Source organism: Flavobacterium jumunjinense, from assembly GCF_021650975.2.
GTDB classification, from domain to species: Bacteria; Bacteroidota; Bacteroidia; order Flavobacteriales; family Flavobacteriaceae; genus Flavobacterium; species Flavobacterium jumunjinense.
Window position 1 is genome coordinate 920,728 of sequence record NZ_CP091285.1, and the last position, 115,343, is coordinate 1,036,070.

The 115,343-nt window shown below is 30.9% G+C and carries 92 protein-coding genes, 2 tRNA genes, 1 pseudogene and 1 riboswitch (2 of these 96 only partly in view); of the genes and pseudogenes, 32 read left to right on the forward strand and 63 right to left on the reverse strand.

What is annotated here, in order from left to right; all coding sequences use genetic code 11:
• The 10 genes from L2Z92_RS04320 to cysD form a co-directional block, all read right to left on the reverse strand.
• On the reverse strand, window positions 1-835 hold the 5' portion of the coding sequence (locus L2Z92_RS04320; RefSeq protein ID WP_236457615.1) for an alpha/beta fold hydrolase. 152 nt of this gene lie to the left of the window's left edge; the window shows 835 of its 987 coding nt (coding positions 1-835); the start codon lies at window positions 833-835; its stop codon lies off the left edge, out of view.
• Between the two features lie 161 nt (window positions 836-996).
• Entirely contained in the window at window positions 997-2,289 is a 1,293-nt protein-coding gene (locus tag L2Z92_RS04325) for an O-acetylhomoserine aminocarboxypropyltransferase/cysteine synthase family protein (protein WP_236457616.1), read from the reverse strand.
• A gap of 507 nt (window positions 2,290-2,796) precedes the next feature.
• On the reverse strand, window positions 2,797-4,248 hold the full coding sequence (locus L2Z92_RS04330; RefSeq protein WP_236457617.1) for a TSUP family transporter: 1,452 nt from the start codon (window positions 4,246-4,248) through the stop codon (window positions 2,797-2,799).
• A gap of 11 nt (window positions 4,249-4,259) precedes the next feature.
• Complete coding sequence (locus L2Z92_RS04335) at window positions 4,260-5,900, reverse strand: NADPH-dependent assimilatory sulfite reductase hemoprotein subunit (protein ID WP_236457618.1); 1,641 nt, start codon at window positions 5,898-5,900, stop codon at window positions 4,260-4,262.
• A 99-nt stretch (window positions 5,901-5,999) separates the two neighbouring features.
• Window positions 6,000-7,697 (reverse strand): diflavin oxidoreductase, encoded by a 1,698-nt coding sequence (locus tag L2Z92_RS04340; protein ID WP_236457619.1) that lies wholly within the window; start codon window positions 7,695-7,697, stop codon window positions 6,000-6,002.
• Complete coding sequence (gene cobA / locus L2Z92_RS04345; RefSeq protein ID WP_236457620.1) at window positions 7,687-8,505, reverse strand: uroporphyrinogen-III C-methyltransferase; 819 nt, start codon at window positions 8,503-8,505, stop codon at window positions 7,687-7,689. Before cobA ends, L2Z92_RS04340 begins: the two co-directional genes overlap by 11 nt.
• Before the next feature lie 83 nt (window positions 8,506-8,588).
• On the reverse strand, window positions 8,589-9,500 hold the full coding sequence (cysK, locus tag L2Z92_RS04350; protein WP_236457621.1) for a cysteine synthase A: 912 nt from the start codon (window positions 9,498-9,500) through the stop codon (window positions 8,589-8,591).
• A 25-nt stretch (window positions 9,501-9,525) separates the two neighbouring features.
• Entirely contained in the window at window positions 9,526-10,353 is an 828-nt protein-coding gene (gene epsC / locus L2Z92_RS04355; RefSeq protein WP_236457622.1) for a serine O-acetyltransferase EpsC, read from the reverse strand.
• An 11-nt stretch (window positions 10,354-10,364) separates the two neighbouring features.
• Window positions 10,365-11,597, reverse strand: a complete 1,233-nt coding sequence (locus L2Z92_RS04360) for a sulfate adenylyltransferase subunit 1 (protein ID WP_236457623.1) — start codon at window positions 11,595-11,597, stop codon at window positions 10,365-10,367.
• Window positions 11,598-11,631: 34 nt separating this feature from the next.
• Window positions 11,632-12,537 carry a sulfate adenylyltransferase subunit CysD gene (cysD, locus tag L2Z92_RS04365; RefSeq protein ID WP_236457624.1) on the reverse strand — a complete coding sequence of 302 codons (906 nt, stop codon included), beginning with the start codon at window positions 12,535-12,537 and terminating at the stop codon, window positions 11,632-11,634.
• A 576-nt stretch (window positions 12,538-13,113) separates the two neighbouring features.
• Here cysD and metK point away from each other — a divergent pair.
• On the forward strand, window positions 13,114-14,400 hold the full coding sequence (metK, locus tag L2Z92_RS04370) for a methionine adenosyltransferase (RefSeq protein ID WP_236457625.1): 1,287 nt from the start codon (window positions 13,114-13,116) through the stop codon (window positions 14,398-14,400).
• 125 nt (window positions 14,401-14,525) lie between these two features.
• Window positions 14,526-15,551: an RDD family protein gene (locus tag L2Z92_RS04375; protein WP_236457626.1), complete on the forward strand. Its 1,026-nt coding sequence runs from the start codon at window positions 14,526-14,528 to the stop codon at window positions 15,549-15,551.
• A gap of 19 nt (window positions 15,552-15,570) precedes the next feature.
• Here L2Z92_RS04375 and L2Z92_RS04380 read toward each other — a convergent pair whose 3' ends face one another.
• Both L2Z92_RS04380 and L2Z92_RS04385 read right to left on the reverse strand, forming a co-directional pair.
• A complete protein-coding gene (locus L2Z92_RS04380; protein ID WP_236457627.1) occupies window positions 15,571-18,273 on the reverse strand; it encodes a TonB-dependent receptor in 2,703 nt (900 codons plus the stop codon).
• Between the two features lie 98 nt (window positions 18,274-18,371).
• On the reverse strand, window positions 18,372-19,211 hold the full coding sequence (locus L2Z92_RS04385) for a GLPGLI family protein (RefSeq protein WP_236457628.1): 840 nt from the start codon (window positions 19,209-19,211) through the stop codon (window positions 18,372-18,374).
• A gap of 120 nt (window positions 19,212-19,331) precedes the next feature.
• On the opposite strand from L2Z92_RS04385, the gene L2Z92_RS04390 reads away from it, so the two are divergent.
• The gene (locus tag L2Z92_RS04390; protein ID WP_236457629.1) at window positions 19,332-20,822 is read left to right on the forward strand and encodes a sensor histidine kinase; all 1,491 of its coding nucleotides are present in this window, start codon (window positions 19,332-19,334) and stop codon (window positions 20,820-20,822) included.
• On the forward strand, window positions 20,812-21,486 hold the full coding sequence (locus L2Z92_RS04395) for a response regulator transcription factor (protein ID WP_236457630.1): 675 nt from the start codon (window positions 20,812-20,814) through the stop codon (window positions 21,484-21,486). Before L2Z92_RS04390 ends, L2Z92_RS04395 begins: the two co-directional genes overlap by 11 nt.
• A gap of 11 nt (window positions 21,487-21,497) precedes the next feature.
• Here L2Z92_RS04395 and L2Z92_RS04400 read toward each other — a convergent pair whose 3' ends face one another.
• Window positions 21,498-22,388, reverse strand: coding sequence for a GLPGLI family protein (locus L2Z92_RS04400; RefSeq protein WP_236458818.1), 891 nt, complete (start codon window positions 22,386-22,388; stop codon window positions 21,498-21,500).
• Window positions 22,389-22,523: 135 nt separating this feature from the next.
• On the opposite strand from L2Z92_RS04400, the gene L2Z92_RS04405 reads away from it, so the two are divergent.
• From L2Z92_RS04405 to L2Z92_RS04415, 3 genes are all read left to right on the forward strand, one after another.
• Entirely contained in the window at window positions 22,524-23,312 is a 789-nt protein-coding gene (locus L2Z92_RS04405) for a hypothetical protein (protein ID WP_236457631.1), read from the forward strand.
• Complete coding sequence (locus tag L2Z92_RS04410) at window positions 23,312-23,926, forward strand: deoxynucleoside kinase (protein WP_236457632.1); 615 nt, start codon at window positions 23,312-23,314, stop codon at window positions 23,924-23,926. The genes L2Z92_RS04405 and L2Z92_RS04410 overlap by 1 nt, the downstream gene beginning before the upstream one ends.
• Before the next feature lie 73 nt (window positions 23,927-23,999).
• Window positions 24,000-24,590, forward strand: a complete 591-nt coding sequence (locus L2Z92_RS04415; RefSeq protein ID WP_236457633.1) for a carboxymuconolactone decarboxylase family protein — start codon at window positions 24,000-24,002, stop codon at window positions 24,588-24,590.
• 43 nt (window positions 24,591-24,633) lie between these two features.
• On the opposite strand, the gene L2Z92_RS04420 is transcribed toward L2Z92_RS04415, so the two are convergent.
• The 16 genes from L2Z92_RS04420 to ruvC form a co-directional block, all read right to left on the reverse strand.
• Window positions 24,634-25,146: a hypothetical protein gene (locus tag L2Z92_RS04420; protein ID WP_236457634.1), complete on the reverse strand. Its 513-nt coding sequence runs from the start codon at window positions 25,144-25,146 to the stop codon at window positions 24,634-24,636.
• Between the two features lie 196 nt (window positions 25,147-25,342).
• The gene (locus tag L2Z92_RS04425; RefSeq protein ID WP_236457635.1) at window positions 25,343-26,107 is read right to left on the reverse strand and encodes a T9SS type A sorting domain-containing protein; all 765 of its coding nucleotides are present in this window, start codon (window positions 26,105-26,107) and stop codon (window positions 25,343-25,345) included.
• A 94-nt stretch (window positions 26,108-26,201) separates the two neighbouring features.
• The gene (locus L2Z92_RS04430) at window positions 26,202-27,749 is read right to left on the reverse strand and encodes a tetratricopeptide repeat protein (RefSeq protein WP_236457636.1); all 1,548 of its coding nucleotides are present in this window, start codon (window positions 27,747-27,749) and stop codon (window positions 26,202-26,204) included.
• Between the two features lie 865 nt (window positions 27,750-28,614).
• Complete coding sequence (locus L2Z92_RS04435) at window positions 28,615-29,322, reverse strand: LytR/AlgR family response regulator transcription factor (protein WP_236457637.1); 708 nt, start codon at window positions 29,320-29,322, stop codon at window positions 28,615-28,617.
• Window positions 29,323-29,342: 20 nt separating this feature from the next.
• Window positions 29,343-29,660, reverse strand: coding sequence for an Hpt domain-containing protein (locus tag L2Z92_RS04440; RefSeq protein WP_236457638.1), 318 nt, complete (start codon window positions 29,658-29,660; stop codon window positions 29,343-29,345).
• Complete coding sequence (locus tag L2Z92_RS04445) at window positions 29,647-30,684, reverse strand: sensor histidine kinase (protein WP_236457639.1); 1,038 nt, start codon at window positions 30,682-30,684, stop codon at window positions 29,647-29,649. Before L2Z92_RS04445 ends, L2Z92_RS04440 begins: the two co-directional genes overlap by 14 nt.
• Window positions 30,684-31,817 (reverse strand): FIST signal transduction protein, encoded by a 1,134-nt coding sequence (locus tag L2Z92_RS04450; protein ID WP_236457640.1) that lies wholly within the window; start codon window positions 31,815-31,817, stop codon window positions 30,684-30,686. Before L2Z92_RS04450 ends, L2Z92_RS04445 begins: the two co-directional genes overlap by 1 nt.
• Entirely contained in the window at window positions 31,814-34,507 is a 2,694-nt protein-coding gene (locus L2Z92_RS04455; protein WP_236457641.1) for a PAS domain S-box protein, read from the reverse strand. The genes L2Z92_RS04450 and L2Z92_RS04455 overlap by 4 nt, the downstream gene beginning before the upstream one ends.
• 3 nt (window positions 34,508-34,510) lie before the next feature.
• The gene (locus L2Z92_RS04460; protein WP_236457642.1) at window positions 34,511-35,041 is read right to left on the reverse strand and encodes a heme NO-binding domain-containing protein; all 531 of its coding nucleotides are present in this window, start codon (window positions 35,039-35,041) and stop codon (window positions 34,511-34,513) included.
• Between the two features lie 11 nt (window positions 35,042-35,052).
• Entirely contained in the window at window positions 35,053-35,466 is a 414-nt protein-coding gene (locus L2Z92_RS04465; protein WP_236457643.1) for a response regulator, read from the reverse strand.
• Window positions 35,467-35,588: 122 nt separating this feature from the next.
• The gene (locus L2Z92_RS04470; RefSeq protein WP_236457644.1) at window positions 35,589-35,954 is read right to left on the reverse strand and encodes an MmcQ/YjbR family DNA-binding protein; all 366 of its coding nucleotides are present in this window, start codon (window positions 35,952-35,954) and stop codon (window positions 35,589-35,591) included.
• A 41-nt stretch (window positions 35,955-35,995) separates the two neighbouring features.
• Complete coding sequence (locus tag L2Z92_RS04475) at window positions 35,996-37,462, reverse strand: glutamate synthase subunit beta (protein ID WP_236457645.1); 1,467 nt, start codon at window positions 37,460-37,462, stop codon at window positions 35,996-35,998.
• Between the two features lie 4 nt (window positions 37,463-37,466).
• Window positions 37,467-41,972, reverse strand: a complete 4,506-nt coding sequence (gltB, locus tag L2Z92_RS04480) for a glutamate synthase large subunit (RefSeq protein ID WP_236457646.1) — start codon at window positions 41,970-41,972, stop codon at window positions 37,467-37,469.
• Between the two features lie 195 nt (window positions 41,973-42,167).
• Window positions 42,168-42,926, reverse strand: coding sequence for a cyclase family protein (locus L2Z92_RS04485; protein WP_236457647.1), 759 nt, complete (start codon window positions 42,924-42,926; stop codon window positions 42,168-42,170).
• 23 nt (window positions 42,927-42,949) lie between these two features.
• Window positions 42,950-44,083 carry a radical SAM family heme chaperone HemW gene (gene hemW / locus L2Z92_RS04490; protein ID WP_236457648.1) on the reverse strand — a complete coding sequence of 378 codons (1,134 nt, stop codon included), beginning with the start codon at window positions 44,081-44,083 and terminating at the stop codon, window positions 42,950-42,952.
• A 53-nt stretch (window positions 44,084-44,136) separates the two neighbouring features.
• Window positions 44,137-44,691, reverse strand: a complete 555-nt coding sequence (gene ruvC, locus L2Z92_RS04495) for a crossover junction endodeoxyribonuclease RuvC (RefSeq protein WP_236457649.1) — start codon at window positions 44,689-44,691, stop codon at window positions 44,137-44,139.
• A gap of 120 nt (window positions 44,692-44,811) precedes the next feature.
• Here ruvC and L2Z92_RS04500 point away from each other — a divergent pair, with 120 nt between their 5' ends.
• Window positions 44,812-45,702, forward strand: a complete 891-nt coding sequence (locus L2Z92_RS04500) for a lysylphosphatidylglycerol synthase domain-containing protein (RefSeq protein ID WP_236457650.1) — start codon at window positions 44,812-44,814, stop codon at window positions 45,700-45,702.
• Window positions 45,703-45,773: 71 nt separating this feature from the next.
• Entirely contained in the window at window positions 45,774-46,799 is a 1,026-nt protein-coding gene (locus tag L2Z92_RS04505) for a glycosyltransferase family 2 protein (RefSeq protein ID WP_319800397.1), read from the forward strand.
• A 1-nt stretch (window position 46,800) separates the two neighbouring features.
• Here the strand turns inward: L2Z92_RS04505 and L2Z92_RS04510 are convergent, their stop codons facing one another.
• The 3 genes from L2Z92_RS04510 to L2Z92_RS04520 form a co-directional block, all read right to left on the reverse strand.
• A complete protein-coding gene (locus tag L2Z92_RS04510) occupies window positions 46,801-47,319 on the reverse strand; it encodes a hypothetical protein (RefSeq protein WP_236457652.1) in 519 nt (172 codons plus the stop codon).
• A 102-nt stretch (window positions 47,320-47,421) separates the two neighbouring features.
• Entirely contained in the window at window positions 47,422-48,741 is a 1,320-nt protein-coding gene (locus L2Z92_RS04515; protein ID WP_236457653.1) for a M56 family metallopeptidase, read from the reverse strand.
• Window positions 48,734-49,102: a BlaI/MecI/CopY family transcriptional regulator gene (locus L2Z92_RS04520; protein WP_236457654.1), complete on the reverse strand. Its 369-nt coding sequence runs from the start codon at window positions 49,100-49,102 to the stop codon at window positions 48,734-48,736. The genes L2Z92_RS04515 and L2Z92_RS04520 overlap by 8 nt, the downstream gene beginning before the upstream one ends.
• A 60-nt stretch (window positions 49,103-49,162) precedes the next feature.
• Between L2Z92_RS04520 and L2Z92_RS04525 the strand changes: the two genes are divergently transcribed.
• Window positions 49,163-49,663 (forward strand): DUF456 domain-containing protein, encoded by a 501-nt coding sequence (locus tag L2Z92_RS04525; protein ID WP_236457655.1) that lies wholly within the window; start codon window positions 49,163-49,165, stop codon window positions 49,661-49,663.
• Here L2Z92_RS04525 and L2Z92_RS04530 read toward each other — a convergent pair.
• Both L2Z92_RS04530 and L2Z92_RS04535 read right to left on the reverse strand, forming a co-directional pair.
• Window positions 49,660-50,034, reverse strand: a complete 375-nt coding sequence (locus L2Z92_RS04530) for a hypothetical protein (protein ID WP_236457656.1) — start codon at window positions 50,032-50,034, stop codon at window positions 49,660-49,662. The two genes, L2Z92_RS04525 and L2Z92_RS04530, sit on opposite strands and share 4 nt — an antisense overlap.
• A 133-nt stretch (window positions 50,035-50,167) precedes the next feature.
• The gene (locus L2Z92_RS04535) at window positions 50,168-51,283 is read right to left on the reverse strand and encodes an agmatine deiminase family protein (RefSeq protein ID WP_236457657.1); all 1,116 of its coding nucleotides are present in this window, start codon (window positions 51,281-51,283) and stop codon (window positions 50,168-50,170) included.
• Window positions 51,284-51,351: 68 nt separating this feature from the next.
• Here L2Z92_RS04535 and L2Z92_RS04540 point away from each other — a divergent pair, with 68 nt between their 5' ends.
• Together L2Z92_RS04540 and L2Z92_RS04545 are read left to right on the forward strand one after the other, a co-directional pair.
• Window positions 51,352-52,446, forward strand: coding sequence for a sensor histidine kinase (locus tag L2Z92_RS04540; RefSeq protein WP_236457658.1), 1,095 nt, complete (start codon window positions 51,352-51,354; stop codon window positions 52,444-52,446).
• Window positions 52,443-53,159 carry a LytR/AlgR family response regulator transcription factor gene (locus L2Z92_RS04545; protein ID WP_236457659.1) on the forward strand — a complete coding sequence of 239 codons (717 nt, stop codon included), beginning with the start codon at window positions 52,443-52,445 and terminating at the stop codon, window positions 53,157-53,159. The genes L2Z92_RS04540 and L2Z92_RS04545 overlap by 4 nt, the downstream gene beginning before the upstream one ends.
• Window positions 53,160-53,202: 43 nt before the next feature.
• Here L2Z92_RS04545 and L2Z92_RS04550 read toward each other — a convergent pair.
• From L2Z92_RS04550 to dnaE, 6 genes are all read right to left on the reverse strand, one after another.
• Window positions 53,203-53,276: transfer RNA gene (locus L2Z92_RS04550), tRNA-Asp, on the reverse strand.
• Window positions 53,277-53,550: 274 nt separating this feature from the next.
• Window positions 53,551-53,624, reverse strand: a tRNA-Asp gene (locus L2Z92_RS04555).
• A gap of 85 nt (window positions 53,625-53,709) precedes the next feature.
• Window positions 53,710-54,636, reverse strand: a complete 927-nt coding sequence (locus L2Z92_RS04560) for a DUF58 domain-containing protein (protein WP_236457660.1) — start codon at window positions 54,634-54,636, stop codon at window positions 53,710-53,712.
• Window positions 54,637-54,720: 84 nt separating this feature from the next.
• A complete protein-coding gene (gene trxA / locus L2Z92_RS04565) occupies window positions 54,721-55,038 on the reverse strand; it encodes a thioredoxin (RefSeq protein ID WP_236457661.1) in 318 nt (105 codons plus the stop codon).
• Window positions 55,039-55,148: 110 nt separating this feature from the next.
• Window positions 55,149-55,733: a peroxiredoxin-like family protein gene (locus L2Z92_RS04570; protein ID WP_236457662.1), complete on the reverse strand. Its 585-nt coding sequence runs from the start codon at window positions 55,731-55,733 to the stop codon at window positions 55,149-55,151.
• Window positions 55,734-55,799: 66 nt separating this feature from the next.
• Complete coding sequence (gene dnaE, locus L2Z92_RS04575; protein WP_236457663.1) at window positions 55,800-60,320, reverse strand: DNA polymerase III subunit alpha; 4,521 nt, start codon at window positions 60,318-60,320, stop codon at window positions 55,800-55,802.
• 181 nt (window positions 60,321-60,501) lie between these two features.
• Here dnaE and L2Z92_RS04580 point away from each other — a divergent pair, with 181 nt between their 5' ends.
• The 5 genes from L2Z92_RS04580 (at window position 60,502) to L2Z92_RS04600 (ending at window position 65,896) form a co-directional block, all read left to right on the forward strand.
• Window positions 60,502-60,750, forward strand: a complete 249-nt coding sequence (locus L2Z92_RS04580) for a hypothetical protein (RefSeq protein ID WP_236457664.1) — start codon at window positions 60,502-60,504, stop codon at window positions 60,748-60,750.
• A 69-nt stretch (window positions 60,751-60,819) separates the two neighbouring features.
• Window positions 60,820-61,635 carry a GLPGLI family protein gene (locus L2Z92_RS04585; RefSeq protein WP_236457665.1) on the forward strand — a complete coding sequence of 272 codons (816 nt, stop codon included), beginning with the start codon at window positions 60,820-60,822 and terminating at the stop codon, window positions 61,633-61,635.
• 3 nt (window positions 61,636-61,638) lie between these two features.
• Window positions 61,639-62,463 carry a GLPGLI family protein gene (locus L2Z92_RS04590; protein WP_236457666.1) on the forward strand — a complete coding sequence of 275 codons (825 nt, stop codon included), beginning with the start codon at window positions 61,639-61,641 and terminating at the stop codon, window positions 62,461-62,463.
• A gap of 4 nt (window positions 62,464-62,467) precedes the next feature.
• A complete protein-coding gene (locus L2Z92_RS04595) occupies window positions 62,468-63,289 on the forward strand; it encodes a GLPGLI family protein (protein ID WP_236457667.1) in 822 nt (273 codons plus the stop codon).
• The gene (locus L2Z92_RS04600) at window positions 63,290-65,896 is read left to right on the forward strand and encodes a TonB-dependent receptor family protein (protein ID WP_236457668.1); all 2,607 of its coding nucleotides are present in this window, start codon (window positions 63,290-63,292) and stop codon (window positions 65,894-65,896) included.
• A 46-nt stretch (window positions 65,897-65,942) separates the two neighbouring features.
• On the opposite strand, the pseudogene L2Z92_RS21460 reads toward L2Z92_RS04600, so the two are convergent.
• Both L2Z92_RS21460 and L2Z92_RS04615 read right to left on the reverse strand, forming a co-directional pair.
• Window positions 65,943-67,612, reverse strand: a pseudogene (locus L2Z92_RS21460) (IS1182 family transposase).
• Between the two features lie 110 nt (window positions 67,613-67,722).
• Window positions 67,723-68,424 carry a DUF6252 family protein gene (locus tag L2Z92_RS04615; protein ID WP_236457671.1) on the reverse strand — a complete coding sequence of 234 codons (702 nt, stop codon included), beginning with the start codon at window positions 68,422-68,424 and terminating at the stop codon, window positions 67,723-67,725.
• A 170-nt stretch (window positions 68,425-68,594) separates the two neighbouring features.
• Between L2Z92_RS04615 and L2Z92_RS04620 the strand changes: the two genes are divergently transcribed.
• The 3 genes from L2Z92_RS04620 to L2Z92_RS04630 all read left to right on the forward strand — a co-directional run bounded on the left by L2Z92_RS04620 (window position 68,595) and on the right by L2Z92_RS04630 (window position 70,420).
• Window positions 68,595-69,122, forward strand: a complete 528-nt coding sequence (locus L2Z92_RS04620) for a 30S ribosomal protein S16 (protein ID WP_236457672.1) — start codon at window positions 68,595-68,597, stop codon at window positions 69,120-69,122.
• Between the two features lie 22 nt (window positions 69,123-69,144).
• Window positions 69,145-69,675: a ribosome maturation factor RimM gene (gene rimM / locus L2Z92_RS04625; RefSeq protein WP_236457673.1), complete on the forward strand. Its 531-nt coding sequence runs from the start codon at window positions 69,145-69,147 to the stop codon at window positions 69,673-69,675.
• Window positions 69,676-69,760: 85 nt separating this feature from the next.
• Window positions 69,761-70,420, forward strand: coding sequence for a tRNA1(Val) (adenine(37)-N6)-methyltransferase (locus L2Z92_RS04630; protein ID WP_236457674.1), 660 nt, complete (start codon window positions 69,761-69,763; stop codon window positions 70,418-70,420).
• A 4-nt stretch (window positions 70,421-70,424) separates the two neighbouring features.
• Here the strand turns inward: L2Z92_RS04630 and L2Z92_RS04635 are convergent, their stop codons facing one another.
• The 8 genes from L2Z92_RS04635 to dgt form a co-directional block, all read right to left on the reverse strand.
• Window positions 70,425-71,042 carry a response regulator transcription factor gene (locus L2Z92_RS04635; protein ID WP_236457675.1) on the reverse strand — a complete coding sequence of 206 codons (618 nt, stop codon included), beginning with the start codon at window positions 71,040-71,042 and terminating at the stop codon, window positions 70,425-70,427.
• Window positions 71,043-71,187: 145 nt separating this feature from the next.
• On the reverse strand, window positions 71,188-72,369 hold the full coding sequence (locus L2Z92_RS04640) for a hypothetical protein (protein WP_236457676.1): 1,182 nt from the start codon (window positions 72,367-72,369) through the stop codon (window positions 71,188-71,190).
• A 112-nt stretch (window positions 72,370-72,481) separates the two neighbouring features.
• On the reverse strand, window positions 72,482-73,507 hold the full coding sequence (locus L2Z92_RS04645; RefSeq protein ID WP_236457677.1) for a hypothetical protein: 1,026 nt from the start codon (window positions 73,505-73,507) through the stop codon (window positions 72,482-72,484).
• Between the two features lie 13 nt (window positions 73,508-73,520).
• Window positions 73,521-74,657 (reverse strand): T9SS type A sorting domain-containing protein, encoded by a 1,137-nt coding sequence (locus tag L2Z92_RS04650; protein ID WP_236457678.1) that lies wholly within the window; start codon window positions 74,655-74,657, stop codon window positions 73,521-73,523.
• Between the two features lie 97 nt (window positions 74,658-74,754).
• Window positions 74,755-76,932, reverse strand: coding sequence for a T9SS type A sorting domain-containing protein (locus L2Z92_RS04655; protein WP_236457679.1), 2,178 nt, complete (start codon window positions 76,930-76,932; stop codon window positions 74,755-74,757).
• A gap of 97 nt (window positions 76,933-77,029) precedes the next feature.
• On the reverse strand, window positions 77,030-78,298 hold the full coding sequence (locus L2Z92_RS04660) for a T9SS type A sorting domain-containing protein (RefSeq protein WP_236457680.1): 1,269 nt from the start codon (window positions 78,296-78,298) through the stop codon (window positions 77,030-77,032).
• 101 nt (window positions 78,299-78,399) lie between these two features.
• A complete protein-coding gene (locus L2Z92_RS04665) occupies window positions 78,400-81,225 on the reverse strand; it encodes a sensor histidine kinase (RefSeq protein WP_236457681.1) in 2,826 nt (941 codons plus the stop codon).
• Window positions 81,226-81,236: 11 nt separating this feature from the next.
• The gene (dgt, locus tag L2Z92_RS04670; protein ID WP_236457682.1) at window positions 81,237-82,577 is read right to left on the reverse strand and encodes a dGTP triphosphohydrolase; all 1,341 of its coding nucleotides are present in this window, start codon (window positions 82,575-82,577) and stop codon (window positions 81,237-81,239) included.
• A 197-nt stretch (window positions 82,578-82,774) separates the two neighbouring features.
• Window positions 82,775-82,969, forward strand: a riboswitch (cobalamin riboswitch).
• A 184-nt stretch (window positions 82,970-83,153) separates the two neighbouring features.
• Here dgt and metE point away from each other — a divergent pair.
• Window positions 83,154-85,478 (forward strand): 5-methyltetrahydropteroyltriglutamate--homocysteine S-methyltransferase, encoded by a 2,325-nt coding sequence (gene metE / locus L2Z92_RS04675; protein ID WP_236457683.1) that lies wholly within the window; start codon window positions 83,154-83,156, stop codon window positions 85,476-85,478.
• Between the two features lie 65 nt (window positions 85,479-85,543).
• Here the strand turns inward: metE and L2Z92_RS04680 are convergent, their stop codons facing one another.
• From L2Z92_RS04680 to L2Z92_RS04695, 4 genes are all read right to left on the reverse strand, one after another.
• Window positions 85,544-85,768: a hypothetical protein gene (locus L2Z92_RS04680; protein WP_236457684.1), complete on the reverse strand. Its 225-nt coding sequence runs from the start codon at window positions 85,766-85,768 to the stop codon at window positions 85,544-85,546.
• A gap of 106 nt (window positions 85,769-85,874) precedes the next feature.
• Complete coding sequence (locus L2Z92_RS04685) at window positions 85,875-88,262, reverse strand: ribonucleoside-diphosphate reductase subunit alpha (RefSeq protein ID WP_236457685.1); 2,388 nt, start codon at window positions 88,260-88,262, stop codon at window positions 85,875-85,877.
• Between the two features lie 189 nt (window positions 88,263-88,451).
• Window positions 88,452-89,429, reverse strand: coding sequence for a ribonucleotide-diphosphate reductase subunit beta (locus L2Z92_RS04690; RefSeq protein ID WP_236457686.1), 978 nt, complete (start codon window positions 89,427-89,429; stop codon window positions 88,452-88,454).
• Window positions 89,430-89,698: 269 nt separating this feature from the next.
• Window positions 89,699-90,265 carry a DUF3109 family protein gene (locus tag L2Z92_RS04695; protein ID WP_236457687.1) on the reverse strand — a complete coding sequence of 189 codons (567 nt, stop codon included), beginning with the start codon at window positions 90,263-90,265 and terminating at the stop codon, window positions 89,699-89,701.
• A 139-nt stretch (window positions 90,266-90,404) separates the two neighbouring features.
• On the opposite strand from L2Z92_RS04695, the gene L2Z92_RS04700 reads away from it, so the two are divergent.
• Genes L2Z92_RS04700 through L2Z92_RS04710 form a run of 3 tightly spaced genes read left to right on the forward strand, consistent with a single transcriptional unit; the run spans window position 90,405 to window position 91,836 of the window.
• On the forward strand, window positions 90,405-90,980 hold the full coding sequence (locus L2Z92_RS04700) for a MarC family protein (RefSeq protein WP_236457688.1): 576 nt from the start codon (window positions 90,405-90,407) through the stop codon (window positions 90,978-90,980).
• A 16-nt stretch (window positions 90,981-90,996) separates the two neighbouring features.
• Complete coding sequence (locus tag L2Z92_RS04705; RefSeq protein ID WP_236457689.1) at window positions 90,997-91,197, forward strand: hypothetical protein; 201 nt, start codon at window positions 90,997-90,999, stop codon at window positions 91,195-91,197.
• A 30-nt stretch (window positions 91,198-91,227) separates the two neighbouring features.
• A complete protein-coding gene (locus tag L2Z92_RS04710) occupies window positions 91,228-91,836 on the forward strand; it encodes an FAD-dependent oxidoreductase (protein WP_236457690.1) in 609 nt (202 codons plus the stop codon).
• A 1-nt stretch (window position 91,837) separates the two neighbouring features.
• Here L2Z92_RS04710 and L2Z92_RS04715 read toward each other — a convergent pair whose 3' ends face one another.
• The 4 genes from L2Z92_RS04715 to L2Z92_RS04730 are packed head-to-tail and all read right to left on the reverse strand — an operon-like array spanning window position 91,838 to window position 95,593.
• Entirely contained in the window at window positions 91,838-92,947 is a 1,110-nt protein-coding gene (locus L2Z92_RS04715; protein WP_236457691.1) for a YARHG domain-containing protein, read from the reverse strand.
• Between the two features lie 37 nt (window positions 92,948-92,984).
• The gene (locus L2Z92_RS04720; protein ID WP_236457692.1) at window positions 92,985-94,568 is read right to left on the reverse strand and encodes a S41 family peptidase; all 1,584 of its coding nucleotides are present in this window, start codon (window positions 94,566-94,568) and stop codon (window positions 92,985-92,987) included.
• 6 nt (window positions 94,569-94,574) lie between these two features.
• On the reverse strand, window positions 94,575-95,000 hold the full coding sequence (locus L2Z92_RS04725) for a deoxycytidylate deaminase (protein WP_236457693.1): 426 nt from the start codon (window positions 94,998-95,000) through the stop codon (window positions 94,575-94,577).
• Window positions 95,000-95,593, reverse strand: coding sequence for a HupE/UreJ family protein (locus L2Z92_RS04730; RefSeq protein WP_236457694.1), 594 nt, complete (start codon window positions 95,591-95,593; stop codon window positions 95,000-95,002). Before L2Z92_RS04730 ends, L2Z92_RS04725 begins: the two co-directional genes overlap by 1 nt.
• Before the next feature lie 177 nt (window positions 95,594-95,770).
• Between L2Z92_RS04730 and L2Z92_RS04735 the strand changes: the two genes are divergently transcribed.
• The gene (locus tag L2Z92_RS04735) at window positions 95,771-96,202 is read left to right on the forward strand and encodes a tellurite resistance TerB family protein (RefSeq protein WP_236457695.1); all 432 of its coding nucleotides are present in this window, start codon (window positions 95,771-95,773) and stop codon (window positions 96,200-96,202) included.
• 43 nt (window positions 96,203-96,245) lie between these two features.
• Here L2Z92_RS04735 and fbp read toward each other — a convergent pair whose 3' ends face one another.
• Window positions 96,246-97,250, reverse strand: a complete 1,005-nt coding sequence (gene fbp, locus L2Z92_RS04740; protein ID WP_236457696.1) for a class 1 fructose-bisphosphatase — start codon at window positions 97,248-97,250, stop codon at window positions 96,246-96,248.
• Between the two features lie 125 nt (window positions 97,251-97,375).
• On the opposite strand from fbp, the gene L2Z92_RS04745 reads away from it, so the two are divergent.
• From L2Z92_RS04745 to L2Z92_RS04770, 6 genes are all read left to right on the forward strand, one after another.
• Window positions 97,376-97,855: a GNAT family N-acetyltransferase gene (locus L2Z92_RS04745; protein WP_236457697.1), complete on the forward strand. Its 480-nt coding sequence runs from the start codon at window positions 97,376-97,378 to the stop codon at window positions 97,853-97,855.
• Window positions 97,856-97,880: 25 nt separating this feature from the next.
• Complete coding sequence (locus L2Z92_RS04750) at window positions 97,881-99,134, forward strand: aspartate kinase (RefSeq protein ID WP_236457698.1); 1,254 nt, start codon at window positions 97,881-97,883, stop codon at window positions 99,132-99,134.
• Between the two features lie 185 nt (window positions 99,135-99,319).
• Window positions 99,320-102,718, forward strand: coding sequence for a hypothetical protein (locus tag L2Z92_RS04755; protein ID WP_379677529.1), 3,399 nt, complete (start codon window positions 99,320-99,322; stop codon window positions 102,716-102,718).
• Window positions 102,719-102,784: 66 nt separating this feature from the next.
• Window positions 102,785-106,303 (forward strand): T9SS type B sorting domain-containing protein, encoded by a 3,519-nt coding sequence (locus L2Z92_RS04760; RefSeq protein ID WP_236457699.1) that lies wholly within the window; start codon window positions 102,785-102,787, stop codon window positions 106,301-106,303.
• 292 nt (window positions 106,304-106,595) lie between these two features.
• Window positions 106,596-110,096: a T9SS type B sorting domain-containing protein gene (locus L2Z92_RS04765; protein WP_236457700.1), complete on the forward strand. Its 3,501-nt coding sequence runs from the start codon at window positions 106,596-106,598 to the stop codon at window positions 110,094-110,096.
• Window positions 110,097-110,098: 2 nt separating this feature from the next.
• A complete protein-coding gene (locus tag L2Z92_RS04770) occupies window positions 110,099-110,854 on the forward strand; it encodes an enoyl-CoA hydratase/isomerase family protein (protein ID WP_236457701.1) in 756 nt (251 codons plus the stop codon).
• A 15-nt stretch (window positions 110,855-110,869) separates the two neighbouring features.
• Here L2Z92_RS04770 and L2Z92_RS04775 read toward each other — a convergent pair whose 3' ends face one another.
• The gene (locus tag L2Z92_RS04775; protein WP_236457702.1) at window positions 110,870-111,472 is read right to left on the reverse strand and encodes a 2OG-Fe(II) oxygenase; all 603 of its coding nucleotides are present in this window, start codon (window positions 111,470-111,472) and stop codon (window positions 110,870-110,872) included.
• 88 nt (window positions 111,473-111,560) lie between these two features.
• Here L2Z92_RS04775 and L2Z92_RS04780 point away from each other — a divergent pair, with 88 nt between their 5' ends.
• Window positions 111,561-112,013, forward strand: coding sequence for a 6-pyruvoyl trahydropterin synthase family protein (locus L2Z92_RS04780; protein WP_236457703.1), 453 nt, complete (start codon window positions 111,561-111,563; stop codon window positions 112,011-112,013).
• 54 nt (window positions 112,014-112,067) lie between these two features.
• On the opposite strand, the gene L2Z92_RS04785 is transcribed toward L2Z92_RS04780, so the two are convergent.
• From L2Z92_RS04785 to L2Z92_RS04795, 3 genes are all read right to left on the reverse strand, one after another.
• Window positions 112,068-112,730: an outer membrane beta-barrel protein gene (locus L2Z92_RS04785; protein ID WP_236457704.1), complete on the reverse strand. Its 663-nt coding sequence runs from the start codon at window positions 112,728-112,730 to the stop codon at window positions 112,068-112,070.
• Window positions 112,731-112,816: 86 nt separating this feature from the next.
• Window positions 112,817-114,952, reverse strand: a complete 2,136-nt coding sequence (locus tag L2Z92_RS04790; RefSeq protein ID WP_236457705.1) for a prolyl oligopeptidase family serine peptidase — start codon at window positions 114,950-114,952, stop codon at window positions 112,817-112,819.
• 99 nt (window positions 114,953-115,051) lie between these two features.
• Window positions 115,052-115,343, reverse strand: partial view of a type 1 periplasmic binding fold superfamily protein gene (locus L2Z92_RS04795; protein ID WP_236457706.1) — the 3' portion only. It continues 281 nt past the right edge of the window; the window shows 292 of its 573 coding nt (coding positions 282-573); its start codon lies off the right edge, out of view — the gene reads right to left on this strand; it ends in the stop codon at window positions 115,052-115,054.

Here is a 115,343-nt window from a genome sequence, read left to right on the forward strand (position 1 = left end):
CTTCTTTGGCTACAAAAAAACGATCCGTATCTATTGAAACGATATGAATATTTGATTTCACATTACTTATTACATTTTCTAAACGCTCTCTTCCTCTAGTTATATCATTTGTTTTTAACAAATGATTCATCAATTTATAAGACGCTAACTGAAAACGTTGTTCTAATTTTTCTCCGTGATAGCATAACCAATTTTCAATTTCAAACCGTTGATTTTTCGGATTCACTTTTCCTTCAAACTTATTTTTTAACGATTCTGGTGTTCGATACAATAACATGGCATGAACACGAGCATCTTGAATAGGACTTGAAGAATTATTCAGAATTACATCTTGAACCAAAACATTAGCAATCATCCAATCGGTTGCTTTCCAGTCGGTTGCAATAGGAATTACATTCTCAATTGAATTAGGCTCTAAAACAGACATTTCCCAAGCAATTGCTCCGCCTAAACTTCCACCAATAACAGCAAAAAGTGATTCTATTTTCAATTGAAAAACAACTTGCCAAAAAACGCTAGCAATATCTCTTATTGTGAAATTTTTATAATCGACAATCTGATTTTCTTCATTACCATCAAATCCGTTTCCTGGAATATTTATTGCTAAAACGGTATAAAATTTTGTGTCAATTGTTTTATTTTCACCAATTAAATCATTCCACCAACCATTTTCCCCAACAACAGTTGAATTTCCTGTTAAAGCATGATTAACCAACACAACTGGTGCTGTTCCTAATTCTTGCCCAAAAGTTTCATAAAACAAATTCACGTTTTTTAGTGTTGTTTTGTTTTCTAAAACCCAATTCTTAATTACTATTTTTTTTAAATCAAGCATTTTAAAGAGATAAAGTTTTTATTAAAAGAGACTGTCAAAAAAGATTCATTTCAAACCGAAAAAAGAGAACTATCACAACTCATCTTTATAAACACAAACCAGAATTTATTTTCAATCTGAAACAAAGGCTTCTTCTTCAACAATCTCTAAACCTATAGAAATTACGCAATACTCTCTACAGGAAGTTTTTCAAAAACTGCTTGTAAATCTGCTTTTAAATCTTCAATAGCTTCTAAACCAACAGACAATCTGATTAAATCTTTAGAAACACCCGTTGTTAATTGATCTTTATCTGATAATTGTTGATGTGTTGTACTTGCCGGATGAATAATTAATGATTTTGTATCACCGATATTAGCTAAAAGCGAGAACAATTTTGTGTTATCTGCTACTTTTTTAGCCGCTTCAAAACCACCTTTTAATCCGAAAGTAACCACACCACTTTGTCCTTCTGGTAAATATTGTTGTGCTAATGCATAATATTGTGAGTCTTCAAGACCTGGATAATTTACCCAAGCTACTTGTTCTTGTTCTTGCAACCATTTTGCCAAAGCCAATGCATTTTCACTGTGTTTCTTGATTCTGATAGCTAATGTTTCTAAACCTTGAATAATTTGAAAAGCATTAAACGGACTTAGAGCTGCTCCAAAATCGCGTAACCCTTCAATTCTTACTTTTGCAATAAACGAAGCTGCTCCCAAAACATCATAATATTTTAATCCGTGATATCCTGCTGAAGGCTCTGTGAATTCAGGAAATTTCCCATTAGTCCAATCAAACTTTCCAGCGTCAATAATTACTCCACCAAGAGATGTTCCGTTTCCTGTTATGTATTTTGTTAGCGAATGAATTACCACATCTGCTCCGTGTTCGATTGGATTCAATAAATAAGGTGTAGCCACTGTATTATCAACCACAAACGGAACTTTATTTTCTTTAGCAACTTTAGATATTGCTTTTAAATCTAAGACATCTAATTTTGGATTCCCTAAGCTTTCTGCGAAAATTACTCTTGTGTTCTCTTGAATTGCTTTATCGAAATTTTCTGGATTTGAAGGATCTACAAATGTGGTAGTAATACCTAATCTTGGTAAAGTAACACTCAACAAGTTATAGGTTCCACCATATAAACTACTTGACGCAACAATATGATCGCCCGCTTTTAGCAACACTAACAAAGCTGTTCCAATTGCTGAAGTTCCTGATGCAGTAACAACAGCTCCAATTCCTCCTTCTAATTGTGCTAAACGTTGTTCTAAAACATCGTTTGTTGGATTATTCAATCGTGTATAAATATACCCAGCTTCTGTTAAACCAAATAAATTTGCTGCATGATCTGAATCATTAAAAACATAAGAAGATGTTTGATAAATCGGCACTGATCTTGTTCCTTGTGTCTTTGTTACATCGTGACCAGCGTGAAGTGCGTTTGTTGAAAATTTTTGTGTACTCATTTTTGTTTTTTTTAAATTATTATATTGTTTACTGTGGTATCAAATAAAAAGCCCTTTTAGGTTAGCTTACTAAAAGGACTTTTTTAAAAATAGAAGATAACTAAAATTAAATCTTTCGCTTTTGGCAATGGTAAGTCATAGTGCACATGCACATATTCATTTTACACATCATCATTATTTTGTTATTCTCTCTTTTCATTATTATTAATTTTTAAAATTCTATTTAAAACAAATAAGCCTCTATTTTCATAGAGGCTTATAGTTACTTTTTAATTATACTATAGAAAACCTCTGCGAATTCCTCCACATAATCATCATACACATATTACATATTTTGAAAATCATTTTCTATTCCTTTATTTAACGAGACAAAACTAGAATATTTTTCCGTTTAAAAAAAATAATTAGATTTATTTTCTAAATTTTATTATTTATATATTTAATTTAAGAATATTAAACTAAAAAAGCGAATTAAAAAAGACAAAAAATCTAGTGAATATCGTTTTCCTAAATTATCCTAAATAACATTCTTATACTAAACACTATCACCAAAACTGAAACCACAATTAAAGCTGCTTTTCTAGGCAACTTTCCTGCTAATTTAGCAGCAATTGGAGCAGCAAAAACACCACCAATAATAAGTCCGAGGACAACATACCAATGACTTACACCTAATGAAACAAAAAACACAATAGATGCCGAAAGTGTAACAAAAAACTCTGCCAAACTAACTGTTCCTACAACATATTTCGACTTTCTTCCTTTTGCCAACAATGTAGAAGTAACTATTGGTCCCCAACCACCACCGCCAAAAGCATCCATAAATCCACCAGAAAAGCCTAAAAAACCAAGAAACTTGATCTTTTTCTTCATTTGAATTTTCTTAAAAGCTAAAACCAAAAGTCGAATTCCTATTATAAATGTATAGGTTGACAAAATAACATATGCTATTTTTTCATATTCACTACCCAAATAAATTAACAATGAAGCACCTAAAACAGCACCCAAAACACCAAATATGGACAGCCAAAACAACATTCGCTTATTTACATTACCAAATTTATAATGCGAATAACCACTTATAGCACTCGAAAACATTTCTGCGGTATGAATACTTCCACTAATAGCTGGCAATTTTACACCTAAAAGCATCATACTCGTTGCACAAGTAACCCCATATCCTAAACCGACTGCTCCATCTATTAATTGCGCAACAAAACCAATTAAAAGCATATAATAAAACTCATTTGGGATTTCACTAAGTGCTGATTTAAAATCTGAAAAAGACAAAAAGTTTGACAAACCGAAACCAACAAAAAGCATTAGGAACGACAAAGCCAACATAAAAGCCAACCGTTTGTATTTATTTCGTCCATCCTCTTTTTTCTTTTTTTCAAAACTTTGCGTTAATCGATTCAAATCATGAAGTTTTTCTTGAAAATCACCTTTATGATTGGATCGAAATTTATTCAACACATCTAAACTTTCTTCTATATTATCTGGAATTATTTCTGTAAAATACTCACGCATTCTTTTTGCTAAAACAGGTGATTTTCCATTGGTAGAAATGGCAATTTTTAGACTTCCTTTATTTACAATTGAACCTAAATAAAAATCACACAAAGCAGGTTGATCTGCTGCATTAACTTTTATTCCTCTTGATTTCGCTAAGTTTCTCACTTCCAAATTCACCTCTGGACTATCTGTTCCAATAATTACAAAATCGATAGTATTTAAATCATTTTCTTCAAAAGGTCTTTCAAAAGCATCAATATTAGAATGAGAATCTATTATTTCCTTCAATTTCGGATAAATAATTGTTCCAACGATTGTAATTCTAATAGACGGATTTTGTCTTAGTAAAGTTTCTGTTTTTTCCAAACCTACATTTCCACCACCAACAATTAAAAAATGTGCTGTTTCCGTTTTTAGAAATACTGGAAATAATGTATTATTCATGATTTCACCATTTAAAGTACCGTTCTAAATGCAAAGTCTCCAAAAGTTTCTCCTTGATTTCTTTCTTTTACATATTTTCCTAACAAAGTATCTACTTCTTCTAGAATTTGACCTTCAGTTTGTTTTTCTTTATACAATCTATTCAAACGTTCTCCATATCGATCACCACCTAACATGAAATTATACTGTTCTGGACCAGTTCCTACAAAACCAAGTTCTGCAACATATGGACGACCACAACCATTTGGACAACCCGTCATACGAATTGTTATCTCATCATTTTGAAGGTTGTATTTTTCTAAAATAGGTTCAATTTTAGTTACCAAAACAGGCAAATAACGCTGTGCCTCTGCCAAAGCCAAAGGACATGTAGGCAAAGCCACACAAGCCATTGAGTTTTTTCTCAAAACACTATCTTGTTTTTCAACCTCATAAGACAAAATCAAAGCTTCAACCTTTGCTTTGTCATTTTCCGAAATCTCACCTAAAATTAAATTTTGGTTTCCTGAAAAAATAAAATTGGATACATTTAATTTAGCTACTTCATGTAGAAACTCTTTTTGATACGGACGAACTACTCCATGCTCTATAAAAAGGGTATAAAACCATCTTCCTTCTTCATTTTTCTCCCATCCAAAACGATCAGAACGTTCTGTAAATACAAAAGGTTTTTCTGGAGCAAACTTAAACCCAATCCTTTTTTCTAGTTCTTCTTTAAAACCTTGAACCGTTAACTTATCTACAGTATATTTCAAACGCGATAATTTTCTATCTACACGATTACCAAAATCTCTTTGAACCGTAAGAATTTCATATACTGCCTTCAAAGTTTTTTCTTCAGTATCTGTAAAACCAATAATACTTGCTAAACGAGAATACGTATTCGGATTTCCATGTGTAGTTGCCAAGCCACCGCCAATTGCGATATTAAACCCTTTCAATTCGTTGTTTTCTATAACTGCAATAAGTCCGATATCGTTTGTAAAAACATCTACATCATTACTTGGTGGAATTGCAATTGCAATCTTAAACTTTCTAGGTAAATAGCGATCTTCATATAATGGATCAGCTTCTGCTGAACGCTCGTATATTTTTTCTCCATCAATAAAAACATCATAATAAGATTGCGTTTTGGGCAATAATAAAGTTGATATTTTATCTGCATAATCATGAATATGCTTATGCAATGGAGATAATTGTGGATGCGAACTTGCAATAACATTACGATTTACGTCTCCACAAGCGGCAATAGAATCTAATTTTGCAACATTAAAAGCCTGAATTGTTGGACGTAGTTGATGTTTCAATAATCCGTGTAATTGCAACGTTTGACGTGTTGTAATCTTTAATGTTCCTGTTCCAAATTCTTCTGAAATTTCATGAGTAGCAATCCATTGCTCTGCATTAATTACACCACCTGGAATTCGCAAACGAATCATGAAAGAATATAATTTATCTAACTTTTTTGCAGCTCTTTCTGCACGTCTATCTCTATCATCTTGCACATACATTCCATGAAACTTTACTAATGTTTCATCATCTGGACGTACATTTCCAGTATGGTTATCTAAATCGATACTTTCTTTTAACGTTCCTCTAAGTCCGTCACTTTTTGTTTTTATAGCTTCTATTGGTGATAATTTCTCGCTCATTTTATTTTATTTTTTTAGTGATTGGTTATTAGTATTTAGTGATTAGCATATAGTAAATCGCTTAGTTTAAAGCTAATTACTATTCACTTATGACTTTATTTAATACACGTCTTTTTGGTATTTTCCTGCTGTTTCTAAATTTTCTAAAACCTCTTGCGCTTGTTCTTTAGTAATGTTTCTTTCCTGAATTAAAACATCTAGAATTGCATTTTCAACATCCAAGCTCATTGGATTTTTCTGTCCGCAGATATATAAACTTGCTCCATTTTCTAACCAAGCATTAAATTCACTTGCTTTCTCGCGAATACGATCTTGCACGTAAATTTTCTTTTCTTGATCACGAGAGAAAGCAGTGTCTAACCTTGTTAAAACACCTGTTGTAATCCATTCTTGAATTTCAGTTTGATAATAGAAATCCAACACAAAATGTTGTTCTCCAAAAAACAACCAATTTTTCCCTTCGGCTCCTGTTGCATCTCTATGCGCAATAAAGCTTCTAAACGGTGCAATTCCTGTACCTGGACCAATCATGATAACATCTGTATCTTCGTTTGGTAATCTGAAATTTTGATTTTTATGAATATAGAAATCGATAGAAGCATTTTCAGGATAATCTGCTAAAAATTGAGAAGCTAATCCTGTCTTAAACACATTGTTTACTGCAAACTTATTCAGATTAACCGTTAAATGCACTTCTCCATCGTGTGCTTCCGCAGAAGAAGAAATAGAATACAAACGAGGAGCAATTGGTAAAAGAATTTCTATTACCTCTTCAATTTTAAGAGTAGTTGGCTTTGAAAATAATTGCAACACATCTATCAAATCTGCTTTTTCAAAATCAATTGAAACACCTAAAATTGTCGCTAATTGTCCTAATGAACGCTTACTTAATCCTTTTATATTTCTTTCTAACAACCATTTTTCAATCGTTTTTTTCTCTTCCTTTATAACAATTTCAAGATTTGCATCAACCTTAAAATAGTCAATAATAAAAGCGACATCTTCTACTTTGTTTTTTGGAACAATTCCCAATGCATCACCAGGTTCATAGCTTATTTCATCATCAGAAACAATTTCAATATGATAGGTTTCTTTATTTGAACCTCTATCATTTAAAATAATTTTATTTGTAATTACTCCAGTATAATTCTTCTTATGCAGAAAAGTGGAAGTTTTAACAGTAGAAACAGAAGTTGAAGTTGCTTGATTTGCAAAGGCAGCCTGCAATTCTTTTTCCCAAACTAATACATCGGGAGCAAAATCAACATCTGCTTTTACCAATGGTAATAATCTTTTTGCTCCTTTTTCAGTTAAGACAGCATCTAACAAAACACCTGCATTACAAAAAAGAGGATACGATGAATCACCTAAGCCTAAAACAGCGTAAGAAACATTCTTTAAATCTAAATCAGTTGTTTTTAAATAGTCATAAAATTGAACTGCATTTTGAGGAAACTCACCTTCACCTTGCGTGCTCATTACGAATAAAACAAGCGTCTCTTTTTCTAATTTTGAATTATCAAATTGAAAAACATCAACAGCCTTTGCTTGAATTTTATTCTTTTTAAAAGTAGCTAATAACTGTGAAGCTACTTTTTTAGAATTCCCCGTTTCTGTTCCATAAATAATTAGTGGTTTTACCGCTACTTTTTCAGGAGTTGTATTTATTGGAATTTGAATTCCTCCACTATTTTTGTCTAAAAACCCAGCTAAATAGCCTTTTGTCCAGATAATTTCATCGTGAGATGCATTTTGCACCAGTTGTTGTAATAAACTTAATTTAGTTTCAGATAGCATTTTGAAAAAGTATTTTATGATTATCGAAATAGGATTCTGTTCTTGTTTTTTCAGTAAACCAAGAAAATTTTTGATGCAGATTTACCACATTTCCAATGATTAATAAAGTTGGCACATATTCAAATTCGGGCAACTGTTTCGTTTCAAGCTCTTCGAACTTAAAAACTGTTGTTTTTTGATCTGGTGTAGTGGCCTGTTGTACAATTGCAATCCCTTTTTGCTTCTCTATACCATTATTTAACAATTGCTCTGTTAGCGTATTCAAACGTTGTCCGCTCATATAAAAAACTAAAGTATCTTCTGTAGAAGCCCAGTCTTTCCATTGATTTTCAGTTACATTCTTTAAATCATATAAAGTAAGAAAACGGACACCTCTTGAATGCTCTCTTGCAGTTAAAGGAATACCTGTATATGCAGCAGCACCAAAAGCAGCCGAAACACCTGGTACAATTTCATAAGCAATACCGTTTTCAATTAAGACGTTTAATTCGTCTAAAACATTAGAAAATAACGAAACATCACCACCTTTTAATCGCAACACTAATTTTCCCATTAAGGCAAATTCTAGCATTAGCTCATTAATATCTTTTTGAGGTGTATGAATTCCTTTAGAACATTGCTTACCTACGTAAATCACCTCAGCATCTTTTCGAGCATATTCATCTACTAAAACAGGAGAAACTAATCTATCTGTTAGGACTACATCTGCAATTTTCAGATATTTTAGTGCTTTTAAACTTATTAAATCGGGATCGCCAGGACCAGCTCCAGCCAATATTACCTTCCCTTTATTTGAAATTTGTATCATTTTTTTATCGGAACACAAACACTATTATTCTATCGAACTAGTAGACTAATTAGCGTTGCAAATTTTTAATTATTTGTATATTTTTAGAACAATCCTTCTACTGAAAGGTATCTTTCACCTGTATCATAGTTAAAGGTTAAAACAACTGCATCATCTGGCAAAGACACTACTTTTTTTGCTACTGCAGCTAACGAAGCACCTGTAGAAATCCCTACTAAAATTCCTTCTTGCAAAGCACTTTTTCTAGCAAAATCGAAAGAATCTTCTTTAGAAACTGTAATTACTTCATCTATTAAATTTGTATTATAGTTTTCAGGAATAAAACCCGCACCAATACCTTGTAATGGATGTGGTCCTGGAGCACCACCACTTAAAACTGGAGATAATTCTGGCTCGACAGCAATAACTTTTAAATTTGGAAACTTATCTTTTAAAACCGAAGCAATACCTGTAATATGTCCACCTGTACCAACACCTGTTATAATATAATCTAAGCCTTCTGGAAAATCTTCAATAATCTCTAATGCCGTTGTTTTTTTATGCGCTTCAACATTAGCTGGATTTTCAAATTGCAAAGGAGACCAAGCATTTGGTATTTCTTTTACTAATTCTGCCGCTCTTTCAATAGCTCCTTTCATCCCTTTTTCACGAGGAGTTAATTCAAATTGAGCTCCGTAAATTTCCATTAATTTTCTACGTTCTACACTCATCGATTCTGGCATTACCAAAATTACTTTATAGCCTTTTACAGCAGCCACTAATGCTAAACCGATTCCTGTGTTTCCTGATGTTGGCTCAATAATAACACTTTCTTTATTCAACAAACCTTTTGCTTCGGCATCTTCAATCATTCCTAATGCGATACGATCTTTAATACTGTTTCCTGGATTTGTTTTTTCTAATTTTATCCAAACGTTTTTATTTTCACCAAATAATCTATTTATTTTAACTACTGGTGTTTTTCCAATTGTTTGTAATACGTTTTCTACTCTCATACTTATAATTTTTATTGTTGTTTATTTATATACTAAAATTGATTGGCTCTGGAAATTTGTTTTTTGATTTTATAACAATTTCGCTTTTATGAAAAACCAACGATTGTGAAGGAATTGACTCTGTTATCCATACATTTCCTCCAATAATTGCACCTTTTCCTATTGTTGTTTTTCCTCCAAGAATTGTTGCATTTGCATAGACAACTACTTTATCTTCAATTGTTGGATGTCTTTTCTCTTTTGCTTTATCCTTGCTTACACTCAAAGCACCTAATGTTACACCTTGATAAATTTTTACATCATTACCAATAATTGTTGTTTCTCCAATTACAACACCTGTTCCATGATCAATAAAAAAACGCTTCCCAATAGTTGCTCCCGGATGAATATCTATTCCTGTTTTACTGTGCGCATATTCTGAAATTAATCGTGGTAAAATTGGCACTTCACTTTTCCAAAGTTTATTCGCTAATCGATGAACTACAATTGCAAAAAAACCAGGATAGGACAACAAAACTTCTTCTTTTGATTTTGCTGCAGGGTCAAACTCGAAAATCACTTTTAAATCGGACACTAAAGTTTCATGCAAAACTGCTATCTCTTCAAAAAAAGATATTGCTTTATTATTTGAGACTTCAGAAGTAGAACCAACTTGCTTTATAAAACGACTCAATTCGGTTCTTAATTCATCTTCTTTACGTTGAAAAATAGAAAAATCTTCATACTCTTTTTTAATACAAAAAATCCATATAAAAAAATCTTCAAGCCAAGATTCAACTTGTCGCTTATCAAAATAAATACGCGTCTGTGAAAAATTTGATTTGTGTAATAATTGCAATTTATCCATTTTCATTTGACAGTATTTTACAAGAACATTAATGCTCCAACAGTATTTAAACTTGTTTCATCGATAAGTATTGCATTTCCCGATTTTGGATTATTAGCAAAAGTATCATAAAACAAAGGTTGATTTGTTTTCAATGTAATTTGAGCAATATCATTTAACTTTATTTCATCTGCCGCAACAAATTCCCAATCATTAATATTCCATTTTTGATTAATGATTTGAATTTTCACTCGAACTGTTTTAAAACGGTGTTGTAATAAATAGGTTTTTCCAATTTGAAGCGCACTATCATCTAACCACGAAATCCAAGATTTTAATTCGTTAGCCGAAGTTGGCAATTCATCCTTTTTCACAATAGCATCACCTCGACTAATATCAATATTATTTTCAAAATGAAGCACCACATTTTCTCCTGCAATTACTTTATCGACAGAAATATTATTTTTTTCAATTGTTTTAATCTTAGTTGTTATATTCGCAGGTAATACCACAATTTCATCACCTACTTCATAGCTTCCACTTAAAACTAATCCCGCATAACCTCTATAATCATGATATTGTTCATCTTTTGGACGAATAACCCATTGTACTTGAAAACGGGATTCTAGGTTTACAGTCGATGCTATTTCAATTTCTTCTAAAGTTTCTAATAGTGCTTTACCCGAATACCAAGGCGTTTTTTCTGATTTTGCAACCACATTATCTCCAGCCAAAGCACTAACAGGAATATATGTTATCGAACTATAATTTAGTTCTGATTTAATTTTTTCGAAATCAGATTGTATCTCTTTAAATACATCTTCAGAATAATTAACCAAATCAATTTTATTAATCGCCAATATCGCTTTTTGAATCCCCATTAAAGAACCAATGCTAGCATGACGTTTCGTTTGTTCTGTTATTCCTTTTCGAGCATCAACCAAAATGATTATCAAATCTGAATTTGAAGCACCTGTAATCATATTTCGAGTATACTGTTCATGCCCAGGAGCATCTGCAATAATGAACTTTCTCTTTTTAGTTGAAAAATACTTATAGGCAACATCTATTGTAATTCCTTGTTCGCGCTCGGCACGCAATCCATCAGTAATTAAGGAAAGATCAATATCTACACCTTCTTGTTTTGTTTGCTTCTGTAAAACACCTAATTGATCTGTGTGAATTGAATCAGAATCATACAATAATCGTCCAATTAATGTGCTTTTCCCATCATCTACATTTCCAGCTGTTATAAATCGTAATGTATTCATGTTTTTTTCTGTTTTCTATCTTCTTACTTCTCTCCTAAAAATATCCTTGCTTCTTTCTATCTTCCATTGCTGCTTCAGACAATTGATCATCCAATCGTGTCTGTCCTCTTTCGCTTATTCTTGTTTGAATTATATCTTCAATTATGTCTTCAATTGTTTCTGCATTTGAAGACACTGCTGCTGTACAAGTCATATCTCCAACTGTTCTATAACGCACTTTTTCTAAAACTACTTTATCTCCTTCTAAAGGTTGAATGAATTGCGAAGTCGCTACCAGCCTATCTTGATGAACAATACATTCTCTATCATGTGCGAAATACAAGTTTGGCAATTCTATATCATATTTTTTAATATAATTCCAAACATCTAATTCCGTCCAGTTACTGATTGGAAAAACACGCACATTATTTCCTTTTTGCACTTTACCATTTAAAATATCCCATAGCTCTGGACGTTGTAATTTTGGATCCCATTGTCCAAAATCGTCTCTAACAGAAAAAATACGTTCTTTTGCTCGTGCTTTTTCCTCATCTCTCCTTGCCCCACCAATACATGCATCAAAACCATTGTCTTGAATAGCATCTAAAAGCGCATAGGTTTGCAATGCATTTCTAGAAGGAAAACGACCTGGTGTTTCCTTTAAATTATACTTCACTATACTTTCCTCTACAGAAGCTACAATTAGTTTTTCGCCAATTTTATTAACCAAATAATCTCTAAAAGCAATAGCTTCGGGAAAATTATGTCCTGTATCAATATGTACTAATGGAAATGGAAATTTCCCTGGTCGAAAAGCCTTCAATGCTAAATGCACCAATACGATTGAGTCTTTACCTCCAGAAAATAAAAGTGCTGGATTTTCAAACTGTGCTGCTGTTTCCCGAAGAATATATATCGCTTCGTTTTCCAACTGTTCTAAATAATCATTATTCTTTGCCATTTTTTTAAATCTATAATTACTATTTACTTAACTTTTATTTTTGTTTCTGGATATAAAAAAACCCCTGCTATATGCAGAGGTTTCAATTGACTATATTAAAAATTTTATTTTTAGGCAATAGAATGTCTCTGCGGAAGTTTCCACATCATACAACACATATTGCAAAAAATTGATTTCATTGTTTTCCTAATTATTGATGAGGCAAATTTAGAAACATTTTCCGAAAACAAAAACAAAATAGGTAAATTTTCTAAATTTTGCTTTATTTAGTTATTTTTTAAGAAAAAAAAACTAATCAAAACACCTAATACATATTATATTATTGTCAATTGCAGTTTTTGATGATTTATAAATTTTTATTTAAAATAAATTAAAAAAGGGCTTGATATTCAATTTGATTACTTAAATTTGCAATGAACAATAAGAGGAAAAATTTGAACTGATTGCAACCTCTATTCTACTCATTACTATATAGTAAGAGCTTGAATAAAAAAATGCTAAAGCAGTACATTTACTACTACTTTAGGTTTTCTGCATCACAATTTTTCTTCATTTAATTTTAAAAATATATAGAATATGGCTTATTTATTTACGTCAGAGTCTGTGAGTGAAGGACATCCAGATAAGGTTGCTGACCAAATTAGTGACGCATTAATTGATAATTTTTTAGCATTCGATCCAGAATCGAAAGTTGCCTGTGAAACACTTGTAACAACAGGTCAAGTAATTTTAGCTGGTGAAGTAAAATCAAACACTTACTTAGATGTACAGCAAATTGCAAGAGAAGTAATCAAAAAAATTGGTTATACAAAAAGTGAGTACATGTTTGAGGCCAATTCTTGTGGAATTTTATCTGCTATTCACGAACAATCTGCAGACATTAACCAAGGTGTCGACAAAGCTAACAAAGAAGAGCAAGGAGCAGGAGACCAAGGAATGATGTTTGGCTATGCAACTAATGAAACTAAGAACTACATGCCTTTGGCTTTAGATTTATCTCATGCTTTATTAATTGAATTAGCAAACCTAAGAAGAGAAAATAATGAAATAACTTATTTGCGTCCAGATGCCAAATCGCAAGTTACTTTAGAATATTCTGATGACAACAAACCCGTTAGAATTGATGCAATTGTAATTTCAACTCAACATGATGATTTTGTTAAACCTAAATCAAGCTCAAGAGAAGATAAAGTTGTAGCTGAAGACGAAATGTTAGCAAAAATTAAAAATGATTTAGTATCTATTTTAATTCCAAGAATAAAAGCAAAGTACCCACAATACGCTCACTTGTTCAATAACGAAATTACTTATCACATCAATCCAACAGGAGTATTTGTAATTGGCGGACCTCATGGAGACACTGGATTAACAGGTAGAAAAATAATAGTTGACACTTATGGTGGAAAAGGAGCACATGGTGGTGGTGCATTTTCCGGAAAAGACCCAAGTAAAGTTGACAGATCTGCAGCTTATGCTACACGTCACATTGCAAAAAATTTAGTAGCTGCTGGAGTAGCTAGTGAGATTTTAGTACAAGTTTCTTATGCTATTGGTGTTGCTAAACCAACTTCAATAAACGTAAATACTTATGGAACTTCTAGTTTAAAAATGACAGATGGAGAAATAAGCAAAGTAGTTGAAGGTATTTTTGACATGCGCCCTTACTTTATTGAACAACGTTTAAAGTTAAGAAATCCTATTTACAGCGAAACAGCTGCATACGGACACATGGGTAGAACTCCTGAAACAGTAACTAAAACATTTAGTTTACCAAATGGAGAAGACAAGACAGTTACTGTTGAGTTATTTACTTGGGAGAAATTAGATTTTGTAGACAAAGTAAAAACTGCTTTTGGATTGTAATATTTCTCAAAACACAATATAAAAAAACCTGATTCAAATTATAGAATCAGGTTTTTTTGTATTATTGTCAAAATTTACACATTATGAAAAATAAAATCACCTTTATTTGTATATTTTATTGTACAATGAGTTTTATAATTTCTTTCATTGATTATGATTTTTTTTCAAAAAACAATTACGAATACATATTTTACATTTTAAAATTTTTCAATCCTATTCATTTCGACCTTCTACACTTTAAGAACGAATTAGTACTGCCTAATAACAATGAAGGAACTTACACTTCAATTTCACTTAACGGGATCATCTTCTTATTAACCTTACTAATTGGGACCATAATTTATCATTTAAGCAATCAAAAGAAGAGTCGTTTATTACATTTTACACTACTATTCTTTTTTGTTTCAAAATCAGTGAGTTTAATTTTTTCGTTATTTAACATTACTCATTTCATTAAAAACCAGCCAGGCTTAACATTTTACTATACAACTACCAATATCTTCTGGATTTTCTTCGCATACAAAGCAATTAACCATCTTAACTCATTAAAAACATTAATAACAGTGAGCATTAATAAAAATGAAATTAAAGAAAGAGTGAGTGCTCGCGAAATAATAAATCAATCACTTAGCAAAGAAAACACAAGACAAATCCCTTATGAAAAAGCAACAATTGGAGATCGATTTTTAAATTACATTTTAGACACTTTTTTTGTGATTTTAATATTCTCACCAAACATTTTTGGACTAGCAAGAAGTACAGAATATCGAGAAAGCATTTATAATTTAGGAAATGAAATAGGAGAAAGTACTGTTTTAATTCTTTTTTTAGCCATTAGCAGACTAATTTATTACATTATCAGCGAAGGCATATTTCATCTTTCCCCAGCTAAAGCATTAACTGAAACTCAGATTCATTCAACTACAGAAAGCAAACTTAGTTTCGCAACAGTTATTGGAAGATCATTTTCTAGATTAATTCCCTTTGAGCCTTTTAGTTTTTTCAGCAAAACTGGATGGCATGATGACCTATCCAATACAACTGTTTTAAAAAACAAAAAAACAGGGAACTCACAGATTTACTCAATTTTATTTATTTTATTATTTGTTCTTATTTCAGTTATTTACGGATTAAATAAATATAAGTTTTAAAAAACATATGTATTAACGGCTACAAATTATATTTCATACTTAAAACAATATATCTAGGCTGTACTATATAGCTTGAAAAACTATTTGTCCCTCCTAATTGATTAAAGCTATTACTATTCAATGCTTTAGTATTTAACAAGTTTGTACCAGAAAGTTTCCATTCTACTTTACTGTCTTTCTTTTGATAGGTTAAGCTCGATGAAAGAAAATCATATTCGGTGTCAATAGTTTTTTCCTTATTTCTATTGTGATAGAAACTATATTCAGTTACAAAAGAAAATGCCTCTAAAAAGAAATACTCCAACTCAACAGAAGGGTTATCAGTATAGAAAACACTACTTGAATTGTCATTAATACTGAAAGCGTATTGCAAACTCAAGTTTGGATATTTTTTAAAATTTGTTGAAAATCGAACATTATAATTTTGAGAGAATGATTCTGTTGTTTGAATGTTTTCTTCTGTTGTTGGCAACACTCTAATATTATTGAATTTACTCCAATTTAAACTTAAACCCGCTGAAGCTTTATAATATCTTGCAAAAGAACGTCCGTAATTTGCTGCTCCTGAAAATGTTTCATCTGCAAAGTTAGAATCTATATTTACCGCAGAAGTAACCTGATTTGCACTTGTTAACAACGCTTTATTTTTAATAGCATCTACTTGCTTAGTATAAGTTATGTTTGCAAATATGTTTTCGAAATTAAACATATTATACTTAAAATAGCGAAGACTATGCACTTGTGATAATGAATTTTCTAGATTACGATTTCCACTAAATAGACTGTTATAATTTGAAAAAACGAAGCCTTCTGATAACTTAACAATATCTGTAAAATTGTTAGACAATGAAAAATTATAAGTTAAACTTTCCGATTTTTTAATTTGATATTGTGCAAAGAAATCTGGAAGAAATCGATTAAAACTTTGTTTATTACTTGTTCCCAACTGCACATCATTTGTACTATAATTATGCACACTAAATCCTGGGTTAAATGTGAATTTTCCTTTTATAAATTTATAATGTAGCCCTAAGAACACATCATTAAAAGCATAATTAACATCATTATTACTATCCTCAGAATCTAAATCGTTAACAGATTGATTATCTAACACTTGAAAAATATGTGAATCAAAATTTTGATACGAATAGGTATTTCCGACAGTAATATTTACATTACTTTTTGGAGTTAGCATATAGTAATAATCAAACTTAACATCAATTTTATTTGTTTTCACAAAACGTTGTTGCGAAATATCATCTCGAACCTGCATTGTATTATAATCTGAACCCAAATTAAAAGCTAAATTTTGCAAATTAGCATTATAAAAAGGATCTTCTTGTTGGTATAAATGCTGACTTTCAAATGCGAAAACATTTTTATCATTCAATGTATAATAATAATTCAAGTTTTGGTTGATACTGAAAGGTTTTTGGTTTTTATTGGTATAAATATCACCTAATTCTGTAGAAAAAACACTTTGATTTTCTTTTTGATTTGAAAACTTCAATAAAGCATCATAATCAAAATGCAATTTTGTAGAAGGCACATAGCTTGAGCTCAATTTAAAAATTCCTAAATCACTTTTTTGTCTTGAAATATCTTCTTTTTCTTCTACGGCATTCACAGAAGCACCTTCTGGCAAATCGTTTACAGAATTAGTTTGCACGTCGGTTTTATTCCCTAAGAATATTCCAAAACCACTCAATGTCCATGCCTTTGAAGGGTTGTAACTAAAATTAGCCGCACCAAACTTTGTATTTATATTTGCCGCTTGATCGTTTCTTAATCCAAGAATACCTAAATCGTTTGATGACACATTAAAACTTGAACCTCCTTTACGCATCATATTTTTAAATCCACCTGTAAACTTAAAATAATCACGCATTGTTAACGGTAATTCTCCAATATTATTAAGGTTTCCAATTACATTGATGCTATACTTAGGACTATAATAGAACAATTTAGGATTTATCAAGTAACGATCTTCTTCATGACCAACTCCAACACCAGCCGTTACATCTCCAAACCAGAAATTCTTTTTTCCTTCTTTTAATTTAATATTAATTGCTATGCTTTCCTCGTTATTTTCAAGTCCTTTTAAATTCGACACTTCATTATAATTTCTTAGTACCTGAATTTTATCTAGCGCATCGGCAGGAATATTTTTTGTAGCAATCTTTGTGTCTCCATCAAAAAAATCTTTCCCTTCAACCATTATTTTTTGAACCGTTTTCCCTTCTACCTGAATTTCTCCATCTTTATTAACTTCAACACCTGGTAATTTTTTCAGGACATCTTCTAATTTTTTTTCAGTTCCGTTAGTAAATGAGTCCGAATTATAGATAATTGTATCTCCGGATATCGAAACTGGCATCTCATAAACCACTTCAACATCTTTTAATTGAACACCTTGCGACATTTCGATATCAAAAACCATATTTGCAGTTTTTGTATCTACTTGTTTTTCATAAGACTGAAACCCAATATAACTTGCTTTTATTTGATAGGAAGAGCTTGCTTTTAAATTTAAAATAAATTTACCGTTTTCATTTGTAATCGCATACGCATCCATTGCTTTAGTGTCATTATTTATAGCCATAACATTAGCCATTTCCAACCCTAAACCCGTACTGTCTTTAACAACACCTTCAAAACGTATGTTTTGAGAAAAACCTATTGAAACAACGAACAAAAAGGCAATTAAGAGATATTTTTTCATTTTTAGAAATTCATTTACTATTATATACAAGTCGATTATTTCAATTGTTTGTTACAAACCATAAGACACTTTGACAATTAAATTCAAAAAAGGTTTAATTAGTGGTCTATACTTATTTCAATTACACCATCATCGTTCATCATTTTTTTCAATCTTTCTTCTTTAATTTCATCAAACTCTTTTTGAGTTACTTTTTTACCCGATTTAGGGGCTTTAATTTTTAGATCTTCTTCAATATTCAAGACTATTTTAGAACACAAATAGGTCGTTTCATTTTCATGCAATTCCAATATTAAACCTGGTAATCCCCAGTATTTACTTGGACCATTTGAAACTGGAATATCTAATGTATACCACGCTTCAATTACTTGTTCTTTTAAATCTCCTGAAACTATAAAAGCCGTTTTATTCGATTTCTGTTTATTCAATAACTCCTCTCTTTCCTTTCTATCCTCGTCGGTAACAGGAATAATTATTTTTGCTTTATAACATGTATAATTCCCAATTTTCTTCTGTTCACCTTCCATAATCCAATTCATTTTTGGTAACGAATCCATTACTAAAAATTCTTTCCCAAAAATATCTTCTTCCGATACATACTTTTTTTCTTTAAGATTTTTATAGGTTTTAGAACGATTACTACCTGAAAAAACAGTAACAAAATTTACCGAACTACTTCCTGAAGGAGCATTTAATTTTTCTTCCTCTTGATAAACAGATTCAAACCTATTAAAGTTTAAAACATATGTTTTCTCAAATGCTTTTGCCATTTTCTCTTTTATTTGATCTAACATTTCTGGCGACATTCCATCACTCTTTATATCCAAATCTCCCATTTGTGTTTTTGAAGAGTAAATAGCTTTTCCTTGAAAATTCTGTGCATTACTTTTTAGAATTGTAAAAAATACAACTAGTAAACTTATTATTAATCGTGTCATTTTTTCTGTTTTTTAAATTAACACTACAAACTAAAGAATACGAAAACTAACAATGGGTTAATCTTTGTTAACGTATGTTAACGAGCTACTATCTAAACAAATAGTTCTTACTTTTGAAAAATGAAAATAAGTATCCGAAAAATATTTTTCTTTATCTGTATTATAATTGTAGCTACAATATGCCTACAAGTATATTGGAATTATAAAAACTATATTTCTAATAAGAATAGGCTTTCTAATGAAATTCAAATTGCTTATGATAAATCTTTAGAAATCTATTTTAATGAAGAATCTAAAAACGAAATGATTAGTTTTATTAGTGACAACAAAACACTTAAATCTAGAGATTTCATTAAAAGTATAGTACTTGACTCGGTTTTTAAATCATTAATAAAAACCAACAAACCTAAGAAAAGTAAAACGTCAGACACTGTATTCATTGAATCTTTTGAAGATAACAACATGAAAATTGACACTCAAATCTTTATTGAGGATTCAAAAGTAAATGCATTTCCGAAAAACACTTCAATAAAAGTATTAAGAGGAAAAAAAGCCCAAGATGAAATTGGAGGTATTGAACAGTTTCCAAATCGTTTTGTAATTACAATTTCTAGCGATTCTATAAAGTACAACGTTGTCGATTCGATTTTTAAAACCGAGTTAAAACGCAAAAATATTCGTTTAAATTATGGGTTTAGACATTTAAAAAATGACACTTTATTCAATAATTTCTCCACAACGAAAGAAAAACTCACTCTGAATTTAAAACCAAAATCATCATTTTTTAAACCTTCTGAAACAATGTTATTAGATTTTAACCATTCTAATTCATTGCTTTTCCAAAGAATGGGAAGCGAACTTCTCTTGTCTTTAATTTTCCTAATTGCAATTATTAGTTGTTTATTTTTCATGTTACACATCATTAACAAACAGAAAAAAATTGATGAAATAAAAAACGATTTCATTAACAACATTACTCACGAATTCAAAACGCCAATAACTACTATTTCAACAGCCTTAGAAGGAATGAGCAATTTCAACCCTACAAATGACATTGAGAAAAACAAAAAATACATTTCAATTTCCATAAATCAGCTTTCTAAATTGGAAAGCATGGTTGAAAAAATATTAGAAACAGCCACATTAAACACTGAAGAACTTAGGCTTAATCGTGAACAATTGGATTTAATTCCTTTTATAAGCGCAATAGTAGAAAAGCACAAAACAATAACCTATAAAGAAATTTCTTTATCAAATGAATTAAATGATTTGTCTTTTTATGGAGATGCTTTCTATCTTGAAAACGTATTTTCAAATCTAATTGACAACGCAATTAAATATGGAGGAGAAATTATAACTATAACGCCTCTAATTGCTAACAAAAACATCATTATAGACATAACCGATAATGGAAACACAATTTCGAAAAATGAAGAAAAAGCTGTTTTCGATAAATTTTATAGAATACCTAAAGGAAACGTTCACGATGTTAAAGGCTATGGAATTGGTCTTTATTTTTCAAAAATCATAATAGAAAAACATGGTGGTTCAATAACTTTAATTAGAACAAACGAAACCACTTTTAGAATTACTTTGCCATATGAATCTTAACGTATTATTAGCAGAAGATGAATCCTCTTTAGGATTGATTGTTAAAGAAAGTTTAGAAAACAGAAACTTTACTGTCACTTTATGCGAAAATGGAGAGCTTGCTTTCGAAATTTTCAAGAAACATTCTTTTGATGCTTTAGTGCTAGACATTATGATGCCTAAAAAAGATGGTTTTACACTCGCAGAAGAAATTAGAAAAATTGATAAAGAAATACCTATTCTTTTTTTAACTGCTAAATCGCAAACCGAAGACGTTGTTAAAGGCTTTAAAATTGGATGTAATGACTATATTAAAAAACCATTTAGCATTGAAGAATTAATTGTTAGAATAATATCTTTAACAAATAGAAACCAACAAACCGTTAAGAAAACCACGTTAAACATTGGAAAATATGAGTTTAACACTGAAAATCAAGTTTTAAAGTACAACGACAAAACTTTCAAACTAACAAATAGAGAGGCTTCTTTACTAGAGTTATTGATTCAAAACAAAGGAGAAATAATCAACAGAGAAACCATTTTAAACACTGTTTGGGAGAACAATGATTTTTTTAGCGGACGAAGTATGGATGTATTTATAACCAAACTTAGAAAAAAATTAAACCTCGACCCTAATGTTGAAATTATCAACAGTAGAGGTCGAGGCTATAAATTAATTGAATAGAAGGGTTATGATTAATGAAACCCGCCTCTTCCGCCACGCTGTCCACCATACATTTCTCTCATTTCCTCCATTTTCTTCATTACAATGTCGTCATATTCCGTTTGCGTAACTTCTTTTCCTTTAGTTGCTGCTTTAATTTCAGCTTTATCTTTAGTATTCATAACGATTTTAGAACATAACAAAACTGTAGTTCCATCATTCACTTCTAATATTAAACCTGGCAATCCCCAATATTTATCTGGACCTTGATTAATTGGTATTTCTGGACAATACCATGCTGTAATTGTTTTTTCTTTTATCTGTTCAAAGTCTTCCTTTAGAAAGTTAGTTTTCTTCGACGCATCAATGGAATCTTTAGTTTTCTTTGCTTTTTCTTCCTTATCCTTATTTCCTCTCATTCTAAAATTCCTCATGTCAGAAGCGTCTGTTTTAACCACAGCTGTCGCTTTGAAACAAGTATATTCTCCAATTTTCTTACTTTCAGAAGACATTTGCCATTTATAGTTTGTAAGTGTGTCTTTTATTAAAAATTCTTTTCCAAAAAACTCTTTATCTACAACATACATTTTTTCTTTCACATTCTTATATTGTGTTCCACCACCTCCCATAATAGATGCCATCATTCTTCCACCACCTTGCTGACCAGGAGCTTCTAATTTTTCTTCTTCTTTATAGATGGATGCCGTTTTTTCGAAATTTAGCACAAATGTTTTTTCAAACATCTTTTTCATATTCTCCTCAATCCTCTTTTGCATATCAGGTGTTATTTCCCTGTTACCACCAAAGTTTTTCATCATTTCTGCCGTACTTGTTTTCGACTCATACACTGCCATTCCTTGAAAGTTTTGCGCATTCAAAAACACAGAAACGAATAATAAGGACGTAATAATTATTTTTTTCATCATTGCTAGAATTAATTCATCTTTAAATAATAGACTATTAAATATGTTATTTGTTACAGTAATTTTCACTAATATAGAACAAAAACTATTATCTTTAGACATCATTTCTTCAAAAAGGTTTAATTCAAATATTAAATGAAGTTTAATTTATTTCTATTTACTTTTCAATTTACTACTGCTCTCTTTTCTCAAGAAAGCATAAAAACAAAAAAAACAGATTCTTTAAATCTTGACTTTGATGTTGTGTATGCTTATAATTCTGATGCTATATATTATAAAAAGAGCACCTCTTTGTTTAAAAGTACAAAACAAAAAGAATTTGAGTACAATAATTTCTCATTAGGAAAAATTGAGATGGTAAACACTTACAATCCTTTACAAACATTACTTTTCTATAGAAATTTCAATACAATAGTGTTACTCGATAATCAATTAAGTGAGACCTATAAACTTAACGGAAATCATTTAGAGCAACCTATCAATTTTGAAGCTGTTGGACAAGCAGGACAAAATCAAATATGGTTTTTTGATTCTTTCTCTCAAAAAATAGGCTTATATCATTTTAACACAAACACTATAAAATTCATTTCTACTCCATTATTATCTAATAGAATAAAATACTACCAATCCAATTACAATTATTTTTATTGGGTAGATAATAACAATGACATTAATAAAATTTCAGTTTTTGGAAAAATTAGTTTTTTAGATAGAGCTTCTGATTTTGATTTTATTCAATTAACAGACAAAGAAAATTACATTTATAAGAAAGAAAACAAGCTTTATTACAAAGACATAGTGAGTGAGCTTACGTATGAAATTATTATTTCACAAAATTCATTTGATAATTTCTATTATAAAAATGGAATTTTATCTATTTTTACCACTGATAAAGTTATTAATTATAAAATACAATTACCGTAATGCATATAGCAGTTGCTGGAAATATTGGAGCAGGTAAAACCACATTAACAAAGTTACTTGCAAAACATTTTAAATGGGAAGCTCATTATGAAGATGTTGTTGACAATCCTTATTTAGATGATTTTTACCATAAAATGGAACGTTGGAGTTTTAATTTACAAATATATTTTTTAAATAGCCGATTTAGACAAGTTTTACAAATTAGAGAAAGCGGAAAAACTACTATTCAAGACAGAACCATCTATGAAGATTCGCATATTTTTGCACCTAATCTTCATACTATGGGATTGATGACAAATAGAGATTTCAATAATTATAAGTCTTTATTCGACTTAATGGAAGGCTTAGTTGGTTCTCCTGATTTACTTATTTATTTGAGAAGTTCAATTCCTAATTTAGTAAATCAAATTCATAAAAGAGGTAGAGATTATGAAAATACAATTTCTATTGATTATTTAAGCAGGCTAAACGAGCGCTATGAAGCTTGGATAGAAACATATGACAAAGGAAAATTAGTTATAATAGATGTTGATAATATTAATTTCGTAGACAATCCTGAAGATCTAGGAAGTATCATAAATCGTATTGATGCTGAGATAAACGGATTGTTTTAACACATTTAACACTACTTTTTAATGCCACATTCGTGGCATTTTATTATTTTAGTAGAAATATAATTAGACAAACATGCCATTAGTAACACCATTATTACCCGATCACGATAAAGAAACAAAAGAATTAGCCGATTTCTTTAATGAAACGTTAGGTTTTTGCCCTAATTCAGTATTAACAATGCAACATCGTCCTGCAATTTCCAAGGCTTTTATTAATCTTAATAAAGCCGTTATGGAAAACCAAGGAAGAGTAACCTCTTCTTTAAAAAGAATGATTGCATGGGTAAGCAGCAACTCAACAGGTTGTCGTTATTGCCAAGCACATGCTATACGAGCTGCAGAACGCTATGGAGCAGACCAAGAAAAACTAGATAATATTTGGGAATACAAAACCCATACTGCCTTTACTGATGCAGAAAGAATTGCTTTAGACTTTTCGCTTGCAGCTTCATTAGTACCAAATGCAGTAACTGAAGATATCAAGACCGAGTTATACAAATATTGGGACGAAGGAGAAATTGTAGAAATGCTAGGTGTAATTTCTTTGTTCGGATATCTAAATAGATGGAATGATTCTATGGGCACAACACTTGAAGAAGATGCAATAGACAGCGGAAATCAATACCTAGGAAAAACAGGTTGGGAAGTTGGAAAACATCAATAAAACTAAAAAAGAGGCAATTATTTCAAATGTATTGCCTCTTTTTTTATCTAGTTCTCTTTCGTACTGGAATATTAAAAATTAAAGAAAATTGATTCTTTGACACATTTTCAAAAGGTGATTTGTTTGTTGAAATAGTATATCCATAAGACAGAGAAACATAACTAAACAATCCAAACCCTATCTTAGGTGTAACTACAAAATCTGTTTCATCAAAATCTGTTTGATATTTTGTTTCCATTCCTAAATGAAGAAGGAAAGCAGATACTTCATATCCTACTTTTATAGCGTAAACATCTGTAAAATTAGGGCTTTTTGGCAACCATTCAACTGCCACATAATATCCTCTTGAAAAATATCCTGTATCACCAATATTAGAAAGGTGTTTTGCATAGCCTATTTCTGAATAGAATGTGTGATTAATTCCTATTCCCAAGCGAATATCGTTGGTTTTAATATTATCAAAATGTGTTCTATTATGAAAAACATAAGTGCTATCCTGAGAGAAGCAATTATTAATAGACAGAAACAACGCTATTATTACAATATATCGTATCACTTTTTATTTTTATTATAAATGTAGGTCTTTTATTTAGTTGCTCAAAAAAACCTATAACATTATGAATCTATAATTAATTCCATTCAATACTCACTTTATTATTCTGTTTTTTCGCTACCGTTATAAAATTGACTTTCAAGCCTAACGAAAACTTCGCTATTAAAGGTTTTTATGAAAGAGTTGACTTTTTTCTAAATTATTCCTTTATCAGTTTAATACTTGAACGTTTATTATCATCTGAAACAAAATTCAAAAAATAGATACCCGAAGATAATAGAGAGAAATCTATTCTATTGTTTTTAACATTTGCTATTATCATTTCTCCTTTTGCATTATACACAGAAATTGAGTTTAGATCTTTTTCAGTTTTAATAAATACAAAATCTGTTGTTGGATTAGGATATATTTTTACCTCAAAATCAGCATTAAAATCATTAAGTCCTAATGTTGTTTGCCCAGCAGTAATACTAGCGTCAGGCACGTTGTTATAAGCATAACTTTTTATAGTTATGGTTCCTGTAGCTCCTCCTGTAGAGCTAATTAGAATCCATCCATAATGAGTAGTAGTCCCAATCTTGAATTTAGTTCCAATATAAGAGTCTCCAGCTGGAAAAATATCATTTGCATTTGCCCACATTGGGTTGATGTAAGCATCCCCTTGAGCATCAAACAAACTTAAATTACTTATAGTGCTGCCTTCACTTAAAAACTTCATCACGTCCCAACCATAACCACTATCAATAGAACCCGAACTAACAAAATTTACATCGTTGGCATTAAAGAATGTACTAACTCCATTCAAATCCTCAAAAGAAAATTCAATTGTTCCATCAGAATTAAAGTCAAAATTGAATAAAGTGTTTGTTGGTGAAAACGTAAAGTCTGGAATGTCTTTTACAATGATTGTTGCCTGAGCTAAAGAGAAACTAATAAGGCTTAAGAATAAAATAATTTTTTTCATGATTTAAGTTTTAAAATTAAAGCGCAAATGTATTTAGCCGTTAATTATTTCAAAAAAAAAGACTACTCAAAAACTACTCAAATCAGTAAAAACATTAGCTAAGTTCCTGAAAACAGCTATATAAACTAACATTTGTTTCTATATTCATTTTTTTTCTTATCCTGTATCTATGATTTTCAACACTGCGTAATGACAAGTTTAATGAAGTCGCAATTTCCTTATTTTTATAATTAAGAAAAATTAAAGCACATATTTTCCGCTCTTCTTCTATTAGTGTTGGATATGTTTTTTCTAACCTATATAAAAATGTAGAAGAAATATCTTTATATAACTCTTCATTTTTTTCATTCGATAATTTACTATTCTGTAAATCAAAAATTAATGAATTAAGATTTTTTTTAACTTTTTCATCATTAATATCATGTGAAACTTCTTTTAATCTACATGTAAAATGCTTTATAAAATCGTTGTTATGATGTACATTTAAAATTATTTTTTCTGTTTTGTTTTCTGTATATTTAAGTTTATTTTGAAATTGAATTGCTCTATTATATAATTTGATTATTTTAATTTTTTGCTTTTTTATTATTGAATAAATCAAAAAGCATGTTATTAAAATTAAAAGAAGTAATACATAAATTTTAGTTGTGGCTAAAGATTTTTCAATTTTTAAGATTTGAATTTTTTGTTCTTTAACTCTATTTTGAATTTCACTATTTTTAAGCTGATTGAGAACTTCTAGATTTTCGATAAGCAATGAATTTTTAGATTCATCAACTTTTTTTTGATATTCTTGATACAGCTTATAATTTTTTAATGCTAACTCAGAATTTCCTTGACCTTCAAAAATTTCAGAATAAAACAAATAAAGTGTAGCCCATAGTTCATTGTTGCTTTCAATTTTTAAAAACGTTTCGCTCTTTTTATTGTATAACAAAGCTTCTTTATATTGTTTTAAATCGATATAACTTTCTGCTATATTTTGATTTATACTACAAATTAAATTTATGTTTTGTGTGCTATTTAGTAAAGCAATACTCTTTTGATAATATTCTATTGCCTGTTTTGGGTCTAAATATTTTTCTAAATAGATATTTCCAATTGACATTAAAATAATTGATTTTGCATTTTGACTAAAATTTTCAACTTTGCTTAACTCAATTAATGAATGTAATGCTTTCTCTATATTTCCTTTTTTAATATCTATTAAAGCTAAGTTTACTTTTACTTTTGCAATTCTATTAACGTTATTCACTTTAGTAAAATTTAGCAAAGATGTTTTATACAAAGCTTCACTTTTATCAAAATTGCCTAATTTAAACTGAAGATTACCTAATAATTGGTTTACTAGTCCAATTTGTTCATCCGATTTTATTTGGTTGGCTATAACTAAAGCTTTTGCATAGGAATCAAAAGATTTGTCATATCTTTCAATTCTAGAAAAAGCTTTTCCAAGAGTATACAATGCTTCTACTTTTAATGTGTCATTTGGTGATTTCGAAAGCGCATTTTCAATTTTTATTATTTTCTCTAAATTGAGCTTATCTTTATTAAATTCTAACAAAGCTTTTTGCAAGGTAATATCCTGTCCAGAAATTAAATTAACAGCGTTAAGAAGTAATAAGAGCAAATATTTTTTCATGAATAAAATCTGTTTTTTTTTAGAACTCGGTGCAATAAAACCACCAACAACTTAGGTGTAATCTCAATAATATCAGACGAATAAATCTTAACGTTATACTTTTTAATTTATTCAAAAATAATAAATAATTACAAATCATCAAATGGACTTTACTTTTGTTGAGAACCCTTGATATTACATGTGTATAAACTTCAATAATTTCATTACTATTGTGTCCTCACAATTCTTATGTATAAGTAATAACTGTGATAATTTTTTAAATTAAAAAATGTTTATCACAAAAACGTGATACTTTATTTTGATCCAAAAAAACAATCACAAAAGTGTGATAAAAAAATAATTCTAATAAAAATAATCACAGAATTTATAAACATAGTCTTTTATCTATAAAGTAAAAAAAAGCAAAACAATATATTTAGAAATTAAGACTTGAAATCGACTTCGAAATAAATTTAAAGGTATCGCTTTAAATCAAATTATTTAATACAACAAGATGAATTAGACCTAAGGAATTCCAAAATTAAAACTATTAAATGGAGCTGTCTTCTGTAGTAAATAGACAACAAAAAACCTCACAGATTTGCGAGGTTTTTTGTTGTTCCTTGTTAATTATAGCATTAATAAACAAGATTGTCAATGTAGTTAATAATTGTAAATCTAATTCAACTCTAGGTATATTTTTATTTCTTTAAATCAATTTTATCAACTCAACATATTTACTATAAAATTAAGTTTACTAATAAACTTTCTCTTTCTTCAATTATTACACTACAAATATAAGTCTGTATTGTAGGTTATTTATTTATTTTTAGACTATTCAATGCTTTGTGTAGATGAATTGCATTAAAGTATAGACAAACAATTTTTAAAGCAGGTTTAATCTTTTGATTAATTCTTGACGATTGGAACGACTAACGGGTATTACCTCTTTTCCAATTAAAACACTATTATCTTCTATATCAATAATTTTTCTTGTATTGATAATATAAGACCTATGCACTTTTAAAAATTGATCTTTAGGTAGTTTTTCTTCTATTTTTTTTAATGTAGAATGTACTGTATAGTTTTTAGCATCTGTCTTTATTAAGATATAATCTCCTTTCGCTTCAACTATTGAAACAGAAGCTATTTCTATTTTAATTAACCTTCTATCTATATTAACATAGAATTCATTTACTGTGTCTTCTTTTTCTTTATTTTCATTTGAAGAGCCATCCTTTTTAGGAGCTAATTCGGCTTTAACAATTGCCTTATCAAAACGTGGCACATCAATCGGCTTAACTAAATAATCAACAATACACTTATATTCAAAAGCTTCAATTGCAAAGTTTTTATCGGAAGTTACAAGAATTACATTTGGTGGATTTTTAATGGTCTGTATAAAATCAAAACCAGTAAAATCGGGCATGTGAATATCTAAAAAAATTAAATCTACTTGATTTTGATTTAAGAACTTAATTGCTTGCATTGCATTACTAAAACTACCAACAAGTTTTAAATTGAGATGATTTGAAATCATTTGCTCAAGTATTACTCTTGCCATTTCTTCGTCATCTAAAATAATGCAATTCATCTATATTGTTTCTAAGTTATTTATAAATCATTTACGAAATTCATCATCAACCTTAAAAAATTTTCAAATTCTTCTTGAAGTGCAGTAGAATTACTTTTTAAATTGTTTTCAAATTCTTCAGCAATATAATAACTTTTTTCTAGACCGAGAATAGAAATTTTATGCTTTAACTTATGAACGGATTGCGAAGCTTGAAAAAAATCGTTCTTTTTTATATATTCATCATAATCTTTAATTTCTTCTGGCAATTCTTTCTTTAAAACACCAATCATGGTTGCTTTAAATTCTTCATCATTTCCAGACAGATCGTTTATGTAATTTAAATTAGGCTTTTCCATTGTTTTTAGGTAAAGTGAAATAAAAGGTTGTTCCTATATCTTCTTGGCTTTCCAACCAAATTTGACCATTATAAATTTCTATAATTTTTTTCACAATTGAAAGTCCAATTCCAGAAGATTGATTGTTACTCTCTAATTTAGAGAAAATTTCAAAAATTTTATTATGATACGGTTCAGGAATTCCCATTCCGTTGTCTTTAATATAGAATTCTATCACATTCTCATCTTCTTTACATCCTATTTCTATTAAACCAACTTCTTTTCGATTGTATTTAATTGCATTTTGAATTAAATTTTGAAATAATTGATTGAATCTAAAATCATTACCGAAAATTTTAGGTAGTACATTATCAATTTTTATGGTAATATTCTTAGGCACATCTAATGTCTGCACCAATTCTTGAACTAAAGCATTAATATCTATAAGTCTGTCGTCCGTTTTCTTTGTATCTACAGAAGAATAATCTAAGATTCCTCCAATCAACAAATCCATTTTTTCAACATTAAACAGGATTAAATCTAACGATTCTTTATTTTTTTCATTTATAAACTCAGGATTATCCTCAATAAACCAATTAATTAAAGCATCAATACTCCTTAGAGGGGCTTTTAAATCATGAGAAACCATGTGAGCATATTGACTAAGTTCTTTGTTTTGCTTTTCAAGGTTTATAACCAATTCTTCTCTTTGCTTGTTAATTTTTACGATCTCTTGTGTTTGCTGCTTTATATAGTTTGCACTACTGAATTCTTCTAACTTACCCGTTGTTTGAGTATCTAAACTCATTGATTCTAAGACAAATTCTAAATTACTATTTATTTCTTTTAAACTATCTGCTTCTTCTCTCAATTTTTGATTAGCTTCGTATAGTTCGTCTGAACTAATTTTCATTGCGCGTTGAAGCATTGCAATTTGTTCTTCAAAATTAGCATACGAATTATCTACCGCTGTGAAGAACTGATCAATATCGTTGAGTCCGTTTTTTAAATGCTTTTCAATTTGTCTCTTTAATAATGAATTCATTATTCGCTTATAAGTGTTAATGTCATTGTTTGATTATGTAAATCACAAAATTTATTCCCATGAAATGGAGCCATTTCTCCGTAAGAATAAAACCCTGTAATAGCAACTTTATCTCCTATTCTCTCTCTTACTTGTTCTACTTCTTCCTCTACGCGTTGGTCCATTACTAGCCGTCTACCAACACAACTAACTAATATAGCAATTTCTGGTCTATTTACCCTGTCTTTCATTGCTAATTCTGCTGCTGTTTCTGCTCCACTTGCAATTGCATCGACAGAAGCCATCATTAATTGCACTCTAGAATTTACAGGAACGTCTCCTGCCAACACCATAGAGTTGTCTGTATCATTAATACTTAAAATCGTTCTAACCACAGGTTTATCTTTCCCTTCTGGTGTTACATTTAAAGGATATAACAATGATGCTTGTGGCAACTGAGATGCTTTTTCTCCTAAATATTTTTTATATAAATCTAAAGCAGGCTGCCCATCTAATTCATAAAGAATATTTCCATTGGATTTGGTTATTTTTCTTTCTGGGCCAAATGAAGTCCAACCACCATGACTAGCAAATGAAATCTCTAATGATTCTCCGTAGAAACCAATCAAAACTACTTCTCCAACTTTCGGATTTTCTTTATAGGAAGCCAATGTTTTTTCGAATCGAGCATCATCTCCACACATGCCACCAGTAATAGAAACTATATCATCTATATTTTTCTCAAGTCCTAGAATTAATGAACTTCCATTTACAAAGCTACCTTCTGACAATACGAACAAGTGTTTTAATCCTTTTTTTGGTATTTTTTTAAATAACTCTTCTCCTAATTTATCTGCTTTTTTATCAAAATCTAAGATATTTTGTCTTTCAACTACAAAAGAACTCTTTTCAAACTCGATTGCAGTAACTGATATAGAATTATCATTAACACTACAACAACAAATTTCTCCAGAAGTTGAACCAAAAACTATGTCTTCATAAGGAAACTCCTTACGAATATCTTCAATTACTTTTTCATCTTCTAATAAATATCTATTTGCAAAAACTAAGACTAATGGTTTTTTTAAAACCATTTTTTCTTGAATATATTCCCAATTTTCGCCTTCTAATTTTGACGCTTGAATAATTTTCATTGTTGTTGTTTTTTTAGTTTAATAAAGAATGTAGTTCCTACCTTTAATTCACTTTCTAACCAAATTTTTCCTTTATACGTTTCAATTACTTTTTTAACGATAGACAATCCTAAACCTGTAGATTTTTCACTATTGGTAAAAGATTGAAAAGTATTGAACATTTTTTCTTGATTTTCTAAAGCAATTCCTGGTCCGTTATCTTTAATTGAAAAAACATAACTATGTTCTTTTTCAAAAAAATCAACTTCGACCAAACCTTCTTCTTTATCAATATAATTTACTGCATTGCTTATTATATTTTGAAAAAGTTGTTGCATTCGAAACTTATCCGCTTCTATAGTTGGTAGTTCATTTTTAATAATGACTTGAATGTTTTCAGGTATATCTATCATTTCAATAATATTTTTCACAATATCATTAATACTAATAGCTTCTATCACCTCATCTACTTTATCAATTTTAGCATAAGTTAATATCCCATGAATTAAATGATCCATTTTTTCAACTTTACTTTCAATCATTGATAAATATTGCAATGTTTGTTCGCTAAACTCTTTATCATTATCTTCCTTTATCCAAGAAATTAAAGAATGAATACTCCTTAAGGGTGATTTTAAATCGTGGGAAACTATCTGTGCATAATCTTCTAATTCTTGATTAATTCTTGCTAAACTAGTTACCAATTCTTCACGTTGAATTTCAAGAAGTTTTCGTTGTGTAATATTCTCTTCTATAGCAAAATATTTAAGAATTTCACCTTTCTTGTTGTACAGTGCTTGACCTTGAACACTAACCCAATATTCTCCTCCGTTTTTCGAATAGTTTAAAACTTCACAATTAAATGGAAGTCCTTTTCTAATTTGTTCTTTAAGATAGTTTATAGTTTCCAGGGATGTGTTTTTTCCTTGTAGAAGACATCCTGGTTTTTTACCTATCAATTCTTCTTTAGTGTAACCAGACATAGTGATAAAACTTTTATTTACCCATTCAATCTCTCCGTTTCTATTACATATTATTACTGCATTAATATTTTTTTCTGCAATTAAAGAAAGTAAAAAAAGTTCTTCTTCTTGCTCTTTTTGTTCGGTAATATCTAAATGTATCCCAATAGAACCAATAGGTTCTCCTTTTAAATCGTAATTTGGAGCACCACTAATTAACCACGTTTTCTTTTTTCCTTGTTTTGTTGTTACCTTAACTTCATAAGAATCTGAAACACCATCTTCTCTTAATTTATTTTTATCTTCTAAAAGCGCTCTACTTTCTTCATCTAAAAATTTCCCAGAAGCTTTGTTTCCTAATAAATCTTCTAAGGCAAAACCACTAATATCGCAAAAAGCTTGGTTTGCAAAAGTAACTTCATCATCTAAATTTACTTCTAATAGCCCCAAATTCATATTTGCAATTATACTGCTGTACTTTTGTTTTTCCTTTTCGAGACTTTCATTATACCTAACTTTTAAAGTAACATCTGTATACGTCCACAAATGACCTTTGTAAACTCCTTCTTCATAAATAGGAATATAACTTCTCTCGAAATATCTTCCATCAACCAATGAGAGTATTTCGTTTTGAACTATTTTCTTTTCGGCTAGAATTTTAGCAATTCTTTTTACAAAATTATCTGGTTCATTAAAAAAAAATTTAGACTCTTCGGCTGATTTACTACAATCTTGTCCTACTAGCTGATCTGGGTTTGCATCTATTGAAAATAATGAGCAGAATTTTTTATTAGAAAGAAGAATTTTACGATTCTGATCTTCTAATAATATTCCTGTTTCTAAGTTTTTGATTAAAGTAGACAATCTGTTTTCTGATTCTACAATTTTTGTTCTTGCTTCTACCTCGGTTGAAATATCATCGACAATTGCGAAATATTCTATAAACTTTCCGTTTTCATCTTTTATGGCCTGTCCTCTTGTTCTTGTCCAAAAATAAGAGCCATCTTTTCGGCCGTGAACTAATTGCAAACTAAAAGGTTCTCCTTTAAAAAAAGGTTGAATCATTTTGTGAAGTTGTGCATTGTCTGTAGCTTCACATCTACCTAATTCTATTGGTGTTTTTCCTATTATTTCATCAATAGAATAACCTGTATGCTTAAGATAGGCATCGTTACACCAAAAAATCTTTCCGTCTGGTTTTGTAAAAACAACACCACTCTGATTGGTACTTGCTACTAAGGAAAGTCTATTTAGCTCTTCTTGTCTTTCTTTTATTTTATTTTTCTGCTTACTAATTGTAACCAATGACTCATTTAGTTCTTTTGTTGTAAGCTCTTGATTGTTTAGTATGTGCAACAAATCTAGCAATGGATCACTTATTGAAAAATCATTAAAAACTAGATTTTTACTTCTAATTTGGTCCATTGAAACAAACCAAGGTGATCCTACAAATAGAATTGCGTCTTGAAGAAATTGAAATTGTCCTCTTAAAACCAACCTATCTTTAGTATAATCTACAACCGATAGTTGGTCTATTAATTCGTTAACACTTTCAAAATTAAATGCATCTAAATGTGGTCTTCTTATGGAAAAGTTATCATTAAAATTTGAATTAAGTTTTAAATCTTTACAAACCTTCTTCATACTCTTACCGAGTCCTATAATCTTCAAGTCTTTACTAATTAGAATATAAAAAGGATATAATTTATTGAAACTATTTTCGTCAAATTTAAATTCTAATTTTCCCATAACTTACCAACTTACTTTAAAGATTTCATGTGAACTCCCATCCAATCTGGTTTGCAGTAAATCTACGTCTATAGGTGAATTATATAATTTACCTATTCCAAGAAGTAAACCCCTAACAAATTCTTGAAGCCCCTCTCTTTTTGAAAAATAATGTAAGTGAATACTATTGGAGGTAATATTACTTATTTTAAATTCAGGAGGTGTCAATTTAGGATACATTAACATGATCCTATTATGGAAGTTAGGTAAATTTAATAAAAAATCTTTTAAGTTTTCTCCTCCCGAGCTCATTAATCCAGGATAATTTTTTGAAGTAGTTTTAATGACCCACCATTCACCAAGTGCAACTAACGTTTGTTCTAAAGAAACTCCTATTTCTTCAGAAGTCGCTTTTGCTAATTTAAATGTAATAGCATCTTCATAAGGTTCTGCACTTATAAAATAATCTACATTTACGCTACTTTTTCTTAAAATGATGTCCCATGTATCTTCCCCATGATTTTCAACAACTAATTCCTGGATTGCTCTGTTCACAATCCCATACATTATTGAGAAATGAGCTCGTTTATGCTCCAATAATCCAACATTCGTTTGATTCGCTCTAAATAATCATCATATTTTAATGGTTTTATAACATATCCTGCTATACCAATTTTATAACATTCTAAAATATCTTTATGATTACTTGATGTAGATAATATAATAGACGGAATATACCTTAGTTGTTCATCGTTTTTTAATATTTCAAGAAATTCTATACCACTAATTTTAGGCATATTTAGGTCTAAAAAAATAATATCTGGTATTATTTCTTTCTCTTTAAGAACTGCAAGAGCATCCTCTCCATTGTTTGCTTCTATAATCTTATGATTTGCACCTAAAGTTTTTAAAACTCTATTGAATTTCATTACTTCGATTGCGTCATCTTCAATTAAAAGAATATTTAGTGATTTCGTCATATGGCTAATATGTATAGTTTTTCAATATCAAAAGTAATATTAATTTAACAGAACGCTTACACATATAAGCCTGAAGCACTTTTTCTATAGACAAATGAACAAAAAGTATAGACGAATGGTTTTTACGATTTTTCCATTTCCATTCTTGTTTTTTTAGTTAAACTTCCATAAACTAATTCATAAGAATGATTAATTAATTCTATCATCAAATTATTAGGCACATCTGAATTAAAAGTAACAGTATTCCAATGTACCTTACTCATATGATAACCTGGCTTCACAGCTTCATAATTTGCCCTAAGTTCCAAAGCTCTTTCTGGGTTGCATTTTAAATTAAGTGAAGGAGTTCCTTTTTCCCAGTTTTTCAATGAAGTTAGACAAAACATTTTCCCACCTACTTTAAATACTAATGTATCTTCATCAAATGGAAAATGCTCAGTTACGCCATTTTTAGATAGGCAAAACTCATATAATTGTTGAATATTCATAACTAATTTTAAAAAACTAAGATACTTAAAATTTATGAATTTTAAATTCTAGGCAAATCAAAACCTTCTTTTAACGGCAAATTAGATTTACCCATCAAATACTCATCAATATAATAGGCTACTTGTCTACCTTCAGATATTGCCCAAACAATTAATGATTGTCCACGACGCATATCTCCTGCCGCAAAAATACCTTTTACGTTTGTAGCATAGTCTTTTTCAGTTGCTTTAATATTAGTTCTGAAATCCATTTCAACTCCTAGTTGTTCTGCTAACGTTTTTTCAGCTCCTGTAAAACCAAGCGCTAACAAAACCATATCACAATCCCAATCTTTTTCAGTATTTGGCACTTCAATTAATTGAGGACGTTCTCCTTCTTTAAAAATCCACTCTACCTCAACGGTTTTTAAGCCTACTAAATTTCCTTTTTTATCACCCAAAAATTCTTTAGTAGAAATACTAAAAAATCGTTCCACACCTTCTTTATGAGAAGAAGTCGTTTTCAATTTCATTGGCCAATAAGGCCACGGTTGATTGGCAGGTCGACCAACAGTTGGTTTTGTTAATATTTCAAAATTTGTTACAGAAACAGCTCCATGACGATTACTTGTTCCAATACAATCGGAACCAGTATCTCCACCACCAATAACAATTACTTTTTTATCTTTAGCCGATAAAACCTTATCAAATTGTATTAAACCATCAACATATTGATTGTTTAATTTTAAAAATTCCATAGCTTGATGCACTCCTTTCAAATGATTTCCTTTAATAGGAATCCCTCTTCTTTCGGTTGCACCTCCACACATTAAAACCGCATCATAATCGGCCTTTATTGTTTCTACGCTTATGTTATTACCTACGTAGGCATTCGTTTTAAAAATAATGCCTTCTTCTTTTAAAACTTCAATTCTTCTGTCGATAATTTGTTTTTCCAATTTAAAATCGGGAATTCCATAACGCAATAAACCACCTACTTTTGCATCACGCTCAAAAACAGTAACAGTATGTCCTGCTCTATTTAATTGTTGGGCTGCTGCCAAACCAGAAGGTCCAGATCCTATTACTGCTACTCTTTTATCGGTTCTTACTTTTGGAGGATGTGCTACTATCCAACCTTCTTTAAAAGCCGTTTCCACTATATTCTTCTCAATATTTTCAATACTTACTGGATCTTCATTGATTCCAAGTACACAAGCTTCTTCGCATGGTGCTGGACACAATCTTCCTGTAAATTCCGGGAAATTATTTGTGGAATGCAAAATTGCAGCGGCTTCTTTCCATCTTCCTTTATAAACTTTATCATTAAAATCGGGAATTAAGTTTCCTAATGGACAACCGCTATGGCAAAATGGTATCCCACAATCCATACATCTTGCACCTTGTGATTTTAATTTGGTTTCCTCAAGTGGAATGGTAAATTCATTATAATTTTGAAGACGTTCTTCAACTTTAATATAGTCCTCGTCTATTCTTTCGTATTCTAAAAATCCTGTTGGCTTTCCCATATTCTTATTGCTTTACAAGGTTTTCTTGTTCTAGTCGTATTAAGGCTTGTTTGTATTCTTCTGGTAGTACTTTTATAAATTTTGATAATTGGTTTTCCCAATTTTCTAAAATGCGTTGGGCTAAAGGACTCATTGTTGCATTATAATGATTTTCAATTAACTGTTTTAATTCTTGAACATCTTCTTCTAAAACAACAGAATCTAAATTCAAACCTTCCTTATTACATTGCTTATCAAAAGTACCATTAACATCATATATGTAAGCAATTCCACCGCTCATTCCTGCTCCAAAATTACGACCTACTTCTCCTAAAACAACTGCCACTCCACCTGTCATATACTCACAACCATGATCTCCAATTCCTTCAACAACTGCTGTTGCTCCTGAATTTCTTACACAAAAACGTTCTCCAGCTTTACCATTAATATAAACTTCACCAGAAGTTGCTCCATATAAAGCAACATTTCCAATAATTACATTTTCTTCAGGAACAATAGTAGCTTCCTCAGGAACTTTCACAATTAATTTTGCACCTGACAATCCTTTTCCTAAATAATCATTTGAATTTCCATTAATTACTAATGTCAATCCTTTTGTTGCGAAAGCTCCAAAACTTTGCCCTGCTGAACCTGTAAAATTAATTTTCAAAGTGTTTTCAGGCAATCCTTGAGAACCGTATATTTTTGAAATTTCGTTACTTAAAATAGCGCCAAAAGCTCTATCCATATTGGTAATCTTAGATTCCAAAACTATTTTTTCTTTTCTAAACAAAGCAGGATGTGCTTGACGAATGATTTTAAAATCTAATGATTTTTCTAAATGATGATCTTGCGATTCAGTATTATATAATTTAGTGTCTTGTGGTACTTTTACTTGGTGTAAAATTGGCGATAAATCTAAACCTAACGCTTTATAATGTTTTATCGTTTTGTTTCTGTTCAATTTTTGAACTTGACCTACCATTTCATTAACCGTTCTAAATCCTAATTGTGCCATAATTTCTCTTAACTCTTGCGCTACGAAATACATAAAATTCACAACGTGTTCTGGTTTTCCTTCAAATTTCTTACGCAATTCTGGATTTTGAGTAGCTATTCCTACTGGACAAGTATTCAAATGACAAACACGCATCATAATACAACCCGAAGCTACTAATGGAGCTGTTGCAAAACCAAATTCTTCAGCACCAAGTAAGCAAGCAATAGCTACATCACGGCCGGTTTTTAACTGGCCATCACATTCTAGAACTACTCGATTTCTTAGGTTGTTCATTACTAATGTTTGTTGGGCTTCAGCCAAACCTAATTCCCATGGTAATCCAGCATGTTTTAGAGATGTTAAAGGTGTTGCTCCCGTCCCACCATCGTGACCTGATATTAAAATCACATCTCCTTTTGCCTTTGCTACTCCAGCTGCGACGGTACCAATTCCCACTTCCGAAACCAATTTAACATTGATTCTTGCTTCTCTATTAGCTGATTTTAAATCGTAGATTAATTGCGATAAATCTTCAATTGAATAAATATCGTGATGTGGTGGCGGAGAAATTAAACCTACATAAGGTGTAGAGTTTCTAGTTTTAGCAATATCTGGATTTACTTTTGGTCCAGGCAATTGCCCTCCTTCACCAGGTTTCGCCCCTTGAGCCATTTTAATTTGGATTTCGGAAGCATTTGTAAGATAATTCGAAGTTACTCCAAATCGACCCGAAGCTACTTGTTTAATGGCTGAATTTTTCCAATCTCCATTTGAATCTTTGTAAAAACGTTCTTCATCTTCTCCTCCTTCACCAGAATTACTTTTTCCGCCAATTCTATTCATAGCAACCGCTAAATTCTCATGTGCTTCTTTGCTAATAGAACCATAAGACATAGCCCCAGTTTTAAAACGCTTCACAATATTTGTCCATGGCTCTACTTCTTCTAATGGAATGGGATCATAATTGGTAAACTCAAACAAACCTCTAATTGTCATTAAATGTTGAGCTTGTTCATTTATCAAAGTTGAATACTCTTTAAACGTACTGTGTTTATTAGTTCTAACGGATTCTTGTAATTTAGCTACGGTTAATGGATTAAAAGCATGCTTTTCTCCACTTCTTCTCCATTTATATTGTCCTCCAAAATCCAATCCTAAATCAGCTTCTATTATTTCTTTCCCGTAAGCCTTTTTATGTCGATTAAAAATCTCTTTTTCAATTTCTCTTAATCCAATGCCTTGAATACGAGTAATAGTGTTTGGGAAATATGCTTCAACTACTTTAGTATTTAAGCCAACACATTCAAACAATTGCGCACCACGATAAGAATTTAATGTAGAGATTCCTATTTTATTCATCACTTTAAGAATTCCCATTCCTACAGCTTTATTATAATTTACAATAGCATCTATATAATCTACATTTTCAATTTCTTTATCTTGGACTTGTTTAAAAACAATTTCATTAACGATATAAGGATTAATTGCACTAGCACCATAACCAAACAACAACGCAAAATGATGCACTTCTCTAGGTTCAGCCGATTCTATGATAATACTTACTTTTGCACGTTTACCTATTTTATATAGTTCGTGATTAACATAAGAACAAGCCAATAAAGCAGGAATTGGAGCCATTTTACTATTAACTCCTCTGTCAGATAGTATAATAATGTTACTTCCATCATCAATTGCTTTTGAAGCTTGTTTCACCAAATTAGTAAGCGAATGTTCCAATTCGTTTAAACCTTTATTTACTTCGTAAAGTATTGAGATATTAGTTATCACAAAATCAGGATTATTAGTGTAATTTTTAATCTTATCTAAATCGTGTTTTGAAATAACTGGATTTTGAATTTTTAGTTTTCGACATTGGTCTTCATTGATATTAAAGATGTTTATGTCTTTACCTAATGTTAAGCTTATATCTGTAATTAATTTTTCGCGAATACCATCCAATGGTGGATTTGTAACTTGAGCAAATAACTGTTTGAAATAATTGTATATCAACTGAGGCTTTTCAGACAATATAGCGATTGGAGTATCATTTCCCATTGAACCAATTGGTTCCTTACCTGTTTGAGCCATAGGAAGAATAATCGTTTTTAAATCTTCTTCAGTGTAACCAAAAAGCACCTGACGTTTTTCCAGAAGATCTTCTGTATGCTTTATTTCTCCTTCCTTGGCAGGAATATCTTTTAGATGTACTAAGTTTTTATCTAACCATTTTCTATATGGATGTTTAGAAACGATATCTTCTTTAATTTCTTCATCATTAATAATTCGCCCCTGATTCATGTTTACTAAGAACATTTTACCAGGCTCTAATCTTCCATGATATTCAATATTCTTTGGATCAATTTCAATTACTCCTGTTTCGGAAGACATAATAACAAAACCATCTTTAGTAACTGTATATCGAGAAGGACGCAAACCATTTCTATCTAAAACCGCACCGATATAATTACCATCTGTAAAAGGAATAGATGCAGGACCATCCCAAGGCTCCATAATACAAGAATTATATTCGTAAAATGCTTTTTTAGCTTCAGACATATGTGGATTTTTCTCCCAAGCTTCCGGCACTAACATCATCATTACTTCAGGTAAAGAACGACCCGTCATTAGTAACAATTCAACTACCATATCCATTTGAGCAGAATCTGATTTTCCAGGCAATATTATTGGAAACAAACTTTTAATATCTTCTCCAAACCAATCACTTTCCATTAATTCTTGACGAGATAACAATCTAGAGACGTTTCCTCTAAGTGTATTAATTTCACCATTATGACACATATATCGAAATGGTTGTGCTAAATCCCAAGTAGGAAAAGTATTGGTTGAAAAACGTTGATGAACAAGTGCTAATCGTGTAACTAAAGAAGGATCTTGTAAATCTTTATAATATAATTTTATATCTTCGGGAATCAATAAACCTTTAAAAATAATTATTTTAGTTGAAAGACTTGGCAAATAAAAACGAGTACTTTCAGAAAGTTTAGAATCATGGATATGATGCTCTGTTTGTTTTCGCGCTGTAAATAGCTTCAAGTTAAAGTCAAAATCATCTTGATTATTATTTTGTTTGCCTACAAAAATTTGTTTGATGAAAGGTTCTGTCTCAGAAGCTATTCTACCAATGACAGAAGCATCTACAGGGACTTCTCTCCAACCTAAAACCACCATTTTTTGTAATTTTATATAATGTTCTAATTTTTCAATGCAATAATTCCGTTGATTTTCCCTTTTTGGAAGAAAGACATTACTAACTGCATATTCTCCTTCTTTTGGCAAACTAAAATCACAATTTTTAACAAAGAAATCATGGGGAATATCAATTAAAATTCCAGCACCATCACCTGTCTTTCCATCTGCACTAACAGCACCTCTATGCTCTAATTTTTCAAGAATTTCTAATGCTTTATGAATTATTTCATTGGATTTATTTCCTTTTAAACTACAAATAAATCCAGCACCACAATTATCATGTTCAAATTCTGGCAAATAGAGTCCTTGTTTTTTTAGCATAAGATAAAATTATTTAACGTGTTCATTATTAGATGATTTCTACTAATTTATGATGAACAATTCGAAAAATAAAATTATGTATGTATTATTCCGATTATGAAAATTAAAAGGTTTTAAATAATTAATTTGATAATTAATCAATCTCAAATTATCAAAATGACAATCATTTTTTCTGTTTGAGTCATTCGAAAAAAATTATTCTATTCTATATAATATTGGTTTTGAAGGAGAAGCATCATTTTCGAAAGATGCAATTTGTAAATTCAGTATATAACTTCCATCTAAAATTATATCCGAAACATATATTAATTCTGTAATGGTACAGTTCATTCTAGCATCATCTTTTAAAACTGCAACATCTTTTACATTCCAAAAAGCTTTATGTGCTAATAATTTACCTTCATCGTGTTCTTTGTCGACACTTGGCAAATCAATTAATAAGTGTTGAATTCCTAATTCTCTAATATAAATTGCGGCCGATTCTTCTAAATAAGGAGGATTTGTATTTGAATATTTTTTACTTTTTTTACTCTCAAAGTTTGGAAGCGTTCTAATTATTATGGCTTCAGTTTCTTTATTTTTTAAAGCTGATTCAATTTGTGATTTAGTAATTACCAAATCTTCATTTATTGATTCTGGTTGTACAGAAATTACTTCTGCCGTAAAAAAGAATTTTTGCAAACATTTATTAATACTATAAAAATCATGCGTAATATGTCCTAAACATTCTGTATGCGTTCCGTGTGCATGAGGGTTAAAGAAAATATTATTGAAGTTTGTAGATGACTTACCTTGGGAAACTTTCCCTATCCAATCGCCCATTTTTACGGGTTCAATTTCAGGAACATCTTGATACCAAGCAATTGGATTTTGCTCATTATTTGTTAAAGGTATCGAAATATCCAATGGTTTTGATAAGTCTATTTGGTATTTATTGTCTATTGTAGCTTGCATGACTCAATATATTTACATTCTATTTACTCCAAATTTAACAAAAATAAATCCGATGCAATTCCGTCACATAAAAACTTACCTTTTTTTGTGGTTTGAAGTACGTTATCTTCAACAACTAACAAATCATCTTCCAAAAAACGTTTTGACTCTTTGTTTAGGTAATCAAAATATTTCAATCCGAATTCATTTTTTATCCTATCTAAAGAAACGCCCCAAATCGTTCGTAAACCTGTCATTATATATTCATTATAACGATCTGTTAAAGTCAGTTTTTCAGTTTCAATAGGCAACCTATTTTCTTCAATTACTTTAATATATAGTGCATTATTCGAAATATTCCAACCTCTATTTACTCCATCATAACTATGTGCAGATGGGCCAATTCCTATATATTTTTTTCCAAGCCAATAACTTGAATTGTTTTTAGAGAAATAATCTGGTTTCCCGAAATTGGATAATTCATAATGTATGAATCCGTTTTCCTTTAATGTTTCAACTAAAATATAAAAATGTTCTTGTGCTACTTCATCATCAGGTTGTTTAATAATTCCTTTTTTAATGAATTTATCTAAAGCAGTCTTAGGCTCGACTGTTAATGCATAACTCGAAATGTGTGGAATTCCAAAAGACAATGCTTTTTCAATGTTTTGCTTCCATTTTTCATTACTCATATTTGGCACACCATAGATTAAATCTAAAGAAATATTATCGAAATACTGAGTTGCTAACTCCAAACACCGCTGTGCCTCTTGAGAATCATGCGCCCGATTCATCATCTTCAAATCATCTTCAAAGAAAGATTGAATTCCAATGGATAATCTATTTATATTATTTTTTGAAAGTTGAATAATTCGGTCTTCTGTTAAATCATCTGGATTGGCTTCGACTGTTATTTCAGGGTTATCATCAACTTTATAATTTTGATAAACCACATCAATCAACATTTTCAAATCATCAACATCAAGAATACTAGGTGTTCCACCACCAAAATAGATGGTTGCAACAGTTTCATCTTTAAACTCATCTTTACGCATTGCGATTTCTTTGGCTAATGCCGAAACCATTTCGTCTTTCTTTTTTAAACTTGTAGAAAAATGAAAGTCGCAGTAATGACATGCTTGTTTGCAAAAAGGAATATGGATGTAGATGCCGCTCATTTTTTTTAGTATTCAGTTTTCGGTATTCATTATTCAGTTTTATCAACTGAATGCTATTTCTTAACTCTATTCTCGTTTTGTTTCACGAAAGCATCCCAACCAGAATAACTTTTTCCAACTTCCACTCTTCCAGAATTGAAAAAGTGACATACTGCTGCAGCCAAACCATCGGTTGAATCGAGGTTTTTTGGTAATGTTTTTAAACCCAAAAGTTGTTGTAACATTTTAGCTACTTGTTCTTTACTAGCATTACCATTTCCTGTAATTGCCATTTTTATTTTTTTAGGTTCATATTCTGTAATGGGAATATCTCTAGACAAACCTGCTGCCATAGCTACACCTTGCGCTCTTCCTAACTTCAACATCGATTGTACATTTTTCCCAAAGAAAGGTGCTTCAATCGCAATTTCATCTGGATGATAGGTTTCGATAAGTTCAATAGTTCGTTCGAAAATAACTTTCAACTTCTTATAATGGTCATCATATTTATTAAGAACTAATTCGTTTAACTGAAGAAATTCCATTTTTTTATTCACGACTTTAATTAATCCGAATCCCATTATTGTTGTTCCAGGGTCAATTCCTAATATGATACGTTCGTTTGCCAATATTTTAGTTTAAAAGTTTAAAGTTTAAAGCGTAAAGTTTGTTACTTTGCGGCAATGATTTCAATTCCTCACAAAGCTAAGCAATTCCTAGTATTATCAATTAAACTTTTAATTGTATGTATGGCTTTTTATTATATTTATTGGCATTTTCAAGAAAACAATAGAATGAATTGGCCTATTATTAGTTACTATTTTAGCTGGAAAACAGCTTTAGTATTAATCATTCTTTCTACATTCAATTGGTTGCTAGAAATTTTAAAATGGCAAAACCTAGTTCGTTCATTTAAGAAAATATCGTTCCTAGAAGCTAGCAAACAAAGTTTAGGTTCGCTAACTGCTTCCATTTTTACACCTAATAGAATTGGAGAATATGGCGCTAAAATGCTTTATTTTCCAAAAGATGAAGCAAAAAAAGTGCTGTTTCTAAATTTCATTAACAATAGCTCGCAAATGTTAGTTACTTGTTTTTTTGGGATTTTTGGTCTTGTCATTTCAACATTAACAATTAAATCAAATAATGCTTCTTCTTGGTTTTCCTTTAAATTAAAAACAATCCATTTTTTTATTCTTATTGCATTAATTATACTTTCTATTTTAATGATTAAGTACAGAAAAATTGAACTCTATGGTTTTTCACTTCAAAAATTAATAAAAAAGATTAAAAAAGTGCCGTCGTACTTATGGAGAACAAATTTCCAATTAGCTGTAATGCGGTATCTACTTTTTTCGCATCAGTTTTACTTTTTATTAGTTACTTTTAATTGCGACATTAATTACTCAACAGCCTTGGCAACGATTTTTATCATGTATTTATTAGCTTCCATAATTCCGAGTATCCAATTTATTGATGTTGCGATAAAAGGAAGTGTGGCTCTTTATCTATTTAGTTTTATAGGTATCGAAAACACAAAAGTTATTACTATAACATCATTAATGTGGATTTTTAATTTAGTAATTCCAGTATTAATAGGTGTTTATTTTGTTTTACGTTTTAAACCCCAAAAAGAATGATAACACTCCTTTTTATCTTATTAATCATTTACACGCTTGCTATTGGCTTATTTATTTTTGGTTTTTATAAAATGACAAAACAAAAACATAGTGTTTTTAGTCCAAAAACTAATTTCTCAATTGTTGTTCCTTTTAGAAATGAAGCTGAAAATTTACCCAAACTATTAAATTCCATTTCACTATTAAATTACCCAAAAACACTTTTTGAGGTTATATTAGTAGATGATGATTCGGAGGAAGAATTACGGATTATGAATTATGAATTTGAAATTCAGATTGTAAAGAATAAAAGAAAAAGTAACTCTCCAAAGAAAGATGCAATTGAAACTGCAATTAAAACAGCAAAACATAATTGGATAATTACAACTGATGCTGATTGCTTAGTTCAAAAAAACTGGCTGTCTTCATTTGATAATTTTATTCAAGAAAAAGAGCTTAAAATGATTGCTGCTGGTGTTTGTTATTTACCTAAAAAAGGGTTTTTACACGACTTTCAAACTTTAGATTTCTTAAGTTTACAAGGTGCTACGATTGGGAGTTTTGGCATTAACAAACCTTTTATGTGTAATGGAGCTAACTTTGCCTATAGAAAAGATTTCTTTATCGATTTACATGGCTTTGATGGTAATGCTACAATTGCAAGTGGTGATGATGTCTTTTTATTACAAAAAGGAATACAACATGATGCAAAGTCTATTGGTTTTCTATACAATCGAGATAGTATTGTAGCTACACAAAGTGTAAATAGCTGGAAAGAATTATTCATGCAACGTGTACGTTGGGCTGCAAAAAGCACAGGTTATTCTTCTCTTTTTGGAAAAGGAATTGCTCTTTTAGTATTTTTTACTAATCTATCTTGGGTGATTATATTCTTATTATGGTCATTACAATGTTTTAATCAAAACTTTTTTATGCTATTTATAGGCATAAAATTTTTAATTGATTTGATTTTAATCATGCAAACCTCTAAATATTTTCAAAGTAAAACAAATTGGATTTTACTTGGCTCTCTTTTCTATCCTTTTTTTAGCACAAGTGTTGCTTTATATTCCTTATTTGGAAGTTATAATTGGAAAGGAAGACGTTTTAAAAAATAATTTATTCAGCTACATTAATAACAACTGGCAAAACAAATTGTGATTTCACTTTTATTCCTCTTTTAATTGCAGGCTCAATACGAGGAAAATCAGAAAGTTTTTGTTGAAGAATACTATCAATAAGTGCTATATCGTAGGAAACTGTACCTTTAGGTATTTGTGTTTCAAATTGAATTTTAGCATCTGGATGAATAGTCACTTTTACTTTTATTGTATCAATTTCTGGATACATTATTTGTAAAGTATCAACACCTATTCTAGACTGAATATTTTGAATGATATTATCAAAAAAGCATTGTTTTTGTAATTCTGTATCAAGAATAGAATCACAAGAAAAAGCAGTAGGAAACTCATCTACTTCTTTCCAATTAATTTTTTTTAATTCTTGTTCCAACAACTCTTGCTCGTCTGGAGCTTTTTTATCAAAAAACTGACAAGAATTTAAACTTAAAAGAAATATAAAAAGACTAATTTTTTTCAAAACTGGATATTTGCTGTAAAAATAGCAAGAATTTTTCATTACCAAGCTTCTTTACTGTTTAAATGATTTTATAAAAACTTTATAAAGCAAAAAAACCCGTTTCAATTTCTTTACGGGTCTTTTTCTAGAATATCTAATTCTCTATTTTTTTACTGGTTTTGGAGGTGCAGGTGGAGGTGGAGGCGGTACTAAGTCATTTTTCGAAGTATGTGCTTCAGCTTGCAATTTAAACGTTAAAGGCATTCCATACCTTACGTTTATATTTTTTCCGTTATGCACTGCTGGTTTAAATTTAGGCAACAAAGACATTATCCTTTTTGCTTCTACAGCTAACAAACCGTTAGGATCGTTATTTTCATCTTTAGATCTAGTTTCTAAATTAGCAATATTACCATTTTTGTCTATTAAAAACTGTATAAAAATAGTTCCTTGAATATTTTTATTTGCTGCTTCATTTGGATACTTGAAATGCTTTTTAATATGAGTCTGCATTTCCTCATTAAAGCAACTCATTATCTCGTTTTTTGGTGTACTTTCACAAGTCAGAAATGAAGGTATTTCATCAACAGCTTCAAAAGGCAAATTCTCTTTTGCTTCTTTCTCTTTTTCTTGAGCAACTAATTCTATTGAAAAGAGCATAAAAAAGACTACAATTAATAGCATAACTAATGAATACTTCAGTACTCTGATTTTTTTTGATTTTTGTAACATAACGATTCGTTTTTTGATTAATGATTGATTGAAAAAATTATTTGTAAATGCGATATTCTCTATTTGAAAAACTTGATTTATTATACTTTGATAATGCTTTGTTTTATTATGACTTACGGTTACTTCATCAGCTTCAGAATCATGCACTTCGGTTATTTTTTTTTGATAAAAGTGGAGCAACGGATTGAACCAGAAAATAATTTTCATAACTTCAAGCAGAAGTAAATCGACAGAATGTTTCTTTTCTTTATGCACTAATTCATGTTTTAGAATAATCTCAAAATCTTTAATTTGATCACCAATGAATATATAATTCAGAAAAGAAAAAGCATCACTTGAATCTTTTAATCTAAACAAGATTAATCCATTAAAATTTTCTTTCATTGAAGTTTTAAGCAATTTCACAATCTTCATTAATTTAAAAATGAAATAAACAAAGAAAACAATTACACCGATCAAATATAGAATTGCAATGAGATTACCCTGAAAGAAAGACTTATTTGTAATTTCTTTCATACCAACTTTCAAATTTGAATTAACTACAACTTCATTTAAAACAACTAATTGTTGTTCTGGATTTTCTAATGAAACTTTCAATAAAGGCAACAGTAAAGAAACTATCAGACAGAACAACAAGTACATTCTATTCCATCTAAAAAAGGTTTCATTCTTTAATACTAGCTGATAAATTATTAAAAAACCAACTTGAAGAATGATCGTTAAAAAACTATACTGTATAAACTCACTCATCTTTTCCGCTTTTAATTTCTTTCAATAATGCCTCTACATCTTTAATATCAACATCATTCCTTTTCATAAAGAACGACACCATATTCTTAAATGATCCTTGAAAATAACCATCCATTAATTTATTTAATGAAGAATTAGAGTATTCCGATTTCTTAACTATAGGAAAATAAATATACTCTTTACCTTCTTGTCTGTGGGAAACAAATTCTTTTGTTTCTAAAATTCTTATTATAGTTGATACAGTATTATATGCAGGTTTTGGTTCTGGAAGTTGTTTTATAATATCTTTCACATTACCTTCATTCAGTTCCCATAAAACTTGCATTAACTCCTCTTCTGCTTTTGTTAATTGTTTTGTCATTTTTCAACTAATCTTTTAGTTTAAACTTTATTTTATACCTTTATCCTTAATAAAATAACTATGGAATATTTTCTTTTAATCTCAGGTTTTTGCTTAATGTTAGTTGGTGTTTTTGGAAGTTTCCTACCTATCTTACCAGGACCACCAATAAGTTGGGTTGGATTATTATTCCTTTATTTAATTCCTGAAATAGAAAACAACTATTGGATTTTAGGAATCACATTAATAATTGCAATTACTGTTACTCTATTAGACTATATTATTCCTGCTAAGGGCACTAAAAAGTTTGGAGGTAGCAAATATGGAATTTGGGGAACAAATATTGGATTAATCATTGGAATCATTGCACCAATACCATTTGGTTTTATAATAGGGCCTTTTCTAGGTGCATTTATAGGGGAAATGATTTACGACAAAAAAGACCACAACAGAGCTTTAAAAGCTGCTACTGGGTCTTTTCTTGGTTTTCTTGCAGGAACATTTATGAAATTTCTTATTTCAATTATTTACTTAGGCCTTTTTCTAGCAATTACTTGGGACAATTGGAAGGTTTGGTTTTAGGAAGTAGTATACTTTTTAAACTTATTTAACCTCACTAAATCTATTAACTGAAATACAGTATCTAAATCACCTTTATGTAGTGCAATTTTTATTCGTTCTTCTTTACAGCACAACACAGCATGCATTTTCTTTATTTTCATTTTGTAGAACAATAAATAGCATAATCCTACTACATAGGCAATCATTATGTAACCTGATATATAAACTGGCGAAAAAACAATTAGAAATGCAAACAAATACAATAGCAGAATATATTTTATGAAACTATTTTTTTTTGTTTTTAAGACAACAGAATCAATTTCATCATATTCAACAATAAGACGTTTCTTTCCTTTTACTACTAGTTTATTATCTATTAACTGTAAACTCATGGCTAAATTTTTTAAATGGGTGCTCCATAAAAGTAAAAAGAAATGTTAAATAAATTTTACACTAAAAGTAGACATTTTGTTAAAGTTCTGACATAGAACAGAAAAAGCTTTTCTAACAACTATCTTTTGAATTTTAATCAGCTGGTTGCTGCTGAGTAACACAGTGTACCATTCCACCATATTCATATAAATTTCTAACATCAATACCGATTACTGTTCTATTCGGAAACTGCGATTGTATTATTGCATTTGCAACAACATCATTTAAATCATCATAATTAGGAACCAAGACTACATTATTTGCAATATAAAAATTCACATATGAACCCTTATAACCCAAATTTTTACCATAAGTAGTAACAACATTAGACTGAGTTAATGGTAATTGCACAATAGTATAGGCATCACCATATTTATTTTTAGCAGCATACAAAGCATCAATGTCAACTTGAGGCACTTCCCATTCTAACAAATCAGTTTTACTCATAGTCATTAAAGTATTTTGATTAACGAACTTTGCAAAACCATCAATATGCATATCTGTAATTTCCAACCCTGGAACACCATTTAACCAAATAAAATTTGTTACACCATAATATTTAATCAAAATACGTTCCGCTTGATTTACTGACATATCAGGATTTCTATTCGCATTTAAAATCGCACTTTTTGTAGCTAATAAAGTACCGTTTCCATCAATTTCTACAGCTCCACCTTCAATTATCATTAAATTATTCAGGTCTAAAACTGGTTTCCCCTGATCTAATCCAATTTTTTTGGGCACTTCATTACAGTTTGAGAAATTAAATTTATTTCCCCAACCATTAAATCCCCAATCTTCAACTACAAGACTTCCATTTTTATCTCTAACATAAATAGGACCTCCGTCTCTCGACCATACATCATCGGTTTTTAAAACTTTTACATCAACATTAATCATATTAACACCTGCATTATTCAAAAGTCCTAAAATTCGATTTTTTTCTACAATATCATAAGCAGCAATATGCACTTTTTCACCACTCACTAAAGCGTTAGTCATTTCAAGCCAAGTTGCATCTAAGCTATTTCTATAAGCAACTCCAAATTGATATTGATGTGGCCAGTACAACCATGTTCCTTCATGCGTTTCACTTTCCTCAGGCATTGTATATTCAATTAATACAGGCACATTATCTGAAACTTCATCATTATCATCTAAATTACAAGCATAAAAACTTACCATAATTAGCACTAAAATTAAATTCATTTTTTTCATTTTTAATACATTTCTATTAAACAAACATTTCTATTTTGACACCGTAAAACTAGATAGAGATGCTAATTACACGAAATAAAATCCACCAAAGTCAATATTTTGGGACTGAAAAGTTGTTTCTAATTCTGCTTTTATACTTAGTAATCAATAACTTTACATTTTACAGAACCATGAAACGTTTTATTTATCATATTCTATTTTGGATTTTTATTTTCCTATTCATACTCGACTATTTCGTTCATGAATACAACACTATTGACGCATTAAATTTAACCATTACTGAATGTACTATATATGCAATCATTAGCTATACAAATCTACATTTTCTAATTAATCGTTTCCTAGTCAAGAAAAAACTATGGCTATACGGGATTAGCATTTTGGTGTTTCTTTTCATTCTTTTTATCCCCTATCACTATTTAGGACTTGGTAAAATTCTTCTTTACGATAAAGAGATTGAAACGTTTGTGTCCTTTTCTTTGAACTATATTATGTTTATTCTAATTTCATTTTTATATTGGTATGTTTTATTATATCAAAAAGAGAAACATAAAACTCTCGAACTTGAAAACACAAAACTCCAATCTGAAATTACAATCCTTAAATCACAGATAAATCCACATTTTCTTTTTAATTCTTTAAATAATATTTATTCGCTTACCTTAAATAAAAAAAGTGAAGAAGCATTAAAAACAATTGAAATTCTCTCAAAAATTCTTCGCTACTTTATTTATACAGACACCAACAAACCAACCTCAATTCAGAATGAAATTGAAATCATTAAACAATATATTACCTTTAATAGCATTAAAAAAAATACGGAAAGAGTCACGCTCAACATAAACAATACAGTAGACTATAACAAATATGAAATAATACCACATATTTTAATCACAATTATAGAAAATGGTTTTAAGCATAGTGACATTGCAAACAATAAAGATGGTTTTTTAAATTTCAATATAAATATCATTGAAACTACTTTATATATAAACTCCAGAAATACGTTTAGTCCAAAGGAAACAAAACCAGGAATTGGAATGACTATTATTAAAAAACAATTGGATTATTTCTATAAGGACAATTACACTTTAAGCATTAATGATGAAAATTTTCAATATTCATTAGCATTAACAATAAATCTTACAAAGTGAAAACATATACCTGCTTAATTATTGAAGACGAACCTTTAGCTCAAGAACTAATTGAAAATCACCTTTCGCACTTTCCAAACATTCAAATAATTGAAAAATTTGAAAACGGAATTGAAGCGTTAACTTATCTAAGCACAAATGAAATTGATATTCTATTCCTAGATATTGAAATGCCAAGTTTAAATGGAATTAACCTGTTAAAATCACTAAAGAAACAACCTTTAACCATATTCACAACAGCATATTCAGAATATGCATTAGAAAGCTACAACCACAATGTAATTGATTACTTATTAAAACCAATTACATTCAATAGATTTTGCATTGCAATAAATAAAGTTTTAAAAATTCTAAACAAAGAAACAAGCTCTAGCAAGAATGAATACCCAGAATTTATCTTTGTTAAATCCGATTTCAAGGCTGTAAAAATCACACTTGACGATGTTCTATATATTGAAGGTATGCAGAAGTATATTAAAATACACCACATAAACGGCTACACCACTACATTAATGAGCTTATCTAAAATCATTCAAATATTGAATCCAACAATTTTTATGAGATGTCAAAAATCCTTCATCATCAACATTACAAAAATAAACAGTATTGAAGGTAATTTTGCCCGTATCGAAAATAATTTCAGAATTCCACTCAATAAAGATTCTAAATTAGAATTGATTAAAAAAATTGATCCCGACAAATTATTGCAATAACAAAAAAAGCACCTCATTTCTGAAGTGCTTTCTTATTAAGTAGCGGTCTGGACGGGACTCGAACCCGCGACCCCCTGCGTGACAGGCAGGTATTCTAACCAGCTGAACTACCAGACCTACTTAGTTTTATTCTGGGTGCAAATGTAAACAAAAAAGTTATACCTACACCATCTTTTTTTATTTATTTTTCAAAAAATAATCTAGTCATTTTTTAATCAAAAAAGCCATCCACATTCTGAAATATTAATTCAGAATAAATGGAAAGCTTTTCATTGGTCTAACTACTAAACCTGCTACGAGTTACAAAGTCGTAGCGTAAACAACACAACTATTTTAGATACTTTTAGGGGGCAAAAAAGCACCTCATTTCTGAAGTGCTTCCCCAATTTAGCGGTCTGGACGGGACTCGAACCCGCGACCCCCTGCGTGACAGGCAGGTATTCTAACCAGCTGAACTACCAGACCATTGCTTGATTGCGGTGCAAATATACAACGCTTTTTCATTTCTCCAAATGTTTTCTATAAAAAAACATGAATTATTTTTCATAATTTAAACAAATCTCTGTTTCTCAACTAAATAAGTAGTAATTATTTTTTCAAAATTTTCTCCTACTGAAACAGGAACGTACTGAATTCTATATTTCAAACAAGTATTTTCTATTTCTTTAAAATAACTTTGTACTTGTTTTTCATATTCTTCTTTGATAGTATCTGCAAATAAATGAACTGTTTCCCCAGTTTCAACATCTATAAATTTCTTAGGAGAATTATCAAAATCAAAAGCCAACTCAGTCTTTTCATCATAAACATGAAAAACTACGACTTTATGTTTATTGTGCTTTAAATGCTGCAAAGCCTTGAATATTTTTTCTTCATCTCCCTTTTGAAACATATCAGTAAAAAGAACAACCATGGATCTCCTGTGAATATTCTCAGCTATTTGATGTAAAAAAGAAACAGTATCTGTAGTTTTAATATTCTTTGTCTTTTCTAGGGTACTCTCTAACTTATCTAACAACATTCTATGATGTCGATCACTACCTTTCTCTGGCGAATAATACTCGTATTCCTCTGAATAAATACTTAACCCTACAGCGTCACGTTGTTTTTTAAGCAAATTCATTAAAACAGCAGAAGCAAGTACAGAAAAACCGATTTTACTCTTGTAAAACTCTTGATTTTGCTTTAAAACCGGATAATGCATCGAAGATGAATTATCAATGATTAAATGACAACGTAAATTCGTTTCCTCTTCATAACGCTTTGTATAAAGTCGATCCGTTTTTGCAAACAACTTCCAATCGATATGTTTGGTACTTTCTCCTGGGTTATAAATCTTATGCTCTGCAAATTCTGCCGAAAATCCATGAAACGGACTTTTATGCATTCCAGAAATAAAACCTTCAACAACTTGATTTGCTAAAAGCTCTAAATTTTTAAAACTCGATATTTTTTCTAATTGACTTTCAATCTTCATAACTCAAATATACTGAGATAAATCCTTTTAACACAAAAAAAGGCCTAACATTCGTTAGACCTTTTATATTTATTTTTTCAACTACTATAGCAATGCATCAATTGCATCTGTATATGTTTTTTTAGGAGCCACTCCAACTTGACGACCCACTACTTCTCCATTTTGAAAAATTAATACTGTAGGAATGTTTCTTACACCATATTTTGCAGCAAATTCTTGATTCGCATCTACATCTACTTTACCTACAACTGCTTTACCATCATATTCTGTAGCTACCTCATCGATAACTGGCCCAACCATTCTACATGGTCCACACCAAGCTGCCCAAAAATCTACTACTACTGGTTTATCTGATTTCAATACTACTTCATCAAAAGTAGCATCTGTTATTGCTAATGCCATATTTTTTAATTATTTATTTTTTAATTACAACGAACAAATTTAATCAAATATTTGAAATTGAGCACGCTGTTTAAATTAGTTTTACTTATAGAGCTATATTAAAAACTGATTTATAAAGATTTTAACACAGAAAGCAACAAGTCTCCTTTTAGTCTTTTTGAATAATCTGGATTGATATATAAAAATTCTATTTCTTGATTTTCATTCACAACATACACTGTAGGAACTGGCAACCAAGTAGTATTTTTACCAACAGAATATTTCCCTAACATATCCGCATACTTCACTGGCGTTGAAAAAGCAATTCCAACTGCTTTAGAAAATTGCCCTTCACTGTCTGAAAACAATTTATATGCTAATTTATCTTTTCCTTCCGTTTCTTTTAAAAACTCAGGAGCATCTGGGCTTATAGCTACAATTTGATACCCTAGCCCAACAATATCCGACTCTATAGCTTGCATATCTGACAATTGCGCATTACAATAAGGACACCAACCTCCACGATAAACCACAACAACCGTTTTCTTAGAAAAAAGCAAGTTCGTGTCTTCCGCTTTACCATTTAAACCAACTAATTTTACATTTGGTATTTTCTCTCCAATTAATAAAGGAGCAATGTTTTCTGGAACATCAGCAACCTGAGCATTACCTAGAAACGAAAAACTAACTAATAAAATCGCAATTATTCTCTTCATGTTTACTTGTATTTTTGAGAACAAATTTACTTTAACCCCTATAAACTAAATGTTAAGTAGCTAACATTAATTCAATTTAAAATTAATTTGCATGGCTTCCAATTCTTGTAGCAATTCATTTGAGATTTTTACTTTAATTTTTCTGCTTGGCATTACCAATTTAGTCACCACTTTCACTTCTTCAACTTCTGTAATTGTTGGAGCAATTTCGACCTCTTGAATAACTTCCTCCATTTCAGATTCATCACTCACATCAATAATTTCATTTGCAACCACTTCAACCACTTGTCTTTTCACCATCTCTAATTCCATAACCTCAATAGATATTGGATTATCACCTACTTCTCTTTTAAACAACTCAAATAAAGCCTGAATCAAGCTCTCATGTAATTCCGCAATATTAATTTGAAGAATTAACTTTTTAGCAAAAGTTGTCAACACATCTTGCAAGTACTGAATACCAACAAACTGAATTCTAGGATCTCCTTTTTTTCCTTCTGCATTTGTCCAGCCCTCTTTTACAGACAACTTCATAAATGTGAAATTATTCTGAATTAAAAAATGTCTGTATTTTAAATATTCCTCTCCGAAGATTCTAAATTCATAACTTTCGTCATACCCTTCCAAAGTGAACATTCCCCAGCCTTTTCCATTCTTTGCTACACGATGCTCTACTCTTGTAATAATACCGCCAATACTAACACTCTTACTAACTAAACTACTTAATTCTTTCAGCTGTTCTAATTTCGTATTACAAAAATACTTCATCTCATATTTATAATCGTCAAGCGGATGACCTGAAATATAAATACCCACAACATCTTTCTCCTGAGCCAATTTCTCCATAGTATTCCACTCTTCACAAGGTGGAACAACAGGCTCTGGAATTTGAACTTCTGAAGCATCTCCAAAAAGACTTACTTGTGAAGAGTTCTCATTTTCTTGAAATTTAGCCCCATATTTTATTGCTTTCTCGTAGAATGTAATTCCATCTCCTTCATCATGAAAATATTGTGCTCTATGCGTCTCTTCAAAACAATCAAAACCACCTGCTAAAGCTAAATTCTCAAATGCTTTTTTATTAGCAGCACGCAAATCAATACGTTTTGCTAAGTCAAATATTGATTTATAATTTCCGTCTTTTCTGTTTTCAACAATTGTATTTACTGCTCCTTCTCCAACACCTTTAATTGCACCCATTCCGAAACGAACCGCATAATTTTCATTAACCGTAAACTTATAGAAAGATTCATTCACATCTGGCCCCAAAACATCTAATCCCATTCGTTTACATTCCTCCATAAAAAACGACACTTGTTTAATATCGTTCATATTATTAGAAAGTACCGCAGCCATATATTCTGCAGGATAATGCGCTTTTAAGTAGGCTGTTTGATAAGCAATCCATGCATAACAAGTAGAGTGGGATTTATTAAATGCATAACTTGCGAAGGCTTCCCAGTCTTTCCAAATTTTTTCTAGAACCGTTGCGTCGTGCCCTTTAGCAGAAGCTTGTTCCACAAATTTAGGCTTCATCTTATCTAAGACATCTTTTTGTTTTTTACCCATCGCTTTACGCAAGACATCGGCTTCACCTTTTGTAAAATCAGCCAATGACTGAGACAAAAGCATCACCTGCTCTTGATAAACCGTAATTCCGTAAGTTTCACCTAAATACTCCTCGCAAGCCTCTAAATCGTATTTTATTTCTTCTTCACCATTTTTTCTTCGAACAAAAGAAGGAATATACTCCAATGGACCAGGACGATACAAAGCATTCATTGCAATTAAATCCCCAAAAACCGTAGGTTTCAAGTCTTTCATGTACTTTTGCATTCCAGGAGACTCATATTGAAATATACCTACAGTCTCTCCTCTCTGGAACAATTCATAAGTTTTCTCATCATCTATCGGAAAACTATCTGGATCCAAGTCGATATTTAATCGATATTTCACTAGCTTAACAGTATCCTTAATCAACGTTAGGGTCTTCAGACCCAAGAAGTCCATTTTCAACAACCCTGCACTTTCTGCAACAGAGTTATCGAATTGAGTAACATATAAATCAGAATCTTTCGCTGTCGTTACAGGTACGAAATTGGTAATATCTGAAGGGGTTATAATTACACCACAAGCATGAATACCCGTGTTTCGCATAGATCCTTCTAATATTTTTGCCTGCTGAATTGTTTCACCTGCCAAATCTCCACCATTAGCAATAGCAATTAATTCTTTTACTTTATCAAATTCGTCGGAACGCAATGCTTTTTTAACATCATCCTCTTTTTCCGAAATAAAACGAGCCAAATTCCATTTAGAAGGCATCATTCCAGGAATTAATTTCGCAATTCTATCGGCTTCAAACAACGGTAAATCTAACACACGTGCTGTATCACGAATTGCAGATTTGGTTGCCATCTTACCATAAGTAATAATTTGCGCTACCTGATTAGCTCCATATTTATTGATAACATAATCCATTACACGACCACGACCTTCATCATCAAAATCGATATCAATATCAGGCATAGATACACGATCAGGATTTAAGAAACGCTCAAAAAGCAAATCATACTTAATTGGATCAATATTTGTAACTCCTAAACAATAAGCAACCGCTGAACCAGCAGCAGAACCACGACCTGGACCAACAGAAACATCCATTTTTCGAGCTTCTGCAATAAAATCTTGAACAATTAAGAAATAACCTGGATATCCAGAGTTAGAAATTGTCAATAACTCAAAATCTAGTCGCTCTTGAATTGAAGGAGTGATTTCTCCATATCTCTTTTTAGCACCTTCAATCGTTAAATGCCTTAAATACGCATTTTCACCTCTAACACCTCCATCAGCCTCATCCTTTGAATCAACAAACTCTTCAGGAATATCATATTTAGGAAGTAAAACATCTCGATAAAGCGAATAAATTTCAACCTTATCTACTATTTCTTGAATATTTATAACAGCATCAGGAAGATCAGCAAAAAGTTTTTTCATCTCTTCTTGCGATTTATAATAATATTCCTGATTTGGCAAACCGTATCGATAACCACGACCACGACCAATTGGCGTAGCTTGTTTTTCCCCATCTTTAACACACAATAAAATATCGTGTGCATTCGCATCTTCTTTATTTACATAATACGTATTATTAGATGCTATTAATTTTACATTATGTTTTTGAGAAAACTCAATCAATGTTTTATTAACTCGATTTTCATCTTCTTGGTTGTGTCGCATAATTTCTAGATAGAAATCGTCCTGAAACTGCTCTTTCCACCAAATTAAGGCTTCTTCAGCTTGATGCTCACCAATGTTTAGAATTTTACTCGGAATTTCCCCGTATAAATTCCCAGAAAGCACCATTATATCTTCCTTATATTGCTCTACAATCTTTTTATCAATTCTTGGTACATAGTAAAAACCATCTGTATAAGCTAAAGATGACATCTTCGCTAAGTTGTGATACCCCTTTTTATTCTTAGCCAACAAAACAACTTGATAACCATTGTCTTTCTTTGTTTTATCTTTATGATTTTCACAAATATTAAATTCACAACCAACAATAGGTTTTATCTCCGTGTCCGTAGGTTCTTCTCCTGCTTCAATTGCCGCTTCATTTTTTGCTTTTACTGCTTTGTTATGATTCATTACAGCACTAACAAAATGGAAAGCCCCCATCATGTTCCCAGTATCAGTCATTGCAACAGCGGGCATTTTCCATTTTGCTGTAGCAGAAACGATAGCTGGAACACCAATAGTTGATTGCAAAACAGAAAACTGTGTGTGATTATGAAGATGCGCAAACTTAGCTTCCGAGAAATCTCTCTTATCCGATTCGGAAATTGTAGTTTGGGTATTTTCGTGTTCAATTTTTTGTAGTTTCTGTCTAATTTTATCAGAAGCTGACTTCAAATTGATATGCTTCAATCCTATAAGCTGAATTTCTTTAGGATTATTCTCTTTAAACTTAACAAAATAATCAGGTGTAACATCTAATTGCTCTTTTGTAAAAACCTGACGATTAATTAACTCTAAAAAACAACGAGTAGTTGCCTCAACATCGGCAGTAGCATTATGCGCTTCCGAAAAAGGCTTATTAAACAAATATTGATGTAACTCTGTTAATGTAGGTAATTTAAACCTTCCTCCTCTACCTCCTGGCAATTTTAATAATTCTGCAGTTACCTCGGTACAAGTGTCCAAAACAGGCATATTTGCCATGTCTGACCCCACATTCATACGATGAAATTCACACCCCATAATGTTAACATCAAACGCTACATTTTGACCGACCACATACTTCGCTTTAGACAAAGCAATATTAAATTTTTCTAAAACCTCTAACAAAGAAATACCTTGTTCTGCTGCTAGTTCTGTAGAAATACCATGAATACGTTCCGCATCATAAGGGATATTAAATCCTTCTGGCTTCACCAAATAATCTTGATGCTCTACCAAATTCCCCATTTCATCATGCAATTGCCAAGCAATCTGAATACAACGCGGCCAGTTATCTGTGTCAGTTATTGGAGCGGACCAACTACGAGGCAATCCGGTGGTTTCTGTATCAAAAATTAAGTACATCTATCTAAAATTAGGTAAAAAACAAAGATACTGTTTAAAAAAATTTGACACAATTTTAGTTGTTAACAGGAATCTGATTTTTAACATGTGTTACAGGAAAACTATAATCGATGTTAAACCGAAAATTTTAATATTATGTGCAATTATTTTTTATTTTATTTGTGTGACAAAATTTACAAACATGAAAAAAATAATTTTTATTTGCGCTTTGAGTGTATCATTCTTAATTCAAGCCAACACAAAGGAAATTTCTGAAATCGAAGAGACAAATTTCACAATAACAAAAATTAAAGCAATTGACCCAGAGGTTGATGTATGGGCCTTTAGATGCAAATCTGGAACATATAATGTACCCGTACCTGCAGGAACAGATTTCATGACAGTATTAGCAATGGTAAATGATTATTGCAATAGAGTCGATAATAAATAAGCGCTAACTAAGTCATTATTACACTTCAGCTCTCTTGACTTTTAAGAGGGCTGAAAATTATATTTTAAAATGAAAAAACTTTTTATACTTCTCTTATTTAATTGCATTTGTTTTGCGCAGAACAAACAAGGAATCGTTAATTACGGCTTCATCAAAAGTCTCTTTTATGGAAATAAATCTGAAGAAGAATTTAATGCATTGTTAAAATTTGACCCTAAACAATCTTATTTTGTAACTGAAAAAGATTCTTTAGAAAACCCTAACCAAGAAATAGAGCAATACAAAATTATTGAAATAAAAAGAGACAACGGCCAATCTGAAAAAAAAGGAATTATAAACATATCCTCATCAACTAATGACGCTGGCAATCAGGTCTATTTCAATAGAGCAAAAGATTCTATTTGGTCATACATTAAAAACATGAAAGGCATGTATGTGGCTGAAAAAAATACTGGATTTAATTGGAAATTAGAGAAAGGACAAAAAGAAATCGGCTCATATACTTGCAACAAAGCTACAACCACCTACAAAGGCAGAACCTATACAGCATGGTATACATTAGAAATACCACTATCTTATGGGCCTTGGAAGTTTAATGGACTCCCTGGTCTAATTCTAGAAGCATACGATACTGAATACAAAATATATTATTTTTTCAAAAACATAGAATATCCTTTAAAAAAAGAAATAAAGATTGATTTTATAAAAGAATCAATTGAGGAACCATTTATTAAATGGTATAGCTACAAACAGTACCTTACTGAAGCTAATTCATCATTAGAAAATGCTTACGAAACTATGCTTATAATGTTTAAAGAAAAAGGCTGGACACATAAGCCTATAATGCCAAACATAGAACAACAGAGAATAGAAATTGCAGAATAAATCATGAAACAAACAGCTATTCGAATTCTTTTTTTATTTTTCACCACTTTGTTGAACGCACAAGAAAAACAAGGCATTATCAATTATGGTTATATAAAAAGTTTACATATTGGTAATAAAAACGGAGATGAATTCAATGCTCAATTACTATTCAACAATAATCAGTCTTACTTTGTTACCGAAAAAGACTCATTAGAAACAAACTTCAATCATAATGAACAGATTCAAACCAACCAACTAGGAAGTGAAGAAAACAGTACTAATGAGATTAAAACAATTGGTAATTCTTCCTTTCTAACCACACACACTGGTAGTCAAGTTTTCTATGACAGGAAAAAAGACAGTATTTGGTCATTTTTAAGAAATCCTAAAAGCATGTATATAGCTGAAAAAAAACCAGGTATAAAATGGATTTTCACAAAAGAGACAAAAAAAATAGGAACACTAGTATGTCATAACGCAACAACCAACTTTAGAGGAAGGCAATACACTGTTTGGTATACTCCAGAAATACCACTACCCTATGGGCCTTGGAAATTCACTGGTTTACCTGGATTAGTCTTAGAAGCTTATGATGCAGATTTTTTTGTTTACTTTTACTTCAAAAATATAGAGTATCCTTTAAAAAAAGAAATTAAAATTGATTTCATCAAAGAATCTCCTGATAGTGAGTTTTTAAAATGGCATACTTACGACGATTATCTTAAAATTGCTAAATTAGACATTGAATCCGATTTTGAAAAAATGCTAGTTGTAGCCAAAGACTTAGGGACTTTCACTCCGATTAAACCAGAAATGGATAAAAGATATATTGAAATTGCAGAATAAAAACATGAAACAAGCGCATTTACAATTACTGTTCTTACTACTTACATCACTATTAAATGCACAAGAAAAACAAGGGATCGTGAACTACGGCTATATTAAAAGTTTAATTTATGGTCAAAAACAAGGTGAAGAATATAAAGCGCAATTACTTTTTGACAGCAAGCATTCTTATTTTGTTACACAAAAAGACTCATTAGAAGACTCTGAAAACAACTTAGCTGTGCCAATCATTTCAGAAGCCAATGAAGAAGGCGGAACAAACGAATCTATAAATATCAGAGGCTCAAGGCTAATTACAAACTATGTAGGTAATCAGGTATATTTTGACAGAGAAAAAGACACCTTATGGTCTTACGTTATGGGAATGGGTAATATTTATATCAAAGAAAAAAAGCCTACTATCAATTGGACATTTGAAAAGGACACTAAAAAAATAGGTGTTTTTACCTGTAAAAAAGCTACAGCAACATTTAAAGGAAGAGACTATACTGTTTGGTACACTACAGCAATCCCAATTCCCTATGGTCCTTGGAAACTAAATGGATTGCCTGGACTGGTTTTAGAAGGTTACGATAGTGAATACAAAATTTACTTTTATTTTAAAAACATAGAATACCCATTAAAAAAGAAAATCAAAATCGACTTTATAAAACAAGATGTAGAAGAAAGATTTACTCAATGGTTTGGATATAAAACCTATTTAAAGCATGCAAAATATTTAATCGAAGAACAACATGAGCGATCTCTTATAATCGCAAAGAAGCACCCTAAATTCTTGCCAACAAAACAAAAAATCGAAGAATTAAGAATTGAAATTGCAGAATAAATGAGATACCTACTATTTTTCATCACTTCATTTTGTTTTTCACAACAATATCAAATATCTGGAAACATAAATAACAACAACAGAAGCATAGAAAACGCATCTGTTGTGATATATGATGCAACAGAAAACATTTTAGGCTACAGTTTTACAAATAATAATGGCTTTTACTCTATTTCTTTTGAAGGAAAAGAAATAAACGTTATAAACATAGAAGCTTCAAGCCTAGGACATCAAAAAAAAAGAATTCAAATTCCTTTAAGTCAAGACAGAACAATTAATCAATCGTTTTTATTAGAAGAAAAGATAGAAGAGCTGAACGAAGTAGTTTTAAAAACGGACCAAAAAATAAAAATAGAGAGCGACACCATTACTATTAAAACCAAATATTTTACCAATGATACCGAACAAACGGTTGAAGATGTTTTAAAACGAATTCCAGGGATAGATGTTGAAGAGGATGGAACAATTAAAGCGAATGGAAAAAGAATTGAGAAGCTTTTAGTTGAAGGAGACGATTTATTTGACCAAAACTACAAACTACTTTCTAAAAACCTAGACGGTAAAGTTTTAGATGCGGTGCAAATATTGAAAAATTTTGAAGACAACCCCATATTAAAACAACTTGGCAATTCTGAATCTGTCGCAATCAATCTAAAATTAAAGAAAGACAAATTAAATATATGGTTTGGAAACGTTACTTTAGGTTCTGGTATTGTTTCCGAAAACAGATGGAAAGAAAGTTTAAACATAGGCCTAATTCGTAAAAAAATAAAATTACTCTATCTCGCCGATTATAACAACTCAGGAACCAAAGCAAGCAGTCAAATATCAAGCAGTTTCACTTTCGGAAACACCTACCGACAAGATCGGTTTGAGAAAGAAGTACGTTCCGTTTTTAATTCTTACAGCGGAGAAAACACTACTTTTAGTGATTCGCAAAGTATTTTTAATGATGCTTTTTTCAACACTTTAGCGTTTAACACCAAATTAAAACCCAATCTTTCTTTACGAAGTGTTAGTTATTTTGCACTCGACGAGCAAATTCAAGATAGTTTTTCTACTACCGAATACAACATAGAACCAACTCCTATTTCATTAACAGAAGAAAAAAAATACAATTTACAAAACAAAAAAATTGGTGGAGAAATTGAGTTAAAATACAATGTAAATTCTAAGAACTACATTACAGCAAACATCATCTACAAAAACAATCCGAAAAGAATTAACGACAATGTTTTATTTAACAGCGACTTAGTTGATGTAGCATCAAAAAATAAAAATTACACATTTTACAATCATATTTACCATACTTTTAAAGTAGGCAGAAATAAAGTCATCAATAACTATTTTTATTTAGGCAAAGACAATCTAAAAGAACAAAACACTATTATTTCTCCATTTTTAAACGATTTCTTTAATGTTACCGAAAATAGTAACATTAAAGAAACGGCAACAAATTCTGTTTCCTATATTGGCTTTAAAAGCAAAATAATATCGAAGTACAAAAAAATTGAGCATGTAATTTCTGTACGACTTGAAAACAACAAAGAAAAAAATGAAAATAGTTTTCTTGTTGATAACAATTTCAATAACAACTATGCAAACAATATTACCTTAAAACAAAATATTTTCGGTTTAGAAAATGGTTTGAAATATGAAATTACAGATGATTTTGATTTTGACTCTAGGATTACGTATGACATTATTGATTATGAAACGGAAAATTTCTCGAAGAATTATCACATTTTAAACACTTCTAATTCTTTAATCTATAAATTTAAAAAAGTTGGCACATTCACAATATCACATAACCTCAACAACTCCTTACCCAACATTAACTTATTAACAGAAAACTATCAGCTTATAGACTACAGAAGTTTTTCAAAAGGAACTAGTGATATTAACCCTATAAAAAGCAATAGTTTTAGTTTTTCTCACAATCTTTTTAATACTAGAAAACGTTTTTCCACTACAACAAGCCTTTCCTACTCCAAATCAAACAATACTATCTCATCTGAAAGCAACATTACCAATAACTTTATTTTTGGAAATACTGTCATTATAAATGGTGGTGATAATTATCGCTTCAATTTTAATGTCGTAAACTATTTTAGAAAACTAAAATTAGCAACTAAACTAGAAACACAACAAACGTGGATGAATTCGCCTATAAAAGTAAACACAAATGAGTTTAGCACAATCAATACTTTATTAAGCACTTACAAACTATCTGGCACTACGTATTTTGAAGAGTCAATTAATTTCGATTTTGGAATTACTCAGAATCGCAGCTATAGCAACTTCAACAACAATAAAAGCACAAATAAGATTACAAAAGCAAATCTCTCAACAAATTATAAGTTTTCCGAAAGTTTTATCGCCGAATTAAAAAGTGATTTTTATTGGTTAGACAAAACATATTCCTTCGTTAACATCAATCTGAATTACAACCCAACTAAAAGCAGATTCTCCTATCGAGTTATCTTAAACAATTTATTAAACATTAATGAATTTAAAATCACCTCGTTAAACCAATACACAACAAATACGAGCAGCATCAGTTTAATTGAGCGATATATTCTACTAACAGCAAGGTATCGTTTTTAAAAAAGTGTATAAAAAGAAAGAGGCTGTCCAAAAAGGGCAGCTTTTTTTATACAGTCATTTTTAAGGTATTTTGTTTTGAGTAAAAAATAATAGCAAAATACTTTTGAGTTTCTTTAACGAAGTAAATTTTAGTTTTAACAAACGCTACATAAGTGTGAATTTTGGTTTTGAAAACAAATTTTGACAAGTCTACCTTGATTGCATTTATTTTTCTGAAGTTATGCCCAAGTGCCATTAGTAAAAACTCTAATGTTACTTTTTCTAATCCTTTCATTGTAAATCGGTTAAATTTATTATTGTTTTTTAGTTGACCAAATACGGCTTCTACTTCTATGGGACGTTTACTACGATACTCTAGTCCTTTTTCGCTCATTAGTAGGTTTCTTGCTTTTTCTTTTAATTCATTTAATCGATGATTGACGGATATTATTCTGTTCTCTTTTGCTTGATGGCATTGACTTCGAAAAGGGCAACCTTCGCATCTTTTGGTTTGATAATAAGTAATTTGTGATTCATAACCAGTACTTGTCTCACGTTTTCCTACTCCTATTTTTTGCATGATTTGACCCATTGGACAAACAAAAAAATCGTGTTCTTTGTTGTAAAATAAATTTTGAACAAGAAAAGGATTGTTTTTTATTTTTCTCTTTTGTTCTTGATGAAAATAGTAATATTTCACATAAGCATCTGCCTGTTTTTCTTCAAGCATTTCATAGTTTTCTTCACTTCCATAACCTGCATCGGCAACAATTTCTTTACTCTGTTTTTGATAGGCTTTTTCAAAACCCTCAAGATGAGAGCTTAAGGTTGTAGTATCATTTGTTGTTTGATGAATAGAGACATGTGTAATAAATTGATTTTCAGTAGATATTTGCGGATTATACGCAGGTTTTAATTGACCATTTCTCATATGATCTTCTTTCATTCGCATGAAAGTAGCTTCAGGATCTGTTTTACTATAGGAATTCCTGTTTCCCATTGTAGCTAAGTCTTTTTCATATTTTTCAAGCTTTGGAAGATGTTCTTCTTGTAGCTTTTGCAATTCTTTTGACTGCTTTTTGGTAGGTTCTTTGAGTTTTTTATTAAGAATAGAAAGCTTTTATTTAAACTTTCTGAGTCAATTGATTTTGGTAATTCTTCTGTGTTTAGTTCTTGATTATCAGATTGAATACTGTTTTCAATATCTGATAAAATGTAATTAATCTTATGCTCTAATTTTTCTTTATATTTTTCAACAGAACCTCTCCATACGAAAGTATATTTATTAGCTTTAGATTCTATCTTTGTACCATCAATATACTGAATATCAAGACTTACATATTTCATTTCAACCAACATTTTTACCACTTCTGCAAAAAGCGTTTGAATATGATTTTTTAAAATTTTACCTCGAAAATCGTTTATCGTTCTAAAATCTGGAGTAGAATTTCCAGAAATATACATAAAATGAATGTTTTCTTGAAGTGCTTTTGCTATTTTTCTACAAGAATAAACATTAGATAAATAGCTGTAAAACAATACTTTAATCATCATTCTTGGATGATATGCAGAAGTGCCTCCTCCTTTATATTTTTTTAATATTTCACTTATATCTAGTTGATTAACAACTTGTTCAACTAAACAAACTGGATGGTTTTGCGGTATTCTATTGAAAATGTTTATAGGAAATAATTCCGGAGAATTGCCTGACTGATTTTTAAAAACTATCTTAGCCATTGTGCATTTTTATCTCAACTCTAAGATAATAATTTTAGAGAAAAAATACAACAAAAAAAAGGCTGTCCTTACTTTTTGGACAGCCTCTTTGTTTTAAACTTATATAACATTTAATTCATTGGAACTTTATAAAAAACACCTTCAGAAAAAGTAACAACATCTCCACTATCATTCACTGCGTTTAATTGAAAAGTTCCTGTAATAGTACCATTCTCAATTTTAGAAACAACAACTTTACCATTACTTTGCTGAACATTTGAAATCTTAAACCTTGCATCTCCATTACCACCTTGAACTGTTACAATTTCTCCAGCTTTATAATTTGCTCCTCTAGCTTTCAACTCTAACTTAGTAATTGCACCTACAGGGCTAACCTCAGTTATTTTAAAAACTAAACCAGCTCCATTACTTGTCGTTGTTATATTTGTAGTCATCGCAGAATTATTCAATGAATAACCTGTTCCAGCATTTTCCTTAAGGTACTCATAAACAGGCCCAGGAACAATTCCTGTAGTATACTCATTTATACTCAATGCAGAACCAACCGTATAAGTCCCAAAATTCAACATATTTTCTGTTCCCAATGGAAATCCTGAGATAATTGGAGCACTTAACTTTATTGTTAACACTTCAGAACCTCTATATCCTTTTATAATTAAAGCTCCTCCAGCATCAACAGAAACGTTTGTCTCTTTTGCTTTCCAACTAACTCCATTTAATCTTGCTTGAATTGTTGGTGTATTATCTTCTGTTTCATTAACACATGATGTTAACAAAAACATCCCTAATAAAACTATTACTATTTTTTTCATTATAAATCTATTTTTAGCGAGTAAGAGACAAAAATAATTTTTTTAATTTAAACAGCACATAAAAAAGACAAAAATATTTATAACTAAGGTAGTTAATTCTAAAACAAAGTTTTGTATATTTGCGCCCTTAAATAACTGAGGTCGGGAACCTCAAAATTAATCAAAAGATTATGCCTGTAAAAATTAGATTACAAAGACATGGTAAAAAAGGGAAACCTTTTTACTGGATCGTAGCAGCTGATGCTCGTTCAAAAAGAGATGGTAAATTCTTAGACAAAATCGGAACTTACAATCCTAACACTAACCCTGCTACTATCGATTTAAATTTAGATAGTGCTGTACAATGGTTGCACAATGGTGCTCAACCAACTGATACTGCAAGAGCAATCTTATCTTACAAAGGTGTTTTATTAAAACATCACTTAGATGGAGGAGTTCGTAAGGGTGCTTTAACTCAAGAACAAGCTGATGCTAAATTAGCTACTTGGTTAGAAGAAAAAACAGGAAAAGTTGACGTTAAGAAAGACGGTTTAAGCAAAGCACAAGCTGATGCGAAAGCTAAAGCTTTCAAAGCAGAACAAGATGCTAACGCTAAACGTATTGCTGCACAAACTGAAGCTTTAAAAGCTGATGAAGTTGTTGCTACTGAAGAAGAAGCTCCTGCTGTTGAAGAAAACAATGAAGAAACTGAAGCTTAATTTTTAATATTAAATCGTAATTATGCATAAAAAAGATTGTTTCTATTTAGGTAAAATTGCGAGAAAATTTAGCTTTAAAGGTGAAGTCCTAATCTTTTTAGATACGGATGAACCTGAATTGTATCAAAATTTGGAATCAGTTTTTGTTGAATTAAACAAAACACTGGTTCCTTTTTTTATTGAAAAAAGAGCAATACATAAAGATAAATTTTTACGTGTTCGCTTTGAAGATGTAGAAAATGAAGCTGATGCTGATGCAATTATGAATTGCGAAGTTTATCTTCCACTTTCAATGTTACCAAAATTAAGCGGTAACAAATTCTACTATCACGAAATTATTGGATTTGAAGTAGAAGATCTTCGTCTTGGAAACATTGGAATAATGAAAGGTGTTAACGACAGTAATGCTCAACCACTTTTTGAAATTACCAAGGGGGAAATAGAAATTCTAGTCCCAATGATTGATGATTTTATAATAAAAATTGATCGAAGCAACAAAAAAGTAATCCTTGACACTCCTGAAGGGTTAGTAGACCTTTACTTAGAAGAATAAAATACAAAAATAAACCTGTTAGAATTCATCCATGAGCACTACTTTCAATTTTAAACAATTCAAAATAGAGCAAGACAAATGCGCTATGAAGATAGGCACTGATGCTGTTCTACTAGGAGCTTGGACACCTTTAACCAATAACCCATATAGTGTTTTAGATATTGGAACTGGAACTGGAATCTTAGCTTTAATGTTAGCTCAAAGAAGCAATGCTGAACAAATCGACGCTCTTGAGATTGATGAAGATGCTTACGAACAAGCAACAGACAATTTTGAAGAATCTCCTTGGAACGATAGATTGTTTTGCTTTCATGCCGGTTTAGATGAATTTATGGACGAACCTGAAGACGAATACGACATAATTATTTCAAATCCTCCTTTCTATACAGAAGATTACAAAACAGAAAGCTCTCAAAGAGATTTAGCTCGATTTGAAGATGCACTACCTTTTGAAGATTTAATTGAAGCTGCTGATTTATTACTTTCAGAAAAAGGACTATTCTCCGTGATAATTCCTTTTAAAGAAGAAGAGCGCTTTTTATCCTTAGCGAATGACTTCGAACTTTATCCTATAAAAATTACTCGTATTAAAGGAACACCAACTACAGAAATAAAAAGAAGTTTATTGGCTTTTACTAAAACCCAACAAACACCATTAATAGACGAACTAATTATTGAAATAGCACGTCATCAATATACTTCAGAATATATAAATCTAACTAAAGATTTTTATTTAAAGATGTAGCTTTTTATTTTTTATTTATCCTATTATAAATCTCAATAACTTCATCTTTACTGGTTACATGTAGTTTTTCATAAATATTCCTTACATGAGTTTTAATTGTATTAACACTTACATTTAACTCTTCTCCTATTGAGGAGTAACTTTTCCCTTTAGCAAGATAGGTTAGCACCTCATTTTCACGATCAGAAAGTTCATTTATTTTTTTTTCTTGAAATGACTCCACAACCATTCGAGCAATCTTAACACTCATAGGAGCTCCTCCTTGATTTAATTGCTCTAATGCTTCAATTATCTTCTGCTTTCCACTTACTTTCGTAATATACCCAACAGCTCCAACACATAACGCTTCAAAAACAAAATTCGACTCTTCATTAACAGTTACTACAATAATGGCAATATCTGGAAATTGTTTCTTTATAATTTTAATACCTTCTATACCATTTATCCCTGGTAAATTAATATCCATAAAAATGACATCAGGGCGTAATTCATTTAGTTCAGGTATCGCTAATTCGCAACTTTCAAAATCACCTATAACTTCAAAATTCTCTGTAGAATTAATGATATCTTTATATGTTTTTCTGACTAATTCGTAGTCTTCTATAAGGACAATTTTTTTCATACTTCATATTTAAAAAAACTTTTTTTTCTTTTACATTTTGGATATACCATTTTTATAAAATAATAAAAGTACCTTTTTTATTCTTTAATACACAAGAACAACTATAAAAACATTTTTTCAATCCATTTTACCTTAACTAATCCTATCATTTAATGGTTAAAGTATATATACTTACGATTTCATACATTTTATTTTTTATTAGTATTTGATACTTCCCAGCAGGCAACATAAGCTTGGGAATTTCTTCTTTATTTAAAATTTCAACAATATCAACAGGAATTCCTTCATGCTCATATTCGTTGTCTTTGTACGCTAAAGCCAAGACTGGATATTCCTTTATTTTTGATTTAGGGATGGAATATTTTTTACTCTCTTTACTTAGCGAAAGCCAATCAGGTCTATTATTATAATATTTTGTAATGGGATGAATAATTTGACAATCTACTTGTTCCGCATTGGACAATCCATTAAAAAGACTTCCTTTTTCATCTATCAACACTACTGAAGATGTATTATTAACCAGTTCAATTACAGGATTAGTAAATTTCAAATCACTCTTCTCAGAGTAGATTACTTGATCTATGGAAAAAGGATTCTTGTTGGTTAATTCTTTTAACTTCCCTGCCATTGCTTTCTCCCAACGCTTTATTTTAGGCATTCCTTCTATCACATGATCGTATCCGCAATGAATTAAAAACTTAGAATTTGGATTTTCGTCTATGATTTTTTTAATATTCTCCGCTTGCTCTATTTCTCTTTCTTTACCATTTTTTCCATCAGTAGCTTCATATTCAAACAACGTAAATCCTATTTCTAAAGCTTCTCTAATAAGATTTGCCATTTGCGGTTCTTTTACATAGTAACCACTTTTTATAGTTGGAAATTTCCTATCATTAATTAAGGTATCCGACAAAGCTTCGAGTCCAAAAAAGCGGTATCCATTTTCATATAATCCTTTTAACAATGAAGCAGTAAATACTCTATGTCTTGCATTATGGTGTGCTTCATTTATTATAATTATTTGTTCTGCTTTTGAACGTTCTATAATGTACTCTTTTGCGTTTTTGGGATTAAATTTTTTAATGAACAAGCTGTCCTCTACAGTAAGCTTTTTAAAACCTCCACCATTCTTATCCCAAGTTGTTAATGCCTCATGATAATACCCACTTGTTGCATATTCTGTAGCTCCAAGTTGGTATTTCCAAGCTAATGTGTCCTTTTCAATTGCAGCATTAATATCTTTAGAAAATTGATACTTTTCTTTAGGTACTTGTGCAATGAGTATATTATTTAGAGACAGTAAACAAAGAATGTAAATTACTTTCACTTTATTTTTTTTTAAATTATGCCTCTGAACACTATTTCTATTAGAAACATCTTTTTAAGAAAAACACATAAAACCACCACAGATTAGGCGATTTTATGTGTTTATATTGTATTTATTTTACAAAAACCGCACTTACATGTGCATCTGTTGTTCCGTTTGTAAGATTTGTAGCAACGCCATTTTTCCAAAGTTTGGCTACAGAAAAACCATCCTCTCCACCAACTCCATTATATTCTGTACCAGAAACATATACATCGTTCCCAGAAACATAAATAGAATTAGCATAAGCATATTGGTTTCCATCTGTAAGGTCTGTAGCGACACCATTCTTCCAAACTTTTGCAACACTTTTAGTCCCGTTATATTCATAACCCGCAACATACACATCGTTTTCTGAAACACAAATAGAATTAGCGCCAGCTTGATAAATTCCATCTGTAAATGCAGTTACTTCTCCATTTTTCCAAAACTTAGCAACATATGGTCCTCCATTAGATACATGACCAGAAACATACACATCGTTTCCAGATATGAAAACCGAATTAGCTTCAGCATGCTGGCTTCCATCTGTTAATGACGTTGCAACACCATTTTTCCATATTTTAGCTATATTTTTTGTTCCATTAGACTCTCTACCAGACACAAAAACATCATTACCTGATACAAAAACAGAATAAGCACTTGCACTTAGCGTTCCATCTGTAAGATCTGTAACGACTCCATTTTTCCAAAGTTTAACTACTCCCATGTTATTACTATTGTATTCATAACCTGTCACATACACATCATTTCCTGAAACAAAAACAGCGGTTGCATAGGCACGATGATTCCCATCTGTAAGCGCAGTTGCCACACCATTTTTCCAAAGTTTGGCGACATCATTTGTTCCGTTCTCTTCATAACCTGCTACATAAACATCATTCCCTGAAACATAAACAGATCTAGCCATTGCATCTTGACTTCCATCTGTTAGATTTGTTGCTACTCCGTTTTTCCAAATTTTGGCTACATTATTCGTTCCGTTATACTCTTGCCCAACTGCATATACCGATTTCCCTGTATTTGTTTCTGTTGCGCTATCGTCTTTACTACAAGAAAACAGTACTGTACTTACTGCTACTAAAAATATTTTTTTCATTTTTTATGTTTTTTTATTCTACTATTACTTTTTTATTTGCTTTTCCTGCATTGGTAACAATATCAACATAGTACATCCCTTTTGACAAAGAGCTTGTATTTACTTTAGATGAATTAGTAGTTGCAACTTGTTGACCTAAGTTATTATATACCGTTATTGCTTTTAATTCTAAACTATTTTCTAAATCTACTTGAAAATGGTCTTTTGCTGGATTTGGAAAAATTGTCACTTGTTTGTAAAACTCAAAATCATTTGCACTTAAAGCACAATTAGTACTGTAGGATGCTGTTGTGTCTTTATTTACCCAGCTTGCAGCGCTATAAGCCACATCATCAACTTGTATACACGATAAATTAGGATTGTTGTTAGCACTCAAATAAGCTACATTATTGTTATTTCCATTTGCTACATTTAAATTAATCAATTGATTGTTATTACATTCCAATTGTGTTAAAGCTACATTTTGAGAAACATCTAAAGTTATTAATTGATTGTGGTGGCATTCTAAAACTGTTAAAGCCGTATTTTGAGTCACATATAAACTTGTTAATTGATTATTTTGACAACTTAAATCTTTTAAAGCAGTATTCTGAATCACATTTAAACTTGTTAGTTGATTGGAACGACAATATAAAGTTGTTAAAGCTATATTCTGAGTTACATCTAAACTTATTAATTGATTATAGTGACAACGTAAATCTTTTAAAGCGGTGTTCTGAGAGACATCTAAACTCATTAATGAATTGCCAGCACAATCTAAATGTGTTAAAGCAGTATTTTGAGTCACATCTAAACTTGTTAATGGATTGGAAGAACAAACTAAATGTGTTAAAGCAGTATTTTGAGAAACATCTAAACTCGTTAATTGATTGGAAGAACAATACAACCTTATAATATTTACAAAAGCCTCAATACCCGTTAAGCTTGAAATATTTTTAGAACCAACATTTACAAGCCCAGTGTAGGCTATTGCTTCTGTAACTTGTATTTCTCCGTCGTCATTAGTATCTATTTTTGAAATACCAGATCCTGTAATTGTTACACCATGTGCTAATAATGCATTTTTAAAATTCGCATCTGAAATATTTACGTTTTGAGCATAATTGTAGCTTGTGAAAGCTAAGGTTAAAAGGAGTAGTGTTTTCTTCATTGTATTTTACATTTATTTTTATGCAAAATTCGACATAGTTGTAAAATAAAAAATCACCCGAAATGGGTGATTTTTTGCTTAATAAGCAATCTTTTGATTACTCTATGATTATTTTTTTATTTGCTTTTCCTGCATTGGTAACAATCTCAACATAGTACATTCCTTTTGATAAAGTACTTGTGTTTACTTTAGATGAATTGGTAGTTACAACTTGTTGCCCTAAGTTATTATATACCGTGATTGTTTTTAATTCTAAACTATTTTCTAAATCTATTTGAAAATGGTCTTTTGCTGGATTTGGGTAAATGATAACTTGTTTGGAAAGTTCAAAATTATTTGTACTTAAAGCACAATTTGTGCTATAAGATGCGGTTACATCCTTATTTACCCAATTTGTAGTGCTGTAAGCCACATTGTCCACTTGTATACACGTTAAATTAGGATTGTTGGTAGCATGAAAATAAGTTAAATTATTGTTATTTCCATTTGCAACATTTAAATTAATTAATTGATTATTTTGACATTGTAATTGTGTTAAAGCTATATTTTGAGTCGCATCTAAACTTGTTAATTGATTATTAGTACAAAACAAATTCGTCAAACCCGTATTTTGAGTTATATCTAAACTCGTTATTTGATTGCCTGAACAAGACAAACGTGATGTTAAAGCAATATTCTGAGTCACATTTAAACTCGTTAATAAATTAGCACCACAAACTAAATCTTTCAAAGCCACATTTTGAGTCACATCTAAATTCGTTAATTGATTAGAATTACAAAATAAAGTTTCTAAATTTGTATTTTGAGTCACATCTAAACTAGTTAACAAATTGAGACCACAACCTAAAACTGTTAGAGCCGTATTCTGAGCGATATTTAAACTCGTTAATTGATTAGAACTACTATTTAAATAGGTTAGAGCCGTATTTTGAATCACATCTAAACTTGTTAATTGATTATTATTACAATCAAAACGTATTAAAGCGGTATTCTGAGTCACATCTAAACTCGTTAATTGATTATTTTGACAATATAATACAGTCAAATTTACAAAAGCCTCAATACCTGTTAAGTCTGAAATAGATAAACCATAACATTCAATAGCTCCTGTAAAAGCACTTGCTTCCGTACATTGTATTTCTGTGTCGCTGTTTGTATTAATTGTAGCATTACCTACTAAGTATGCTTTAAAATTCGCATCTGGTATGTTTACTATACAAGAAGTGCAATTTGTACTATAAGATGCCGTTGTGTCTTTTTGCCAGTTACCATTATTTGGAGGAGTAAATCCATTATCAATTTGAATACAAGTTAAATCAGGATTATTATTAACTAATAAATAAGTTAAATTAATATTATTTCCATTCGCTATATTCAAACTCGTCATTTGATTGGAATGACATTGTAATTCATCTAAGACTGTATTCTGAGTCAGATTTAAACTCGTTAATTGATTGTTATTACAATATAAATATCCTAAAACAGTATTCTGAGCCACATCTAAACCTGTTAATTGGTTGGAAATACAGGTTAGTTCTATTAAAGTGACATTTTGAGTTACATCTAAACTTGTTAATTGATTGGAAGAGCAATTTAAATATTCTAAAACGGTATTCTGAGTTACATCTAAAGTTGTTAATAGATTGGAAGAACAACCCAAACTAGTTAAAACTGTATTTTGACTTACATCTAAACTTGTAAATTGATTGTTATTACAATTTAAAGTTGTTAAACCTATATTTTGAGTTACATCTAAATTTGTTAATTGACTGATACCGCAAGATAAAGTTTCCAAAGCTGTGTTCTGGGTTACATTTAAATTCGTTAATGGATTGGAAGAGCAATTTAAAACTGTTAAAGCTGCATTTTGAGAAACATCCAAACTCGTTATTTGATTGGAAGAACAACTTAAAACTGTTAAAGCTGCATTTTGAGAAACATCCAAACTCGTTATTTGGTTGGAAGAAGAATATAGTTCTAATAAAGCTGTATTCTGAGTCACATTTAAACTCGTTAATTGATTGAATGAACAATATAACTTTGTTAAATTCACAAAAGCTTCAATACCCGTTAAGTTTGCAATAGATAAACTTTGACAATTAATTGTTCCATTAAAAGCACTTGCTTCAGTAGACTGTATTTCTGTGTCGCCGTTTGTATTAATTGCTGTATTACCTACTAAGTATGCTTTAAAATTTGCATCTGGAATGTTTACGTTTTGAGCATAATTGTAGCTTGTGAAAGCTAAAACTAAAAGGAGTAGTGTTTTCTTCATTGTATCTTACATTTATTTTTGTGCAAAATTCGACATACTTATAAAATAAAAAATCACCCGAAATGGGTGATTTTTTATTTTATAAGCAATCTTTTGATTACTCTATGATTATTTTTTTATTTGTTTTTCCTGCATTGGTAACAATTTCCACATAATACATTCCTTTTGATAAAGAGCTTGTATTTACTTTAGATGAATTGGTAGTTACAACTTGTTGGCCTAAGTTATTATATACCGTTATTGCTTTTAATTCTAAACTATTTTCTAAATCTACTTGAAAATGGTCTTTTGCTGGATTTGGATAAATGCCAACTTGTTTGGAAAGTTCGAAATTTGGATTGGACAATGCTGAAGTAGTGATTTTTCTTATTTTTTGATTGTACCAATCAGAAACAAATATATTTCCATTGGAATCGATAGCAATACCTGTTGGCGAACTAAATTGAGCACTACTTCCCTCTCCATCTTGAAAACCATTTCCGTTACCAGCAATAGTCACTACCGTTCCATTAGCGTCTATTTTTCTTATGCTAGAACTAATTCTATCTGTAACAAACACATTTCCAGAATTATCTACTTCTATATAATTTGGCCCATTAAACTGCGCAACACTAGAAGTCCCATCTGTATTACCTGACTGACCTGTTCCAGAAAAAGTAGATACATCTCCGTTTGGAGTCATTTTTCGAATCACTTGATTATCATAATCAGCTATATATAAATTACCATTGGTATCAAAATCTAAATCTATTGGGTTATTAAAATAAGCATTAGCACCATTTCCGTTTACAAAACTTTGATTTTCACGATTTCCAGCTACCGTTGAAACATCTCCTGCTGGTGTAATTTTTCTAATACAATGATTATTTCTATCTGCAACAAATAAATTCCCATTGGCATCAATAGCTATTCCTGAAGGGCTATTAAATCTTGCATTTGTACCATTTCCATCTAAATAATATCCTTCTATTTCATAAACTGGATTTCCTGCAAAAGTACTTACGTCTCCAGAAGGTGTTATTTTTCTAATACAATGATTTCTTCTATCTGCAATAAAAATATTCCCTGTAGTAGTATCAATTGCCAATCCATAAGGCTCAAAAAAACTAGCTTCTGCAACAGTTCCATTAACATAGCCATAATTCCCCCCAGCGATTAAAGTTACCGTTCCATTACTTGCTATTTTTTTAATGCTATTTGTCCCGTAATCGGTTATATATAGATTATCATTAGTATCGATTGTCATTCCGCAGGGTGCATTAAAAAATTGACCTGTATCATTTGACGCGAAAGTATTCACCGTATAAGTTTGTGAATAAAAGATGCTCGTGAATAAAAAAATTGAAATGAAGTAAATTTTTCCCATGTTTATATGTTTTATTTTTTTACAAAATTCGACATAGTTATAAAATAAAGAATCACCCATTTCGGGTGATTTTTTATTATAAATGCACAAACTTTATTAAATTAAAAAATACGATTTGAAAACTTTACTTTTGTTCCTTTGCTTGCATTTATTTCTAACTTTCCTTGTATTTTTAGAGCTCGTTTTTCCATATTAATCAATCCATTTTTACGTTTTAGACTGGTTATATCAAATCCCTTCCCATTGTCTGCAAAGGTTATTTTTAATTTATTACGGCTTACTTTTACTTCTAGACTACAATTAGTCGCTTCAGAATATTTTAATGTATTTGTCATTGCTTCTTTAAACAATAATAACAATTGTCTAGACCAATAGTAAGGCAATTTAACATGTTCCTTTTCAACATCAACATTGCTATTAAATTCTATGTTACTAGATAAAAAAAGTTCTTCTCCGAAATCTTTCAAATAAAAAATCAACTCACTTAAGTCATCATTTTTACTATCTATACTCCAAATAAAGTCTTTAATTCCGAAATACAGGTCTTGAGCATCTTTATTTATCCTAAATAATTGTTTAAACCAAACAGAAGACTTAAACACCTCATCTTCAATCATCATCCCAGAAAGCACAGTTATCCCTGCTAGTTTATTCCCTAACTCGTCATGAAAATCTTGCGCAACGTTTTCTCTTACTTCACTTAATTCTTTTTGCAAATTTTCATTATAAGCGATTGTTTGCCTTAATAGTTCATTGCGCTCTTTTACATGTTGGAATCTGAAATATAAAATTAAAGTAAGTAAGCTTGAAATAAATAGAGTGATTAAAGAATAACTCCACCATTGTTTATACCACGGTGCTGCATTTGTAATATTGTATTTTTTTGAATAATTCCAATTGCTATTTGTGTTTCTAGTTCTAAAAACCACATGATATTCTCCATATTGAAACTTAGTGAAATCTAATAAATCTGTTTTTAAAGATTCCCATTCACTATTATTTATTTTATATTCCGTAATAATTTCAAAATCATCATAGGAAATTACATTTACAGAAAATTTATTTTCCGTTCTATTAATATCTAGAATTGGGCTTGAAACTGGAGAAAAAGCATTTTTATTATCTATTTTCATGCTTCCATTGTTACCCACTAACCAAATTTGCTGATTTTCATCTTCTACTATTTTTTGAATGTAAGATGAATTTTCCTTTGCATTTTTGTAAAAACTATAAAAAACTTCCTCTTTAAATATAGAAAACCCTTTTTGTGTACCTAACCACAGTATTCCATGATTATCTAGTAATAAACAATTTATATTTAATGACAATAAGCCAATATTTTCATTATAATTTTTAATTTCGTCCTTTTCTACAATACTCAATCCATTAATCGTAGCAATATATATCTTTTCTCCATCAATAACAACATCTCTAATATCATCATTTAAAATACCATTTTGAGAAGTAATTTCCTTTTCTAATTTCAATGTATTTAAATTGTAAATAAACAAACCTTTATTTGTGCAAGAATAAATTTTATCCTCTTTTTTCACCAGTCTTCTAATGGCTCCATCGAAAAGAAACTTATACCACTTGTCTCCTTTTTTAATTAAAATATTATTATCTCCATGCTTAATAAGCATAGTAGAGTCTTGATATACTAAATGTTCTAAACTTGATATTTTAACATTCGTTTCAAATATTTGTCTTACTACAGAACTTCCCTTACTCTCCTTAGTTTTTAAAAGAAGAGTATTTTTAGTAAAGTCATCAAACTTCCAAAGAGATTCTTTATACAACAAAGAATCTCTTTGGTTCCTATTCGTATCAATCCCTATTATTTTACTTGATGTTAAAAAAAATATTTTCGATTTAACAGTAACCGCATCGTAGATATTATTATTTTGCAGATCACTCTTTATTTGAAACCGACTTTCTAAAGAAAGCTTAAACACTCCAGAACCATAAACACTTATCCAGATATTTTTGTCTTTATCAATAAAAACATCACTAACTTGTTTCCCTCCTAATTCTTTTTCTGTTACGTCAAAGAAAGTATTCTTTTTAATATCCCAAACAACTACTTTTTCGGCTTTCCCATCATTTTCTTGCAAAACAAGAACCATAGTGTTGTTTTTTATACTTGTTCTTCTAATGTTACTATTTTTAAATGAAAATGTTTTTCTACTAATTATTTTATCTTTCGAAAAAAAAATAACTCCATTATTAGTAACCGCAAAAAAAGAATTATTAGCGATTTTTTTTATATCATTGATATATTCATTTTTTAAGAAAGGAAATACTGGCTGTACTTGGGTTGGACTAATAACTTTAAAAACTCCTTTTAATGTTTCGTTTGAAAATAATGCATCATTAAAAAGATAAATTTCGCCATCAACAACTTCAAATTGAGGCTTTACAATATTTTTAACTACGGTACTGGTTGTTGGAACAAGTGTCTTATCTAAATAGTAACTAACTATTGTCTCCTTAAAATTTTCTTTTCCTTTAAAATAAAAATGATATTTATGACCAGTTCCTTTTGCAAATAAGTATTTAGATAAATTCTCAATTTTATTAATCTTAGATTTTACCTGATTCTTATAAGGTATTATTTTGTCTTTTTGTAATATTTGCATTCCTCCACCCCAACTTGCTATTGCAAAAGTTGAATCATTAACTTCACAAACATCAATAACATAATTAGACAGAAGACCCTCTTTTATTTGAAATACTTTAAAATCTTTACCATTAAACTTTACTAATCCATCATCTGTCCCTAACCAAATATATCCTTTATTATCTTGAATAATACCATAACACAAATCATGAGGTAATCCGTTCGAAGTATTATAATGCGTAGTTTTATACTGCGCAGTACTCCAAAAAAAAGAAAAAAGTAATACTTGGATTAGAAGTCTTATCATTCTATTAGATATTAATTTCTATTTCCTTCAATAATATTATAAATTTCTAATGCTTTACCATCTGTCAAAAGCGAAACAAAATGACATATATGCAATAATTGATCGTATACACTTTCTTTTTGAAACTGAAAACGATCGGGTAATAACTTTAAAATGATAACATCATAACTTGAAGCATTACCTTCAATTTTATTATGATAAGCTGTACAGAATTTATCCAATAATGTATTGATTATTCTATACCCCACCACTTCTTTTTGAACCACTTCTTTACATTGATAAACATTAGCAACACTAAGCTGAATAATATCATTCATTTGCGCGTTGTATTGACTTTTATCCATCAAAGAAAAAGGAAAATTTCCACTCAAAATAGCATCTTCATTTTCCATAAATACTTTTACAGCATCATTAATTAAACTCCCAATTGCCAATGCTCTCAAATAACTTACTCTATCTTCTTTGTTCGTTAATTGATGATATTTTTTAATATCGATACCATTTTTAACTAACTTGATCAAATATTCTAAGGCATATTCTTCCTGAATTAGTCCTAAATTAATACCATCTTCAAAATCGATAATAGTATAACAAATATCATCTGCTGCTTCAACTAAATAAGCCAAAGGATGTCGTTCAAAACCAATATCATTTCCTGTTTTATTCGAAATCAAACCTAATTCTTTTGCAACATCTGCAAAAAAAGCTTTGTCTTGTTGAAAAAAACCATATTTTTTATCGCAAATTCGCGAAGTCGGTTTCTTTGGCAAACTTTCTTTAGGATACTTCATAAAAGCACCTAAAGTAGCATACGAAATACGCAAAGCACCTTCAATTCCTTCTCTTGAAGTTGTAAGTACAGAAAAACCATTTGCGTTTCCTTCAAAATCAATTATATCTTGCCACTCTTTATCAGTAAGCTTGTCTTGATATTGCTTTCCTCTTCCCGTTTTAAAATATTCTCCAATTGCCTTTTCTCCTGAATGACCAAAAGGTGGATTTCCAATATCATGCGCTAATGAAGCAGCAGCAACTATTGTTCCAAAATCATTCATTTGATAACCATGTTCTGCTAAATAAGGTCTTTTTTCCAGAACTTGTTTACCAACCAAACGACCAATTGAACGGCCAACTACAGAAACCTCTAAACTATGTGTTAAACGATTGTGTACAAAGTCTGTTTTAGAAAGCGGTATAACTTGCGTTTTATCTTGCAAGCTTCTAAAGGCAGATGAAAAAATAATCCTATCATAATCTACTTCAAAACCCAAACGCGTATCATCTTGATCTTTACGCAATCTTTTATTTGTATCACCATGACGTTTTAAAGACAATAATTCTTCCCATTTCATTTTGTTTTCCATCACTCTTACCTAAGTTTATTTTTAATTATTCAGACCTCAAAGATACAGAATTAGATAAGTTTACAAACTAGTACCAGTACTACTTGTTTCAAACAATGTTACAGAATTAACAAATTATCGAAATTTATAAATTTATTCTACTGCTATTTGTAATACTTTTGTAGCTATTTAAGTTCTTAATTTATTTCACTTCAACCAATAAAGGTTTTACTTAACTGTAGATTAATAGGGAATCGTGTGCAAATCACGAACTGTCGCGCAACTGTAAGTAACAAACGCAAATTTTTATCTGAAATAGGCTCCACTGTTTGTTTTTCACAAATGGGAAGGACGGTAAAAATGTTACAAGTCAGGAGACCTGCCTTTTATTGAATTGACAATGCTTTCGCGATTTGAAGCAATAGTCAGGATTGATATCTATAATACACGACAAATATTTAAAACATACTTTGTTGTGCATTTCTCTATTATACATATTAAAAACCAACTATTCTTATTTCAAAAAAACATTAGAAATGCATCAAGAGCTTTTAGAACTGATTTATTCAATTTAAAAGCAAAAAAATGCGTACAAACAATCTAGGCTACCCGCGAATTGGTAGCAACAGAGAATTAAAAAAAGCCTGCGAACTATATTGGTCAGGCAAAATTACAAGTGATGAACTTGTAGCAACAGGAGAAAAAATCAGAAAAGACAATTGGCTATTACAGGCTAATGCCGGAATTGATTTAATTCCTTCCAATGACTTTTCTTTTTACGATCAAGTATTAGATCTAAGTTTAACTTTGGGGGCAATTCCCGAACAGTACAAAGAATTTTCAGAAAAAAATTCTGAATTAGATCTTTATTTTGCAATGGCAAGAGGTGCTCAAAAAGACAACCTTGATGTAAAAGCAATGGAAATGACGAAATGGTTCGACACTAACTACCATTATATTGTTCCTGAATTTACAAGAAATCAAAAATTCAGTTTGTTCTCTGAAAAAATAATAAACGAATTCAAAGAAGCAAAAAAACTAGGAATAAAAACAAAACCAGTCTTAATAGGTCCTGTTTCCTATTTATTACTTGGAAAAGAAAAACAAACAGGTTTTCACCGAATAGAACTAATCAACAATTTACTTCCTGTTTACTTTGAAATCCTAAAGAAATTAGAAGCCGAAGACGTAGAATACATTCAATTTGACGAACCTTTTCTTGCACTCAATTTAAGTGATATTGAACGAGCAGCAATAACGAGAACCTACAATGAAATCAACAATCACTTCCCTACAATTAAAATCATAGTAGCCAATTATTTTGATTGTTTTGGAGAGAATTTAAGAACCGCATTGTCATTACCTGTACATACTTTACATTTAGACCTTGTTCGCTGTTCTTTGCAACTTGATGATATCTTAGCCTCTAAATACCTTTCTGACAAAACTCATTTCTCATTAGGAATTGTTGACGGAAGAAATATATGGAAAAATGATTTTAAAGAATCTTTATCTTTAATCAAAAAAGCAATTAATGCCTTCGGAAAAGACAGAATTTTAATTGCACCATCTTGTTCGTTGCTTCATTCTCCTTGTGATTTGGAACTTGAAACCAACGAAACAACTCTTACACCAGAAATTAAGCAATGGCTCGCTTTTTCAAAACAAAAAATAGAAGAAGTTGTATTACTTAAAAAATTTGCTTGTAGCGAATTAGATGCCAAGAATCATCCTGAATATATTGAAAATACAATTGCAAATGCGAAAAGGAAAACTGCCACAATTATACATAACGAAACTGTAAAAAATCGCGTATCAAAAATCGCTGAAAAAGATTCTCAGCGAGACAATTCATTCATTATTCGAAGAAAAAAACAAATTGAAGCATTGCAACTTCCATTATTCCCAACAACAACCATTGGATCTTTCCCTCAAACAACCGAAGTAAGAAGTTGGAGAGCAAAATTCAAAAAAGGCGAACTTACTCAACAACATTATGACGAATTAATTCAAAAAGAAACCGAGGAAACAATACGTTTTCAAGAAGAAACAGGTATTGACGTTTTAGTTCACGGGGAATTTGAACGTAATGATATGGTTGAATATTTCGGCGAACAACTTGATGGTTTTACATTTACAAAAAATGGTTGGGTACAAAGTTATGGTAGTCGATGTGTTAAACCTCCAATAATTTACGGAGATGTTTCTCGTCCAAAACCAATGACGGTCAAATGGTCTGAATTCGCACAGTCTTTAACAAGCAAATGGGTTAAAGGTATGCTTACTGGCCCTGTTACAATTCTTCAATGGTCATTTGTTAGAAACGATCAACCAAGGGCTACAACTTGTACACAAATTGCATTAGCTATTCGAGATGAAGTAGTAGACTTAGAGAATGCAGGTATAAAAATCATACAAATAGACGAACCCGCTATAAGAGAAGGCCTGCCCTTACGCAAGGAAGAATGGAACAATTATCTGGATTGGGCGATAAAAGCCTTTAGAATAGCCGCAAGCGGTGTTAAAGACGATACTCAAATTCACACACATATGTGTTATAGCGAATTTAACGACATTATTCAAAACATTGCCGATATGGATGCTGATATTATTACTATCGAATGTTCCCGTTCGCAAATGGAACTCCTTGATGCTTTTGCTGATTTCAAATACCCGAATGAAATTGGACCAGGTGTTTATGATATTCACTCTCCTCGTGTTCCTTCAAGCAAAGAGATGTTGCATTTACTTGAGAAAGCGACTGCTGTTATCCCTGCCGATCAATTATGGGTGAATCCTGATTGTGGTTTAAAAACGCGTCATTGGGATGAAACAAAAAAGGCATTAATTGAAATGGTTGATGCTGCAAAAAAAATGAGAGTACTCGCCCAAAAAGAAGTGCTTGTATAGATTTATTAAAAAAAACAGCCAAACAAATTTGTTTGGCTGTTTATATTTAATAATTATTATTTTAATTATGGTTTATCGTTCGCTAAAAAGAAATCTCTAGTCTTCTTAGGGTATTGCTTATAATTAATATCACTTGGATTCTCTATAATAGATTTAATTGTGATTTCATCACCTAGTTTAAACTTAGACATAACATGTTTATAATCTAACAAATAAGCACCACAGAAAAAATTCCCTTTTTCATCTTGCTCAATAATTCCAGTAAATACTCCTTTTTTCTCTCTAGACATGGTATTATATATTTTTTTCAAAGGTACGAAATCTACTCATCTAATGAAACAAAAAAAAACAGCCATCGATTGATGACTGTTTTATAAATATTAAAATTTTATTTACTTACGAACCACACATTTCACAATCATCCGGTTCTGCATTTTTCGAACGTTCAATCATTGCTTTAAATTCGGCTTCGGTCATTTCTGCCTCAACTTCAACCGCAACAGGTTCTTTTTTCTTATCGTTATTCAATGTAAACTTAATTGCATCTACAGCAGATTTTGTTCTTAAATAATACATTCCTGTTTTCAATCCGCTTTTCCAAGCATAGAAATGCATTGACGTTAGTTTCGCCATTGTTGCTCCTTCCATAAACAAGTTTAATGACTGAGATTGATCGATAAAATATCCTCTCTGACGAGACATATCTATAATATCTTTCATACTCATTTCCCAAACTGTTTTATACAAGTCTTTAATTTCTTGCGGAATATTATCTATATTTTGAATAGAACCATTATTACGCATTACTTCTTGCTTAAGATTTTCATCCCAAAGCCCTAATTCAACCAAATCATGAAGTAAATGTTTGTTTACAACAATAAACTCACCAGACAATACTCTTCTTGTATAGATATTTGAAGTATACGGCTCAAACGCTTCGTTATTCCCTAATATTTGAGAAGTAGATGCAGTAGGCATTGGTGCCAACAACAATGAGTTACGAACTCCATTTGCCATTACTTCTTTACGAAGCGAAGCCCAATCCCATCTTCCAGATAATTCTTCATCTTTTACGCCCCACATATTATACTGGAATTCTCCTTGTGATATTGGAGAACCTTCAAACGTTGAGTATGGCCCTTCTTCTTTTGCCAATTCCATAGAAGCCGTTACAGCTGCAAAATAGATTGTCTCAAAAATTTCTTGATTTAACTTTTTAGCAGCATCACTTGTAAAAGGCATTCTTAACATAATGAACGCATCAGCTAAACCTTGAACACCTAAACCAACTGGTCTATGACGTAAATTTGAATTTTCTGCTTCTTTAACTGGATAATAATTTCTATCAATTACTCTATTTAAATTACGTGTAATTCTTTTCGTTACATCGTACAAAAATTGATGATTGAATGCCCCATCTTCAATAAACATTGGCAATGATATTGAGGCTAAATTACAAACTGCAATTTCATCTTTCGATGTATATTCCATAATTTCAGTACATAAATTCGAAGAACGAATAGTACCTAAATTCTTTTGATTCGATTTTCTGTTCGCAGCATCTTTGTACAACATATACGGTGTACCAGTTTCAATTTGCGATTCTAATATTTTTTCCCAAAGCTCACGCGCTTTGATTGTTTTTCTTCCTTTTCCAGCGTTTTCATACCCAATATACATTGCTTCAAACTCGTCTCCATAAACATCATATAATCCAGGACATTCATTAGGACACATTAATGTCCAAGTTGCATTTTCTTCAACACGCTTCATGAATAAATCACACATCCACATTGCAAAGAACAAATCTCTTGCACGCATTTCTTCTTTTCCGTGATTTTTCTTTAAATCTAAGAAATCGAAAATATCTGCATGCCACGGCTCAATATATATTGCAAAACTTCCTTTTCTTTTCCCTCCACCTTGATCAACATAACGTGCTGTATCATTAAAGACACGTAACATTGGAACAATTCCGTTAGAAGTACCATTAGTTCCACGAATATAAGAACCCGTTGCTCTAACATTATGAATAGACAACCCAATTCCTCCCGCAGATTGCGAAATCATTGCCGTTTGCTTTAAAGTATCATAAATTCCATCTATACTATCATCTTGAACCGCTAAAAGGAAACATGATGACATTTGTGGTTTTGGCGTTCCTGCATTAAATAATGTTGGTGTTGCATGCGTAAAAAACTTCTTAGACATTAATTCATAAGTCTCAATCGCTGCATCGATATCATTTAAATGTATTCCTACAGAAACACGCATTAACATATGTTGTGGACGTTCTACTATTTTTCCGTTTATTTTTAATAAATACGAACGTTCTAAGGTTTTAAATCCAAAATAATCATAATTAAAATCACGATTATAAATTATGGTTGAATCTAATTTCTCTGCATTTTCCATTATCACATTAAACACTTCGTCAGAAAGCAATGGTGCCTCTTGACCCGTTCTTTGATTAACATAATGATACATTTCTGTCATTGTTTCAGAGAACGATTTTGTTGTGTTTTTGTGCAAATTAGAAACTGCTATACGAGCGGCTAATTGTGCATAATCAGGATGCGAAATAGTCATAGACGCAGCTGTTTCTGCAGCTAAATTATCTAATTCTGAAGTTGTAACTCCATCATACAAACCTTCAATTACACGCATTGCAACTTTTACAGGATCGACTAATTCATTCAGTTCATAACATAAAAATCTAATTCTGTCCGTAATTTTATCAAACATTACTGGCTCTCTTCTTCCGTCTCTTTTTACTACATTCATTATTTTACTCCTGATTTAATTGTGGTTAATAGCCAAGATTAATTTCCCTTCCTAATCTTGATGGAAGTCAAGACATTACTTTTTTACAAGTAGCATCTAATCTACCGATTTACCATTTGGCTTGAAGAATAGCAGCTCCCCATTCCTAAAATTCGGATTTTTCTTAATTTGTTATTCTTTGCTTGTATTCTAAAAATCTGCGTCAAAGCTAATTTTCCCAGATTCGGAATCCGTATTCATAACTCCTGCTTTTTGATATTCTGCAACTCTTTTTTCAAAGAAGTTAGTTTTACCTTGTAATGATATCATATCCATAAAATCGAATGGATTTGAAGCATTATAAACTCTTTCACATTCCAACTCTACTAATAGCCTATCGGTTACAAATTCTAAATATTGCGTCATTAAAGTAGCATTCATACCAATCAAACTTACAGGAAGCGACTCAGTAACAAACTCTCTTTCTATCTTTAGTGCATCTATAATAATTTCTTTTATTCTCTCTTTTGGCACTTTATTTATTAAATGGTGATTATGAATATGTACTGCAAAATCACAATGTACACCCTCATCACGAGAAATTAATTCATTAGAAAATGTTAACCCTGGCATTAACCCTCTTTTCTTCAACCAAAAGATAGAACAGAATGCTCCCGAAAAGAATATCCCTTCAACGGCCGCAAAAGCTATTAATCTCTCAGCAAAAGAATCTGATTCAATCCATTTTAATGCCCATTCAGCTTTTTTCTTAATTGCTGGAAAAACATCAATTGCATGAAATAATTTATCTTTTTCTACCTCATCTTTAACATAAGTGTCAATTAGAAGAGAATAGGTTTCACTATGAATGTTTTCCATCATAATTTGAAAACCATAGAAAAACTTTGCTTCTGCATACTGCACTTCATTAACGAAATTCTCTGCTAAGTTTTCATTCACAATACCATCTGAAGCTGCAAAAAAAGCTAAAATATGTTTGATGAAATATTTTTCATCCTCGCTTAATTTTGTATTCCAATCTGTGACATCTTGATGTAAATCTATTTCTTCAGCAGTCCAAAAACTTGCCTCCATTTTTTTATACCATTCCCATATATCATGATGTTTAATTGGAAAAATAACAAAACGGTCTTTGTTTTCTTGTAAAATTGGTTCGACTACCGACATAGTTCTTTGATTTAAACGTATTTAATTATTGATTTATTGTATTGATAAGGAGACTACAAAGTTTGCAATTTGTAATGATAAATAAAAGCCAAACTTATTCACAATTAGTGCAAGTTTTTAACAACGAGTAATGTTTTTCTTACTCAAAAAAAAAGTTGCTAACTAATTGATTGTCAGTGATTTATTTATTTGTCAAAATAATACAAATAAGCTGTTAACAGCAGTAAACACTTTTGCTAAGAGGTGTTTTTTAGTAAAAAAAATGAAGCTTATTTTTTCATTTCTTGAGCCACTTTTTCTAACTCATCATACCATTGTTGTCCAAATTTCCGAACTAAAGCTTCTTTTACAAATTTATAAATAGGAACTTCTAATTCTTTACCTAAAGAACAAGCATCTGAACAAATATGCCATTTATGATAATTTACAGCTGCAAAATCTGAATATTCTTTAACACGAACAGGATACAAATGACAAGACACGGGTTTTTTCCAATCGATTAGACCTTGATTATAGGCTTGTTCTATACCGCAAAGTGCCGTTTTTTTATCAAAAATAACATAAGCACAATCTCTCCCTTCAATCAATGTTGTTTCAAACTCTCCGTCTTCCGAAGTCACATAAGTTCCTTGCTCCTCAATTGCTTTTATTCCTTCTAGGCGTAAAAAGGGTTTAATTATTGGATAAATATCGTCTAATATTTTGGTTTCATTTTTATCTAACGGAGCGCCCGCATCTCCATCTACACAGCAAGCTCCTTTACATGCTGATAGATTACACACAAACTCTTTCTCTAGGAGTTCTTCCGATACGATAGTTTTATTTAACTGAAACATAAAAAATAATATTAAACCGCAAAGGTACACTTTTTGAATTTAGATTCTATAGTAGAAAAACAAGAATAATCCATTAACATCAATTGCTAAAGATTTTTTCTCATTCATATTCTATATCTTTGCAAAAATATTATTTGTCATGGAAATAAACTGGAGAGACATATTTACAATAAGCATGATTTTATTCGCTGTAATTGATATTATTGGAAGCATTCCTATTATTGTTGACCTAAGAAGTAAAATTGGACACATTCAGTCTGAAAAAGCAACTTTTGTCGCTGCAATTATCATGATTGCGTTTCTATTTGTTGGTGAAGAGATCTTAAAACTTATAGGTATCGATGTAAACTCGTTTGCTGTTGCTGGTTCTTTTGTTTTATTTTTCCTTGCCTTAGAAATGATTCTCGGAATTCGTCTCTACAAGGAAGACAATCCGACAACAGCATCTATTGTCCCTATCGCATTCCCTTTAATAGCTGGTGCAGGAACTATGACTACACTTTTATCTTTAAGATCTCAATATGACAAAATAAACATCATTATTGCTATCCTTATTAATGTTATCGTTGTATATGGTGTTTTAAAATTATCTGGAAAAATTGAAAAAATCCTTGGTCAAAACGGGCTTGGAATTATTAGAAAAATATTTGGTGTAATTCTTTTAGCAATAGCAGTAAAATTATTCGCCTCTAATATAAAAGATCTATTCATCTAACATAAAATCATACAAAATGAAAATATTCAGCATCATTGTAATAGCAATCGCAACTTTACTTATCGTATTTAATTTTACAAAATTAGATTTCAACAACCTACTTGAAGGTGATAGCACAGTAGCCTTAATCGGTATTATATCTGGTTTTTGCGCCATCCTTTTAATGTCGATTTATTTAGTTTCTAAAAAAATTGAAAACAAAAGTAAAAACAACTAATCGCATTATTTCTTCTAAAATTGAAAACAAATGTTTGATGTATTAATAATTGGCGGAGGTGTTTCTGGTGTTTCATGTGCGCTTTTACTAGGTTCTGCAAAAGAAAAAACCTTTGCTACTGATAAAAAAATCGGACTAATAGCTCATCAAAAAGCTTCTTCGCTTCAGAATGCAATTTTCAATAATGTTTATGGTATTCCTTTTGGAAAATTAGGTTCAGAATTACTTACAGAAAGCTTAGAACATTTAGCAACAGCCTATCCACATGTTAAACAACTTCAAGAAGAGAAAGTTTTAAAAATAACTGGCAAAACTGGCAATTTCAGTATTACAACAAACAAAGGTTCTTATAATGCAAAAACTGTAGTAATCGGAATTGGTTCTGGTAACCCTTTCACAATAGAAGGTTTAGAAGACTATGTAGTTCCTCATAGAAAAGCAGCTCCTGAAAAGAAAAGACTACAATTAGAAAACAACGACCATTTGGTTACTGAAGGTATTTATGTTTGCGGAACTTTAGCAGGTCATAGAAGTCAACTTGCAATTGCCTCTGGAAGTGGTGCAAGCGTAGCTGGTGACATTTTAACTTTATGGAACAACGGAAATCACGCACAGGTTCATGATGCAATTGGGAAGTAAATTATTTTTCAATCAATGTTGGAAAATTATTTAAATCGATATCTTTTATTTTATCGTTACAATTTTTAATGATTTTCCCCAAAAGATAATTGCTGGTTTTTTCCTCTTTCCCAAGTCTAATATACATGTAGCAATCCTCTTTTTCATCTACATATTCATCACATAAGTAAGAAATCCCAGAAACTGAACTTTCATCAGATTCAGAACCAAGATAAGGTCCATCAGCCATAGAAGCAAGCCCCTTCTTGCTATAATTCTTTTTCCCAAATTCAACCATTTCTAAAGAATACTCTATTGTTTTATTACCTATTCTTTTAATACTTAGTGCTATTACTAAATCACCCTGCTTAGCTGTTAAAACAATTTTTTTATTCTTTTCTGGAAATTCGGGAACATAAATATCCTCATTTCTATATTCTTCAATCTCCTTAATTATTGAAATGTTATGTAATTCTATATCTGTCAAGAAAGCGGTTATATCTCTATATTTTGGATAATACCAATTTTGTTTTTTAAAACAGATATCAAACGTTCCTTTTTCTTTAAATTTATATCCATATCGCGCAAAAATTTCATTTCGCATTAAAGCCAAATCATCGCTATTATAAGAATAGACATCTCCTTTTGTCAAAAACTGAATAGAAGCAACAGGAAATTGACCTGCATAATAATTTAAAATATTGAAATCATTTCTTTTTACACCAATTTCGTAACGCTTTTCACCAATCCATGTATTCCAAGGGTTATTAATTTTCAACCCGAAATAGCTATTTGAATCTTCTTTATATAAAACAAATTCACCAGAATATTCATTGGAAAAGAACTTCCCATCAATGATTTTTATATTGGTTAGGTTTTTATATTCCCATTTCAAGTCCAATTCAGATAATTGTGTTATTCCAGATTCTAAAGCATAACCTCCTTCAGTCCAATATCCAGTTTCTCTTATTTGAATCGAAATTTTATTGTTATTTACTAAAAGAATAAGATTCGATCCATCACCTTCTCCAAAGTGATATATTCCTTCATATTTTTTAAAATCTGATTCTTTCCAAGGTGAAATCAATTCGGGGTTTATTTTAGTTGCCCCTATATTTTGACATACTGCCAAATTATAAAAATTAAGAAAAAAGAAAAAAAGTATATATTTATTCATTACTAACTTTCATTTCCAAAACCTTCTTAATCATTGCGTCTTCTGAAAGAATAATTTCATAGTAGCTTATCTCGTCATAAATTTGTCTTACAAATTCAGCATATAAGTATTTTTTAATTTTCTCTTTCTGATTAAAATTCAACAACACACCACTTTCCGTAGTATACTTTTTAAAAGCATTCAAATAGATATCAGAACCAAGAATTTCTTCTTTTAATTTTTTAACAGAATAATCTCCCAACAATGCTCTTTTATTATCTAAATGTTCAAAAACAAAATAACTAACAAATCCTGATTGCATAAATCTAAAAGTTGCTTCTTCTCCATGTTTTGCTTGAAAAGGAACAAAAACATCTGGCGTAATTCCTCCACCACCATAAACAACTCTTCCTTTTTTAGTTCTAAATTTCAAACTATCGGCAACTTTTATACTATCAGCTTCATAGAGCTCTCCGCTTTCAAAACGCTTTTCAAATTCATTAAAATAATCACTGCCTTTATCTGAATATGGCTTTTGAATTGAACGTCCAGAAGGCGTATAATAGCGAGCAACTGTTAATCGAACCGCAGATCCATCTCCAAGAGGCATTTCTCTCTGCACTAATCCTTTACCAAAGGAACGACGACCAACAACTACACCTCTATCGTTATCCTGAATCGCTCCAGCTAGAATCTCACTGGCAGAAGCACTATTCTCATTAATTAACACATAGACTTTACCATCTTCAAAATCACCTTTTTCAGTCGCAAAAGTTTTATCTTCTCTTCCTTTTTTGTTCTTCGTCTTAACAATAAGTTCTTTGTCTTTCAAAATATCATCTGCAATAGCAACAGCTACTTCAAGGTAACCTCCTCCGTTGTCTCTCAAATCTATAACCAACTCTTTAATACCTTGACTTTTTAAAGAAAGTAATGCTTTATGAAATTCATCATAGGTTGTTTCTGCAAATCGATTGATTTTTATATAGCCAACTTTATCGCTTATTTTCAAAGAAACATCAACGCTTTTAATAGGAACAACATCTCTTTTTACATTTATCTTCAATTTTTGATTTGTCGTTTTTCTATAAACAGTAATTGAAACAGTAGAACCTTTTTCTCCTTTAAGTTTTGAGAACAAAGTATCGTTGTCTATTTTTTTATTATACAATTGAAAACTGTTCGCAAACAACAACCTATCTCCTGCTTTTATTCCTGCTTTTTCAGAAGGCCCTCCATTAATTGTCTTAATTATTGCAACAGTATCCTTATACATATAGAAATTAACTCCTATACCCACAAAATCTCCCTTCATGTTTTCGGAAACCGATTGCAATTCGCTTTTACTGATGTATACAGAATGTGGGTCTAAATTCTCTAGAATTCCATTTACTGTCAAATCAACTATCGAATCAGAATTTATATCATCTACATATTCCCTTTCGATAAAATCAATTAATTTATTGAGTTTATTACGTTTCGTATTTTTTGCAGAAAATGCCGCATCTCCAAATGAATTCAATCTACTTCCCAACAACAAACCTACTGCAACAGCAATTGCAATAATAATTGGAAAATATATTTTATTCATTTTCATAATTTACTAATTTAAGTCTTGTAACAACTCTACTTCTACACCTGCTTTTCTTAAGAAATCTACTCCCGATGTATCTTTATATTCCTCATGATAAACTACTCTCTTTATTCCAGCTTGATGAATTAACTTACTACAATCCTTACATGGAGAAAGCGTAATATACAAGGTAGCATTTTCACAAGATTGTGTAGATCGAGCAACTTTTAGAATTGCGTTTGCCTCAGCATGAAGCACATACCACTTCGTAATATTCTGATCATCTTCACAGCAATTTTCCATTCCAGAAGGTGTTCCATTATAACCGTCAGAAATAATCATTCTATCCTTAACAATAATCGCACCAACTTGTTTTCGCTTACAATATGACAGCTGCCCCCATTCTTTTGCAATGCGCAAATAGGCTTTGTCATATTTTATTTTTTTCTCTCCCATTACCTATTCCAAATTTCACTATTAATAATCATCGGCACAACCACACCAATTATAAATGCAGACATTACTAAAGCCCAATCTCTTTTAGAAAATCTAAAAAAAGTTTGCACTACATAAGACAGGATTAAAACCACAAAAACCACAATCATTTGAGCCGCTTCTATTCCTAATGCGAACTCTAATAAAGGTAACATTTTATCGGAAGCACTTCCTGGTAATATTGTACCAAAATAATTAGAAAAACCTAATCCATGTATTATACCAAAAAACAAAGTTATAATTGTTACTAAAGAAACAGCTTCATTTTTAGTGGTTTTTCCAGCTGTAAATAAGTGAAAAATAGCCGTTATTAAAATTGTTATTGGGATCAAAAACTCTATTAGCTTTGGATTTATTGACACAACTCCATAAACTGCTAAAATTAATGCTAATGTATGTCCAATAGTAAAAAGCGACACCAATAAGAATATTCTTTTCCAATCCTTAAAGGCATACGGAACCATTAATGCAATTAAAAATAACACATGATCATAGGCATTAATATCTAAAACATGATTAATACCGATTTTAAAATACAACCAAAATTGCGACATATTTATAATTATTTTTTGGGGAACCCAAACTTACAATTTATTTTATAAAAACGGAATCGGTTTTTACACATCTTAACATTAATTTCTATAAATAAACCCTCCGTCCATTAAAAATTAATTTTTGTTTGTGTGAAAAAATAAATAATGCTTAATTTTGCCCAACTTAAAACAAATATTATGTCATTTTCAGATTTATTTGATAACGAATTTAAAAACAGAAATAAAGGTCAATTTTCTGCAATTGTTAGAGTTGCCTTATCAGATGGTGAGTTAACAGTTGAAGAAAAAGAATTTTTAGACAAACTTGCTATTAAATTAGAGATTTCTGCTGCGGAATATGAAGAAATTCTAGAGAATCCTACAAAATATCCAATCAACCCACCTGTACTTCACACACAAAGACTAGAGCGTCTTTACGATTTAGGAAGAATGGTATATGCTGATCACATTCTAGGACCAAAACAAAAACAAATTTTAGTTCGTTTTGCTCTAGCATTAGGCTTTACCCCTAGCAATGTAAACTATATTGTTGATAAAACATTATCGCTTTTGATTTTAAATGTTGATTTAGACACGTTCATTTACGAAATTCAACACATGAATAAATAAAAAAATCTCCGAGAAAACTCGGAGATTTTTTTTATCTTTTATTCTATACGTTTTTCATAAACTCTTCTGCTTTTTCAACCATATTTTTACTTCCACAAAAGAAAGGAACCCTTTGATGTAATTCTGTAGGCTGAGTCTCCATAGTTCTTTTAAAACCATCAGACGCTTTTCCTCCAGCTTGTTCCGCTAAAAATGCCATTGGATTACATTCATACAGCAACCTTAATTTTCCATTTGGTGCTTTTGAACTAGTTGGGTAAATATAAATACCTCCTTTTATCATGTTTCTATGAAAATCAGAAACTAAACTACCGATATATCGAGATGTGTAAGGTCGATCTCCTTCTTCTTGTTGACAATATTTTAAATAATTTTTCACGCCTTGAGGAAAGTGAATATAATTTCCTTCATTTATAGAATAAATATTACCATCAGGTGAAAACTGCATGTTGGGATGTGATAAATAAAACGTCCCAATTGCTGGATTCAAGGTAAAACCATTCACTCCATCTCCTGTTGTGTAAACCAGCATGGTTGATGTACCATAGATAACATATCCTGCAGCAACCTGATTAACTCCTGGCTGTAAAAAATCTTCTAGTTGAACTGGAGTTCCTACCGGAGTAATTCTTCTGAAAACAGAAAAAATTGTTCCTACAGATACATTCACATCAATATTAGATGAACCATCTAACGGGTCCATTAACACAACATATTTATTATTATGACTATTGTCATTTCCTGCAACAGTAATATAATCATCATTCTCTTCCGAAGCAATTCCACAAACAATTTCTCTATTAATTAGCGTTTGAATAAACGTTTCGTTTGCGAAAACATCAAGCTTTTGTTGATCTTCTCCTTGAATATTTTGCTCTCCTGCTGCTCCAACAATATCTACTAAACCTGCTTTATTTACTTTATAGTTAACTACTTTCGCAGCCAATCGAATTGAATTAATAATTCTTGATAATTCACCTGTTGAATATTGAAACGAATTTTGATGTTCGATAATAAATTCACCTAAGGTTGTATTTCTTTCTTCCATTATAAAAAATGTGTCGTTGTGTTTATAGCACAAATATCGGCTTTTTTGTGAAATGAATAAATAATTTATCATTATGTTTTACTTAATCTTACTTTTGCATTGTATATAAATCAATTTGAAAACTTATGATAATTAGAAAAGGAAGTATTGAAGACATGGCTGCTGTTCTAGAACTTATTAAAGAACTTGCAGTGTTTGAGAAAGAGCCCGAAGCTGTTATTATTTCTCTAAAAGATTTACAACGTGATGGTTTTTCTGAAAATCCTCTTTTTAAAACTTTTGTTGCCGAGGTAGACAATGAAATTATTGGTGTAGCTCTTTACTATTATCGCTATTCAACATGGAAAGGAAGAACAATTCATTTAGAAGATTTGGTCGTTAGAGAAAACAAAAGAGGCACTGGAGCAGGTTTTGCATTATATTCAGAAATCATTAAGCAAGGAAAAAAAGACAATGTTAAACGAATTGAATGGAATGTTTTAGATTGGAATACTAATGCAGTAAAATTCTATGAAAAAAGTGGTGCTAAAATATTAGACGACTGGAAAGTGGTTCAAATGGATGAAAATGGAATCAATAAATTCTTAGAAAAAAGTACTATTTAACTTTAAAATCTTAATACAATTAAGAATGAAAATCTTTAAATTTGGTGGAGCTTCTGTAAAAGATGCTAGTGGAGTTAAAAATGTAGCTTCAGTTTTAGAAAAAACGGGTCATGAAAACAAGTTAATTATTATTTCGGCAATGGGCAAAACAACAAATGCTCTTGAAGAAGTAATAAAAAACTATGTTGAAAAATCAAACGAACTAAATGCTTCTGTTCAAGATGTTCGAAAGTATCATCAACAAATTTTACTAGACCTATTTAAAGATGAAGACCATGAAGTTTTTTTTGAGGTAAATGCTCATTTTGATGATTTAGAATATTTTTTAAGGAGTAATAAATCACCTAATTACAATTTCGTTTACGATCAAATTGTAAGTTATGGTGAAATTGTTTCAACAACAATAGTTAGTCATTATTTTAATTATAAAGGATTAAAAAATACTTGGCTAGATGTTCGTAATTTTATAAAAACAGACGTTACTTATAGAGATGCAAATGTTCATTGGGATCAAACAGAGCTATTAATCACTAAAAAAATAGAAAAAAACACGCTATATGTTACTCAAGGTTTTCTAGGTTCAGACCCAAATAATTTCACAACAACCTTAGGAAGAGAAGGTTCTGATTATACTGCTGCAATTTTCGCTTATTGCTTAGGTGCAGAAAGTGTAACCATTTGGAAAGATGTTCCTGGTGTATTAAATGGTGACCCTAGGTATTTTGAAGACACTATTTTGTTAAATCAAATTTCTTATAGAGAAGCGATTGAATTAGCTTTCTACGGAGCAAGTGTTATCCATCCGAAAACTTTACAACCATTACAAAGAAAAGAAATTCCTTTATTTGTAAAATCATTTATAAATCCATTACTTCCTGGAACAAGTGTTTCAAAGGGTCTAGACTTAGAACCTCATCTACCTTGTTATATCATTAAGAAGAATCAACTTTTATTATCGCTATCTTCTTTAGATTTTTCATTTATAATGGAAGAGCATATTAGTGAAATTTTTTCGCTATTCCATCAATACAAGCTAAAAGTAAACTTAATACAAAACTCAGCAATTAGTTTTTCTGTTTGCATTGAAGATAAGTTCAACAATTTCAACAAAGTTAAAGAAGTTCTGGAAAAGAAATTTAAAATTTCATATAATGAAAATGTATCCCTTTATACAATAAGACATTTCAACGTGGATGCATCTAAAGTAGTAGAAACAAATAAAACTGTACTATTAAAACAAGTTTCGAGAGAGACGATGCAGATTATAACAAAAGAATAGAAACTATTTAACCAATTAAAACCTTGCTGTATTAGCCTTTGAAGTACAAACTTGTAACTTCATTATTATGCTAATACAACAAGGTTTTTACTTTAAAACAAAACCAATCGGTTAAAAACTGAAATAAGAACTAAAAATTCACAGCAATAAATACTACTTTTGGAAAATTCGAGTTATACTACTATATGATGCAAAAGGGTTTTCTATGGATTTTTCTACTACTATTTTCGGGTGTTTTTGCACAGGACATAGAGACACTTTATAGTTCAAAAAAAATCATTACTTCTAAAGACACCATTTTCTTAGAAAAAACAAGTATAAATGAAGCATTTTTCGAGATCATAAATAAAAGCGGAAAAATTATAGATTCTAGTTTTTATAAAATTGATTTTCAAAAAGGTTTTCTTTTATTCAATGCAAATTACACTACAAAAGACACCCTAGAAGTAAACTATTTAAAATTACCCGATTTTCTAACTAAAGAATATTCTATTTATGATGATGCTGTAATTGTGCCTAATGAAGCGGGACAATTGTATACTATAAAAAAGGAAGACAGACAAAGTTTCAAACCTTTTGACGGATTAAACACTTCTGGAAGTATCTCTAGAGGAGTTACAATTGGAAACAATCAAAACACTGTAACTAATTCTAATTTGGATTTACAAATTACAGGTAAAATTTCTGACAAGGTAAACCTTAGAGCCTCCATTCAAGACAGCAATATTCCACTTCAAGAAGGAGGATATTCTCAAAAACTAGACGAGTTCGATCAAATATTTATAGAATTATATTCCGATAAATGGGCTATTAGAGCAGGTGATTTATTTTTAGAGAACAGACAATCCTCTTTTTTAAACTTTAATAAAAAAGTACAAGGCCTTTCTAGTCAATTTACATTAGGAACACCCGAAAACAAAACCTCTATATTTGCTGCAGCAGCGCTTGTTCGTGGACAATATTCAAGAAGCTCTTTCGTTGGACAAGAAGGAAACCAAGGTCCATATAAATTAAAAGGGAATAATGGCGAACTTTTCGTTTTGGTCATTTCTGGCTCCGAAAGTGTCTATGTTAATGGAATATTATTAAAAAGAGGAGAGAATAATGATTATATTATTGACTACAACGCGGGTGAAATAATCTTTACTTCATTATTTCCAATAACCTCAGAAATGAGAATTTCTATTGAATACCAATATACAGATAGAAATTTCACAAGATTCTTAGCTTATTCAGGCATAATGCATGAAAAAGAAAATTTCAAAATTGGTGGTTATATCTATTCTGAGAATGATGTAAAAAATCAACCCCTTCAACAGAATTTATCAGAAGAACAAGTTGCTTTATTAAAAGAAGCTGGCGATGATCAATCTTTAATGAATGCGCCTTCTGCATATTTAGACTCCTATTCTGAAAACAAGATTCTATATAAAAAAACAGTTATTGGAGTCACTGAAACATTTGAATTCTCAAACAATCCCGACGACGAATTGTATAATGTTCGTTTTACTTTTGTTGGAGAAAATTTAGGAAACTATCTTTTAACAAATAGCAATACGATTGGCAAAATCTACGAATACATTGCGCCATTAGCTGGAATACCTCAAGGAAATTTCGAACCTATAGTTCCATTAATTGCTCCAACAAAAATTCAAATCGCAACTATTTTAGGCGACTACTCACCTTCTGAGAAAACAAAAATTGCTTTCGAAATAGCAGTAAGCAATAATGACAAAAATCTATATTCACCAATTGACGATGAAAACAACAAAGGTGTTGCTGCAAAAATAAACGGAAATAAAAGACTTTATACAGGGAAATATGACGTTTCTACTTTTTTAGATTTCCAATTAGTAAACAAAGACTTCAAAACCATTGAACGCTTATATAATATCGAATTTAATCGCGATTGGAATTTAAATACTCCACTAGGCAATCAAACATTATTATCAACAGGTTTCGATTTCAACTTAAAAAAGAATGGAACTGCAAAATATCAATTTGAAAAATTAGATTTTTCAAGAAACTTCTCCGGTTCAAAGCACACCATCTACTCTAGTTTAAAGTTTAAAAAAACCACTTTCAACACTAATTTTAGCGCTCTAAAAAGCACTAGTGATTATGCGAATTCAAAATTCATCCGAAATCAATCAAGAGCGAAACACCATTTTAATAAAAACTGGATTGGTGTTTCTTTTCGTATGGAAAACAATGAAGAAAAATTAAACTCAACCAACGAGTTCAGTAATTCAAGCCAACGCTTTATAGAGTATGGAACCTTCATAGGCCGAGGAGATTCTACCAAAACATATGTTGAGTTGGGCTATTTAAACAGAGCCAATGACAGTATTAAAAACGGATTCCTAAAAAAAGTAAATCAATCCGATTCGTACTATATCAAATCACAACTAATTAAAAACGAACAAAGCAACCTAAGTATTTACATTAATTATAGAAATTTAAAATACGAAGAATCAACACGAAAAGATGAGTCTTCATTAAACTCTAGAATTCTCTACAGCACCTCTTTTTTTAAAGATCTTATTCGTAGTGCAACAACCTACGAAACCACTTCTGGAACAATTGCACAACAAGAATTTACCTATTTAGAAGTTGAACCAGGACAAGGAGTCTATACTTGGAATGATTATAACGGTAATAACATTCAAGAACTCCAAGAGTTTGAAATTGCTCCGTTTCCAGATCAAGCAAAATATGTTAGAATATTTCTACCGAATCAGATTTTCATTAGAACACATCAAAATAAATTTTCTCAATCACTAAACTTTAACGGAAGTGTTTGGCAAAATGAATCTGGTATAAAGAAAACACTTTCCTATTTCTACAACCAAACTTCCTTCTTAATTGAGCGAAAAATTATTAGAGATCAAAGTAATTTCGATTTAAATCCTTTTTCAGACAACAAAAACAATATTGGTCTAAATAACAGTTTCAGAAATAGTCTTTTTTTCAATAGAGGAAAACAAAAACATTCAACGACTTATACTTTTTTAAACAATCAATCCAAGAGCTTATTAAACATTGGATCGCAAGAAAATAAAATTTACACTCACCAATTGCAATATACTCATTTAGTAGAAAAAAGTTGGTTAACACAAATTAATGGAAGCAGAAGTAAATCGAAAAACACATCCGAAAACTATAGTAGCCGTAACTACATCATAAACAGTTATGATATAACTCCAAAACTTTCTTATTTATTCTCTAAAAATGCTAGTTGGGACATCTTTTATCAACATAAAGACTTAAAAAACACAATAAATAATTTAGAAACACTAAAACAAAGTAGAATGGGAACATCCTTTTCCTTTAGCGGAGAAAAAGGATTCACTTTAAATGGAGAATATTCATTCTACAACAACAAGTTCAATGGTAACTCTTTATCTCCAGTAGCATTTCAAATGCTACAAGGTCTTCAAGCAGGGAAAAATAGCGTTTGGCGATTATTTTTACAGAAAAATATCACTCAATATTTAGACTTAAACATTAACTATCAAGGAAGAAAATCAGAAACAAGTAAAGCAATTCATAATGGAAGCATACAGTTAAGAGCTTATTTTTAACATTTTAACAAAATTAATCCACTAAACTCACTAACTTTACTGGTTTTAATTTTTGACCCAATAAAAATGAAGAAATTAGCTGTTCTATTAACCCTTCTATTTTCAAGTTTATTTTCTTTTGCGCAACTAAGCAATAAACATTGGCTACCACCCTTACATGCTAGGACCAACGGACTCGTTAGTGATCATTATATCTACTTATCCACTCCCAATCCAACTCCATTCCCTGTAACTGTTACAACTGGAAATGGAACACCAATTAATGGATCTCCTTTTATAATTTCTCAAGCAAACCCGATGAGAGTATTGATTGGAAACGCACAACCTTCACCTATGTTTATTGACATTTCTGACGTAAACTCTATTGAATCTGACAAAGGGCTAATCCTTGAGGGCTTAAAAGATTTTTATGTAAGCTTTAGAGTTCGTTCTGGAAATCATGCAGAAATTTTGGTCTCTAAAGGAAAAACAGGAAAAGGAACAAATTTCCGATTAGGAAGTCTTCCACAACAATACGATACTTCTATTAGAAATTTTGTTTCAAGTTTCATGGCTACTGAAGATAATACTAATGTAAACCTATCTGACTATGATTCAGGTGTAACTTTTTTATCTGGCACAGGAAATATAACTTTAAGTAGCCAAACTTTTACTTTAAATAAAGGACAAAGTGTTGTTGTTTCTGGAGACACAGATACTCTTGCAAACCTTACTGGTTTTGTTGGAGCTCTTTTAACATCAGATAAGCCTATTGTTGTAAATACTGGAAATGCAACAGCAGGAATTGCACCAGCTGACCCAGCTGACCCATTTTTTTCTGGTCAAGACTTTAACTTAGATCAAATTGTACCTTTTGATCAAATTGGAAATCAATATATTGTTGTAAAAGGTAACGGTAGTAACAGATCCGAATTACCATTAATCATAGCAACTCAAGACAACACAGAGGTATTTGTCAATGGAAACACTTTACCAATTGTAACATTAAATGCTGGCGATTATTTTCTAATACCTACAAATAATTACCAAGGCACTTCAAACAATAGTAATATGTACATTGAAAGTAACAACCCTATATACGTCTATCAAGTGTTAGCAGGAAGTGAAAGCGATGCAACAACAGGCTTAAACTTCATCCCACCTTTGAGTTGTTATTGGCAAAGAAAAGTAGACATGATTCCTGATTATAACATAATAGGTAATACCCTCTATGCACAAAGTAAAATCATAATTGTAACAGAATCGGGTTCACAAGTACTCGTAAATAACAATCCAATTATAGGTGCATCACAGGCCGTACAAGGAAACTCAGGCTGGATAACCTATAGAATCAACGGTCCGTCGCAAAATATTGTTGTAGAATCAACAGGAGCATTAGCTGTAGGTGTTTTTGGAACTGATGGAAATGCTGCTGGTTTTGGAGGCTATTTTTCTGGTTTTGGAGGAGAACCTGAAGACACCAATATTACAATATGCTCAAACAGTGTCATTGATCTACTTGATGCAATTGAAGGAAATCCAATTACTGGAGGATTCTGGACACCAAGTTTAAATAGTGGAACAAACATTTTTGATGCGACCTTAGATAGTCAAGGGGAATATTTATATAGCTATGACATTACCTGTGATGGAATTACAATTCCCGAAACAGTAACTATAAATGTTTCATTTGAACAACTCCCTTTTGCAGGAACAGACACCACAAAATCATTTTGTGCATCCGAAAGTCCATTTAATTTATTTACACTTCTTGGAACAACTGACAATTCTGGAAACTGGACATTAAATGGAGTACCTAGAACAAATGGTTTCATAGACCCTAGCATAGACTCAGCAGGAGATTACATATACACAATACCTGCAACTTCAGCTTGTGAAGCTGTTTCTGCAACAGTTAGCGTAGATATATACACCTCACTACAATTAGCAAATACTATTACCGACATTGAAACGTGTGATGATGCTATAGATGGAGATACAAGCGGTGAATCTTTATTTACCCTAACAGACAGAGACAATCAAATAACAGATAATGCAGCTGGATTAACAGTAAAATATTACGAAAATCAAACAGACGCAGAAAATAACGCTACTAACAACATCACTTCAATTAGAGCTACCACAGGAAAAACAATCTATTTCAGATTAGAAAATCCAGATGGATGTTTTGTTGTAGATTCCTTTAGTCTAATCGTAAATCCATTACCCATAATCGACAACATTGTAACACTAAGTCAATGTGATACAGATAACGACGCTATAACCGATTTTAATTTAACGCAAGCAAATAGTATTATTTCATCTGATGCAAATCTTATTTTTAGCTACCATTTAACACAATTAGGTGCGCAAAATAACACAAACGTCATTACAAATACTACTAATTTCACAGCTCCAAACGGAACAGTAGTTTGGTCTAGGATAGAAACAACAAAAGGCTGTTTAAGAACTGCAAAAGTTAACCTTGCTGTATCAACAACAACACTTCCAAATACAACAAATTTTGATTTATATGGATGCGACAATTATATTAGCGATACTAATCCTGAAAATGACGGTTTTCATTTGTTTAATTTTAACGACGCTACACCTTCATTAAATGCAATTGAATATTTTAAAAATCTATTTCCTATTAGTCAAAGACCCAATTTAGTAGTTACTTTTTACGAAAACGAAGCAGATGCATTAGCTGAAGAAAACAGAATTACAAACATTAGCAACTATAGAAACATCATTCAAGATACTCAATTAGTTTGGGTAAGAATAGACAGCAATCTAAATAATGCTTGTTTTGGACTAGGTGAATACCTAACATTACACGTTGTTCCAGTTCCAGAAATCAATCTTGGTGTAGATTTCACACTTTGTGTAGACCCAATTACTGGACTTGGCTCTCAAGTTGTTGACGCAACAGCCACGGGAGGATCTGGCAATTATACTTATACTTGGACTCCAACAAACCCTTCTACAGATAGTTCTGGAAACGAAAACCCTTTATTCACAATCACTCAAGCTGGAAGTTATTCAGTAATCGTAAGAGATAACACAACAAACTGTGAAAATTCCGATACTATAAACGTATTCTTTTCTTCTGAACCCGCACAATTTGAAGCAGACATAGTCAACCCTACTTTCTCTTCAGGTCTATCTACAATTCAAGCTATAGCATCCGGAGGTTTCGGAACCTACGAATACAGTTTAGATCAAATTGAATGGCAAATTAGTCCAATTTTTACAAGTATTACAAATGGTAGTTATACCGTATATGTTAGAGATATTCAAGGTTGTGGAATGCTATCTTCTCGTTCACTATACGCTATTACCTACCCTAATTTCTTTACGCCAAACGGAGATGGCTACAATGAAACATGGAACATTTCTAATTTACCAATATCTTTTGAACCTAAAATTTATATTTTTGATAGATACGGAAAGTTAATTAAACAAATTGACCCATACGGACAAGGTTGGAACGGTCGCTTCAATGGTCAAGAATTACCATCAACCGATTATTGGTTCATATTAGAATACAAAGAAAACGGAAAACCTAAAGAATTTAAATCTCATTTCAGTTTAAAACGTTAATAATGGAAGGAAAAATAACAACTACTATTAATAATAAAATAGCAACAATTGCATTCTATCACCCTGCAGGAAATTTATGTGGCCCGAAAAAATAGCGTCTGGCAATTATTTTTACAAAAAAACATTACTCAATATTTAGACTTAAACATTAACTATCAAGGAAAAAAATCAGAAACAAGTAAAGCAATTCATAATAGAAATACACAGTTAAGAGCTTATTTTTAACATTTTAACAAAATTAATCCACTAAACTTACTAACTTTACTGGTTTTAATTTTTGACCCAATAAAAAATGAAGAAATTAGCTGTTCTATTAACCCTTCTGTTTTCAAGTTTACTTTCTTTTGCGCAACTAAGCGACAAACATTGGCTACCACCTTTACATGCAAGAGTAGGTGGAGTTGTGAATGACCATTACATATACTTGTCTACACCTTTTTTTGATCCTTTTGAGGTAACGATTACAACTGGAGACGGAACACCAATTAGCGGCTCTCCTTTTTCAATATCTTTAATAAACCCTATAAAAGTTTTAATTGGCAACAGTCAACCTTCTTCAATGTTTGTAGACATTAACAGTGTAAACACAATAGAATCTGACAAAGGATTAATTCTATCTGGCCCAAAAGACTTTTATGTCAGTCTTAGAGTTCGTTCTCCAAATCATGCTGAAACATTAGTTTCAAAAGGAAAAACAGCAAAAGGGACTGATTTTAGACTAGGAAGCATGCCTCAGGAATTTGATGGCGAAGCTAGGAATTTCGTATCTAGTTTCATGGCAACAGAAGACAACACTACCGTTACAGTTTCTGATTATGATCCTGGTGTAGAGTTTGCATCTGGAAGTGGAAATATAACTCTCAACTCTCAAAATTTTACATTAAACAAAGGGCAAAGTGTTGTATTGTCTGGTTATAATGAGGTGCCGGCTAATTTATCTGGTTTTGTAGGAGCATTACTCAACTCAGACAAACCTATCGTAGTAAATACAGGAAACGCACTAAGTGGTTTTGGAACTGCTTTTGAAGGACAGGATTTTAATTTAGATCAAATCGTCCCTTTTAATCAAGTTGGAAACCAATACATATTAGTTAAAGGAAATGGTAGTGACACCTCTGAAAGACCACTAGTAATTGCCACACAAGACAACACAACTATATTTATAAATGGAAATACAATACCAGTTGCGACACTAAATGCAGGAGAACACTTTCTAATCCCTTCAAGTAATTACATTGGCACTTTTCAACATAAAAACATGTACATAGAAAGCAACAACCCTATTTATGTGTATCAATTCTTAGCCGGAAATAGTAGTGATGCTACGACAGGACTAAATTTTATTCCTCCATTAAGCTGTTATTGGCAAAAAACAGTGAAATTAATCCCCGAATACAAACGAATTGGAAACACTTCTTACGACGATTCGCAGATTATAATTGTGACAGCCGCTGATGCAACAGTATCTATCAATAATGCTACTATCACAAGCGCTTCGCTGATACCTTTAGGTAATTCAAACTGGAAGACATATAGAGTTTCTAATCCTCTTACAAATATTTTTGTAGAGTCTACAGGGCCCGTTGCCGTTGGAGTGTTTGGTTCTGATGGAGAAAATGCAGGGTTCGGAGGATACTATTCTGGTTTTGGTAGCGAACCAGAAGACACAGATATTACAATATGTTCCAATAGTACAATCGATTTATTTGAGGCGATAGAAGGAAATCCAGAAGCCGGAGGTTTTTGGACACCGTCATTAAATAGTGATACAAATATTTTTGATGCTACTCTAGACAATGAAGGAACATATATTTATAATTATGACATTGTATGTGACGGATTAACTGTAAACGAAACCATATCAATCAATGTAACTTTTGAACAACTCCCTTTTGCAGGAAACGACACCGCAAAATCATTTTGTGCATCCGAAAGTCCATTTAATTTATTTACACTTCTTGGCACAACGAATGCTTTTGGAAACTGGACATTAAATGGAGTACCTAGAACAAATGGTTTCATAGACCCTAGCATAGACTCAGCAGGAGATTACATATACACAATACCTGCAACTTCAGCTTGTGAAGCTGTTTCTGCAACAGTTAGCGTAGATATATACACCTCACTACAATTAGCAAATACTATTACCGACATTGAAACGTGTGATGATGCTATAGATGGAGATACAAGCGGTGAATCTTTATTTACCCTAACAGACAGAGACAATCAAATAACAGATAATGCAGCTGGATTAACAGTAAAATATTACGAAAATCAAACAGACGCAGAAAATAACGCTACTAACAACATCACTTCAATTAGAGCTACCACAGGAAAAACAATCTATTTCAGATTAGAAAATCCAGATGGCTGTTTTGTTGTAGACTCCTTTAATCTAATCGTAAATCCATTACCTTTAATCAATAACATTGTAACACTAAGTCAGTGCGACACAGACAACGACGCTATAACCGATTTTAATTTAACGCAAGCGAATAGTATTATTTCATCTGATGCAAATCTTATTTTTAGTTACCATTTAACACAATTAGGAGCCCAAAACAACACAAACACCATTACAAATACTACTAATTTTACAGCTCCAAATGGAACAGTAGTTTGGTCTAGGGTAGAAACAACAAAAGGCTGTTTAAAAACCGCTAGAGTGAACCTTGCTGTATCAACAACAACACTTCCAAATACAACAAATTTCGATTTGTATGGATGCGACAATTATATTAGCGATACTAATCCTGAAAATGACGGTTTTCATTTGTTTAATTTTAACGACGCTACACCTTCATTAAATGCAATTGAATATTTTAAAAATCTATTTCCTATTAGTCAAAGACCCAATTTAGTAGTTACTTTTTACGAAAACGAAGCAGATGCATTAGCTGAAGAAAACAGAATTACAAACATCAACAACTATAGAAACCTCATTCAAGATACTCAATTAGTTTGGGTAAGAATAGACAGCAATCTAAATAATGCTTGTTTTGGACTAGGTGAATACCTAACATTACACGTTGTTCCAGTTCCAGAAATCAATCTTGGTGTAGATTTCACACTTTGTGTAGACCCAATTACTGGACTTGGCTCTCAAGTTGTTGACGCAACAGCCACGGGAGGATCTGGCAATTATACTTATACTTGGACTCCAACAAACCCTTCTACAGATAGTTCTGGAAACGAAAACCCTTTATTCACAATCACTCAAGCTGGAAGTTATTCAGTAATCGTAAGAGATAACACAACAAACTGTGAAAATTCCGATACTATAAACGTATTCTTTTCTTCTGAACCCGCACAATTTGAAGCAGACATAGTCAACCCTACTTTCTCTTCAGGTCTATCTACAATTCAAGCTATAGCATCCGGAGGTTTCGGAACCTACGAATACAGTTTAGATCAAATTGAATGGCAAATTAGTCCAATTTTTACAAGTATTACAAATGGTAGTTATACCGTATATGTTAGAGATATTCAAGGTTGTGGAATGCTATCTTCTCGTTCACTATACGCTATTACCTACCCTAATTTCTTTACGCCAAACGGAGATGGCTACAATGAAACATGGAACATTTCTAATTTACCAATATCTTTTGAACCTAAAATTTATATTTTTGATAGATACGGAAAGTTAATTAAACAAATTGACCCATACGGACAAGGTTGGAACGGTCGCTTCAATGGTCAAGAATTACCATCAACCGATTATTGGTTCATATTAGAATACAAAGAAAACGGAACACCTAAAGAATTTAAATCTCATTTCAGTTTAAAACGTTAATAATGGAAGGAAAAATAACAACTACTATTAATAATAAAATAGCAACAATTGCATTCTATCACCCTGCAGGAAATTCATTCCCAAGTAGTCAATTAAATAAACTAACAAAAGAATTAAATGCATTAGCAAACAACAATACTGTTTCTCTAATTATACTAAAAAGTGAAGGAACTGGTGCTTTTTGTGCTGGTGCTTCTTTCGATGAGTTATTAGCCGTTTCAAACCTAGATGAAGGAAGCTTATTTTTCTCTGGTTTTGCGAATGTAATTAATGCAATGAGAAAATGCCCAAAGCTTATTATTGGACGAGCTCACGGTAAAGCTGTTGGTGGTGGTGTTGGATTACTTGCTGCATGCGATTATGTTTATGCTCTTAATACTGCAGACATTAAGTTATCAGAACTAGCTATAGGCATTGGCCCATTTGTAATTGAACCTGCTGTTACAAGAAAAATTGGCAGAAATGCAATGGCAGAAATGACTCTTGAGCCTAGCGCATGGAAAAAAGCAAATTGGGCATTAGAAAAAGGACTTTACTCAAAAGTATTTGACGCAGTTGAAGATTTAGATAAAGCTTTAAACGAACACAGTCTTGCTTTATCAAGTTATAATCCCGAAGGCTTATTAGAAATGAAAAAAGTGATATGGGAAGGCACTTCGGATTGGGATGCATTATTAATTGAAAGAGCAGCCATTTCAGGCAAGCTTGTATTATCCGATTTTACAAAAAAAGCTTTATTGCAATTTAAAAAACAATAAAGCTTAGGCTTTTTTCTATAATTTTCTTGTTTTCAACCAACCTGTGATACTTACTCTTTTTTGTTCCACAGGTTTTACCTCGTGTTCTAAAATTTGGCTCTCAAAAACAACAACTCTTCCTTTTAAAGGATAAATAGTAATTTCTTCTTCTGGCTTATAAATAACCAATTCCCCTCCAAATTCCGGACTCCAATCTTCATGATTTAAATAACATACAATCGACAACCTTCTACTATCGTCATTTTGAAAGGTATCCAAATGTCTTTTATAAAAAGTCCCTTTTGGGTATAAAGCATAATGAAACTCTCTTTTACGAATACCTAAGAAACAAGTCCTATTGATGTAATCAGTAAAGTCAGTAATTCTATCAAAAAAAACTTTCTCTGCTTGAGTTGCTTCTTTTTCATCAATCCAAGAGATAAAGTCTCCTCGAATTGTTTTTACAATCTGTTCATTAAATACATTACCAATTGCGGCTTTTTTAAACTCATCTTCTTCGTATTTTAACAGCAAAATATTTCTAAGATTTTCAACCTCAACCTCATCAAAAAAAGTATCAATTACACTATATTGTTTCTCCAATAAGTCTTGAACAATCTTTTCGAACACATCCTCCATTATTATTATTTTTTACGGTAGCAAATATAACCTGAATTAAGAGTAATAGTTCCTTAAAATAATTATTACCTTTGTTTTTTTATATATTATGAGTAAAATAAGAATTACAAAACAATTTTCCTTTGAAACAGGCCATGCTTTATATGGTTATGATGGAAAATGTAAAAATGTTCATGGTCATAGTTACAAGCTTTCTGTAACAGTTATTGGAACACCAATAACAGACAAAAGCAATGTTAAATATGGAATGGTCATTGATTTTGGCGATTTAAAAAAAATAGTTAAAGAAGAAATTGTAGATCAATTTGATCATGCTACTGTTTTTAACAAGAACACCCCGCATATAGAACTTGCAAAAGAACTAAGCGATAGAGATCACCACGTTATTTTGGTTGATTACCAGCCAACAAGTGAAAATATGGTTATTGATTTTGCCGAAAAAATTAGAAGTAGACTTCCTGAAAACATAAACTTATTTTCATTGCGCTTACAAGAAACAGAAACTTCCTTTGCAGAATGGTTTGCTTCTGACAATGAATAACAAAAAAGCTCGATTCCAATTAGAATCGAGCTTTTTATTTTTATTAGAATTTTATTAGAATTGGTATCCTATTCTAATACCACCAAAAACATTGGTTGCAAATTCTGAACCTTTACTTCCTGGATTAATTGTATCAGTCAAGTTATTACCGTTCTTTATAGATCTTTCACCATCTTTTAACTTAGAAGACACAAAGCTTATTCCAGCTTCAACACCTAAATATAACTTTTCAGCTATATAATAATCTGCTCCAGAAAAAACAGCAAAACCAAAATTAGAACGTTTTTGTTCAAATTTATCATAATCGCCATTTTCTTCAACCTCATCATCAACAGTTTTCCCAGTACCAATAATCAAATCAGCACCTCCATAAGTAGATAATCTACTTGTTCCTGCAAAGTGTTTTTCAATACCTAACTTAAGATTAATATCTGAATCTTTATCTGTAAAGGTAGTCTGGTTAGGGGATACACCAACGTAATCCTCTGTTTTTTCATTATTAATCCCTAATCCTAATCTTAATCCTAGATCTTCTTTTAAGAAATATCTAAATTTCAAAGCCCCACCGTTTAAGTTAAAATTGGCATTATTCAAGCCTCCTATTAAACCTACTTCTGTTGTTACAGTTCCCGTAGTTGGTTTATATGACACTGACTCTTGCGCATTTGCTGCACTAAATACTGTTAGTGCAAAAGCACATAAAACGATTTTTTTCATGTAAATTCTAAATTTTATATTTGTTTTGTTATACAAACGTAATTTACAAAATATTAGTATAGTTTTATGTGCTTTTTTATAAGAAATTATTTCTTTAATTCTCTAATACCCATATTATACAAAGTAAAAACCTGCATATCAGCATATTCCTCAATTATTGCATTTACTGACTTTCCTGCTCCATGACCTGCATTTACATCTATACGAATTAAAACAGGATTATCTCCAGTTTGTTTTGCTTGCAGTTCTGCTGCAAATTTAAAACTATGAGCAGGAACCACTCTATCATCATGATCTCCAGTTGTTACTAAAGTTGCTGGATACTTTGTTCCTACTTTAACATTATGAACAGGAGAATACCCTTTTAAATAATTAAACATTCCTGCGTTTTGTTCTGCAGTTCCATAATCATAAGCCCATCCTGCACCTGCTGTAAAGGTATGATAGCGTAACATGTCTAAAACTCCAACCCCTGGCAAAGCCACTTTCATTAAATCTGGTCGTTGTGTCATTGTAGCACCAACCAATAAACCACCATTTGAACGTCCTGAAATAGCTAAATAGTCTGATGTTGTATATTTTTCTTTTATTAAATATTCTGCAGCAGCAATAAAATCGTCAAACACATTTTGCTTTTGCATTTGAATTCCTGCATTGTGCCATTTTTTACCATACTCTCCACCACCTCTTAAATTAGCAACAGCATAAATACCACCGTTTTCTAACCAAACTGCATTTGCAATACTAAAGCTAGGTGTTAAACTAATATTAAAACCACCATAACCATAAAGCATTGTTGGATTTTTACCATTCAATTCGATTCCTTTTTTATGCGTAATAATCATAGGAATCTTTGTTCCATCTTTAGATGTGTAAAAAACTTGTTTCGACTCATAATCTTCCGATTTAAAATCTACATTTGGTTTTTTATATACTTCCGACTTTCCTGTTTTTGGATCATACGAATATATCGTTCCTGGTGTAGTATAATTTGTAAATGAATAATACAATGTTGTCGCTTCTTTTTTACCTCCAAAACCTCCTGCGGTTCCTACTCCAGGCAATGTTACATCGCGCACTAATTTACCATCATAATCATATTGTTTAATACTAGATACAGCATCTTTCATATATTCTGCAAAGAAGAAACCACTTCCTCCAGAAATAGATAAAACATTTTCTGTTTCAGGAATAAAGTCTACCCAATTTGCTTGTTTTGGTTTTGCCAAATCAAATGTTACTACACGTTGATTAGGAGCATTATAGTTGGTTGATAAAAAGAATTTTGTGCCAATATTATCAATTACATAACTATCACTATCAAAATTATCAACAATATTAATAATCGGACCATTCTTTGCTAAATCCTTATAGTACAATTCATTTCCTGAAGTAGAATTAGATCCAGAGATGATTAAGTATTTTTCATCTTCCGTTAAGTAACCACCAACGTATCTTCTTTTTTCGTTTTGACCAAAAATTACCTTATCCTCTTTTTGAGATGTTCCTAACTTATGGTAATACAATTTATGTTGATCTGTTTTTGCAGAAAGTTCACTTCCTTTTGGCTTATCGTAACTAGAGTAATAAAAACCTTCGTTTTTATACCAAGAAACACCACTAAATTTAATATCGACAATAGTATCTCCTATTACTTCTTTTGTTTCTGCTTTTAAAACCACAACTTTTCTCCAGTCGCTTCCTCCCTCAGAAACAGAATAGGCTACTAAAGAACCGTCTTTAGAAAAATTAACACCTCCTAAAGATGTAGTTCCGTCTTTAGAAAAAGTATTTGGATCTAAGAAAATCTCTTCTTTACCCGATTCTTCTTTTCTATACAATACCGATTGATTTTGCAATCCGTCATTTTTATAGAAATAAGTAAATTTCCCTTCTTTAAATGGGGCAGAAATTTTTTCATAATTCCATAATTTCTCCATTCTTTCTTTCAGCTCTTTTCTGAATGGTATTTTTTTCAAATAACCAAAAGTCACTTCGTTTTGAGCCTTTACCCAAGCTTCCGTTTCTGCACTTTTATCGTCTTCTAACCAACGATAAGGATCTTTCACTTCTTCTCCAAAATAAGCATCAACAGAATCTACTTTTTTAGTTTCAGGATAGTTTACAGTCATATCTACCATTGCTACATTCTCTTTGGTTTCTTCTTTCTTACAAGCAACAAAAGCTGTAGTTGCAAGAAGTAAGGTTACGTATTTATTCATTTCTTTACTTTTTAGTTGTTCAACAAAAATAAGTATTTAAAGTGTTAACTTATGTTAAAAAAGAAACCTCTGAAAATTCAGAGGTCTCTTTTATTTGTTTTAATCAATTGTAACTGGCAGTATCACTTCTGCATCTGTAGCTCCACCTGCATTAGTAATATCTCCACTAGAAACACCACTTGCAGACTTGTTTGGTAAATGCCTCAAAGTAACAGTTAAGTTTCCTGTCGTAGCTACACTTCCTGCCACCAAAGTAAACTTCAATCCAATTGGTTTCCCATTTGCATCTACATCTAATCCATCATAAGTAACCATACCTAAAGACGTTGGTAGTTGATAAAAAACTTGATGAGAAGCCCCTTCTTCTTCCACTTCAACCGTAATATCTTCC

What these genes read in the sequence shown, in the direction of transcription:
- dgt (WP_236457682.1), bottom strand. Translation starts at nt 82,577, where the DNA reads ATGAAATGGGAAGAATTATTGTCTTTAAAACGTCATGGTGATACAAAT.
- L2Z92_RS04585 (WP_236457665.1), top strand. Translation starts at nt 60,820, where the DNA reads ATGAAAAAACTTTTTATACTTCTCTTATTTAATTGCATTTGTTTTGCG.
- metK (WP_236457625.1), top strand. Translation starts at nt 13,114, where the DNA reads ATGGCTTATTTATTTACGTCAGAGTCTGTGAGTGAAGGACATCCAGAT.
- L2Z92_RS04615 (WP_236457671.1), bottom strand. Translation starts at nt 68,424, where the DNA reads ATGAAAAAAATAGTAATAGTTTTATTAGGGATGTTTTTGTTAACATCA.
- L2Z92_RS04475 (WP_236457645.1), bottom strand. Translation starts at nt 37,462, where the DNA reads ATGGGAAAGCCAACAGGATTTTTAGAATACGAAAGAATAGACGAGGAC.
- L2Z92_RS04360 (WP_236457623.1), bottom strand. Translation starts at nt 11,597, where the DNA reads ATGAATACATTACGATTTATAACAGCTGGAAATGTAGATGATGGGAAA.
- L2Z92_RS04405 (WP_236457631.1), top strand. Translation starts at nt 22,524, where the DNA reads ATGAAGTTTAATTTATTTCTATTTACTTTTCAATTTACTACTGCTCTC.
- L2Z92_RS04785 (WP_236457704.1), bottom strand. Translation starts at nt 112,730, where the DNA reads ATGAAAAAAATCGTTTTATGTGCTTTTGCACTAACAGTATTTAGTGCA.
- L2Z92_RS04735 (WP_236457695.1), top strand. Translation starts at nt 95,771, where the DNA reads ATGTCATTTTCAGATTTATTTGATAACGAATTTAAAAACAGAAATAAA.
- epsC (WP_236457622.1), bottom strand. Translation starts at nt 10,353, where the DNA reads ATGAAAATGGATAAATTGCAATTATTACACAAATCAAATTTTTCACAG.
- L2Z92_RS04705 (WP_236457689.1), top strand. Translation starts at nt 90,997, where the DNA reads ATGAAAATATTCAGCATCATTGTAATAGCAATCGCAACTTTACTTATC.
- L2Z92_RS04655 (WP_236457679.1), bottom strand. Translation starts at nt 76,932, where the DNA reads ATGAAGAAAACACTACTCCTTTTAGTTTTAGCTTTCACAAGCTACAAT.
- L2Z92_RS04535 (WP_236457657.1), bottom strand. Translation starts at nt 51,283, where the DNA reads ATGAATTTAATTTTAGTGCTAATTATGGTAAGTTTTTATGCTTGTAAT.
- L2Z92_RS04530 (WP_236457656.1), bottom strand. Translation starts at nt 50,034, where the DNA reads ATGAGTTTACAGTTAATAGATAATAAACTAGTAGTAAAAGGAAAGAAA.
- L2Z92_RS04620 (WP_236457672.1), top strand. Translation starts at nt 68,595, where the DNA reads ATGCCTGTAAAAATTAGATTACAAAGACATGGTAAAAAAGGGAAACCT.
- fbp (WP_236457696.1), bottom strand. Translation starts at nt 97,250, where the DNA reads ATGGAAGAAAGAAATACAACCTTAGGTGAATTTATTATCGAACATCAA.
- L2Z92_RS04630 (WP_236457674.1), top strand. Translation starts at nt 69,761, where the DNA reads ATGAAGATAGGCACTGATGCTGTTCTACTAGGAGCTTGGACACCTTTA.
- metE (WP_236457683.1), top strand. Translation starts at nt 83,154, where the DNA reads ATGCGTACAAACAATCTAGGCTACCCGCGAATTGGTAGCAACAGAGAA.
- L2Z92_RS04400 (WP_236458818.1), bottom strand. Translation starts at nt 22,388, where the DNA reads ATGAAAAAAATAATTATTACGTCCTTATTATTCGTTTCTGTGTTTTTG.
- L2Z92_RS04450 (WP_236457640.1), bottom strand. Translation starts at nt 31,817, where the DNA reads ATGAAAATTATTCAAGCGTCAAAATTAGAAGGCGAAAATTGGGAATAT.
- L2Z92_RS04700 (WP_236457688.1), top strand. Translation starts at nt 90,405, where the DNA reads ATGGAAATAAACTGGAGAGACATATTTACAATAAGCATGATTTTATTC.
- L2Z92_RS04720 (WP_236457692.1), bottom strand. Translation starts at nt 94,568, where the DNA reads ATGAAAATGAATAAAATATATTTTCCAATTATTATTGCAATTGCTGTT.
- L2Z92_RS04505 (WP_319800397.1), top strand. Translation starts at nt 45,774, where the DNA reads ATGACAAAACAAAAACATAGTGTTTTTAGTCCAAAAACTAATTTCTCA.
- L2Z92_RS04695 (WP_236457687.1), bottom strand. Translation starts at nt 90,265, where the DNA reads ATGTTTCAGTTAAATAAAACTATCGTATCGGAAGAACTCCTAGAGAAA.
- L2Z92_RS04570 (WP_236457662.1), bottom strand. Translation starts at nt 55,733, where the DNA reads ATGAAGAGAATAATTGCGATTTTATTAGTTAGTTTTTCGTTTCTAGGT.
- L2Z92_RS04525 (WP_236457655.1), top strand. Translation starts at nt 49,163, where the DNA reads ATGGAATATTTTCTTTTAATCTCAGGTTTTTGCTTAATGTTAGTTGGT.
- L2Z92_RS04685 (WP_236457685.1), bottom strand. Translation starts at nt 88,262, where the DNA reads ATGAATGTAGTAAAAAGAGACGGAAGAAGAGAGCCAGTAATGTTTGAT.
- cysK (WP_236457621.1), bottom strand. Translation starts at nt 9,500, where the DNA reads ATGAGAGTAGAAAACGTATTACAAACAATTGGAAAAACACCAGTAGTT.
- L2Z92_RS04440 (WP_236457638.1), bottom strand. Translation starts at nt 29,660, where the DNA reads ATGGAAAAGCCTAATTTAAATTACATAAACGATCTGTCTGGAAATGAT.
- L2Z92_RS04540 (WP_236457658.1), top strand. Translation starts at nt 51,352, where the DNA reads ATGCTAATTACACGAAATAAAATCCACCAAAGTCAATATTTTGGGACT.
- L2Z92_RS04650 (WP_236457678.1), bottom strand. Translation starts at nt 74,657, where the DNA reads ATGAAGAAAACACTACTCCTTTTAACCTTAGCTTTCACAAGCTACAAT.
- L2Z92_RS04435 (WP_236457637.1), bottom strand. Translation starts at nt 29,322, where the DNA reads ATGAATTGCATTATTTTAGATGACGAAGAAATGGCAAGAGTAATACTT.
- hemW (WP_236457648.1), bottom strand. Translation starts at nt 44,083, where the DNA reads ATGAGCGGCATCTACATCCATATTCCTTTTTGCAAACAAGCATGTCAT.
- L2Z92_RS04790 (WP_236457705.1), bottom strand. Translation starts at nt 114,952, where the DNA reads ATGAATAAATACGTAACCTTACTTCTTGCAACTACAGCTTTTGTTGCT.
- L2Z92_RS04410 (WP_236457632.1), top strand. Translation starts at nt 23,312, where the DNA reads ATGCATATAGCAGTTGCTGGAAATATTGGAGCAGGTAAAACCACATTA.
- L2Z92_RS04710 (WP_236457690.1), top strand. Translation starts at nt 91,228, where the DNA reads ATGTTTGATGTATTAATAATTGGCGGAGGTGTTTCTGGTGTTTCATGT.
- L2Z92_RS04690 (WP_236457686.1), bottom strand. Translation starts at nt 89,429, where the DNA reads ATGTCGGTAGTCGAACCAATTTTACAAGAAAACAAAGACCGTTTTGTT.
- L2Z92_RS04750 (WP_236457698.1), top strand. Translation starts at nt 97,881, where the DNA reads ATGAAAATCTTTAAATTTGGTGGAGCTTCTGTAAAAGATGCTAGTGGA.
- L2Z92_RS04760 (WP_236457699.1), top strand. Translation starts at nt 102,785, where the DNA reads ATGAAGAAATTAGCTGTTCTATTAACCCTTCTATTTTCAAGTTTATTT.
- dnaE (WP_236457663.1), bottom strand. Translation starts at nt 60,320, where the DNA reads ATGTACTTAATTTTTGATACAGAAACCACCGGATTGCCTCGTAGTTGG.
- L2Z92_RS04445 (WP_236457639.1), bottom strand. Translation starts at nt 30,684, where the DNA reads ATGAATTCATTATTAAAGAGACAAATTGAAAAGCATTTAAAAAACGGA.
- cysD (WP_236457624.1), bottom strand. Translation starts at nt 12,537, where the DNA reads ATGGCAAAGAATAATGATTATTTAGAACAGTTGGAAAACGAAGCGATA.
- L2Z92_RS04395 (WP_236457630.1), top strand. Translation starts at nt 20,812, where the DNA reads ATGAATCTTAACGTATTATTAGCAGAAGATGAATCCTCTTTAGGATTG.
- L2Z92_RS04430 (WP_236457636.1), bottom strand. Translation starts at nt 27,749, where the DNA reads ATGAAAAAATATTTGCTCTTATTACTTCTTAACGCTGTTAATTTAATT.
- L2Z92_RS04660 (WP_236457680.1), bottom strand. Translation starts at nt 78,298, where the DNA reads ATGGGAAAAATTTACTTCATTTCAATTTTTTTATTCACGAGCATCTTT.
- L2Z92_RS04340 (WP_236457619.1), bottom strand. Translation starts at nt 7,697, where the DNA reads ATGCTATCTGAAACTAAATTAAGTTTATTACAACAACTGGTGCAAAAT.
- L2Z92_RS04775 (WP_236457702.1), bottom strand. Translation starts at nt 111,472, where the DNA reads ATGGAGGATGTGTTCGAAAAGATTGTTCAAGACTTATTGGAGAAACAA.
- L2Z92_RS04385 (WP_236457628.1), bottom strand. Translation starts at nt 19,211, where the DNA reads ATGACACGATTAATAATAAGTTTACTAGTTGTATTTTTTACAATTCTA.
- L2Z92_RS04325 (WP_236457616.1), bottom strand. Translation starts at nt 2,289, where the DNA reads ATGAGTACACAAAAATTTTCAACAAACGCACTTCACGCTGGTCACGAT.
- L2Z92_RS04465 (WP_236457643.1), bottom strand. Translation starts at nt 35,466, where the DNA reads ATGACGAAATCACTAAATATTCTTTTAATTGAAGATGACGCAATCGAA.
- L2Z92_RS04755 (WP_379677529.1), top strand. Translation starts at nt 99,320, where the DNA reads ATGATGCAAAAGGGTTTTCTATGGATTTTTCTACTACTATTTTCGGGT.
- L2Z92_RS04510 (WP_236457652.1), bottom strand. Translation starts at nt 47,319, where the DNA reads ATGAAAAATTCTTGCTATTTTTACAGCAAATATCCAGTTTTGAAAAAA.
- L2Z92_RS04680 (WP_236457684.1), bottom strand. Translation starts at nt 85,768, where the DNA reads ATGTCTAGAGAGAAAAAAGGAGTATTTACTGGAATTATTGAGCAAGAT.
- L2Z92_RS04770 (WP_236457701.1), top strand. Translation starts at nt 110,099, where the DNA reads ATGGAAGGAAAAATAACAACTACTATTAATAATAAAATAGCAACAATT.
- L2Z92_RS04515 (WP_236457653.1), bottom strand. Translation starts at nt 48,741, where the DNA reads ATGAGTGAGTTTATACAGTATAGTTTTTTAACGATCATTCTTCAAGTT.
- gltB (WP_236457646.1), bottom strand. Translation starts at nt 41,972, where the DNA reads ATGCTAAAAAAACAAGGACTCTATTTGCCAGAATTTGAACATGATAAT.
- L2Z92_RS04500 (WP_236457650.1), top strand. Translation starts at nt 44,812, where the DNA reads ATGGCTTTTTATTATATTTATTGGCATTTTCAAGAAAACAATAGAATG.
- L2Z92_RS04590 (WP_236457666.1), top strand. Translation starts at nt 61,639, where the DNA reads ATGAAACAAACAGCTATTCGAATTCTTTTTTTATTTTTCACCACTTTG.
- L2Z92_RS04380 (WP_236457627.1), bottom strand. Translation starts at nt 18,273, where the DNA reads ATGAAAAAATATCTCTTAATTGCCTTTTTGTTCGTTGTTTCAATAGGT.
- L2Z92_RS04560 (WP_236457660.1), bottom strand. Translation starts at nt 54,636, where the DNA reads ATGAAGATTGAAAGTCAATTAGAAAAAATATCGAGTTTTAAAAATTTA.
- L2Z92_RS04730 (WP_236457694.1), bottom strand. Translation starts at nt 95,593, where the DNA reads ATGTCGCAATTTTGGTTGTATTTTAAAATCGGTATTAATCATGTTTTA.
- L2Z92_RS04330 (WP_236457617.1), bottom strand. Translation starts at nt 4,248, where the DNA reads ATGAATAATACATTATTTCCAGTATTTCTAAAAACGGAAACAGCACAT.
- L2Z92_RS04520 (WP_236457654.1), bottom strand. Translation starts at nt 49,102, where the DNA reads ATGACAAAACAATTAACAAAAGCAGAAGAGGAGTTAATGCAAGTTTTA.
- L2Z92_RS04580 (WP_236457664.1), top strand. Translation starts at nt 60,502, where the DNA reads ATGAAAAAAATAATTTTTATTTGCGCTTTGAGTGTATCATTCTTAATT.
- L2Z92_RS04665 (WP_236457681.1), bottom strand. Translation starts at nt 81,225, where the DNA reads ATGATAAGACTTCTAATCCAAGTATTACTTTTTTCTTTTTTTTGGAGT.
- cobA (WP_236457620.1), bottom strand. Translation starts at nt 8,505, where the DNA reads ATGATACAAATTTCAAATAAAGGGAAGGTAATATTGGCTGGAGCTGGT.
- L2Z92_RS04485 (WP_236457647.1), bottom strand. Translation starts at nt 42,926, where the DNA reads ATGCAAGCTACAATAGACAATAAATACCAAATAGACTTATCAAAACCA.
- L2Z92_RS04425 (WP_236457635.1), bottom strand. Translation starts at nt 26,107, where the DNA reads ATGAAAAAAATTATTTTATTCTTAAGCCTTATTAGTTTCTCTTTAGCT.
- L2Z92_RS04780 (WP_236457703.1), top strand. Translation starts at nt 111,561, where the DNA reads ATGAGTAAAATAAGAATTACAAAACAATTTTCCTTTGAAACAGGCCAT.
- L2Z92_RS04635 (WP_236457675.1), bottom strand. Translation starts at nt 71,042, where the DNA reads ATGAAAAAAATTGTCCTTATAGAAGACTACGAATTAGTCAGAAAAACA.
- L2Z92_RS04745 (WP_236457697.1), top strand. Translation starts at nt 97,376, where the DNA reads ATGATAATTAGAAAAGGAAGTATTGAAGACATGGCTGCTGTTCTAGAA.
- L2Z92_RS04600 (WP_236457668.1), top strand. Translation starts at nt 63,290, where the DNA reads ATGAGATACCTACTATTTTTCATCACTTCATTTTGTTTTTCACAACAA.
- L2Z92_RS04765 (WP_236457700.1), top strand. Translation starts at nt 106,596, where the DNA reads ATGAAGAAATTAGCTGTTCTATTAACCCTTCTGTTTTCAAGTTTACTT.
- L2Z92_RS04455 (WP_236457641.1), bottom strand. Translation starts at nt 34,507, where the DNA reads ATGGGAAAATTAGAATTTAAATTTGACGAAAATAGTTTCAATAAATTA.
- L2Z92_RS04335 (WP_236457618.1), bottom strand. Translation starts at nt 5,900, where the DNA reads ATGAGCGAGAAATTATCACCAATAGAAGCTATAAAAACAAAAAGTGAC.
- L2Z92_RS04390 (WP_236457629.1), top strand. Translation starts at nt 19,332, where the DNA reads ATGAAAATAAGTATCCGAAAAATATTTTTCTTTATCTGTATTATAATT.
- L2Z92_RS04645 (WP_236457677.1), bottom strand. Translation starts at nt 73,507, where the DNA reads ATGAAAAAAATATTTTTAGTAGCAGTAAGTACAGTACTGTTTTCTTGT.
- L2Z92_RS04415 (WP_236457633.1), top strand. Translation starts at nt 24,000, where the DNA reads ATGCCATTAGTAACACCATTATTACCCGATCACGATAAAGAAACAAAA.
- L2Z92_RS04595 (WP_236457667.1), top strand. Translation starts at nt 62,468, where the DNA reads ATGAAACAAGCGCATTTACAATTACTGTTCTTACTACTTACATCACTA.
- L2Z92_RS04470 (WP_236457644.1), bottom strand. Translation starts at nt 35,954, where the DNA reads ATGAATATTCAACAATTATATGAGTTTTGCCTATCTAAAAATGGCGTA.
- L2Z92_RS04375 (WP_236457626.1), top strand. Translation starts at nt 14,526, where the DNA reads ATGAGTTTTATAATTTCTTTCATTGATTATGATTTTTTTTCAAAAAAC.
- rimM (WP_236457673.1), top strand. Translation starts at nt 69,145, where the DNA reads ATGCATAAAAAAGATTGTTTCTATTTAGGTAAAATTGCGAGAAAATTT.
- trxA (WP_236457661.1), bottom strand. Translation starts at nt 55,038, where the DNA reads ATGGCATTAGCAATAACAGATGCTACTTTTGATGAAGTAGTATTGAAA.
- L2Z92_RS04725 (WP_236457693.1), bottom strand. Translation starts at nt 95,000, where the DNA reads ATGGGAGAGAAAAAAATAAAATATGACAAAGCCTATTTGCGCATTGCA.